General features: G+C 55.9%; 95 protein-coding genes, 1 tRNA gene, 1 pseudogene and 1 riboswitch (2 of these 98 only partly in view). Of the genes and pseudogenes, 48 read left to right on the top strand and 49 right to left on the bottom strand.

All coding sequences use genetic code 11. The annotated features are described in order from the left end of the window. On the bottom strand, positions 1-344 hold the start of the coding sequence (locus tag ACR0DE_RS02800; RefSeq protein WP_170422533.1) for a GntR family transcriptional regulator. It extends 361 nt beyond the left edge of the window; the window shows 344 of its 705 coding nt (coding positions 1-344); the start codon lies at positions 342-344; its stop codon lies off the left edge, out of view. Positions 345-455: 111 nt separating this feature from the next. On the opposite strand from ACR0DE_RS02800, the gene ACR0DE_RS02795 reads away from it, so the two are divergent. Beyond that, the gene (locus tag ACR0DE_RS02795; protein ID WP_480751700.1) at positions 456-2,150 is read left to right on the top strand and encodes a thiamine pyrophosphate-binding protein; all 1,695 of its coding nucleotides are present in this window, start codon (positions 456-458) and stop codon (positions 2,148-2,150) included. Here ACR0DE_RS02795 and ACR0DE_RS02790 read toward each other — a convergent pair. Beyond that, entirely contained in the window at positions 2,111-3,031 is a 921-nt protein-coding gene (locus tag ACR0DE_RS02790) for a LysR family transcriptional regulator (protein WP_170818364.1), read from the bottom strand. The two genes, ACR0DE_RS02795 and ACR0DE_RS02790, sit on opposite strands and share 40 nt — an antisense overlap. 96 nt (positions 3,032-3,127) lie before the next feature. On the opposite strand from ACR0DE_RS02790, the gene ACR0DE_RS02785 reads away from it, so the two are divergent. The 6 genes from ACR0DE_RS02785 (at position 3,128) to ACR0DE_RS02760 (ending at position 9,396) form a co-directional block, all read left to right on the top strand. Beyond that, positions 3,128-4,261 carry an enolase C-terminal domain-like protein gene (locus ACR0DE_RS02785; RefSeq protein ID WP_480562260.1) on the top strand — a complete coding sequence of 378 codons (1,134 nt, stop codon included), beginning with the start codon at positions 3,128-3,130 and terminating at the stop codon, positions 4,259-4,261. Then, complete coding sequence (locus tag ACR0DE_RS02780; RefSeq protein WP_480751696.1) at positions 4,258-5,508, top strand: NAD(P)/FAD-dependent oxidoreductase; 1,251 nt, start codon at positions 4,258-4,260, stop codon at positions 5,506-5,508. Before ACR0DE_RS02785 ends, ACR0DE_RS02780 begins: the two co-directional genes overlap by 4 nt. A gap of 52 nt (positions 5,509-5,560) precedes the next feature. Next, a complete protein-coding gene (locus ACR0DE_RS02775) occupies positions 5,561-6,535 on the top strand; it encodes a TRAP transporter substrate-binding protein (RefSeq protein WP_170393799.1) in 975 nt (324 codons plus the stop codon). A 70-nt stretch (positions 6,536-6,605) separates the two neighbouring features. Then, positions 6,606-7,139 (top strand): TRAP transporter small permease, encoded by a 534-nt coding sequence (locus ACR0DE_RS02770; protein WP_170406962.1) that lies wholly within the window; start codon positions 6,606-6,608, stop codon positions 7,137-7,139. Between the two features lie 4 nt (positions 7,140-7,143). Further along, on the top strand, positions 7,144-8,457 hold the full coding sequence (locus ACR0DE_RS02765) for a TRAP transporter large permease subunit (protein WP_170393803.1): 1,314 nt from the start codon (positions 7,144-7,146) through the stop codon (positions 8,455-8,457). 6 nt (positions 8,458-8,463) lie between these two features. Next, complete coding sequence (locus ACR0DE_RS02760) at positions 8,464-9,396, top strand: hypothetical protein (RefSeq protein ID WP_480751694.1); 933 nt, start codon at positions 8,464-8,466, stop codon at positions 9,394-9,396. Positions 9,397-9,426: 30 nt separating this feature from the next. Here ACR0DE_RS02760 and ACR0DE_RS02755 read toward each other — a convergent pair whose 3' ends face one another. Next, the gene (locus ACR0DE_RS02755) at positions 9,427-10,743 is read right to left on the bottom strand and encodes a UDP-glucose dehydrogenase family protein (protein ID WP_170422545.1); all 1,317 of its coding nucleotides are present in this window, start codon (positions 10,741-10,743) and stop codon (positions 9,427-9,429) included. Between the two features lie 581 nt (positions 10,744-11,324). On the opposite strand from ACR0DE_RS02755, the gene ACR0DE_RS02750 reads away from it, so the two are divergent. After that, positions 11,325-14,327: an ATP-binding protein gene (locus ACR0DE_RS02750; protein WP_480751691.1), complete on the top strand. Its 3,003-nt coding sequence runs from the start codon at positions 11,325-11,327 to the stop codon at positions 14,325-14,327. Here the strand turns inward: ACR0DE_RS02750 and ACR0DE_RS02745 are convergent. Together ACR0DE_RS02745 and ACR0DE_RS02740 are read right to left on the bottom strand one after the other, a co-directional pair. Further along, positions 14,324-15,985 carry a peroxidase family protein gene (locus tag ACR0DE_RS02745; RefSeq protein ID WP_170663357.1) on the bottom strand — a complete coding sequence of 554 codons (1,662 nt, stop codon included), beginning with the start codon at positions 15,983-15,985 and terminating at the stop codon, positions 14,324-14,326. The two genes, ACR0DE_RS02750 and ACR0DE_RS02745, sit on opposite strands and share 4 nt — an antisense overlap. An 18-nt stretch (positions 15,986-16,003) precedes the next feature. Beyond that, positions 16,004-17,071 carry a catalase family protein gene (locus ACR0DE_RS02740; protein ID WP_480751687.1) on the bottom strand — a complete coding sequence of 356 codons (1,068 nt, stop codon included), beginning with the start codon at positions 17,069-17,071 and terminating at the stop codon, positions 16,004-16,006. 119 nt (positions 17,072-17,190) lie between these two features. Here ACR0DE_RS02740 and ACR0DE_RS02735 point away from each other — a divergent pair, with 119 nt between their 5' ends. The 5 genes from ACR0DE_RS02735 (at position 17,191) to ACR0DE_RS02715 (ending at position 20,759) form a co-directional block, all read left to right on the top strand. Then, positions 17,191-17,346, top strand: a complete 156-nt coding sequence (locus ACR0DE_RS02735; RefSeq protein ID WP_480751685.1) for a hypothetical protein — start codon at positions 17,191-17,193, stop codon at positions 17,344-17,346. Further along, a riboswitch (cobalamin riboswitch) is annotated at positions 17,330-17,537 on the top strand. It overlaps the preceding gene by 17 nt. Before the next feature lie 102 nt (positions 17,538-17,639). Beyond that, a complete protein-coding gene (locus ACR0DE_RS02730) occupies positions 17,640-17,996 on the top strand; it encodes a DUF1636 family protein (RefSeq protein WP_480751683.1) in 357 nt (118 codons plus the stop codon). Next, positions 17,993-18,778 (top strand): ABC transporter ATP-binding protein, encoded by a 786-nt coding sequence (locus ACR0DE_RS02725; RefSeq protein WP_480751681.1) that lies wholly within the window; start codon positions 17,993-17,995, stop codon positions 18,776-18,778. Before ACR0DE_RS02730 ends, ACR0DE_RS02725 begins: the two co-directional genes overlap by 4 nt. A gap of 18 nt (positions 18,779-18,796) precedes the next feature. Continuing rightward, on the top strand, positions 18,797-19,744 hold the full coding sequence (locus tag ACR0DE_RS02720) for an ABC transporter substrate-binding protein (RefSeq protein WP_480751678.1): 948 nt from the start codon (positions 18,797-18,799) through the stop codon (positions 19,742-19,744). Position 19,745: 1 nt separating this feature from the next. Continuing rightward, entirely contained in the window at positions 19,746-20,759 is a 1,014-nt protein-coding gene (locus ACR0DE_RS02715; RefSeq protein ID WP_170509083.1) for an iron ABC transporter permease, read from the top strand. A gap of 54 nt (positions 20,760-20,813) precedes the next feature. Here the strand turns inward: ACR0DE_RS02715 and ACR0DE_RS02710 are convergent, their stop codons facing one another. Next, positions 20,814-21,707, bottom strand: coding sequence for a LysR substrate-binding domain-containing protein (locus ACR0DE_RS02710; RefSeq protein WP_480705989.1), 894 nt, complete (start codon positions 21,705-21,707; stop codon positions 20,814-20,816). A gap of 255 nt (positions 21,708-21,962) precedes the next feature. On the opposite strand from ACR0DE_RS02710, the gene ACR0DE_RS02705 reads away from it, so the two are divergent. From ACR0DE_RS02705 to ACR0DE_RS02690, 4 genes are read left to right on the top strand one after another with little or no spacing between them, the layout of a single operon-like run. After that, complete coding sequence (locus ACR0DE_RS02705) at positions 21,963-24,416, top strand: GcvT family protein (protein ID WP_170422564.1); 2,454 nt, start codon at positions 21,963-21,965, stop codon at positions 24,414-24,416. Between the two features lie 15 nt (positions 24,417-24,431). Further along, entirely contained in the window at positions 24,432-25,952 is a 1,521-nt protein-coding gene (locus ACR0DE_RS02700; RefSeq protein WP_480751675.1) for a trimethylamine methyltransferase family protein, read from the top strand. Between the two features lie 60 nt (positions 25,953-26,012). Beyond that, on the top strand, positions 26,013-27,026 hold the full coding sequence (locus ACR0DE_RS02695; RefSeq protein WP_480751673.1) for an Ldh family oxidoreductase: 1,014 nt from the start codon (positions 26,013-26,015) through the stop codon (positions 27,024-27,026). A gap of 11 nt (positions 27,027-27,037) precedes the next feature. Then, the gene (locus tag ACR0DE_RS02690) at positions 27,038-28,282 is read left to right on the top strand and encodes an NAD(P)/FAD-dependent oxidoreductase (RefSeq protein WP_480751671.1); all 1,245 of its coding nucleotides are present in this window, start codon (positions 27,038-27,040) and stop codon (positions 28,280-28,282) included. On the opposite strand, the gene ACR0DE_RS02685 is transcribed toward ACR0DE_RS02690, so the two are convergent. The 3 genes from ACR0DE_RS02685 to ACR0DE_RS02675 are packed head-to-tail and all read right to left on the bottom strand — an operon-like array spanning position 28,257 to position 30,835. Beyond that, positions 28,257-29,645, bottom strand: a complete 1,389-nt coding sequence (locus ACR0DE_RS02685; RefSeq protein ID WP_480751669.1) for an MATE family efflux transporter — start codon at positions 29,643-29,645, stop codon at positions 28,257-28,259. The two genes, ACR0DE_RS02690 and ACR0DE_RS02685, sit on opposite strands and share 26 nt — an antisense overlap. Positions 29,646-29,657: 12 nt before the next feature. Beyond that, positions 29,658-30,245 carry a helix-turn-helix transcriptional regulator gene (locus ACR0DE_RS02680; RefSeq protein WP_170393837.1) on the bottom strand — a complete coding sequence of 196 codons (588 nt, stop codon included), beginning with the start codon at positions 30,243-30,245 and terminating at the stop codon, positions 29,658-29,660. Between the two features lie 11 nt (positions 30,246-30,256). Beyond that, positions 30,257-30,835 carry a carboxymuconolactone decarboxylase family protein gene (locus tag ACR0DE_RS02675; protein ID WP_480568068.1) on the bottom strand — a complete coding sequence of 193 codons (579 nt, stop codon included), beginning with the start codon at positions 30,833-30,835 and terminating at the stop codon, positions 30,257-30,259. A 269-nt stretch (positions 30,836-31,104) separates the two neighbouring features. Between ACR0DE_RS02675 and ACR0DE_RS02670 the strand changes: the two genes are divergently transcribed. From ACR0DE_RS02670 to ACR0DE_RS02655, 4 genes are read left to right on the top strand one after another with little or no spacing between them, the layout of a single operon-like run. Further along, positions 31,105-31,851, top strand: coding sequence for an amino acid ABC transporter ATP-binding protein (locus tag ACR0DE_RS02670; RefSeq protein WP_480459463.1), 747 nt, complete (start codon positions 31,105-31,107; stop codon positions 31,849-31,851). 1 nt (position 31,852) lies between these two features. Continuing rightward, positions 31,853-32,695 (top strand): amino acid ABC transporter permease, encoded by an 843-nt coding sequence (locus ACR0DE_RS02665; protein ID WP_170393841.1) that lies wholly within the window; start codon positions 31,853-31,855, stop codon positions 32,693-32,695. A 36-nt stretch (positions 32,696-32,731) separates the two neighbouring features. Beyond that, positions 32,732-33,565 (top strand): transporter substrate-binding domain-containing protein, encoded by an 834-nt coding sequence (locus ACR0DE_RS02660; RefSeq protein ID WP_170393843.1) that lies wholly within the window; start codon positions 32,732-32,734, stop codon positions 33,563-33,565. A gap of 53 nt (positions 33,566-33,618) precedes the next feature. Next, positions 33,619-34,500 (top strand): amino acid ABC transporter permease, encoded by an 882-nt coding sequence (locus tag ACR0DE_RS02655; RefSeq protein ID WP_170562105.1) that lies wholly within the window; start codon positions 33,619-33,621, stop codon positions 34,498-34,500. Positions 34,501-34,507: 7 nt separating this feature from the next. On the opposite strand, the gene ACR0DE_RS02650 is transcribed toward ACR0DE_RS02655, so the two are convergent. From ACR0DE_RS02650 to ACR0DE_RS02640, 3 genes are all read right to left on the bottom strand, one after another. Continuing rightward, entirely contained in the window at positions 34,508-34,825 is a 318-nt protein-coding gene (locus ACR0DE_RS02650; RefSeq protein ID WP_480751666.1) for a non-heme iron oxygenase ferredoxin subunit, read from the bottom strand. 3 nt (positions 34,826-34,828) lie between these two features. Further along, positions 34,829-35,773, bottom strand: coding sequence for a fatty acid desaturase family protein (locus tag ACR0DE_RS02645; protein ID WP_480751663.1), 945 nt, complete (start codon positions 35,771-35,773; stop codon positions 34,829-34,831). 154 nt (positions 35,774-35,927) lie between these two features. Beyond that, on the bottom strand, positions 35,928-37,013 hold the full coding sequence (locus tag ACR0DE_RS02640) for a hypothetical protein (protein ID WP_480751661.1): 1,086 nt from the start codon (positions 37,011-37,013) through the stop codon (positions 35,928-35,930). A 95-nt stretch (positions 37,014-37,108) separates the two neighbouring features. Between ACR0DE_RS02640 and ACR0DE_RS02635 the strand changes: the two genes are divergently transcribed. Beyond that, positions 37,109-38,038 (top strand): LysR substrate-binding domain-containing protein, encoded by a 930-nt coding sequence (locus ACR0DE_RS02635; protein ID WP_170511717.1) that lies wholly within the window; start codon positions 37,109-37,111, stop codon positions 38,036-38,038. A 96-nt stretch (positions 38,039-38,134) separates the two neighbouring features. Beyond that, positions 38,135-39,184, top strand: coding sequence for an aromatic ring-hydroxylating dioxygenase subunit alpha (locus tag ACR0DE_RS02630; RefSeq protein ID WP_480751659.1), 1,050 nt, complete (start codon positions 38,135-38,137; stop codon positions 39,182-39,184). A 34-nt stretch (positions 39,185-39,218) separates the two neighbouring features. Here the strand turns inward: ACR0DE_RS02630 and ACR0DE_RS02625 are convergent, their stop codons facing one another. Beyond that, positions 39,219-40,022: a phytanoyl-CoA dioxygenase family protein gene (locus ACR0DE_RS02625; RefSeq protein WP_480751656.1), complete on the bottom strand. Its 804-nt coding sequence runs from the start codon at positions 40,020-40,022 to the stop codon at positions 39,219-39,221. 272 nt (positions 40,023-40,294) lie between these two features. Here ACR0DE_RS02625 and ACR0DE_RS02620 point away from each other — a divergent pair, with 272 nt between their 5' ends. From ACR0DE_RS02620 to ACR0DE_RS02600, 5 genes are all read left to right on the top strand, one after another. Next, the gene (locus ACR0DE_RS02620; RefSeq protein ID WP_480751654.1) at positions 40,295-41,545 is read left to right on the top strand and encodes an FAD-dependent oxidoreductase; all 1,251 of its coding nucleotides are present in this window, start codon (positions 40,295-40,297) and stop codon (positions 41,543-41,545) included. Positions 41,546-41,559: 14 nt separating this feature from the next. Then, complete coding sequence (locus ACR0DE_RS02615) at positions 41,560-41,817, top strand: sarcosine oxidase subunit delta (protein ID WP_170635755.1); 258 nt, start codon at positions 41,560-41,562, stop codon at positions 41,815-41,817. Next, positions 41,804-44,674 (top strand): 2Fe-2S iron-sulfur cluster-binding protein, encoded by a 2,871-nt coding sequence (locus ACR0DE_RS02610; RefSeq protein WP_480751651.1) that lies wholly within the window; start codon positions 41,804-41,806, stop codon positions 44,672-44,674. The genes ACR0DE_RS02615 and ACR0DE_RS02610 overlap by 14 nt, the downstream gene beginning before the upstream one ends. Before the next feature lies 1 nt (position 44,675). After that, entirely contained in the window at positions 44,676-45,164 is a 489-nt protein-coding gene (locus ACR0DE_RS02605; protein WP_170596648.1) for an aminomethyltransferase family protein, read from the top strand. A gap of 291 nt (positions 45,165-45,455) precedes the next feature. Further along, a complete protein-coding gene (locus tag ACR0DE_RS02600; protein ID WP_480751648.1) occupies positions 45,456-48,248 on the top strand; it encodes a bifunctional aconitate hydratase 2/2-methylisocitrate dehydratase in 2,793 nt (930 codons plus the stop codon). 74 nt (positions 48,249-48,322) lie between these two features. On the opposite strand, the pseudogene ACR0DE_RS02595 reads toward ACR0DE_RS02600, so the two are convergent. Further along, positions 48,323-48,632, bottom strand: a pseudogene (locus ACR0DE_RS02595) (transposase); the annotation flags it as partial. Positions 48,633-48,862: 230 nt separating this feature from the next. Here ACR0DE_RS02595 and ACR0DE_RS02590 point away from each other — a divergent pair. Beyond that, positions 48,863-49,165, top strand: a complete 303-nt coding sequence (locus ACR0DE_RS02590; RefSeq protein WP_480752562.1) for a UDP-N-acetylglucosamine 2-epimerase — start codon at positions 48,863-48,865, stop codon at positions 49,163-49,165. Here the strand turns inward: ACR0DE_RS02590 and ACR0DE_RS02585 are convergent. Then, entirely contained in the window at positions 49,162-50,664 is a 1,503-nt protein-coding gene (locus ACR0DE_RS02585; RefSeq protein ID WP_480751645.1) for a glycosyltransferase family 4 protein, read from the bottom strand. The two genes, ACR0DE_RS02590 and ACR0DE_RS02585, sit on opposite strands and share 4 nt — an antisense overlap. Before the next feature lie 163 nt (positions 50,665-50,827). Between ACR0DE_RS02585 and ACR0DE_RS02580 the strand changes: the two genes are divergently transcribed. From ACR0DE_RS02580 to ACR0DE_RS02570, 3 genes are read left to right on the top strand one after another with little or no spacing between them, the layout of a single operon-like run. Then, a complete protein-coding gene (locus ACR0DE_RS02580) occupies positions 50,828-51,781 on the top strand; it encodes a Gfo/Idh/MocA family protein (protein WP_480751643.1) in 954 nt (317 codons plus the stop codon). Beyond that, positions 51,778-52,884, top strand: a complete 1,107-nt coding sequence (locus ACR0DE_RS02575) for a formyltransferase family protein (RefSeq protein ID WP_170562078.1) — start codon at positions 51,778-51,780, stop codon at positions 52,882-52,884. Before ACR0DE_RS02580 ends, ACR0DE_RS02575 begins: the two co-directional genes overlap by 4 nt. Positions 52,885-52,888: 4 nt before the next feature. Then, positions 52,889-53,971 (top strand): DegT/DnrJ/EryC1/StrS aminotransferase family protein, encoded by a 1,083-nt coding sequence (locus ACR0DE_RS02570; protein WP_170407366.1) that lies wholly within the window; start codon positions 52,889-52,891, stop codon positions 53,969-53,971. Between the two features lie 63 nt (positions 53,972-54,034). On the opposite strand, the gene ACR0DE_RS02565 is transcribed toward ACR0DE_RS02570, so the two are convergent. The 5 genes from ACR0DE_RS02565 to ACR0DE_RS02545 form a co-directional block, all read right to left on the bottom strand. Beyond that, entirely contained in the window at positions 54,035-55,048 is a 1,014-nt protein-coding gene (locus ACR0DE_RS02565; RefSeq protein WP_170611609.1) for an NAD-dependent epimerase/dehydratase family protein, read from the bottom strand. Positions 55,049-55,188: 140 nt separating this feature from the next. After that, the gene (gene phnY, locus ACR0DE_RS02560; protein WP_480751639.1) at positions 55,189-56,637 is read right to left on the bottom strand and encodes a phosphonoacetaldehyde dehydrogenase; all 1,449 of its coding nucleotides are present in this window, start codon (positions 56,635-56,637) and stop codon (positions 55,189-55,191) included. 41 nt (positions 56,638-56,678) lie between these two features. Next, positions 56,679-57,014 carry a carboxymuconolactone decarboxylase family protein gene (locus tag ACR0DE_RS02555; protein WP_170663478.1) on the bottom strand — a complete coding sequence of 112 codons (336 nt, stop codon included), beginning with the start codon at positions 57,012-57,014 and terminating at the stop codon, positions 56,679-56,681. A gap of 10 nt (positions 57,015-57,024) precedes the next feature. After that, on the bottom strand, positions 57,025-57,786 hold the full coding sequence (locus ACR0DE_RS02550) for an amino acid ABC transporter permease (protein WP_170646909.1): 762 nt from the start codon (positions 57,784-57,786) through the stop codon (positions 57,025-57,027). 10 nt (positions 57,787-57,796) lie between these two features. Then, positions 57,797-58,537: an amino acid ABC transporter ATP-binding protein gene (locus ACR0DE_RS02545; RefSeq protein WP_480591160.1), complete on the bottom strand. Its 741-nt coding sequence runs from the start codon at positions 58,535-58,537 to the stop codon at positions 57,797-57,799. A gap of 120 nt (positions 58,538-58,657) precedes the next feature. Between ACR0DE_RS02545 and ACR0DE_RS02540 the strand changes: the two genes are divergently transcribed. Together ACR0DE_RS02540 and ACR0DE_RS02535 are read left to right on the top strand one after the other, a co-directional pair. Next, complete coding sequence (locus tag ACR0DE_RS02540) at positions 58,658-59,428, top strand: transporter substrate-binding domain-containing protein (protein WP_170393886.1); 771 nt, start codon at positions 58,658-58,660, stop codon at positions 59,426-59,428. Between the two features lie 45 nt (positions 59,429-59,473). Further along, positions 59,474-60,211 carry a creatininase family protein gene (locus ACR0DE_RS02535; protein WP_480751635.1) on the top strand — a complete coding sequence of 246 codons (738 nt, stop codon included), beginning with the start codon at positions 59,474-59,476 and terminating at the stop codon, positions 60,209-60,211. A gap of 31 nt (positions 60,212-60,242) precedes the next feature. Here the strand turns inward: ACR0DE_RS02535 and ACR0DE_RS02530 are convergent, their stop codons facing one another. The 6 genes from ACR0DE_RS02530 to ACR0DE_RS02505 form a co-directional block, all read right to left on the bottom strand. Beyond that, on the bottom strand, positions 60,243-61,955 hold the full coding sequence (locus tag ACR0DE_RS02530; RefSeq protein WP_480751633.1) for an ABC transporter ATP-binding protein: 1,713 nt from the start codon (positions 61,953-61,955) through the stop codon (positions 60,243-60,245). 4 nt (positions 61,956-61,959) lie between these two features. Next, positions 61,960-62,910 (bottom strand): ABC transporter permease, encoded by a 951-nt coding sequence (locus tag ACR0DE_RS02525; protein ID WP_170407343.1) that lies wholly within the window; start codon positions 62,908-62,910, stop codon positions 61,960-61,962. Further along, complete coding sequence (locus ACR0DE_RS02520) at positions 62,907-63,884, bottom strand: ABC transporter permease (RefSeq protein ID WP_170393893.1); 978 nt, start codon at positions 63,882-63,884, stop codon at positions 62,907-62,909. Before ACR0DE_RS02520 ends, ACR0DE_RS02525 begins: the two co-directional genes overlap by 4 nt. A gap of 88 nt (positions 63,885-63,972) precedes the next feature. Then, on the bottom strand, positions 63,973-65,538 hold the full coding sequence (locus tag ACR0DE_RS02515) for an ABC transporter substrate-binding protein (RefSeq protein ID WP_170393895.1): 1,566 nt from the start codon (positions 65,536-65,538) through the stop codon (positions 63,973-63,975). A 149-nt stretch (positions 65,539-65,687) separates the two neighbouring features. Then, positions 65,688-67,268, bottom strand: a complete 1,581-nt coding sequence (locus tag ACR0DE_RS02510) for an ABC transporter substrate-binding protein (RefSeq protein ID WP_170393897.1) — start codon at positions 67,266-67,268, stop codon at positions 65,688-65,690. A gap of 209 nt (positions 67,269-67,477) precedes the next feature. Beyond that, a complete protein-coding gene (locus ACR0DE_RS02505) occupies positions 67,478-69,784 on the bottom strand; it encodes a Tex family protein (protein ID WP_480751630.1) in 2,307 nt (768 codons plus the stop codon). A 167-nt stretch (positions 69,785-69,951) separates the two neighbouring features. On the opposite strand from ACR0DE_RS02505, the gene ACR0DE_RS02500 reads away from it, so the two are divergent. From ACR0DE_RS02500 to ACR0DE_RS02485, 4 genes are all read left to right on the top strand, one after another. Beyond that, on the top strand, positions 69,952-71,418 hold the full coding sequence (locus ACR0DE_RS02500) for a DUF4153 domain-containing protein (protein WP_480751627.1): 1,467 nt from the start codon (positions 69,952-69,954) through the stop codon (positions 71,416-71,418). Further along, positions 71,396-72,073, top strand: a complete 678-nt coding sequence (locus ACR0DE_RS02495) for a response regulator transcription factor (RefSeq protein WP_170393903.1) — start codon at positions 71,396-71,398, stop codon at positions 72,071-72,073. Before ACR0DE_RS02500 ends, ACR0DE_RS02495 begins: the two co-directional genes overlap by 23 nt. Next, positions 72,061-73,026 (top strand): sensor histidine kinase, encoded by a 966-nt coding sequence (locus ACR0DE_RS02490; protein WP_480751625.1) that lies wholly within the window; start codon positions 72,061-72,063, stop codon positions 73,024-73,026. Before ACR0DE_RS02495 ends, ACR0DE_RS02490 begins: the two co-directional genes overlap by 13 nt. Before the next feature lie 210 nt (positions 73,027-73,236). Next, positions 73,237-75,450 (top strand): NADP-dependent isocitrate dehydrogenase, encoded by a 2,214-nt coding sequence (locus ACR0DE_RS02485; RefSeq protein WP_480751622.1) that lies wholly within the window; start codon positions 73,237-73,239, stop codon positions 75,448-75,450. A gap of 384 nt (positions 75,451-75,834) precedes the next feature. Here ACR0DE_RS02485 and ACR0DE_RS02480 read toward each other — a convergent pair whose 3' ends face one another. From ACR0DE_RS02480 to ACR0DE_RS02425, 12 genes are all read right to left on the bottom strand, one after another. Continuing rightward, on the bottom strand, positions 75,835-76,941 hold the full coding sequence (locus ACR0DE_RS02480; protein WP_480751620.1) for a peptidoglycan-binding protein LysM: 1,107 nt from the start codon (positions 76,939-76,941) through the stop codon (positions 75,835-75,837). Positions 76,942-76,984: 43 nt separating this feature from the next. After that, entirely contained in the window at positions 76,985-78,247 is a 1,263-nt protein-coding gene (locus tag ACR0DE_RS02475) for a transporter substrate-binding domain-containing protein (RefSeq protein WP_170511889.1), read from the bottom strand. A 22-nt stretch (positions 78,248-78,269) separates the two neighbouring features. Then, positions 78,270-79,049, bottom strand: coding sequence for a PP2C family protein-serine/threonine phosphatase (locus tag ACR0DE_RS02470; RefSeq protein ID WP_480751617.1), 780 nt, complete (start codon positions 79,047-79,049; stop codon positions 78,270-78,272). Next, positions 79,049-80,026: an FHA domain-containing protein gene (locus ACR0DE_RS02465; protein WP_480751614.1), complete on the bottom strand. Its 978-nt coding sequence runs from the start codon at positions 80,024-80,026 to the stop codon at positions 79,049-79,051. Before ACR0DE_RS02465 ends, ACR0DE_RS02470 begins: the two co-directional genes overlap by 1 nt. 200 nt (positions 80,027-80,226) lie before the next feature. Next, entirely contained in the window at positions 80,227-82,410 is a 2,184-nt protein-coding gene (locus ACR0DE_RS02460; RefSeq protein ID WP_480751612.1) for a serine/threonine protein kinase, read from the bottom strand. A 340-nt stretch (positions 82,411-82,750) separates the two neighbouring features. Continuing rightward, positions 82,751-84,040, bottom strand: a complete 1,290-nt coding sequence (locus tag ACR0DE_RS02455; RefSeq protein ID WP_480751610.1) for a dynamin family protein — start codon at positions 84,038-84,040, stop codon at positions 82,751-82,753. Continuing rightward, on the bottom strand, positions 84,037-86,079 hold the full coding sequence (locus ACR0DE_RS02450) for a dynamin family protein (protein WP_480751608.1): 2,043 nt from the start codon (positions 86,077-86,079) through the stop codon (positions 84,037-84,039). The genes ACR0DE_RS02455 and ACR0DE_RS02450 overlap by 4 nt, the downstream gene beginning before the upstream one ends. A 68-nt stretch (positions 86,080-86,147) precedes the next feature. Continuing rightward, on the bottom strand, positions 86,148-87,011 hold the full coding sequence (locus tag ACR0DE_RS02445; protein WP_480751606.1) for a hypothetical protein: 864 nt from the start codon (positions 87,009-87,011) through the stop codon (positions 86,148-86,150). A gap of 22 nt (positions 87,012-87,033) precedes the next feature. Next, positions 87,034-87,435, bottom strand: a complete 402-nt coding sequence (locus ACR0DE_RS02440) for a hypothetical protein (protein WP_170393925.1) — start codon at positions 87,433-87,435, stop codon at positions 87,034-87,036. Positions 87,436-87,460: 25 nt separating this feature from the next. Then, complete coding sequence (locus ACR0DE_RS02435; protein WP_170393927.1) at positions 87,461-89,110, bottom strand: dynamin family protein; 1,650 nt, start codon at positions 89,108-89,110, stop codon at positions 87,461-87,463. An 8-nt stretch (positions 89,111-89,118) separates the two neighbouring features. Beyond that, positions 89,119-91,119: a dynamin family protein gene (locus tag ACR0DE_RS02430; protein WP_170393929.1), complete on the bottom strand. Its 2,001-nt coding sequence runs from the start codon at positions 91,117-91,119 to the stop codon at positions 89,119-89,121. Positions 91,120-91,121: 2 nt separating this feature from the next. Next, positions 91,122-91,535 carry a hypothetical protein gene (locus tag ACR0DE_RS02425; protein WP_170732694.1) on the bottom strand — a complete coding sequence of 138 codons (414 nt, stop codon included), beginning with the start codon at positions 91,533-91,535 and terminating at the stop codon, positions 91,122-91,124. A gap of 768 nt (positions 91,536-92,303) precedes the next feature. Here ACR0DE_RS02425 and ACR0DE_RS02420 point away from each other — a divergent pair. After that, positions 92,304-92,388 (top strand) — tRNA-Leu (locus ACR0DE_RS02420). A 50-nt stretch (positions 92,389-92,438) separates the two neighbouring features. Here ACR0DE_RS02420 and ACR0DE_RS02415 read toward each other — a convergent pair. Beyond that, positions 92,439-93,056, bottom strand: a complete 618-nt coding sequence (locus ACR0DE_RS02415) for a TetR/AcrR family transcriptional regulator (protein ID WP_170407287.1) — start codon at positions 93,054-93,056, stop codon at positions 92,439-92,441. 161 nt (positions 93,057-93,217) lie between these two features. Between ACR0DE_RS02415 and ACR0DE_RS02410 the strand changes: the two genes are divergently transcribed. From ACR0DE_RS02410 to ACR0DE_RS02390, 5 genes are all read left to right on the top strand, one after another. Beyond that, positions 93,218-94,147, top strand: coding sequence for an AEC family transporter (locus tag ACR0DE_RS02410; protein WP_480706139.1), 930 nt, complete (start codon positions 93,218-93,220; stop codon positions 94,145-94,147). A gap of 102 nt (positions 94,148-94,249) precedes the next feature. Beyond that, positions 94,250-95,083, top strand: coding sequence for an S-formylglutathione hydrolase (fghA, locus tag ACR0DE_RS02405; protein ID WP_170562027.1), 834 nt, complete (start codon positions 94,250-94,252; stop codon positions 95,081-95,083). 3 nt (positions 95,084-95,086) lie between these two features. Next, complete coding sequence (gene sthA / locus ACR0DE_RS02400) at positions 95,087-96,547, top strand: Si-specific NAD(P)(+) transhydrogenase (RefSeq protein WP_480751602.1); 1,461 nt, start codon at positions 95,087-95,089, stop codon at positions 96,545-96,547. Further along, positions 96,544-96,999, top strand: coding sequence for a YaiI/YqxD family protein (locus tag ACR0DE_RS02395; RefSeq protein ID WP_170511868.1), 456 nt, complete (start codon positions 96,544-96,546; stop codon positions 96,997-96,999). The genes sthA and ACR0DE_RS02395 overlap by 4 nt, the downstream gene beginning before the upstream one ends. A gap of 141 nt (positions 97,000-97,140) precedes the next feature. After that, on the top strand, positions 97,141-97,761 hold the full coding sequence (locus ACR0DE_RS02390; protein ID WP_170393944.1) for an HAD family hydrolase: 621 nt from the start codon (positions 97,141-97,143) through the stop codon (positions 97,759-97,761). Between the two features lies 1 nt (position 97,762). Here ACR0DE_RS02390 and ACR0DE_RS02385 read toward each other — a convergent pair whose 3' ends face one another. Next, complete coding sequence (locus ACR0DE_RS02385; protein ID WP_170732691.1) at positions 97,763-99,004, bottom strand: MFS transporter; 1,242 nt, start codon at positions 99,002-99,004, stop codon at positions 97,763-97,765. 148 nt (positions 99,005-99,152) lie between these two features. Here ACR0DE_RS02385 and zapE point away from each other — a divergent pair, with 148 nt between their 5' ends. Continuing rightward, on the top strand, positions 99,153-100,211 hold the full coding sequence (gene zapE / locus ACR0DE_RS02380) for a cell division protein ZapE (protein ID WP_480751599.1): 1,059 nt from the start codon (positions 99,153-99,155) through the stop codon (positions 100,209-100,211). A 43-nt stretch (positions 100,212-100,254) separates the two neighbouring features. On the opposite strand, the gene ACR0DE_RS02375 is transcribed toward zapE, so the two are convergent. Genes ACR0DE_RS02375 through ACR0DE_RS02360 form a run of 4 tightly spaced genes read right to left on the bottom strand, consistent with a single transcriptional unit; the run spans position 100,255 to position 106,502 of the window. Further along, positions 100,255-101,529 carry a bifunctional folylpolyglutamate synthase/dihydrofolate synthase gene (locus ACR0DE_RS02375; RefSeq protein WP_480751597.1) on the bottom strand — a complete coding sequence of 425 codons (1,275 nt, stop codon included), beginning with the start codon at positions 101,527-101,529 and terminating at the stop codon, positions 100,255-100,257. After that, positions 101,526-102,458: an acetyl-CoA carboxylase, carboxyltransferase subunit beta gene (gene accD, locus ACR0DE_RS02370; protein WP_170393952.1), complete on the bottom strand. Its 933-nt coding sequence runs from the start codon at positions 102,456-102,458 to the stop codon at positions 101,526-101,528. The genes ACR0DE_RS02375 and accD overlap by 4 nt, the downstream gene beginning before the upstream one ends. A 59-nt stretch (positions 102,459-102,517) precedes the next feature. Continuing rightward, positions 102,518-103,417: a type II CAAX endopeptidase family protein gene (locus ACR0DE_RS02365; protein WP_170407256.1), complete on the bottom strand. Its 900-nt coding sequence runs from the start codon at positions 103,415-103,417 to the stop codon at positions 102,518-102,520. Continuing rightward, positions 103,407-106,502: an ABC transporter transmembrane domain-containing protein gene (locus ACR0DE_RS02360; RefSeq protein ID WP_170407253.1), complete on the bottom strand. Its 3,096-nt coding sequence runs from the start codon at positions 106,500-106,502 to the stop codon at positions 103,407-103,409. The genes ACR0DE_RS02365 and ACR0DE_RS02360 overlap by 11 nt, the downstream gene beginning before the upstream one ends. A 233-nt stretch (positions 106,503-106,735) precedes the next feature. On the opposite strand from ACR0DE_RS02360, the gene ACR0DE_RS02355 reads away from it, so the two are divergent. The 3 genes from ACR0DE_RS02355 (at position 106,736) to ACR0DE_RS02345 (ending at position 109,463) form a co-directional block, all read left to right on the top strand. Next, the gene (locus ACR0DE_RS02355) at positions 106,736-107,497 is read left to right on the top strand and encodes a DUF6478 family protein (protein WP_170509260.1); all 762 of its coding nucleotides are present in this window, start codon (positions 106,736-106,738) and stop codon (positions 107,495-107,497) included. A gap of 10 nt (positions 107,498-107,507) precedes the next feature. Beyond that, on the top strand, positions 107,508-107,873 hold the full coding sequence (locus ACR0DE_RS02350) for a hypothetical protein (protein WP_170407248.1): 366 nt from the start codon (positions 107,508-107,510) through the stop codon (positions 107,871-107,873). A gap of 63 nt (positions 107,874-107,936) precedes the next feature. Continuing rightward, positions 107,937-109,463, top strand: a complete 1,527-nt coding sequence (locus ACR0DE_RS02345; RefSeq protein WP_170625671.1) for an MFS transporter — start codon at positions 107,937-107,939, stop codon at positions 109,461-109,463. 48 nt (positions 109,464-109,511) lie between these two features. Here the strand turns inward: ACR0DE_RS02345 and ACR0DE_RS02340 are convergent, their stop codons facing one another. The 5 genes from ACR0DE_RS02340 to nqrM all read right to left on the bottom strand — a co-directional run. Then, positions 109,512-110,855, bottom strand: coding sequence for a S41 family peptidase (locus ACR0DE_RS02340; RefSeq protein ID WP_170393963.1), 1,344 nt, complete (start codon positions 110,853-110,855; stop codon positions 109,512-109,514). 6 nt (positions 110,856-110,861) lie between these two features. Next, a complete protein-coding gene (locus ACR0DE_RS02335; protein WP_170561994.1) occupies positions 110,862-111,995 on the bottom strand; it encodes a peptidase M23 in 1,134 nt (377 codons plus the stop codon). Then, positions 111,992-113,509, bottom strand: coding sequence for a 2,3-bisphosphoglycerate-independent phosphoglycerate mutase (gene gpmI / locus ACR0DE_RS02330; RefSeq protein ID WP_480751590.1), 1,518 nt, complete (start codon positions 113,507-113,509; stop codon positions 111,992-111,994). Before gpmI ends, ACR0DE_RS02335 begins: the two co-directional genes overlap by 4 nt. A gap of 86 nt (positions 113,510-113,595) precedes the next feature. Beyond that, positions 113,596-115,266, bottom strand: a complete 1,671-nt coding sequence (locus ACR0DE_RS02325; protein ID WP_480751588.1) for a sulfatase-like hydrolase/transferase — start codon at positions 115,264-115,266, stop codon at positions 113,596-113,598. A 15-nt stretch (positions 115,267-115,281) separates the two neighbouring features. Then, a protein-coding gene (nqrM, locus tag ACR0DE_RS02320; RefSeq protein ID WP_170393970.1) for a (Na+)-NQR maturation NqrM crosses the window boundary here: on the bottom strand, positions 115,282-115,343 show its final stretch. 169 nt of this gene lie beyond the right edge of the window; 62 of the gene's 231 nt are visible here — the last part of the coding sequence; the start codon falls outside the window, past its right edge; the stop codon is at positions 115,282-115,284.

Here is a 115,343-nt window from a genome sequence, read left to right as displayed (position 1 = left end):
TCGATACCCGTCGCATAAAGTTCGTCGTGAAGCGCCTGCAGTTGTTCTGTGGTGGCCTTGGTGCACGCTGCGCGGACGGCGGCGGTTTCGATGATTTGGCGCAGCTCGAACAGGTCAAAAATGCTTTGGGCATCCAATGGGCGGCAAAAGAAACCCTGTCCCGGGCGGAAGTCGAACAAACGTTCGGCGACCAGCCGGTTCAGTGCTTCGCGCAAAGGGGTGCGGCTGACGCCCAGCTCCTTCGACAGGGCGACCTCGTTCAAACGATCGCCGGGACGCAGGCGGAATGAAACCGCCATGGCCTTCACCTGATCGTAGATATCATCAACGCGTGGACCTGCCATTGGTACTGCCTTTTGGTCGTTGCCCCACAGGTGCCACAGGCCAGTCTTGAAATCAATATACAAAACTGTATACAGGTCTGTGTGCAGATTAGATTGAGGGAGTCGCCGACCATGACAGGAACGAATTACCTGACCGGAGCCGAGGCAATGGTCCGTATGCTTGAGGCGCATGGCGTGAAGCACATGTTCGGCCTATGTGGTGATACAACCTTGCCATTCTATGATGCGCTATCTCGGATGGATCACGGTATTCAGCACATTCTGACGCGGGATGAACGTCATGCGGCCTACATGGCGGATGGTTATGCAAGGGTGACAGGTAAGCCGGGTGTCTGCGAAGGCCCGTCTGGAGGCGGGGCGACATACATCCTACCTGGGGTGGTCGAAGCCAACGAAAGCTCGGTTCCTATTCTTGCGATCACCTCGGATGTGGCGACAACCAGCCGGGGAAAGTACCCGCTGACCGAATTGGACCAACCCGCGCTGTTCAAGCCGCTGGCCAAGTGGAATGCGTCGCTGGATGACGCCACACGATTGCCGGCCATGGTACGTGCGGCATTCCGGGCTATGACCACCGGAACACCTGGGGCCACACATCTTGCCTTACCCTTCGACACTCAGAAGGCGCAGGTGGATGAGGCTGAGATCTGGGCGGATGCGCGGCACCGCAGCTATCCGGCGGAACGCGCAGGTCCCGATCTGGATGCAATAGAGGCGGCGGCAGAGATACTGGCAAAATCAAAGTCTGCGGTTGCCGTTTGTGGCGGTGGACCCGTTCTGTCAGGGGCAAGCGACGCACTGCGCCGGGTCGCGGGTCTGTTGGACATGCCCGTCGCCACGACTGTGTCGGGGCAGGGCTCGATTGCCGAGACAGACCCGCTCGCGCTTGGTGTTGTCGGATCGAATGGCGGGGTGCCTGCCACCCGCGCTGTGGTAGATGCGGCGGATGTCGTTCTGTTCATCGGATGTCGCGCAGGATCCGTCACGACCGAGCGCTGGAGAAGCCCTGCGCGCGATGCCACCATCATTCATATCGACAGTGACCCGATGGTGATCGGAGCCAACTATCCGACCGAAGTCGCTATTTGTGCCGACGCGCGTCTCGCGCTGGAAGCATTGGCGGACGCATTGGCGGCACGCCAAGACCTGCCCAGGCTGGGCGGGGCGGCCAAATCAAACGCGGCATGGGCGGCCAAATTGGCTGCGTTCGCCCCGCTTGCAGCCAGCCGAGAAACGCCGATCCGGCCCGAGGCTGTCATGGCTTCGCTAATGGATATCCTGGATGATGATGCGATTGTTGTCGCTGATCCCGGCACGCCATGCCCATATTTCAGCGCGCATTACCGCTGGCGGACACCGGGGCGGCATTTCATCACTAACCGGGCGCATGGGGCGTTGGGGTATTCATTGGGTGCTGCAATGGGTGCGCATATTGGGCGGCCTTCGGTCAAAACCTTGTCGGTGATGGGTGACGGCTCATTCGGCTTTGCCTGTGGTGAGTTCGAAACCATGGTGCGGCACAACATGCCGATCACCTCAATTGTATTCTCGAACTCGGTCTTTGGCTGGATCAAGGCCGGACAGGACGCAGGGTTTGGGCAGAGATACTACAATGTTGATTTCAACCGCACCGACCACGCCGCTGTTGCAAGCGCCTTTGGTGTGAAATCATGGACTGTCAAAGATCCCGAAGACCTGTCCAAAGTTCTGAAACAGGCTATCGAGCATGATGGCCCGACATTGGTCGACATTTACTCACAACCGCTTCACGAGGCCGCAGCACCGGTTTCGGAATGGGTGGCATAAGAGGCGATCGAAGGGGTTAGCTGAGCCAGAAAATCCTGTGCAATCGTTGATAGGGGTCGCCCTTTCGCGGTGATAATGGCCAGATCAAGCATCACAGCCGGTCGGAAGTGGCGGGTTTGATACCCGCTCTCGTCGTCAAAGGTGACAGTGAAGGGATCGATCATCGCGACCCCCATGCCCTGCTTGACGAAACTTAGCAGGTTTTCTGACAGATGGGTGTGAATCTGGGTCCGCCAGTTGCGCCCCGCTGATTGGAAGATGTCCCGAGTTCGTCGGTGGGTTTGATGCTCTGGCCCCATCACGATGAATGGTTCGTTTTCAAGAATTTCAGGTGTGAGCACATCATAATCTGCCAAAGGGCTGGTTTCCGGAAAGGTCGCCAGTGTTTCGAATTCAAAAACCTGATAGTTCAGTGTGTCATGCAGAATGGGCATCTCGACAATGCCGATCTCAAATAGGCCAGAGATTACCCATTCTTGAATCTTCGAGGAATACTGCGACTGAAAGCTTACCGACAGGTTCGGGCGGCTTTCTGCGAAGCGAGCGATCTCACGCGGCATGAAGCCGAAGGATAGCAAATGTGGTGCGGCGATCTGCAATTGACCCGGATGCTTGTTCTGCAGATCCGTGACCGCCTGCGCTACGTGATCCAGCCCCCGAACAACCGTATCAACCTCGCGGTATAGAAGTTCAGCTTCTGGCGTAGGCAGCAACCGGCCTTTGTTGCGTTCAAACAGCGGCAAACGCGCTTCGCGCTCTAACTGTGCCAACAGATTGCTGATCCCGGGCTGTGAAATCCCAAGCACCGAGGCCGCTCCCGTGACAGTGCCGGTTTCCATGATGGCGTGAAAAGCCTGTAGCTGACGAAATCGCAGGGACATCGCTATGGTATCATTTTTCCTGATGACCTCTAGATAATATAGTATTTGAAATGATATCCTCGTCAAGGCAGGCTTCGGCCATTGGCAGGGGGTGCAATGGGCGATCTGACACAGAAAATCATCGGCTATGATCTCTGGCACCTTGAGTTGCCCGTGACGTCTCGCCGTGATCATGGCATCGGGTCCGTCGAAGGAACATGCGAAGTCGTCGTCCTGCGGCTGAGATCCGAGGACGGCAGTGAAGGATTTGGTGAGGCCTCCCCCTGGTCTGTCTTCACGGGCACCCCAGAGGCCACTTATGCAGCCCTTGATCGCTATTTGCGCCCACTTGTGGTTGGGGCCAGAGTGGGCGACCGTTCAGCGATCATGGCACAGGCAGCTTATGCCGTGGCTCATTGCACCGAGGCAAAGGCTGCATTGGAAACCGCTTTGCTGGATCTTGCGGGCAGAATCAGCAAGGTTCCTGTTTGGTCTCTGCTGGGCGGGAAGTGCCGGGGAACCATTCCACTCAGTTGCTCAATTGCGAACCCGGATTTTGCTCAGGATGTTGAGCTGCTGGCACAATTGCAGGCCGATGGCGTTCGGATTGTAAAGCTCAAGACCGGGTTCAAGGATCACGCCTTCGATATCATGCGGTTGGAATATCTCGCGCAGAACCATCCGGATTTCAGGGTTCGTGTTGATTACAATCAGGGGCTCAGTATCGAGGACGCACCGGCTCAGGTTCGCGATGTTGCGCAATTCGCTCCGGATTTCATTGAGCAACCTGTCCGCGCTCATCAATTCAGCATGATGGGCAAGTTGCGACAGATGATTGACGTCCCACTTCTGGCTGATGAGAGCGTCTTTGGCCCCGAAGACATGGAGCGGGCAGCGCGTGACGGTATCTGTGACGGGGTTTCAGTGAAAATCATGAAATCCGGTGGCCCGACACGAGGCCAGACTGTGGCCCGTATCGCTGCAGCACATGGTCTGACAGCCTATGGCGGTGATATGTTCGAGGCCGGATTGGCGCATCTGGCGGGCACACATATGATTGCTGCAACACCTGAGATAACGTTGGGCTGCGAATTCTATCAAGCCTCCTACTTCCTGAAAGAGGACATTCTTGAAAGCCCCTTCCAAGTAAGCAGCGGCGAAGTTGTAGTCCCTGACGCACCCGGCCTCGGCAACAGGCCTGATGTAACCAAGCTTGAGCATTATGCAATGGCCAAGGCGGTGGGGGCATGAGCGAGAAGAAGACCATAGCGATCATCGGCGCTGGGATTGTTGGCGTGTCTGCTGCGGTATGGCTGCAGCGGGATGGTCACGAGGTAATCCTGATCGACAAGGTCGGACCGGGAGAGGGCACCTCACATGGCAATGGGGGCGTGCTGGCGTCATGCTCGATTGTTCCGGTGACTGTTCCAGGGCTGCTCCGGAAGGCGCCCAAAATGCTGCTCAGCCCGTCTCAGCCGTTGTTTCTGAGATGGGGGTATCTTCCAAAGCTGATCCCTTGGCTAACCCGCTATTTGAGTCATGCGAATGCATCAGATGTGGAACGCATAGCTTCAGCTTTGACGCCAATTGTTGGCGATAGCCTGAACGACCACAAAGCATTGGCCGAGGGCACAGGCGCTGAAAAATGGATCGTGCCCTCTGACTATCTGTTCCTGTACAACGACCGCGCGCATTTCAAAGATGATGCGTTTGGCTGGGACATTCGGCGCAGGAACGGATTCACATGGGACGAATTGGAAGGCCCTGCCTTTCACGCCTATGATCCGGTCTATAGTGAAGACATTGGATTTGCGGCGAAACTTTCGGATCATGGCCATATCACGGATCCTGGTCGGTACGTCAAAGATCTGGCGGCGTATGTCGAGGCACATGGGGGCACAATCCTACGTGCAGCGGTCGATGACGTGGTTCAGGAAAATGGTCGCGTAACCGGTATACGGGCGGCAGGCGAAACCATCGCGTGTGATACGGCAATTGTAACTGCGGGCGTTTGGTCGGGACCTTTGGCTAAGCTTTTGGGCATTTCTGTTCCCCTTGAAACCGAACGCGGCTATCATCTTGAATTGGTGGAGCCTTCTGCCATGCCGCGCAGTCCGGTCATGGTGGTTTCCGGCAAATTTGTCGCCACACCGATGGATGGCCGCATTCGTTTGGCTGGCATCGTGGAATTTGGCGGTCTTGATGCGCCACCCTCACGCGCGCCGTTTGAATTGATGCGCAAGAATGCCCGGATGGCCTTCCCGGGTTTGACATGGAAGGAGGAAGTGGAATGGATGGGGCACCGCCCAGCACCAACCGACTCGATCCCGATTATCGGTGAGGTTCCGGGGATCAGCGGTGCGTATATGGGCTTTGGGCACCATCACATTGGCCTGACAGGCGGGCCGAAAACGGGGCGACTTCTGGCCCAGATGATTGCGGGCAGAACACCGAACACTGACATGAGCGTCTACGCGCCCTCGCGTTTCGCAACATAGAAATGACTGGCGAAGAACGCCGGCGTCTCAAAACTCAACAGGGAGAAACATGATGAAAAAACTGACAAGCCTTCTGGCAGCAACCGCTCTGACGGCTGCCGCAGCAGCTCCAGTAATGGCAGAGAAATGGGATATGCCGATGGCCTATTCGGCATCGAATTTCCATTCGGCCACCGGCGCGGAGTTCGCCAAATGTGTCACCACAGGAACCGGTGGTGAGATTGAAATCGTCACACACCCGTCCGGCTCGCTGTTCAAAGGTGCCGACATCAAGCGTGCGATCCAGACCGGGCAAGCCCCGATTGGTGAGCGTCTGCTGTCTGGGCACCAGAACGAAAACGCGCTGTTCGGCTTTGACTCGATCCCATTCCTGGCAACGTCGTTCGACGACAGCGCCAAGCTGTGGGATGCGGCAAAGCCGTCCATCGAAAAGCTGCTGGCTGAACAGAACCTGACGCTGCTTTACGCCGTGCCTTGGCCGCCTCAAGGGCTTTATTTCAAGAACGAAGTGAACTCGGTTGCGGATATGGAGGGGATCAAGTTCCGCTCCTACAACAACGCCACCTCACGCCTGGCCGAACTGACTGGGATGCTGCCCGTCACCATCGAGGCGGCTGAGATTAGCCAGGCCTTTGCCACCGGAGTAGCGGATTCCATGGTATCATCCGGGTCGACCGGCTATGACCGGAAGGTCTGGGAAAGCCTGAACTACTTCTATGAAGTGGATGCCTGGTTGCCGCGCAACTACGTGATGGTGAACTCGGATGTCTGGGCCGGTGTCTCGGATGCGAACAAGAACGTCATCAAAGGCTGTGCGGAACTGGCCGAGTATGCAGGTAACTGGCGCGCCAAGGAATATACCGGCTTTACGCTTCAGGGTCTGCGCGATGGCGGCATGACAGTTGGTCCTGCATCCGAACAGATGACGAATGAGCTGAAAGAAATCGGCGTCACCATGACCAACGAATGGCTTGAGGCCGCCGGAGACGAAGGCAAAGCTATCGTCGACGCGTTCAACTCTCAGTAACCATTCGAATGCGGGCGGCAGTTCATCCTGCCGTCTGCTCCCAATCCACAAAAAGCACAGCGGGGACAGCATGGCGGCAATGCGAGGGCTCAGGTCCGTACTGGATTTCATTTATCTGGCAGCAGGGGTTCTGGCGGCGCTCAGCCTGATTGCCATTCTGGTGTTGATTGTTGTGCAAATGCTGGCCCGTTGGACCGGTGAGGTGTTTCCCGGCGCGCCAGACTATGCTGGATATGCGATGGCCGCTGCGTCTTTTCTGGCCTTCGCCAACGCCCTGAACCGAGGCAGCCATATTAGAGTCTCCATTCTCCTGAACGCGGTTCCCGATGGCTTTCGCAGAATTCTGGAAATCTGGTGCTTTGCGATTGGTTCGGCGGTCATGTGGTATTTCTGCTGGTATGCCTATCGCTTTGTGTACTGGAGCTGGAAGTTCAACGATATCAGCCAGGGGCAAGATAAAACCGCCCTTTGGATACCGCAATCTACCATGCTGATCGGAGCGGTCATTCTGGCCATCGCGCTGACCGATCACCTGTTCCATGTCCTGTTCAAGGGTGATCACCGCATCACCCGTGATCTGGCCGATCAGAGCCACGGAGAGTAAGAGCATGGAAAATATATCCGTTATTATCCTCTTCCTCTTTGTCCTTTTCACCTTGCTGGGCACCGGTGTCTGGGTCGGGCTGGCCCTGATGGGCGTCGCCTGGGTCGGGATGGAGCTGTTCACGACGCGCCCCGTAGGCGATGTCATGATCACCACGATCTGGTCGGCGTCCTCCTCCTGGACCCTGACCGCCTTGCCTATGTTCATTTGGATGGGCGAGATCCTCTACCGAACGCGATTGTCCGAAGACATGTTCAAAGGCCTGTCGCCGTGGATGGCACCTTTGCCCGGAGGGCTGGTTCACACGAATATCGTAGGCTGTACGGTTTTTGCCGCGGTATCGGGGTCATCTGCCGCGACGTTGACCACGGTTGGCAAGATGTCGATCCCGGAACTGCGAAAGCGCAACTATCCCGAACGCATGGTCATCGGTACGCTGACCGGCGCGGCAACACTTGGGCTAATGATCCCACCGTCACTGACGTTGATCGTGTACGGCGTTACGATCAACGAGTCCATCACCAAGCTGTTCTTTGCAGGCATCCTACCCGGTCTTGTGCTTGCCGCAATGTTCATGGGCTATGTCGCCATCTATTCCAAAGTTGGCAAAGACTGGAACCCCAACGATGAGAGCAAGCTGACCTTTTCCGAAAAGGTTAAGAACTCTCGCTTTCTGTTGCCAGTGATCCTGCTGATCATGGTGGTAATCGGATCGATGTATCTGGGTTATGCTACGGCGACCGAGGCGGCGGCTTTCGGTGTGATTGGCGGACTGCTACTGGCAGCAGGGCAGGGATCGTTGAACTGGAAGACCTTCACTGAAAGTTTGATGGGCGCAACCCGCACCAGTGCGATGATTGCGCTGATCCTAGCGGGTGCTGCGTTCCTGTCATTGTCGATGGGCTTTACCGGCCTGCCGCGCGGGCTTGCGGATTTGATCGCGGGCTGGGAACTGACCCGGTTCGAACTGCTCATGGTTCTGCTGGTTTTCTACGTCATTCTGGGCTGCTTCCTTGATGGGATTTCTTCGGTTGTGCTGACTATGGCTGTTGTCGAGCCTATGATCCGGGACGCCGGGATCGATCTGATCTGGTTCGGGATCTTCATCGTGGTCGTTGTCGAGATGGCGCAGATCACACCTCCTATTGGTTTCAACCTGTTCGTGATGCAGGGCATGACTAACCATGAAATGAGCTATATCGCCCGCGCTGCGATCCCGATGTTCCTGATCATGGTGCTGATGGTGTTCGTTCTGATCTGGTTCCCCGAGTTGGCGACGTGGCTGCCCGAAAACCTGCGTCAAAGCCCCGGTGGGTAGACGCCGTTGAACCCGCTTCACTTCGCGGCGCGTCACGGCCCATATGTGTTGGTATCGGGCCTTGCCGCAGGCCTTCTGCTGCCGGGGCTGGCCGCACCGATGCGGCCTCTCTTGCCGCCCTTGGTCATGCTCCTGCTGTTTTTGACGCTGCTGCGAATGCAGCCGGGGGCCATTGTGGGTTCGCTGGTTGACCTGCGAAAAGTTGCGGGAACGATTGCCGCCTTTCAATTGGTTTTGCCGTTGTCTGTCGTTGGGATTGGAATTGCCTGCGGATGGACCGGTTCGCCAGTTTTTTTGGCATTGCTTGTCATGGCTGCAGCCCCATCAATATCCGGCAGCCCCAATATGTGCCTGATGATGGGCTATTCTGCGGAACCGGCGATGCGACTGGTCGTGGTTGGAACGGCTGTTTTGCCACTGACCGCGTTACCGATCTTTTGGCTGATGCCGGAATTGGGTGATCTCAGGGCGGTCCTGATGACCGCGCTTCGGCTTTTTCTTACCATCACAATAGCAATTCTCGCGGCTGTCATATTGCGCCGCACGATGCTGCGCCAACCTTCAAAGTCTACGCTTTTGAACGTGGAAGGTGCGGCAACGATTACTCTGTCCGTTTTCGTTGTTGGCCTGATGCCATCATTGAGCGCAACCGCACTTGTGGACCCGCGTGTCGCGCTGTTCTGGATCGCGTTTGCCTGTCTGATCAACTTTGGGGCTCAGGTTGTCTCATTCCAATTCACACGAACTCGAATGCCCGGTGCTGAGGCTACGGCGGTGTCTCTGATCGCCGGAAACCGGAACATCGCGATATTCTTCGTGGCACTGCCACCTGAAGTGACCGCGCCGATCATGGTGTTCATCGGGGCCTATCAGATACCGATGTATCTGACGCCGCTGATCATGCGCCGACTGTATCAGACGGCTGCCACAACCAGCTGATTTGGGCCAGAGGCATTGGCGGTGCCAGCCCTAACGCTGATCCCCAACCCCGACGCCGACATAGGTTTCAAATCCCGATCCCAGAACCATCGTGGACGAGTAGATATTACGCAAGTCGACCATTCGGGGGGATCTCATAGTCTCTGCCAGCTCGCTCAGGTTCAGGGCGCGGAACTCGTTCCATTCTGTCAGCAAGACAACAACGTCCGCATCTTTGGCCGCGGCGTAGGGATCATCCATCCACTCGACGCCAGGAAGCAGCGCTTCCCCCTCGGCACGGCCTTGCGGATCGACAACGCGGACCTGGGCACCGCCGCCGATCAGGGCGGGAACGATGGTCAGGGAAGGTGCGTCGCGCATATCATCGGTGTTGGGCTTGAAAGTCACACCCAGAACCGCCACGGTCTTGCCATTGAAGCTGTCATCGCAGGCATCCCGGATCTTCTCGATCATCCGCTTCTTGACCTCATCGTTTACACGAATGACGGTTTCGGTGATCTGCATCGGGTGGGCAAAATCCTGTCCGATCCGGGCAAGTGCAGCGGTGTCTTTCGGAAAACACGAGCCGCCATAGCCAGGGCCTGCGTGCAGAAACTTGTTGCCGATCCGCCCATCCAGACCAATGCCGCGCGCCACCTCTTTGACATCGCCGCCTGCCCGCTCGCAAAGACCGGCGATTTCATTGATGAACGTGATTTTGGTCGCCAGGAATGCGTTCGCCGCGTATTTGATCATCTCGGCGCTTTCTAGATCAGTGGTCAGGATCGGAAAGTCACGCAGATAAAGCGGGCGGTAAATCTCGGCCATTACATCCGCCGCTCGTTCGCTTTCGACCCCTACGACAACACGATCCGGGCGCATAAAATCATCAATTGCAGCGCCCTCGCGCAGGAATTCGGGGTTCGATGCGACGTCGAATTCCGCCTTCGGATTTGCCCCCGAGACAACTTCATGAACCTTGCGGTTGGTGCCGACCGGGACAGTCGATTTGGTTACGACAACCGTATAGCCGGTGATGGCATGAGCGATTTCTTCGGCGGCGGCCATCACATAAGTCAGATCAGCGTGCCCGTCCCCGCGTCTCGTAGGTGTGCCCACCGCGATGAACACCGCGTCCGCGCCGTCGACCGCAGCGGCCAGGTCGGTGGTAAAGGTCAGGCGGCCAGCAGCCACGTTCTTGGCCATGAGCACATCAAGGCCCGGCTCGTAAATCGGCACTTCTCCATCCTGAAGCATCTTGATCTTGCGATCGGATTTATCGACGCAAATCACATCATGGCCAAAGTCCGAAAAGCAAACCCCGGACACCAAACCGACATATCCGGTGCCAATCATCGCAATGCGCATTTATCGAATTCCTTCTTTTGGGTTTCGCCAATGGCGCATTTCCTGGTCTCTTTCAACCGCTGAACTAAGAGCTTTTGGGGCTCGATAATTACAACCGCCTAAGCATTGCCGGCTTGCTTTCGACAACAGCTCGGCACTTCTGAGGTGTTGCGGGCGATAGGGCAAAATCATCAGACTGTTTCTTGGCGACCGAATATGCTTGTTGTGGTGAATTGTTCAAGTACTGTTCGTGGCTTGAGTTGAACTGGCTATCTGGTCTCGGCGAAGAACGGCGTGTTGCGATCAAGATTCGTTGCCAGATCGGATTTCCGACGATGTCATTCGTTCGACCGCTGGCGCGCATTCTCAATCCTACATGTAATATCAGGCACTTCTTCGCTTCAGCAGGCGTTGGGCATAGCCAGAATGCGAAGCTTCATATAGTCTCACAATCAGTTTTCGTGGTGTCGAGCGGCGGTGCGAGCAATCTGTTAATTATTTTAAGGCTTCGCGATGGGGGGCATGTTCTCGTTTTTGGGTTCCGGGGAAGGCGTTGGCCTTAAATCTCCACGCCGCATGAGCGCCGGTCGCGGAGCGCGCTGATGGTGCTGCACCCCACCGGCCCGGAAACTGATCTTGGCGCGATGGAGCACCGCCATCTGACTGTCATGATGGTGGATCTTGTCGAGTCTACGGTATTGGCTCAAATGCTTGAGCCCGAAGATTTGCTGTCTACGACATTACGTTATCATAAACTGGTCGAACAAATTGCCGATGAGTTCGGGGGCAGGGTGCTGCAGATCGTGGGCGACGGTATCCTCGTCGCCTTTGGTTGGCCTGCTGCGTCTGAAAATAATGCCGAGCGCGCTCTACGCGCTGCGCTGCGCATCCATACTGATCTGCCCGCAATGGCGGGTCCGCTCGATCTCAGGTGCCGGATTGGGATCGCATCCGGCGTAGTTCTTGTCGGGGACATCGCGCTTGGGACCAATATTCAGCCGGACGCGATTTTTGGATCGACGCTAAATCTTGCGGCACGTCTTCAGTCGTTGGCGACCCCCGGTGGAACAATGGTTTCTGCGGCAACACGAGCGCTTGGGGCCGAACAAATGGAGTTCGAGCCGCAAGGCGTTCAGAACCTCGCGGGGTTCGATCGGCCTGTTCCAGTTTATCGATTGACCGGTGAAGGCAAGGATCAGGCACGCCGCCATAACCGCACCCCGTTGCTTGGCCGCAAAGCCGAACGCGGACAACTCCGCCGCGCGTGGAAAGATGTGGAAGCCGGAAGAGGGCGGGTGATTCACATATTGGGTGAGGCAGGGATTGGCAAATCGCACCTGATCCGTGATCTGCGTTCGTCGGTCGGGCCGCAGGCATGGGTGACCTATCACTGCAGCCCGTTCCATGTCAGCACACCGTTCTTTCCCTTCATATCACAGGTCGAACGGTGGTGCGGCATCCACAATCAGGACGATATTGCCGCGCGTCGCAACCGGTTGTCAGAACATCTGAGCGATATTCTGGACGACGCGCAACTTCGCACGCTGTATTTCATTCTTGCCCCGGGCCCTGGCGACAGCGGGACGACCAGTGAGGACGAACTGCGCGCGCAACTGAGTGACATATTCATCCGCGTCTACCAAAAACTCAGCCGAGAGGGGCCGGTGCTTGTCGTGGTTGAGGATATGCAATGGGTCGACCCATCGACCCTTTCGGTGCTGCGCGACGTGGCCGAGCATCTGACATCACTTCCCGTCCTGATGTTGATGGTTTCGCGGATGCCGGCGCCATCAGCGATCAAAGAGAGCATACCGTCTCTTGAGCAATTGTCGCTTCCACCGCTCGATGATGCGACATCGTCAGAACTGGCCAAGGCGGCCTCGGGTGAGCGCCTTGACGACCGCACCACGGCGCAGATTTTGGCGCGGGGCAATGGCGTGCCCCTTTTCATCAAGGAGTGCTCTGCCGCCATCGCTGCGTCGCCTGAACGTATCGTGGACAACATTCCCGCCACCTTGCATGACCTCCTGGCGCAACAGGTTGACGAGGTCGGAGAACTCCGACGTGCCGCGATCGAGGCCGCTGTTATTGGTGGTGCCTTTGGGGCGCCTTTGCTGGCTCAGATCAGTGAACTGACTGAAGACGAGTCCGAAGACGCGATCTTTGGGCTCGCCGCCACGGGTATTTTGCAACATCTGCCCGGCGCGAATGACGACGCAGAAATGATCTGGCGGTTCCGCCATGAATTGGTGCGTGAGGCGGCATATCAAAGCCTTGTGCGGGACCGTCGCATTCATTTGCATCGACGCACGGCAGAAGCCCTTGCCGCCCAACCGGAAGCCGCCCGACAGCCTGAACAAATAGCGCGGCACTGGGAACTGGCCGGTGAAACAACGAAGGCGGTGGCCGCTTGGTCGGAGGCCGCGCGGCTGAACCTGAGGCGCCACGCAAATCGCGAAGGGGCTCAGCATGCCCGAAACGGATTGCGGCTGTTGGACGAGTTGCCCGCAGGCCAACGCGATAAAGCTGAATTGAACTTGCAATTTCTTCTGGCCGCTGCCGAACGCGTGCATGTCGGTTATGGTGCCAAGCCCGCAATCGATGCCTTTGGGCGCAGTTTTGAACTGGCTGAAAAGCTGGGCGACAGGCGTACTCTTGTGCGCGCGGGCAGGGGTCTGTTTACCGCTGCAATGGTCAAAGGTGATTACCAGAACGCCGAGCAATGGGGGCAAGCGATCATCGATGCGTATGACGATCACCACACCCGAATGGTTGGAAACTACATCTGTGGGGCCGCGCTATCCCCGCGCGGTCGGTTTCAGGATGCGGCAGCAGCTCTGGAACAAGCGGCGTCTCATGCGGATGCGCATCGCGCCGAAGCTGGAAACAGCCCCGATATTGCAGCCGTGATACAAATCGAGAGTATGAGCGCGCTGGTTGACAGCTTTCAGGGCAAAACTGAGGCGGCACTCGCCAAAGCCAAGCGGGCAGTTGACGCCGCGATGGCGTCGGGCCAGCCCTTGATCATTGCAAATGCAATGCACTGGTTGACCGAAATCCACATGCAGATGGACCACCCGGATTATGCGCGTATGGCCAAGGCGCTGAGCGCGACTGTTCAGGACAAGGGCGGCCCTTATTACCAAGCTGTTGCGACGGCCCATCTTGCCGGGGCTGCCATCAGAACCGGCGAGGCCACAGAGGGCGTGGCCATGCTGCAGGCCGCTTGGGGAAGGATGCACGCAACGGGTGCCGAGGCGGCTGGCGTGCTCGTCAACGCCGAGCTCGCACGGGGCTATCTTGCTCTGGGTGAGATTCAGAAAGGGTTGGATGCGGTGGAGGCTGGTCTGACATGTGCAGAAAACACTGACGAGCGGAACTATGAGGCTGAAATCCACCGGATCAAGGCAGCCCTTCTACTGGAACAAGGTGCTCCGTTCGACGCGGCTGAGGCGGCTTTGCGTGAAGCTATAGCCGTGGCGAATGATCAGGGCGCGGCGCTGTATGAATTGCGCGCGCTGAGTGATCTTGCCTGCATCCGGCCAGCCGATACGGAAGTTGCCGCGCGGATTACTGAGCTGGAAGAGCGCGCGGTCGCGTCTTAGGTCCCGCCGGGACGTCGACCTAAAGTGCAGTCTTCGGGTTGCAGGTCCAAGCCAACAAAACGCGCCACCTGCGAGAATGACGAAGTTTTCTTCAGCAACTGAAAACCTTTCTCTGAAAAAGTCTCAGCCGAGTACAAGTTTTTGGACACCATCGGGTTGTTCATAAGCTGCGTGATTGCGTCATACGCCACCATCGATGTCATCAGATCGCCCATGATCACATCGCCCTTGTGCTGTTCCGCAAAGAGACCAGGGAACAACTCGACCCTATTGACGTCGCAATAAAGCCGGCTCAGGTCGGCAATCAATTCGTCCGCAAACGGCTGATCACCAACCATCTCAGTAAAGCTTGAATGCGGTTTGCGGCAGAAATGATGACGATAAGTGTTCAGCGACGGAAGACGCGCCTTACGCGTCAGGGCAATTGTAGCTTCGACAGGGGCAGGAGCACCGGGCGCAGGCCTTTGGAACAGGAAATCGGGCGTGTTGCGCAGCGACATGCGGGCTGCAGGTTGGCGCGACAATGATCGGATCATTTCCGCCAAGCCCGTTTGTTCGACCAGTCGTGGATTGAACCTGAAGCCTTCTGGGCCAACCTGTGCGCCGTCGATTATGAACCGTTCGGGGATCATCGAATGCCAGCGGTAGAGCAAATTGAACTCAATCGCGATCTGGTTGGAGTGATGCCAGGGTTGCCAGCGATTTACGCCAATGGGCAGTTTGAATGGCATATTGGCGATGTGGGCGATGTAATCCTCAAGCACAAGCTTGATCAGCAATGCGATCAAGGTGCAGCGTGTAGTCTGGAACACACGCTCTTTATCCCAGCCCGAAATGCCGCGCTTTTCGCGCCACAACAGATCGGCGAAGGTGTTATGGGCGCGCAACATCAGTGTATTGATCGCGATATAGCCTATGGTACCATTGCCATTATCGAGCCCGGTTGCATGAAAATCGAGCAGTAGCTGGTCAATCGCGTGATCGCTGAGACCCGGATGCGCCCGTTTCACCGCATTCCACAGCTTGCATGGATCGTGCAGGGGCTTTCCGCAATTCTCGCCAGTGGCAATACTGCCATCAAAGGGGGGCGCAAGCTTAACACCACCGGATTGGTTCTTTTGAAACAGCTTCGGGGCCCACATCTCGCCTTGTGTATCCAGACGAAAGGCCAACCGGTGGGTTAATTCATTGGTATCGGGATCGCGTTCGCGCAGCATGTCGGTCTGAAAATCGTTCAGCCCGTAGATTTGGCACAGATCGACCTCGTGGTTCGAATCCGTCTGATCAACCGGTCCTTTCGCCCCAAAGGTGCGCAGGAAACTGTCGGTAAACCATTGTGCGGCCGAGATAAACAAAAGTGTCGATCCTTGCGGGCACATCAAGGTAAGCGGGCTGCCATCCATTTGTGTCCGTCGGCGAAAGAGATCAGCAACTTCGCTTTCCGACGGCAGGACGGGTGAGAGGTCTTCTGGCGTTGTATGCCGACCGATCCAGCGATGGGAAAACACGCCGGGCCATGTCGTGTAGTCTGCGCCCATCGTATAGGGCCGCGGTCGGTGGATCTTCGCGGCGTTTGCAAGCCTGATCGCGGCTAAATAGCTCGTAACGGGTGGGGAGATCTTGAATCCGAGTTTGATCAGATCATCAACGTCCAGCATCAATACATCTCCGTTTGGTCATCGATTCGGGAACCGGGCGCGGGCCAAGCTCAGATAGGTTCTGAGCCGGATCGCATTAATCGGTCCTAAAGGTTCGTGATCTGCCGTGACACGCCAGGGCGAGAAGCTCATCGCGTCGCCATTCTGCGGATCAAATTCTGCACCTTTGGGAATCGTGATATCCGCCACGGGCGTGACGGTATGATGGTACGGATCAAGAGGTGCATCTGGTTGCGGATCGCATGCCCACCGGATGCGATTGTCTAGCACATCGAATTCGTCGGCCGGGCGCGGGGGCTCAATCACACACAGCTCGAAGTGATTATCTCCATCGGCCACGTCTTGCCGCAAACACTGCCCGATCCCATCTGGATCGTCTACCGGATGTGCCGGAATTTTTGGTTTAGCGCTGCGGGCCAGGTATCGGACTGTTAGATCGGGGCCCAGCCGATACGGTGTTGTCGACCAGAAATGGACCTCAAAAGGCGAGTGCATATAGTTCGAGGCAAAATCACTCGCGACGCGAAACTGACGCTTGCCTTCACGAGTGAGGAAGGTGCGAAATCCTGCGCGCAGCCCTTTGGTGATCAACCTAAGGCTCCATTTTCGTCGCCCTTTGATCGCGTGCTGGACCGCTTGTAATGTGGCGACAAGCCTGCCCAATCGCTCATATTCATCGGGGAAGTAGCTGGGAAACACATCCTGATCGACCAATACGAAATCGAACTCGTCGCTGAGTTGTGTGGTCCCCAGATGCGCAAGTGCCTCGGCGTCGATCAGCTTGGGGCTTGGCACGTCAAAAAGCTTGATCGCCATCCCGTGGGCATCCGATTTCCGGTCATCCAGATGCGCGCCGTTGGAAAAGCGAAGTGCGGCTGAATAGGCAGCGGGCTGTTCAAACAGGCCGTGACGGAACTGTTCTGGTAGATCGTTTCTGACGGTGAATGTTGCAGCCACGCACCCGTGACTGCGCCCATGCTGAGCCCTTAAGCGATGGCCTTTCCACCGTGCAACGGCCTCGAGATTGTGGTCAATGACATCATCAACAATATCCGGCGGCAATGCGTTTTGCGAAACATGCGTCAAAGAACCGTCTCCTTGGATAAACCCAGGCAATGATCAAACAGGGGTAAGGCGCTGACAAAGCTAAACCTCTAAATTTGTTCAGCTTACCTCAGATTGTCTAATTTCCAAACACACCAACTATGGACAGCCGTGGCCAGACAAATTCGGCGCGCAGCCCAAGCTATTCGGCTGGTGCTTCGGACACGTGGTTGGCGGCGCTCGATCCTCGACCAGAGTTGAGCGCCTTCGACTTTATCATTGACGTGTCCGGTGTTCTCGGGCACTCAATCGATTGATGGTTCCCGGTGGTGTTGCCGCGGGATGAAAAGGGAATACGGTGAGGTTTGCCAAAAGGTGCCAATTCCGTAACTGCCCCCGCAACTGTAAGCGGTGAGCAAGGCCAAACAGCCACTGGTCCACAGGGTCGGGAAGGTTGGCCGAGCGCGGACCCGCAAGTCAGGAGACCTGCCATCAGATGTTTAACCAACCCGGGGCGGGGCGTCCTGGAAGGAGGCTTTGATGGCGCGTCAATCGCGTGTTTACATTGTCGGCAGCTTCCGCATGCGCTTGGAAACAAGTGGAGTGGACCATGCCAGATACGCCTGATCATTTCATTCTAGTCTGCGAAAGCTGCACTGAAGGGCTGCCCCTTGATGAAATTTGCGATGCGTTGACCGGGAAATTACATCGCAGTTTTGCGATCCGCGCGTCGTCTTGCATGGCAGGCTGCGATAGTCCCAGAACGGTTGGGTTCCAGGCCGTAGGAAAGGCGCAATACCTTTTTGGTGGCATTCAGACCGCGGATGAGGTGCAGGCGCTGACTGAGTTTGCAGCGCAGTATCGTGAAAGCCCGGATGGCTGGACAAATGCCACTGATCGCCCGCAGGCGTTGTTCAATAAAACCCTCTCGCGCATGCCGCGGATCGAACAGGGGGCATCGCAATGACGTTGCCACCCTTTCTGATTGCCGAAAACCTTGAGTATTATGCCCTTAACGGAGATGTCCTGTTGCAGGGCGTCTCGTTCGAGTTGGACGAGGGTTCCATTCTAGCCATCGCCGGCCCGAACGGGGCGGGGAAAACGACGCTTCTCAATCTGTTGTGCGGCGCTGAGCCGCTGGCACTTGGCGATGTTCGGATCAAAGGACGCAGTCTGAAACAGCTCACGGCCAAAGAGCGTGCGCGCATGATTGCAGTGGTAGGTCAGCAGGAACTGCCCGATGGACGCTTGGCGTTACGCGATTATGTTGCGCTGGGGCAAATACCCATCCGTGCGGACCGCTCTGCCGAAGGCCACGCGCAAGAGCTGGACCGGATTTTAGACCTGACCAGTCTCGCCAATCTCGCGGACAAGCGCATGGCCCAACTGTCCGGAGGCGAACGTCAGCGTGCCCATATCGCGCGTGCTTTGGCGCAGAACCCTTCGTTGCTGTTTCTGGACGAACCGACCAACCATCTGGATCCTGATGCAAAAGGGCGGATGCTGTCTTTGGTCGCTGAGCTTGGGATCACCGTGGTCATGATCGTACACGATCTGGTCATGATCCCCGAATTCGCCACACACGTGGCGCTGATGAAATCGACCCGCATGATCGAGTTTGGGTCGGTGGACAAGGTGCTGACACCCGAAAGAGTCCGCGAAACTTTTGGCGTTGATTTCCTCTGCTTTCTCCACGAAGGCCGCGTGATTCCGGCGCTTGATATTCGAAGAACCACAGTCTCAACTTAGTCGAAGGAACACACTGAGATGAAATACATCTGGCCCGTGGCGTTGGCCACCGCCATGGCAAGCGGTGCTGCTGCGCAAGAAGTCACCGTAGACAACTGCGGCGAACCGCTGGTTTTTGATACCGCGCCCGAGCGCCTGGTTGTGCATGACATGAACATGACCGATATGGCGTTTGCATTGGGTCTGCAGGACAAGATCGTCGGCCTGACCGGCATCACCGGCTGGTACAAGACCAGCCCTGATTTTGATGCTCTGCGCGGCGACATCCCCGAGCTTGCGCCGAAATATCCGACCGTTGAAAACTTGGTGGCGGTTGAACCCGACCTGTTCTTTGCCGGTTGGTACTATGGCATGAAGCCGGGTGGTGATGTGACCCCAGATACATTGGAACCGTTCGGAATCAAGACCTTGGTTCTAACCGAAAGCTGTGTCCATCTGGACAACGATCGCCCCGAAGCCAGCATGGATCTTCTGTTTGGCGATGTGTTGCGCTTGGGCAAGGTGATGCAAGTCGAAGACAAGGCCGAGGCTCTGGTCTCGGGCTGGAAAGAGCAGCTGGCAGCGATCGAAGCCAAGACTGCTGAACTGCCCAAGCCCCGCGTCTTTCTTCTGGATGGTCCTGCAGATGCTCCGTTTACCGCCGGTAAATTCGCGATTCCCGATGCGATGATCACAGCCGCCGGTGGTGAAAACGTCACTCATGACATGGACACGAGCTGGGGCCGCACCTCGTGGGAGGCCGTTGCCGCATCGAACCCGGAATTCCTGGTTTTGTTGGATTATCAGACCGGCAATGGCGCCGAGGACACCTTCAAGTTCCTGCAGGAACATCCCGTCATGTCGCAGACTGATGCCGTCAAGAACGAACGCTGGATCGGATTGCGCTACGAAGAGCTAACGCCGGGACCGGCAAATATCGAAGCGATCTCGAAGATGGCGCGCGCGATGCATCCGGGTCAGAGCTGATATGGGCCGATTGGGCCTGACGTTGTTGCTGGGGGCGGTCGTTCTGACCGCCCTTTTGCTGATTTCCACGATCTACGGCACAACCTCGATTCCTTTGTCCGACACCTTCACCGCGATATTGCGCGGTACCGGGTTGCAGGACGGAGAGATGTCGCCGCTGCATAGGATCGTATTCGACCTGCGATTGCCCCGCGCGTTGTTTGCAGCCGTGATCGGTGCCGGGCTGGGCATCGTTGGCGTGGTGCTGCAAACGACCACACGTAATGACCTTGCCGATCCATTTCTGTTCGGCCTGTCCTCGGGCGCGGCAGCGGGGGCGGTGTTTGTAATTACCGTGACCGGAGATATTCTGGGTTTCTGGACTCTGCCTCTGGCTGCCTTTTGCGGCGGTCTTGTGGCGTCGGGCATCGTGCTGGCGCTGGTTCATGGGCTTCGCACCAGCGCACCGGAGAAGCTGATCCTTGCGGGTCTGGCTGTGTCGTTTTTGTTTTCGGCCATCACCAACTATCTGATCTTCGCCGGTGATAGCCGCGCCGCCCATTCTGTCATCTTCTGGATGCTGGGGGGGCTGGGCCTGGCCCGTTGGGAGACGTTCCCGCTGGTGTGCATCGGTCTGCTGCTGATCCTGAGCTATTCGCTTTATCGCAGCCGCTGGTTGGATGCGCTGCTGACCGGGGATTTGACTGCCGCTACTCTGGGTGTGCCGGTTCGGGGTCTGCGGTTCAGCATGTTTTTCACCGCAGCTTTGGCAACGGCCGTGTTTGTTTCCGTAGCCGGAGTGATTGGTTTTGTCGGTCTGATGGTGCCGCATATTGCACGCGGGATCGCAGGTCCCCTGCACAAAAACCTTCTACCTACCGCCGCTATGGTTGGTGCTGCCTTGTTGACCGGCTCTGACATTCTCAGCAGGCTTCTGCTGGCTCCGCAGGAATTGCCGGTGGGGATCGTCACAACTTCAATCGGATCGGTGTTTGTGTTCTTGCTTTTATTCAGGACAGCGAGAAATCAACGGTAAGGCCCTCGATCTTCGCTCCCAAGATATTTCGTCCTGATCAGGTCTGAGCCGAGTTTAAACCTTTCCGTCAACCGCTTGGCCGAGCCACTTGAACACAAGCTTGGCTCGGTCGGATGAGGTGTTGTGTAGTTTCACGTAGAAATCCAGTTGCGATGAGATGGTTTGCGGCAACAGTCTGACCAGTTTTCCGGATGCGGTCAGCTCCGAGGTCAGTCCCTCCCATCCCAGCACTGCGCCCATATCGTCCTGAGCGGCCTGAAGCGCAATCGTGTAATTGTTGACCCGATGCGCGGAATTCAGCGGGCCTTCATAGCCCAGTTTACGGGTCCAGGCCCGCCAATCGGTCCAACCGGTATCTGGTGCATCAAGATGGATGAGCGGCACTTTGGCGATCTCGCCGACATGCTCGATTGGGTTCTGTTTCGCAAACCGAGGGCTGCATAAGGCCATGATGTTGTCGTGAAACAAGGTCTTGATAATCCCTGAATCGCGGCGTGTATCACCGTAGTGAATGCTTAGATCACATTTTGAGGTATCGACCCCGAGATCGGTCACAACTTGTGTCACAGAAACATGGCCATGCGTTTTCCAAAACTGGGCAAGCCGTGGTGTAAGCCAAAGCGAGCTGACCGCCGTAGAGGAACGGATCGTCACGCCTTTGTGGTCATACTGTCGGCGCAACTGCCCAAGGGCCTCGCTGATCCCTTCAAGGCCACGTTGAAGGGCGACCAGCAAATAGGCTCCGCTTTCGGTAAGTTCGACGCCGCGATGATGGCGCAGAAACAGCGCGCATTGCAGCTCGTTCTCAAGCGCTTTGACCTGATGGCTGATCGCTGCGGGCGTAACATTCAGCTCTTCAGCAGCAGTTTTGAAACTCACATGCCGCGCTGCGGTTTCAAAGCTGATCAGAGAGCTTAGGGGCGGAAGATCATATGGGCGGTTGGGCAAGATGTTTTGACCTGTGACAAGTTGAAAACCCGATAATAAGAACGCAATCAGCAGCGATTTGGCTTAGTTCATCTTATGCAGAGTGAATCTTTTTGCAATTGCCCGCCAGCAGTTCAATGTGAAAATTCGCCACAACCGTTTGAGACATGATCAAGGGATGTGCCAAGGGTCCTCAAGCCCCTTGGACATCATATCGATCTTTCCTCATGCAATTCGATCCCCGGTTGGTCGTGCACAATTTGAAGGAGTTGCAGTATGCAGTCACATGCAAAAGTCGTGGTTGTCGGTGGCGGATGCGTCGGGGCGTCAATTCTATATGGGCTGACCGAACATGGATGCTCTGATGCCGTTATGCTGGAGCGCACCACACTGACCTCGGGTTCGACGTGGCATGCGGCTGGTTTGCTAGTGACCTTTGTGCGGTCGCACAACGTGTCGAAGATGACGATGGAAACCATCCGCATCTACACCGAGGTGGAAGAGAAGATGGGCAGTTCGGTCGGACTGCGTAAGGTAGGACAGCTGCGGGTCGCCAATACCGAAAAGCGCTGGGATGAGTTCCAGTCCTATATCTCGATTGCCGAAGCTGCGGGCGTGCCCTGCCAACTGCTGACGCCGGAGGAGATTGCCGAGATTCATCCCTTGCTGAACCAAAGTCCAGATATTCGGGGTGGTATTCTGCACACGGAAGACGGCTATGTGAATCCCGCCGACATTACCATGGCATTGGCCAAGCTTGCGCGGGATGCCGGCGCCAAGGTATACCAGAACACCGAAGCGCAGGCTTATGAGAAGCTGGACAATGGCCACTGGAAAGTGACCACCAATCAGGGTGAGATCACCTGCGAGCATCTGATCTTTGCCACCGGAAACTACGCCCGCGAAAATGCGCGCCGCGTGGGGCTGGACCTGCCATGTATCCCGATCGTTCACCAGTATTGGACGACCGAGACGGTGCCGCTGTTGAAAGAGCGCCGGGCGCAAGGCTTGCCCGAATTCCCAATCCTGCGGGATGAGGACTACGGCGCTTATCTGCGCGAAGATGTGGGCGGGATCCAGTTCGGGCCGTATGAATTCACCAAAGACCTTAAACTATTCGCCGAGGATCGTGTCCCGCCCGAGTTCGGGGCCGATCTGTTGCCCGAGGATTTTGATGCCGTGGAAACCCAATGGGAACGCGCCATCGAACGTGTGCCGACCTTGGGTGAGGTTGGGATCAAGGCCAACACCCGTGGCCCGTTCCAGATGACCCCGGACGAGCTGCCTCTGGCCGGACCCGCACCGGGGCATGAGAACCTTTGGCTGGCCGAAGGCATGCCAGGTGGCATCCTCTGGGGCGGCACCGTTGGTAACCGTTTGGCCAAATGGATCGTCGATGGCGATCCGGGCATGGATATGTCGGAGCTCGACCCGCGTCGATTCTCGGACTACGCCTCAAAACGTTGGACCATGGATAAGGTGCGCGAGACATGGGGCACCCATATGGATGCGCATGTTCCGGGTGAGGACTTCCCGGATGCGCGCCCGATGAAGACCATGGGGTCATATGATCTTTTGACTGCTCAGGGCGCGGTTTGGACCAGCTTTAACGGCTACGAATTTCCTCGCTGGTTTGCCAAATCGCCCGAAGAGGCGATCCCCGAACACAGTTTCCGCCGCACCAACCATATGGAGCGTGTTCAGGAAGAGGTGCGCACCACCCGTGAAGAGGCTGGCTTCATCGAAATGTCGCCGATGACCAAGTTCACAGTGCGTGGACCGGGTGCAGCCAAATGGCTAGATAGCCTGATGGCCAACAAGCTGCCCAAGGTGGGCCGCATGACCTTGTCGCTGATGTTGAACGATAAGGGCGGCATGGATGCGGAGTACACAATCGTGCGCTATGCCGACGACGATTTCTACCTGATATCGACGCCGAACTGGCGAGCCTACAATTGGGATCAGTTACAGCGCGTGCTGCCAGGTGATGGCTCGGTGGTGATCGAGGATATCTCAGAACAGCTGGGCGTGATCGCACTGGCTGGACCCAAGGCACGGGACATCCTGCAACCATTGACCGATAATGATTTGTCGAACGAAGCATTCCCATGGCTGTCGGCACAGATGGGCGAGGTGGGCTATGCCAAAGGTGTGCACTTGTTGCGCGTCTCCTACACCGGTGAGTTGGGATGGGAACTGCACCACCCGGTCGGGTACAATCGCCACCTCGTTGATTTGCTGCTGAAATCGGGTGTGAAACCTTTCGGGCTTGAAGCGTTGGAGTCGATGCGGCTTGAGAAATCCTATCGCGCAATCAACCGCGAAATCTGCAAGGACCTGACCCCATATGAGGCCGATTTGGGCCGTTTCGTTGCAATGACCGAGAAGATCGGCGGGCAGGTGGCCGAACGTGATTTCATCGGCAAAGCCGCGTTGCAACAGCAGCAGGAGCAGGGTGGATACAACACACTGGTCACACTGAAGCTGCCGTTCTGCGACACCTCGGTGATGTTTGACGAAGGCGTCTATGCCGATGGCAAGCTGATCGGACGCGTCACTTCGGGCGGGTTCTCGTATTACTGCAACCACGACATTGCGATGGCGCTGGTTCCACACGAGATGACGGCACCCGGCACCAAAATGCAGGTGCTCATCCACAATGAAATGCGCGAGGCCGAAGTGATCGATACCTGCGCCGTTGATCCCACCAGCGCCCGCGCGCGCGCCTGATCCGGAGGATTTGAGATGGCAGAAGTCAAAGCACGCTCGGGCCGTGGCGGTGGACGTGCCGCGCGGGTCAAGGCTCGCACCAACCCGCTCCCAGTCTACTTGTCGACGCTGAACCGCAAAGTTGGCCCGATTGATCTGCTTGGTCCTGAAGGCGTTGAGAAAATCCACAACGCGGCCATGACTATACTTGAAACCACAGGGATTGAGTTCCGCGATCCGGTGGCCTTAGCGGATTGGAAGAAGTACGGTGCGGATGTTCAGGGTGAGCGGGTGCGCATCGGACGCGAGATGCTTATGGACCTGATCTCGGCCGTTCCCTCGGAATGGGGCTATGCCGCGCGCAACCCGGAACGCTCGCTGCGGGTGGGCAATCGGCATTCGGTCTTTGCCAATGCGTATGGCGCGCCATTTGTCTATGGTCTGGATGGTGTGCGCCGCCCTTCGACGCTGGAGGATGCGCATAACTTCTTCAAACTCAGTCAGATGAGTCAGTCGATGATGGTGCCGGGTATTTTGCCGGTCGAGCCGCAGGACGTACCCGTCCCGCAACGCCACCTGGAGCTGGTTCATGCCGCACTGACGCTGACCGACAAACCTATCAAGGGTTCAGTTCTATCCGAACAGGCAGCGTTGGACTCGGTAGAGATGACTCGCATCGTGTTTGGTGAGGAGTTTGTTGACAACAATGTGGTGATGGCAGCCCTGCTGAACTGCAACACACCGTTGGTCTGGGATGAGACCATGTTGCAGAGCCTACGCGTCTATGCCGCCGCCAACCAGCCCTGCCTGCTGTCGCCCTTTGTTCTTGCCGGGGCGAGCACACCTGCAAGCCCGCAGGGTGGTGTCGCGCTGCTGATTGCAGAATCTCTGGCCGGTATGGCCTACAGCCAGATCATCCGGCGCGGAGCCCCGATGGTGCTGGGGGTGGCAATCATGGGCGTTTCGATGAAGACAGGTGCACCGATGATGGGCTCTCCGGAACCCGGGCTGATGAACCTTCTGGTGGGTCAGATGGCACGGTTTTATGGTGTGCCATGGCGGACCTGTACCATGTGGACCGGATCGAAATCCCCGGATATGCAGGCTGCGTTCGACACCGCAAACACCATGTGGCCGGTGCTTCTGGGCGGTGCAAACTACATCGTACACTCGGCAGGCTTCCTAGAAGGCGCGCTTGGGGTCAGCTACTCAAAATGGGTGCAGGACGCGTTGCAGTTGGAGAACTTCCACCGTTTCTTCAGCGGCCTGCAAGAGGAAAATCTGGACACGTTGCTGGGCGACATTGACAAAATCGGACCGGGTGGGCATTTCCTTGGTACTGACCACACGCGCGAAAACCCAATGCATATGAACCACTTGCAAAACAATGACAGTTTTGAACAGTGGGAGGCAGAAGGTGCGAAAACCGCAGAAACCGTTGGCACGGAAGAGGCGCAGCGTATGCTGAACACCTACGTCCAGCCACCAATGCCGGACGATCAGCGCGGGGCGTTGGATGAATTCGTCGCTAAGAAGCGGGTGGAATACAGCGCCTAAACAGATCTGCAAGCGGGCGCTTATGTGCCCGTTTCCTCAACCAACGACAGGATTAGGCACATGGCTGATAACTCGACGATCGCTCTCTCACTCGACGAAGTAGAGGAATTGGCAAAATCTGTCCTTGTGGCTGCAGGCATGGATGAACATGGCAGCACGGTTCTGGCCGGGCTTGTGCGGATGAGCGAGCGCGACGGCCCACGTAGCCATGGGTTAAGGATGTTACCTGTTTATGCGCAGAGCTTTTCTTCGGGATATGCCAACCCCGAGGCCGACCCGAGTGTCGAACGGATCGCACCGGGGGTTCTGCGCGGAGATGGTGACAATGGCTATTACCAGATCGTGGCCGCCAAAGCTCGAAACGAGCTTATTGAAATGGCGCGCGCGAATGGTATTGCCGCGTTTACTTGTGCCAATTGCCACCATCTGGGGGCACTACGTTTCGATACAGGTCCGCTGGCGGACGCTGGGCTGGTAGCGCTAGGTGTTGTGAACTCGCTCTCGATGGTGGTGCCGCAAGGCGGCACCCGCCCTGTTTTTGGCACCAATCCGATGTCCTTTGCTTGCCCGCGACCGGGTCGTGCGCCGGTTGTTTGGGATCAGGCCTCGTCAATGATTGCGCTGATGGACATCCGGATGGCCGCGGCTGAAGGGCACGAATTGCCGCGCCCTGCGGGGCTTGACCCGAACGGTCAGCCAACCAGCGATCCCAACGCGATTTTGGAGACCCGCAGTCTGTTGCCGTTTGGCGAGCACAAAGGCGCGGCGATCGCCTTCCTGATCGAAGTTCTTGGCGCGGCACTGGCCGGTGGAACATTGTCCGTGGACAATGCCAACCGCAAAGCGCACGGTGCCTTGAATATCAAGGGCGGCTCAACGTTGATCGCGATTGATCCGGCGCGTTTCGGGAATGCCGCATTTGAAGGCTATGTCCAACGCATCTGCGCTGAGATTGAAGGTAACGGGGATGCCCGCGTTCCCGGAGATGGCCGCTTGAAGAACCGTGCTGCCGCCGAAGCGGATGGTGTTCGCGTCACGGCGGACTTGATGAAGCAACTTCGCGAACTTCTGTAGGGGTCCCAGTAATGGCACGGGTGGTTGTAATTGGCGGCGGCATCGTCGGAATATCCTGTGCGCTGACACTGCAGTCGCAGGGCCACGAGGTCACCGTCGTAGAACCGGGTCCGGTTGGTGAGGGCGCGAGTTGGGCTTCCTGCGGGTGTATCGCAGTGGGTGAGATCGTGCCGTTGTCGCAGCCGGGGATGCTGATGAAAGTGCCGGGCTGGTTGCTGGATGCCGAGGCCCCGTTGACACTGCGCCCGGCCTCAGTAGCGAAGCTGCTGCCGTGGTTTGCACGGTTTACGGCCAATGCGCGTCGCTCGAAGATGCGCGCAATCGCCTCCGATCTGGCAAGACTTACGTTTGCTGCAACAGCGGATTTCAAGGCTCAGCTTTTAGATGTAGGCCATCCTGAGCTTTTGGTCGAACGGCCGGTAATCAAGTTGTTTGACGACGACAATGACCTTGCGACCATGCGCCCAGCTTTTGAGTTGGCGCGTGAGTTGGGCTGCACGATTGATCAAGTTACAGGTCAGGAAGCGCATGAAATCGATCCTGCAATAGCATCTGATTTCAAACATGCAGCTTTGCTTAGAGACTGGAGTTTTGTGACGGATCCTAAGGTATTGGTTGAAACGCTGACGCAGAGTTTTAGCAGCCGCGGCGGGGCAGTCGTCGCAGGAAGAGCAATCGGTTTTACGCAGGACGGACAACATATGAAAAGCGTGAAGCTGAGCGATGGGCGATCGATCAGCGCAGATGATTTCGTCATCGCTGCGGGAACGCCGTCTAGAATCTTGGCCAAGACGCTGGGTGTTCAATTGAGGATGGAAGGGGTGATCGGATATTCGACTGCGTTGAAAGATAGCGGGGTCGAGCTCCGCCATACGGTGTTTTATGCCAAAGGTGGGTTTGGCATTACACCGTATCAGCAGGCGCTGGCAGTGGCTGGTACCGCAGAATTTGCCGACCTGAACGCGCAGCCGAATTGGAACCGAGCCGATGTGCTGGTCAGGCGTGCATGCCGCGTATTACCGGGTTTGAAGACCGATAGTGCGGAACGCCGGATGGGTCGCCGCCCGTTTACACCGGACACACGTCCGATCATTGGCCGCAGCAGGCGACTGGCTAACGTCGCCTTTGCGACGGGTCACGGACAGCTTGGCCTGACACTAGGCGCGACGACGGCGCGGATAATCGCAGATGTAATTGCTGGCAGATCACCGGACATCGATATAGAAGCCTTCAGCCCAGATCGGTTCTCGTCCTGAGCCAAAGCCCGCCCAGCTCTTTTTGAGCCACATGGGACGTCATCAGCAACGCGATCATCCAGCCAGTCACCACGGCACCTGCGGTGCCGAACCAGACACCAATTTCATTAAAGCCGAGCAGGCCGACGAAAATCCAGACAAAAAAGGCGACGCCAAATCCTTGACGATATAAGCTGATCCACACGGTCCAGATCGGTCGCTTCAAGGCTTGCAATAGCGAGTTGATGGAAAAAAGCATCATGTAGATCGGGAGGATCAGACTATCGACACGTAGATAGCTAAGTCCGACGCGGATCACTTCGGGATCGTCGGTGAAAAAGCCCATCATAAGGCGGCCAAAAATCCACAATATGGGGGCTGCGATGGCGGTCATGATGAACCCGACTTTCCAGCAATAAAACAGTGCCTCGCGTACCCTTTCATAGTCGCGGGCACCGAAATTCTGGGACGCGATGGGCAGTAGTGCCCCCGTGACCCCCAGCACCGGCAAAAGCAAAATCTGCTCAAGCCGAATGGCAATGCCAAAGCCAGCGATTGCGTGCTCTCCAAAGATTTTCAGGGCGAACTGCATGACGAAACCTGACAGCAGCATCACGAAGAAAGATGTCGCTGTGGGAAGTACCTGAATCGAGATCTCCTTGAACTTCTGTAGGCGCGGAATGAAGTTTCGGGGGCGCATGCGCCTCATCCTGCGGCGTCTGAGGACCTGACGGATCAGAAACACCATCACACCGGTCTGGCTGATCACCGTCGATACAGCGAGGCCATCAAATCCGATGCCCGGGATCATGCCCGGAATGCCGTAGATCAATAGGGGGTTCAGACCGATATTGGCAAAAAACGCCACCATGAGGGCGCGTTGCATCGATACCGCGTCACCATGTGCCTGAAGAATGCCATTGCAACCGAAGGCCAGTAGAAATCCGGGCAAGGCCAATAGGAGCCAGTGGAAATAACGTAAACCTGCATCGCGATAAGGTCCCGGTTCCGAAACCAGAGTTATCAGCGCAGGGCCGTACCAGAGACCAGCCGCCGCCAGAACACAGGCTGCAATGAAGCCATAGATCATTCCCTGTGCCGCAAACCGCCGCGCTGCTCGAGTGTCTCCAGCGCCTAATGCGTTGCCGACCAGCGCGCTCATCGCGGCACCCAACCCGACCCCGACCGAAATGGCAATGAAAAAGGCCTGAAACCCTAGTGCCAATCCAGCCTGCGCGCTGGTCGAGAGAAGGCCGGCGAAGAACATGTCGACAACGTTGTAGAGAGTGTTGAACAACATCCCGATTGCGCCCGGGATCGCCAGGGTTCGGAAATGGGTCGAGATTGGCCCGCGCGTCAGATCAATTTCAGTTGGGATGGCCATATCAACTGGCCACTACGGACGCTCGGCCTGAACGGTCAGGAAGACGAACTCGGGGGTCAGTACCTCTTCGAAGCCGTGATTCAGCTCTGCATCGACGCTGATGCTGTCTCCTGCTGAAAGAGTAAATCGGGCCTCGCCATAGCGATAGATGGCCTGCCCTTCGAGAACCTGCACAAACACGACGCCATGGCCGACATAAGTGGGCGGCTGCCCCTCGTCGCGCAACAACGTGACACGACGGGCCTGAAAGCGCAGGTCCTTCCGGGAATGCAGCGCAAGGTTGACGTATTCGTGCGAATGGCCGCCCGCCAGTCGCGTAGACTTTAGCCCTTCGCCATGGCGAACCAGCGTATAGTCGGTGTGATCTGTCCGCGCTTCGCGAAACAGCGATACGATTGGTACTTCCAACGCCTCGGCAAGTGCAGCCAGCGTATCGATTGACGGAGAGACCAACCCGTTTTCGATACGGCTGACCATTGCAGCCGAGATACCAGACTGTTCTGCCAACCGACGGGCGGATTGCTTGCGGCTTTGGCGCAGCTCCCTGAGCGAGGCACCAATAGCGCGATCAATCTGTCTTCCCGGCGTGTCATCGTGCATGATTCAATCCGTCAATCCTCAGCGTAGTAGCCCACCACGTCCCCTTCCGTTGTGACACCCAGACCATTCAGCAATCGGTTGGCATAATTGAAATATCCGACGATCTGGTTGATCTCGAGAATCTCTCCGTCTTCCCAGCCGGCATCTTTCAATGCGCGAACTTCGGATTCCTCCATTGCACCCGGCGACAGGGTCAGCTTTTGCGCATAGATCAGCGCGGCCAGATGCGCACCCTCAAATGCGTCTTGCGGACGATGGGCCTTTAACGCGGCCTCGATTGCGTCGGCGCGTGCGTCGTCACCGATCAGATGTCGGGCGTTTGCCCAGTGGTTGGCATAAGAATAGGGGCAGGTGTTCAACGTCGATACGTAAGAGCTGATGACTTCCTGAAACCACATGGGTATGGAATTGGCTTCATCATGCAGGCACGCGCGATACAGAATGACGTGACCTTTCATGGTGTTGGGACGCAGTGAATGCACACGCATCACGTTGTCCACGGTCCCGTGTGGTGTGCGCGCCAGATCCAGAGTCGCTCTCAGGTGCTCGTCGGCATCTTCGTCAGATATCATCCGAATCCAGGCGGACATTCACGTTTCCTCTCGTGTTTTCTGTTTCTATTTTCGCGGCGTGTGCCGTTCGGCTGAGTTTTTTATTGACGAATATTGCACATTAAGCAACCATATTGAACAGCGCGCAACGAATTTGAGGATTCTGAAGCTTTGCCAGATCTCTCCACTCTGCCTGAATCGCCGCGAATGACTTCGTGCGCATGCGTGCATGACCTCATGTTGCGATCGCACTACCACAGCGTCATAGATCAGCGACGCCAGCTGATCCGCATCTTGACAGGTTCGGCATGACACAGCTCTCCCCCATGATCGAAGTGACCAATCTGGATAAGTTCTATGGGACTTTCCATGCGCTCAAGAACATCGATCTGACCGTTCATCAGGGCGAGAAGGTGGTAATCTGCGGCCCGTCCGGATCGGGAAAATCCACGCTGATCCGCTGTTTCAACGGGTTAGAGTGGCATAATTCCGGGCGTCTCGTGATCGATGGGATCGAAGTCTATGAAGGTGCCAAGGAAATCCGTGAACTGCGACAGGAAGTCGGCATGGTCTTCCAGCAGTTCAACCTGTTTCCGCACCTGACTGTGCTTGAAAACCTGATGATCGGACCGATGAAGGTGCGCAAGCTATCCAAGGCGCAGGCCGAGGAAACCGCGCGCAACTATCTTGATCGCGTTCACATCCCCGAGCAGGCCGACAAGTACCCGGCGCAATTGTCGGGGGGGCAGCAACAGCGCGTCGCGATCGCGCGGTCCTTATGCATGGAAACACGGATCATGCTGTTTGATGAACCGACATCCGCGCTTGATCCCGAAATGATCAATGAGGTGCTGGATGTGATGGTTGAACTGGCCGATACGGGCATGACCATGGTGGTTGTCACGCATGAGATGGGGTTTGCGCGCAAGGTCGCCGACACGATGGTCTTTATGGAGTCGGGGCAGATCGTTGAAATCTCGCCGCCCGATCAGTTCTTCACCAACCCGTCAAGCGAGCGCTGCCGTCTATTCCTGAACCAGATATTGGAACACTAACGTGACCGATCTTGGCATATCACAGGGACGCGGGCAAGCGCTGCCGAAGCCACCACTATACAAGCGGTTCTTTGGTTCGGTGTTAGTGTCCGTCGTGATCTATGCGGTTATTGTCGGGTTGATCGCCTACGGGTCATATGTTGGCGCGCAGGGTATGGGCTATAACTGGCAGTGGTATCGCGTGCCCCAATTCCTGTACCGCAACACCGAGATTGGGTTCGAGTGGGGCGAAATCCCCATCGGACTGGTTGCCACGATCAAGCTGTCAGTTACCTCGTTTCTGCTGGCCACAGCTATCGGGTTGCTAGTGGCGTTACTGCGCTTGTCCGGCTTGGTAGTTGGCACTGCTGTCGCGGTTGCCTACCTTGAACTGATCCGCAATATCCCGCTGCTGGTTCTGCTTTACCTGTTCTATTATGTCCTGGGTCCTATCTTTGGATTTGATCGATATACCGCCAGCATCCTGACTTTGGCGGTGTTTCATTCAGCCTTGATTTCAGAAATCCTACGGGCGGGGATCAACGCCATCCCATCTGGTCAGTGGGAGGCGGCCAAGTCTATCGGTATGACCCCCTATCAGACCTACAGATATATAATTCTGCCGCAATCTGTTCGCTTTATGCTACCGCCCATGACGGGCGAGGTCGTCCACCTGATCAAATCCTCGGCTATTGTCAGCGTCATTGCCGTGGCCGAACTCACCACCTTCGGGCGCAACATTATATCCGACACGTACATGAGTTTTGAAATCTGGTTCACCATCGCGCTGGTCTATCTGGTGGTGACCCTGATTCTGTCGATTGGCGTTAGCTATCTGGAGAAGAAATATGCCGTCGACCAATAACCACAAGAACTTAACCGGACAACAAGGAGAACCAAGATGAAGCTATCTCGCAGAATGCTCGGGGCGGCCCTGGGCGCGGTCGTGGCAACAGGCATGGCGACCTCAGGCTGGGCGCAAAGTGCGACTCAGGAACTGTCCCGCGAAAGTGTGATTGAAACGATCAAACAGGATGGGGTAATCCGGATTGGTCTTTCGCTGTTCGTGCCGTGGTCGATGCGCGACAAGAATGGTGATCTGATCGGGTTCGAACTGGATGTCGGTCGCAAGCTGGCCGAGGACATGGGTGTAGAGGTCGAGTTTGTACCGACCGCCTGGGATGGCATCATCCCGGCGCTCGTATCCGGCAATTTCGACGTGATCATCTCGGGCATGTCGGTGACTGCGCAGCGAAACTTGACGATCAACTTCACCGATCCCTACGCGTATTCGGGCCTGGCTATTATGGCTAACAAACAGTTGACCGATGGTATGTCTTTGGAAGATTTCAATAAACCTGAGGTCACCTTTGCCGCTCGTCGCGGTGCGACACCAGCTACAGTGATCGCGGAAAACTTCCCCAACGCGACGCTGCTGTTGTTTGATGAAGACGGTGCATCAACGCAAGAAGTGCTGAACGGAAACGCGCATGCCTCAATGGCGGCCCAACCCACACCGAACCGCGAGGCCGGTCGTCATCCGGAAACTCTGACCGTTCCGTTCGATAACCTCTATGATCCGCGTGGCGAAGCGTTCGGAGTACGCAAGGGCGATCCGGATGCCATGAACTTTTTCAACAATTGGATCGCTCAGAACTGGCGGTCGGGTTGGTTGGAAGAGCGTCACAACTATTGGTTCGCAACTGAAGAGTGGGCAGACCAGGTTGCCCAATAACCAATTAGCCGGGGGCGGATCAGCCGCCCTCGGGCCTGAAGCGGAGCGCCCAGGTGCCTGAATTTCTTAGAAAACTCAGATGGCCGGATTATCTGATCGTGGCGGTATTGATCGCCTTCTTCGGATATATCTGGCTGTCGATCGAAGGCACGCTGAACTATAAGTGGCGGTGGGAATTGATCCCCAGCTACATCGTCGGCTGGCATACTGGGCGAGAAGAGTATTTTGCCAATCTATTGCTGCAAGGCTTGGTGGCGACGGTTCGTATCAGCATTTATTCCGGCATTTTGGCGCTCATTCTGGGTACGATTCTGGGGATCGCGCGCTGTTCTGCGAACCTGACCATACGCATGCTGGCACGCACTTATCTTGAATTTCTGCGTAATGTGCCACCGGTTGTTGTTGTCTTTATTTTCTTTTTCTTCCTGTCGCAGCAACTGATCGACGCACTAAACCTTGAACGCTGGGCGCGTGGAATTGCGCGGCAGGAAGACAACCAGATCTGGACATTTTTCTTTGGTGAGATGCGGCGCTTTCCGTCGCTTGTCTCAGGTGTCATCGTTCTGGCGCTGTTTGAAAGCGCATTTGTCGGCGAAATTGTCCGTGCCGGTATTCAATCGATCCCCAAAGGTCAGCGTGAAGCTGCACGCTCGATCGGGATGAGCCGTTTGCAAGAGCTTCGCTATGTCGTGCTGCCGCAGGCGATGAAAAAGGTCGTGCCGCCGCTGGCCAATCAGTTCATCTCATTAATCAAGGACAGCTCGATCCTGTCGCTGATCTCGGTTCAGGAACTGACCTACAAGACCGTCGAACTGGTCGCTTCGTCCCGGATGATCTTTGAGGCATGGATCACAACGGCTGCATTCTATTTTGTCGTCTGCTTCGGCCTCAGCCGCATCTTTGCGCGGCTAGAGAAACGATCTGACAAGCGCTAGGTTCAGGTCACATTCGGACCTGAACCATTCCATCCTGAATCCGTGTATCAAAAACCCGCATTGCTCGGGTCGCAGGCGCCGAAACGGGCTTGCCATCACGCACATCGAATGCGCCCTGGTGCAATGGGCATTCGATAACATGCCCATCAAAATAGCCGTCACACAGATCAGCCCCGCCATGGTTGCACAATGCCAGCGAGGCATAGACACCGCTGGGCGTGTCATATACCGCAATCAATCTGGGTCCGATCTGAACCCGCGTGACCCAGTTTTCTTCCAGTTTCGATGCCTCGATCACATCGCGCCAAGATTTGTCTGCCACCATCTCTCAGGCCTCGGCTTTGCGTTGCATGATCTGCCGTAGAATGTCGCGATGCGCAGCCAGATATCCACCTTTCTCGACGAAGATATGATCCTTTAACTTCTCATGCAGACGGGGCAGAGCGTGGAAGGGAACTGAAGCGACATAGTGATGTTCGGCATGATAGTTCATATTCCAGCATAAAAATGACATCGGCTTTGACACCAGATTGGTGCGCGTGTTTTCTGACATCTGCGCCACGGTGGGACGTCCGACATGCTCGGTCATTCGTATGAATCGCATCACCGGCTCACCCAGAAACAGGGGTATGATCCAATACCAGATCAATCCCCACCATCCGGTGAAGGCCATAGCCAGAAAGATCAAAGCGTAAATGGCCAGCATGCGGCGCGCGTCCCAATAGACCGACTGATGCTCCTCTTTGGGAATGAAACTCAACTCGGCCCTGCTGAGCTTCCCAAAGGCATGTCGGAACAGCTCGGTAAACTTACCGCGCCAATAAGGCAGGGCAGACAGGTACAGAAAGTACTCGCCAAGGGATTTGGGCAGCGGGATTAGTTCGGGATCCTCTCCGTTCAGTTGCGTATACGTGTGATGATCACAATGTTCGTATCGGAAGAACCGATGCGGCAGAATGATGATCAGCCCGCAAATCTGACCAACCAGATCATTCAACCACCGGGTGCGAAACACGGTATAGTGCACACACTCATGCTGAAGTGAGAAATGATGCACCAAGACGACCCCTTGCAGAAACATCGCGGGCCAAATCAGCCAACTGTTCCAGGCTAGGGTGATCAATGTTGTCGTGCAGGCCAGCACTAAAATCCACATTGCAAGATGACGTAACCCGTGCGCGTTCGAGCGTTGCATGAATCCCTTGAGTTCTTCGCGCGTCAGTTTTCCTTCGGCCAGAGCCTGAGTCAGCGGCGTAACAATAGCTTTTGACATGTGATTTCCATGATTTTGCCGGAGCGGGGGTCTTGCCCTCTGCGCATATTCCGGCACCGGAGACGGGAGTGCTCCGCACCATAGGGCCAACTCGAACAGACCCTATTATCTAAGAGTATTTCCACAGCTCGTGATTCGATCAAGCCGCTATTGATCAGCCAACTGCACGTAGACCGATATCCGGATCGGGATGGGCGAACAGGGCGGCCGCGCAAGGGTGCCGATCCAGGATTGATTGACCGCTAGGTAGCCGTTCGGCATGGAATGTACCGTGGTCCCAATAAGTTACGCCATCGATTTCGATGGAAGGATCAATAACGTTCCAGCTGATTTCACCGGGGGCGTACGCCCCGCAGGTGTGGAAATGCAGGATGCGTGGATTTCCGAAAGCTGAGCCGCCCCAGCGTTCATAGTTTTCGCGCATATCCCAGGGGTAGCCGCAGCCCGGATGGATACCTGCATGCCAAGAGTGCACGAAATTGCGATCAATTCCCAACTGGTTGGCTACCCGGTCATAATGCGCCTCGGCCCGTGCGGCGTTGTCGGGATCGCCGTCAAAACGCTGCAGCCGTCCATTCTCCATCATCGCAAAGACAGGGCGGTCGAATTCGATGGTGTAGTCATCGTAATACTTCGACCCCGTTCCCGTCAGAAAACTGATCGCCACACGGCCCAAGAAACTGTGGGCAGGAACCGGAGTAAAGACTGACATCGGAAAGCGCAGGATCGAGGTGTCGCCCGATGGTTGCAGGTTCATCACTGGCCGACCGCTTACATCAGTGCCCAAAGGGCAAGTGATCCGCACCTCGCTGGCCGCGTCCAAGACCGCGTTGATATCGGCCTTAAGCTCCATGAACGCATCGTGGTGGCCGTTGGAGAAACCAGATCCCAGCATTTCTTTGGTTAAAGCGAAGCTAACGATGACTTTCTTACCCTGCGGCATGTCCGAGAACCGCAACTGATCCCCAAGTCGGGCCAGAAATAGAATGATGTCTGCCGCTTCGAACCGGGCAAGCAGATCGGGCGATAGTTGCGGATTGTCCGGATTGAAGCCCACATCAATCGTGTCGACCCCCAGCCCAAGTTGACGGGCCGCCTGACGGACAACATTCACGCTGTCGGCGTCGAAATATCCAAACTCTGCAGGTTCATAGGCAATCAGCAGCCTTTCACCCGCCGCCGCGCGGGCGCAATTGACCAGCAGATTGTAAGCGCCCCGCTCTGGCGTCATGTCGGACATCGACATCTCCTGATTACTTGACATTATCAACTTACGGCCTAGGGCCGCCGGCAATCCATTTGAAAGTGATAATGGCTGACATTAGGATGACTAATATGATCTTGAATCTGCCATACTCTGCGCTGCGAGCCTTTGAGGCAGTTGTACGCCATTCCGGCTTTTCACCTGCCGCCGAGGAACTGGGGGTCAGCCAAAGTGCCGTCAGCCAGCACGTCAGATCGCTTGAGGAATGGCTTGGGCGGGATTTGCTGGTGCGCGGTGCGCGGCAATCGCGACCTACCCGCGAAGGTGAGCAATTGGCGCAGGCAATCTCGGATGGGTTGGGGCGCATTTCAGATGTGTGTGCGCAACTTCGCGATCGAACGCGTGCGGACCGGACCATCGTGATTTCATGCTTGCCGGGGTTTGCATTCAACTGGCTGTTTCCAAGGCTTCTGCACTTTGATTTGGCCCACCCGGACCTGTCTATTTCGATCGCGACGGATACGGGATACTATCCGTTTTCCGGCGCAGATTCCGATATCGGCATTCGATATGGTCTTGGTGAATATCCCGGGTTTGAAGTGGATTTGCTAATGCGGGAAAGGCTGTTTCCCGTTTGCGCGCCCGCGCTGTTGCCTGAACTGAAGCGCATTGAAGATTTGTCACAGCACACACTGCTGGTAGATGAAAATCTGCACCATGGTACGTCCAGCCCAACATGGGAGTTCTGGGCGCGGCAATCCAATCTGACATTGCCGTCTGGAGTGCGCACGCGCCGATTGGGCCAATCAAACATGGTCATACAGGCAGCGATTGAGGGGCTGGGGGTGGCGCTTGGGCGCGAACCGCTGGTGATTGATGCCTTGTGCGATGGCCGTCTGGTGCGACCGTTTCAGCAACTGACCCAATCGCCACTTTCCTATTGGCTCGTCCGGCGCCCTGATAGCAAAGACAGCCAAAAAGTCAGCGAGTTCCTGAACTGGATCAAGGCCGAAGTTGCTTCGCAGCCCGATCTGCCCCCGTCGGTAATGCTGCCGAATTAGCTTGCCTTATATGTATCATTACAAATCCGGAATGGTGTATTGCACTGACGCTGCCATAATGGCGCTAAGCCAACTGATCAAATTGGAGAGCAAACCATGTACCTCAGAAATTGCTGGTATGTTGCCGCCTGGAGCAAGGATATCGGGCGCGAACTGAAGGCTGAGACATATCTGGGTGAGAACATTGTGCTCTATCGTCAGCAGGATGGGACGCCCGTTGCGCTTGAGAATGCCTGCCCGCATCGCAAGCTCCCGCTATCCGATGGCAATCTGAAAGGGGATCTGGTCGAATGCGGCTACCACGGGCTGACATTCGATTGTTCGGGCAAATGTACGGACAGCCCAACGCAGCGGGGGATGACGCCTCGGCGCGCGGTGGTGAAGTCTTATCCAGTTGCCGACCGCTATCGCCTGCTCTGGATCTGGATGGGCGATCCTGAACTGGCTGATCCGGACCTGATTTTCCCAATCGAAAACTTTGATGACACGAGTTGGGGCCTAACCGATGGCGGGGTGATGGATATCGATTGCCATTATCTTTGGGTTTGCGACAACCTGCTTGATCCCAGCCATGTGGCCTGGGTACATGTCTCGTCATTCGCCGGCGCGGGAACGGATGAAGAGCCTCTGGACGTCAAAAAGACAGATCGCGGCGTGATTGTCTCGCGCTGGATCGAAAACAAACCTCCATCGCCTTACTATGCCAAACTGGTCTCGTTCGACGGCGATTGCGACCGCTTGCAGCATTACGAAATGTGCATGCCCGCAATCGGGCTGAATAAGTCCATCTATACTCCGGTTGGCACGGGTGGATATGACAAAGATCCTGTCGATGAGACATTCATCAACATCTCTTACAACTTCATGACGCCAATCAACGAGGATCAGACCAGGTATTTCTGGTTCCAGCATCGCAACTCTGATCCGGACAATGCCGAGGTTTCGAAATTCATGAATGATGGTGCGCGGATGGCGTTTCTTGAAGACAAAGATGTGCTGGAAAAAGTGCACAAGGGCATGAAAAACGCTCAGACACCGCATATTGATCTGGGTTTGGATGCCGGGGCAAAAATATACCGACGCGTGCTCGACCGAGCGATCGAGGCCGAGGTCGCTGTGCCAGAGGGTGCAATTCGGCAAGCCTAAAACTTGAACAGGGGCCAGTTCCCGGCCCCTTATCTTAGGTGTTGCTATAGATGACAGGGAAGCGCCCACCGGCAAAGGGAGCACCCGATTTCAGGTCGTCATCATGCAGCCATTCAGTAACGCTATCGCGCGGTTCATAGGTGGCACCTTCAACGGCAAAACGTACCGCATATCCACGCCTGCGACGGGTCGAGGTTCGGTTGCCCATCGCCGAATGCACAGTCATTCCATCGAAGGCCAGGGCATCGCCAGGTTCCATCTGTTCATAGTGGAATATGTCATATTTAGTGCGATCCGCCTCGAAATCGGGCATGTCGATATAGTCCGGGTTATCCTCTTCCAGATAGTGAAGAAACTTGCCAAGTTGGTCAGTTTTGAAAGGCCGGTATTTTGCGCCCCAAGCGTGCGAGCCACGGACAAATTCCAGCGCTCCATTGTCTGGGTCGACAGGATCAAGTGCGATCCACATTGTCATGATGGGACCGGCCACAGGCCAATAGGGCTGATCTGTATGCCAGCCGGTCTGGGTGCGTGTGCCAGGTTCTTTCACGAAAATTTGGTCATAGATCAACGAAGTCCAGGGGCTGCCCGCCACCTCGGCCACGCGCTTTCCAATATCTGAGTTCAGACAATAGTCCTGAAAGATACCCGGTTTTTCACGCATATTTTTATAGGCAAAATACCGGTCACCCTTTTTGACCTCTTCGTCCACGGCATCACGCAACTTATTTAACCAATCGTCCCTGAGGATGTTTCTCAATAAAACGACGCCGTCGCGCGCATACGTTTGCTGAACAGTATCTGTATCCGGTGTGTTCATCATAGTTCTTCCATCCATAGCATCCGCTTCATTTCCCGGCGGGTTTGAATTCAGGCGCAAAGCGCCACGGTCTGCATGGAGTCAGAGAGAGGGTGAACTGCGGCAGTTTATGATGAAGCAGGGCCAGCGGGATCGGGCCGACCATTTGCCAGCAAGATTCCGATGAAACTGTTCAATTTTGAAGGTCATGCGCCATGGTAGCCCACGACCTTTGATTGCCCAAGAATTTTTGCTTACCGGTAAATATATTTATTGATGATAGATTATTTTTAGTAAATATTATGATTGCTATGCAAAAATATTCGGCATTCTCACTCGCGCGAAACGCACTTTCGGGCCACAAAAACTGGGCTCGGGCTTGGCGAAGCCCTCCGCTCAAAGATCAATACGAAGTCGTGGTGATCGGGGCAGGGGGTCACGGGCTGGCCACGGCTTATTATCTGGCCAAAGAGTTTGGCATAACCGACGTCGCCGTGCTGGAACGGGGCTGGTTGGGTGGCGGAAACATAGCGCGCAATACGGTTACGATTCGGTCAAATTACATGCGTGACGAGTCGATCCCGTTCTACGTCAAATCCGTCGAGATGTACGAAGGGCTGACGCATGAGTTGAACTTCAACATGATGCATTCCAAGCGCACCATGGTGGATGTGGTGCAGACCTGGCCCAAACTGCGAGAGTTGCGGCGTCGGCAATTGGTCATGGACATCTATGGCTCGACATATGAACAAATCACGACAGAAGAATTGCGCAAACGCATACCTGCGCTAACAGGCGGTGGGCCAGATGCGCGCCTGCCGATCATCTGCGGAATGGTCCACACGGACGCAGGTGTAAACCGTCATGATGCGGTGGCCTGGGGCTATGCCCGCGCGGCGGATGCGATGGGGGTGGAGATGCACCAACAGACCGCCGTGCAAGCATTGATCCGTGGCGCTGATGGGCGCATCGAAGGTGTCGAGACCAATCGCGGCACCGTGCGGGCGAAAAAGGTTGTGGTGGCCGTATCGGGCCATACCACGACATTGACCGAGACAGCGGGGCTCAAGCTGCCATTGCGCACGATGAACCTGACGGCCTTTGTGTCCGAACCAGTGAAGCCCTTGGTGGATGTCATTGTAAATTGCCCGGACAGTGGGTTCTATTTCAGCCAGTCTGACAAGGGCGAGATGGTGATCGGCGGCGCTCCTGATATGGGGCAAAGCTTTCGTCGCGACATCAAGCAACATGTGTTCGAAGACACTGTGACCGCGATGCTGTCGCTTTTCCCGAGCTTCAAGAAACTCAAACTAATGCGCCAATGGGGTGGGCATCTTGATATTGCCCATGATGCCTCGCCCATCATGGATCAGACTGACGTACCGGGGCTGTTCGTGACCGCTGGCTGGTGGGGCGGATACAAAGCCATTCCTGCGGGCGGACTGACGCTTGCGCATCTGGTCGCCAAAGGCGAGCCGCATCCGCTGATGGCCTCGTTCACTTTGGACCGTTTCCGCCATCTAGAATTTGTGATGGAAGCCGGCACCACAACGGCGAGATAGGAAGGGACAGGACCATGATGCTCATCCTCTGCCCATTCTGTGGCAAACGCAATGAAAGTGAGTTCGTCTATGGCGGCCCGGTCGGTGCTGCTCGACCCGATGCCAACGCCGTCAGCGATGCTGATTGGGTCGAATACCTGACCATAACGCCCAACCCGATGGGGCCTGTGCAAGAGCGGTGGTGGCACGCACGGGGCTGTGGCGAGTGGCTGACAATCTGGCGGGATACCGTGACACATGACATTGTGGAGGTGCCCGATGGCTCAGATTAATCGCCGCGCAGTGGGTGGTCGTGTTGATCGAAGCCGCCCTCTGACGTTCCAGTTCAATAGGAAAACTTACGAAGGGTTCGAAGGGGACACTCTGGCCTCGGCCTTGCTGGCAAACGGGGTGCGAGTAACAGCCCGTAGTTTCAAGTACCACCGCCCACGCGGCATTGTCGGACACGGTCCCGAAGAGCCAGGAACGCTTGTGGAGCTGGAAGGCGAGGACGCCTCGGGCAACCGTCCAGCGACCACGGTTCCATTGCGCGAAGGGCTGAATGCACGCTCGGTCAATTGCTGGCCTTCACCCGAGTTTGATCTGGGTGGGATCAATCAACTGCTGAGCCGTTTCATTCCTGCGGGCTTCTACTACAAAACTTTCAAATGGCCTAACTGGCATCTGTTTGAACCGTCTATTCGCAAGGCAGCGGGTTTGGCCGCAGCGCCTGCGCACCCGCCGTCATCGGGGCATTTCGAAGCGCGCTACGCTCATGCAGATGTCTTGATTGCAGGTGCAGGTCCCGCTGGCCTGCAAGCTGCACTTGAGGCTGGTCGGGCGGGCAAGCGTGTCTTCCTCGCAGACGAGGGAACCGAAGCGGGCGGCAGCCTCCTGAACCGCACCCTGATCATTGGCGGGCGTCCGGCGATGGATTGGGTGGGCGAAGCGGTTGAAGAACTAAGCCAAATGGCAAACGTCACCCATCTTCAGAACGCGACCGTATGGGCCTATCGCGAACACAACCTACTGATCGTCAATGAACGCGAGCCGGATCAGGCCAGCATTCTAGAACGCAACTGGCGGGTCCGTGTTGCTGAGGTGGTGATCGCCACCGGGGCTACGGAACGGTCGATGGTGTTTGCCAATAATGACAGGCCGGGCGTCATGTTGGCCTCATCCGTGCAGGCCTATGTCAATCGTTGGGGCGTGACACCCGGTCAGAGTGTGGTTCTGTTCACCAACAACAACAGCGCTTACGCAGTGGCCGCCGATCTGGTCGCAGCTGAGGTAACGGTTAACGCGATCCTCGATAGCCGCGACACGGTTCCAAGGGAATCTCTTGATCTGGTGTCGGGGATAACCGTCCATGCCGGAACAGTAGCCGCCGATATCCGAGGGTACAAAAGCATCCGTGCTGTCAAGGCCGTTCCCAAGTCCGGGGGCGCAGGCACCTGGATCGACTGCGACTTGCTGGCTCATTCCGGCGGTTGGAATCCGACGGTGCACCTGTGGTCTCAGTCCCGCAGCACATTTCGGTTTGATGAAGAACTCGCTGCGTTTTTGCCCGATCAACCGATTCAATCCTGTCGGGCCGTCGGCGCGGCGGCGGGGGATCTCACACTGGATCGGATCATCGATGACGGTTCAGAGCTGCCTTATTCGATTGAACCGCTATGGCGCGTAGATGTGCCAGGGCAACGCGGAAAGGCATTCCTGGATATTCAGAACGATGTTGCGGTCAGCGATGTGCATCTGGCGCTGCGTGAAGGATATGACAACGTGGAACATGTCAAACGCTACACCACTGGCGGGATGGGCGTAGATCAGGGCAAGACGGGCAATATCAACATTATTGGCACCGTTGCTTTGCAAAAGGGCGTTCCATTGCAAGATGTTGGCACGACGACATTCCGCTCTCCCTACACGCCGGTCTCATTCGGTGCGATTGGGGGGCTGCGTGAGGACTCGGTGTTGTTCCCCTACCGGCACACGCCGGTGACCCAATGGAACAAGGATTATGGCGCAGTGATGTATGAGGCTGGTGCCCGATGGCGCCGTCCGGGGTTTTTTCCCAAACCCGGTGAGGGCCTGCAAGAGGCGGTGAACCGGGAATGCCGCGCGGTGCGTGAAGGCGTTGGCGTATACGACGGTTCGCCGCTCGGCACGTTCGAGCTTAAAGGGCGCGATGTTCCGCGCTTTCTGGATTTTCTGTATTCGAACATCATGTCCAGCCTGAAGCCCGGCGATGGTCGCTATGGTCTTATGTTGTCGGATGACGGTCTGATCATAGATGACGGGGTGGCCTTTCGGCTGGATCAGCACCGCTGGATGATCTCGACCTCAACAGGTCACGCGGACGCCATCAACCAGCACATGGAAAAGCTGCTTCAGACCGAGTTTCCTGACTGGCAAGTCATGATCACAACTGTGACAAGCCAGTGGAACAACGCCACCATTTGTGGTCCCCGCGCGCGCGATGTCATGCACGCGCTGTGTACGGATATCGATCTGTCGCCCGAGGCATTCCCCTTCATGTCGTTCCGGGACGGTACGGTTGCGGGGTTCCCTGCGCGGGTTGTGCGCGTCAGTTTCACCGGTGAGCTATCCTATGAGGTCAACGTTGCCCCACGCCACATGGCCGCCTTGTGGGACAAGGTGATGGAGGCTGGTGCACCCTTTGGTATCCTGCCTGTAGGATCAGAATCCAGCCATGTCTTGCGTGTGGAAAAAGGCTTTCTTTCGCTGGGGCACGAGGTCGACGGTACCGTGGACGCCTATGACTTGGGCATGGGCTGGGCAATGTCGAAGAAAAAGCCCGACTACCTAGGCAAGCGCTCGGTCCACTTGCGCCGTGAAGCGGTAGGGGAACGCCGGGAATTGGTCGGCATCTTGCCCGAAGACCCTGACAAGCAAGTGCCCGAAGGCGCGCCACTGACCCCCGAAGGTCGCAAAGAAGCGACCGAAGGGTTGGTTACCGCCTGCGTCTGGAGCGTCGTCAACAATCGCTGGGTTGGCCTGGCGTTGCTGAAGAACGGGCAGGAGCGACACGGGCAAACCGCGCATGTTCGGCTGAAAGACGAGGTGATTCCGGTGACCATCACAAAGCCTGTATTCCATGACCCCGAGGGTCAGCGCCTGAGGTCCTGAGATGAGCTACGACGTCAAGATCGAACGCCAAACCCTGAATGCGCTGTTTGACCTCAAAGGGGATCCCGAGGTCGTTCAAAATTGGGCCGAATTTTCTCTGCCAAGCCGCCCCAACACGAGGGCGATGCAGGAAGCGTTTGAGGTATATCACATTGGACGCAATCACTGGATTGTACGTGCTTCGCTGGAACTGGAAGAGGCACTGGAAGCACAGCTCAAACCAACGGATTGCCCTGCGGACATCAGTATAGTGCGGATATCGGACACCCTTACCTTCTTTGGTGTCGCCGGACCCCAAGCCGCTGAAGTGATGGCTATTGCCTGCCCGCTCGATCTGCATGTCACCGCTTTTGATGAAGACGCAGTAACCTATTCCGAGTTGTTTGGCCTAAAAGCACTTGTGATGCGCTGCGAGGCTGGTTTTGAGTTTGCGGTTGAACAGAGTTTTGGCGACATGGTTCAGGATTATCTGACCCGAGCAACCGCCTGACGCAATTCGAAGCAGGGGCGGTTTACGCCTCATGGCTATTCATTATCTCGGCGGTCTATATGCGTATCGTCTGGGAACAGGGTTCAGATAAGGACCTATCGGATTTATCGAAAATCATTGGCTGGCACAAAATCCTTTGTGAAGTGTTGCTTTTAGACGGGACATCGCGCCACAGGTGCAAGGCTTGCAAGTTCCGGTCATTTAGTATACCGCCGCATACAATTAGGATCCTCGGGCGTTCATAACGTCTTTGAGCCCCTGCTAATCGAGCCACATATACCGGAACGAGCCATGAGCCTTTACACCAACTACCTCGACGAAATTGAAGCCCGCAAAGCGCAGGATCTGCATCCAAAACCGATTGATGACGGCGCGCTTGTCAAAGAGCTTGTTACGCAGATCAAGGACGTCGATCATGCGCATCGTGCGGATTCTCTAAACTATTTCATCTATAATACGCTGCCCGGCACGACCAGCGCCGCTGGCGAGAAGGCGCGTTTTTTGAAAGAGATCATTCTGGGCGAAGCGCTGGTTGACGAAATTTCAGTACCCTTTGCCTTTGAACTGTTGTCGCACATGAAAGGCGGTCCTTCGGTTGAGGTTCTTCTTGATCTGGCTTTGGGTGGTGATCTCGAGATCGCAAGGCAGGCAGCCGAAGTGCTGAAAACACAGGTCTTCCTGTATGAGGCTGATACGGATCGTTTGAAGGAGGCGTTTTCTGCCGGAAATCCGGTCGCACGCGACATTCTTGAAAGCTATGCACGGGCCGAGTTCTTCACCAAGCTGCCCGATATCGAGGAAGAGATCAAAATTGTCACGTATATCGCTGCCGAGGGCGATATTTCGACTGACTTGCTGTCGCCGGGCAACCAGGCACACTCGCGCTCTGATCGGGAGCTGCATGGCAAGTGCTTAATCTCGCAGCAAGCGCAAGACGAGATTCAAGCATTACAGCGCCAGCACCCAGATAAACGCGTGATGCTGATTGCTGAGAAAGGGACAATGGGCGTTGGCTCGTCCCGGATGTCGGGTGTCAACAACGTGGCGCTTTGGACCGGCAAGCAGGCCAGCCCATATGTGCCATTCGTAAACATTGCCCCGATCGTGGCCGGCACGAACGGTATCTCTCCGATCTTTCTGACCACCGTTGGTGTGACGGGCGGGATTGGTATCGACCTGAAAAACTGGGTCAAGAAAGTCGATTCCGCGGGGAATCCGATCCTCAACAATGACGACAGCCCTATCCTGGAGCAAAAGTACTCGGTCGAAACCGGGACAGTGCTCACGATCAATACGAAAGACAAAAAGCTTTATGACGCCGATGGCGCCAAAGAGCTTGTTGATATTGCCTCGTCCTTCACTCCGCAAAAGCAGGAGTTCATGAAGGCCGGCGGATCCTACGCCATCGTGTTCGGCAAGAAGTTGCAAACATTTGCAGCACAGACACTGGGAGTCGAGCTGAAGTCGGCATTTGCGCCGTCGAAAGAAATCAGCCGAGATGGACAGGGCCTGACCGCGGTTGAAAAGATCTTTAACCGCAACGCTTTGGGAGTAGCGGAAGGCACGGTCTTGCACGCCGGGTCGGACGTACGGGTCAAGGTCAACATCGTAGGATCGCAGGACACCACTGGCCTGATGACCTCGCAAGAGCTTGAGGCGATGGCGGCGACCGTGATTTCTCCAACCGTCGATGGCGCGTATCAGTCCGGTTGCCACACCGCCTCGGTCTGGGACAAGAAGGCGCAAGCCAACATCCCCAAACTGATGGCGTTTATGAACAATTTCGGCCTGATCACAGGGCGCGATCCCAAGGGTGAATATCACTCGATGACCGACGTGATCCACAAGGTTCTGAACGATATCACCGTGGATGATCGCGCCATCATCATTGGGGGCGACTCGCACACGCGCATGTCCAAAGGTGTGGCTTTCGGGGCGGATTCGGGCACCGTTGCCTTGGCACTGGCCACGGGCGAAGCAACCATGCCCATTCCGGAATCCGTGAAGGTGACGTTCAAAGGCAAAATGGCCGATCACATGGATTTCCGCGACGTGGTCCACGCGACACAGGCTCAGATGCTGAAGGCTTTCGGCGATAACGTGTTCCAAGGGCGTATTATCGAAGTTCATATCGGAACCCTGCTGGCGGATCAGGCTTTTACCTTCACCGACTGGACGGCCGAGATGAAGGCGAAGGCCTCGATCTGTATTTCCGAAGACGAGACCCTGATCGAGTCACTGGAAATCGCCAAAGGTCGGATTCAGATCATGATCGACAAGGGCATGGAGAATGAGGCGCGGACCCTGCAAGGCCTGATCGACAAAGCCGACGCACGCATTGCCGAGATCAGATCCGGCGCAGTTCCAGCCCTGAGGCCGGATGAAAATGCCGCGTATTTTGCCGAGCTGGTGGTTGATCTGGACGAGATCAACGAGCCCATGATCGCCGACCCTGATGTGAACAACGCGGATGTCTCCAAGCGTTATACGCACGATACGATCCGGCCTGTTTCCTACTACAAAGGGGAAAAGAAAGTGGATCTGGGATTTGTCGGGTCTTGCATGGTCCACAAGGGTGATCTGATCATCGTGTCGCAGATGCTTAAGAACCTTGAGAAGAAGGAGGGCAAGATTGAATTCAAAGCCCCTCTGGTCGTCGCGGCGCCAACCTACAACATCGTTGATGAGTTAAAGGAAGAAGGTGAGTGGAGCATTCTTCAGGAATATTCCGGTTTCGAATTCGACGATCTTTTCCCCAAGACATCAGCGCGAACCGAATACGAAAATACGCTGTATCTTGAGCGTCCGGGCTGCAACCTTTGCATGGGTAATCAGGAAAAGGCTGAGAAAGGTGATACTGTTCTGGCGACATCTACTCGCTTGTTCCAAGGGCGTGTTGTCGAGGACTCGGAAGATAAGAAAGGTGAATCCCTTCTGGCTTCCACACCGGTAGTTGTACTGTCTGCCATCCTCGGGCGAACTCCGAAAATCGAGGAATACAAGGCCGCTGTCGAAGGGATCGACTTGACCCGCTTTGCACCTCCGGTCGCCAAGCCCGCAAATTCCAATTCGGCACATTTCTGATTGGAGAAGGCCGGTCGCCGCTCAGGCGCACCGGCCTTATGCTGTCTAATAGAATCCATTCTGAATCGATAAGTCTAGCAATGCTTGTATTGCGGAATGAGATTTAGCCATTTCAGTAGGGTCATGATCCCCAACCAATAGAGACGGTTTCCGCGAGAGCGATGTCTGCGAGAAAGACCTTTGGGCAGCCTTCATAGCGCGTTGCGCCGCGTCTACAGCCCTTGAGCCGGCCGAACATGATTTCAACGCGGTTTTGCCGCTTGCATCTGCGTTTGTCGTATTTGAAGTTGTACTTTGTTGCTTTCGGCCTGGAATGCCAGCGCGTATCCCCTTGTCTTGTGAAGACTCCCTGAACTGGTTTGCATCAGAGCCGCCATCTGCGAGGTGAGTCCAAGCAGAAATCAACGATCTCGACTGACATTGGGGTTGACGCAAAGGGATTCATACTCGCGACGATCCTTAGAGCTAAAAATACGGGTTCGCTAGAAACGTTGACAAGCATTGTGGATGGTCTGGAGGCGGTTGCGAAACAAAATCCGGTTGTCTTGCCATTTCATCAACGTACTGCCGCAAGGATAAATGGAATCGGTCGTAAATTCGGACATGTCTAAACGATAAACCCAGTCGGGTACTTGGATATGGTCGCTCTAGAAAGCAATGCGGTGCTGGTTTCTACGGGCTCTAGCGGAATGCAGAAAGAAGCGTATCTCTACGGCGTACCCTGCGTCACTATTAGAACGGAAACAGGGTCGATTGAGCTTGATGAAAGCGGCTGGAATCGTATCGTTTCGCCCATAGAAGGGGATATCGAGGATGGTATCCTAAGTGCGATAGGGACTAGCGGAAATCAGATAGAAATCTATGGTGATGGAACCGCTTCGCAACAAATCGCACAGATACTAGCCGCGCGAGTTTAAATACCTTCATAGAGCGCCGCCAACTTCTTGGCTTGCGCAGGCCAGCTGTAGGTCTCCCAAAGCTTCCTTCTGTTGTCGACGCTTAACGTAAAGCGTTCGGGATGGTCCAAGACATCCCGAATAGCTTCAGCAATGCTCTGAGGATCTGTTTCGTCCATTGCTCGCCCCAAACCGAGCGATTCTGTAAAACGGCGCATGTCGGGAAGATCGGAGACACAGATCGGCAATCCTGCAAACGCGGCTTCGAATAGCTTATTGGGCATTGCAAACCGATAGCTTAATGACGCATCTTGAATCGGAATGACTGCAACATCTGCGGTACTAATCGCTATGGGTACATCTGGAGCAGCGACTGGTGGAAGCAAGGTAACGCGATCATCCACACCTAGGTCATGAGCGACACTCATGAACCACTTGTCGTTTCGGAGGTGCCGTGGGCCCATCGAAGCTAACTTGACTTCGGGAAGATGAACCAAAGCCTCAAGTACTTTATCTAACCCACGATGCGATGTTTGAATGCCGCCAGTAAAAATAATCAAGGGCGCCCCGTCTGCAACTTTTGCCTGAGCACGAATTGAAAGCTGATCCAATTCCTGTTTATTACGACCGTCTATGTAATCGACATCTATCTCTGGAGCGTTGAGGATTAGTGTCGGACTATCTTTGAAGCGTTTGGCATACAAATCTGCGATGGACGACGATACGGTGATCATATAATCGACGAAGGGGAGGCAATCGTCTTCTAGGTTTTCTGCAAAGTTCGATCCATCAGTTGGATTCTTCGTCGCCCGTGCTGGTTCATATTCATGTGCGTCATATACAAGCTTCGCCCCAAACTGTTTTGCAAGCACAACGCCCGCCGGGAGACAATAGATGTCATGAGCGTGAATGACGTCCGGGGTATCATCAAATTTAAGGTGGCAAAGGTTTTCTGCGTAAATCAATGATTCCAACTGATAGAGTTTAAAGAAATTCTCTCTGACTTTTCGGGCCATCAACATAAATGACTTGAGGTTTTTCGGGCCCTTTCCGAATCCAAGTCCAAGCCGTGTTTTCCAAAGCAGCCGCTTGTGTACGAGTTTTCTAGCCCGCCTTTCATCACCACCGAAGTTTTTGTAGTACATCGGGTCAAGCTTTTGGACGGCTTCGTCCGTGAGGAAAGTCTTCAACCAGGTTTTTAAAGAATTTAGCTGAATAGCGGATTCGACATACGGTAAGACACGTTGCTCGACTTGAGCGGACGTTCGCTCCATAAACGAGAAACGTTCAAGCAATTTTTCAGTGATGTTCTCACAAGACTGCCAGTTGAATCGAGTGATCTGAATGCCATCAATGACCTCTTCTTGCGGCGAGCCTCCAGGCCAGTCGCAGAAAATGTGGACATCGTGGCCCGCTGCTTGAAGCGCGCGCGCTTCTTTGAGAACGCGCGCATCCGCCGTAATTTCGTGGTAGGTAAGACAGAATACGGTTTTTTGAGATTTGGCACGGGTGTCTGACATCGGTCGAAGATCAATCTAGCTCTGACAATTCCGAACTGCTCTAACAGAGGTTGATCGGGGTTTCCAGCGTGATTGGCGATGCTTGAAATGCCTTCCTCTCTTGACTTCCCAAAGAAATTCTTGGAAGCGCTGTAGCACAATTTGAGCACTTGGGACGCACCGAATGAGCAACTTTGCATTGATAGGAACCGCAGGATACATCGCGCCGCGCCACATGAAGGCGATAACGGATACCGGAAACACGTTGTTGGCTGCTCTGGACACAAGCGACTCCGTTGGGATTATCGATAGCCACTTCCCCGATGCACATTTTTTCACAGAGTTTGAGCGTTTTGATCGCTATGTTGACATGTTACGTCGCAGCGAAGCGGGCAAAATTGATTATGTCTCGATCTGCTCGCCGAATTACCTCCACGACAGCCACATGCGGTTTGCATTGCGTTCTGGCGCCGATGCGATCTGTGAGAAGCCGCTGGTGTTGAACCCAGAGGATATCGATGGCCTGGAAGCGATTGAGCAAGCGACTGGACAGACCGTAAACACGATCCTGCAGTTGCGCGTACATCCCTCGATCATTGCTCTGAGGGACAAGATTCGAAACAGCCCCAAGGATACCAAGTACGAGGTCGATCTGACTTACATCACGTCCCGTGGACGTTGGTATCTGGAGAGCTGGAAGGGGGATGTCCGCAAATCTGGCGGTATTGCCACCAACATCGGCGTGCATTTCTTTGACATGCTGCACTTCCTCTTCGGAGATCTTCAGGCAAACCACGTCCATCTCAATGCCCCGACAAAGGCTGCGGGTTATCTGGAGTTCGAACATGCCCGGTGCCGTTGGTTCTTGTCGTTGGATATTAACGACGTTCCGGCAGATGCGCGGGAAGCTGGAGCCAGAACCTATCGGTCGATCACGATCAATGAAGAAGAGGTCGAGTTTTCTGGTGGTTTCGCTGATTTGCATACGCGAAGCTACGAAGAGATTTTGAAAGGGAACGGGTTTGGGCTTAACGAAAATCGACCAGCGATTGGTATGGTCAACTATATCCGCAATGCACCAATCGAAGCTCGCAAGGGCGAGCAGCACCCCAAGTTGAATTCCGGCACTGATCAATGATTGCAGTGTTCGCCTACGCGTTTCCTCATCGAAAATCTCATGATTTTCTCGTAGAGCTAGCGCTGATGGGTCAACGAGAGGTGACCGTAATCGGTGCACCTTTTCAAAAGCTGCCATCAATGGATCGCACAGTTTACTTCCCACATACGCTCAGGGCAGTACCACCGCTTGATACAAAGGAACTCTGCGAGCGCTTAGGTTTTTCTTTCGTTGAAATGCCGCATAGTGATATCGACGGCATCATTAATCTGGTTGATGAGCATGGTTTGGAGCTAGGTATCATATCCGGCGCGCGAATCCTCAAACGACCAGTTATCGAAGCCTTCAAGCAGGGTATTGTGAACTTTCATCCCGGAAAGATTCCCGAGACATCCGGCCTGGATGCATTTTTCTATACTCTCAAAAATGGAGTCGATGCCGGGGTTACGACTCACCTGATAGACCCCAGGGTTGACGCGGGGCAACATCTGGCATTTGACGCTACTCAAATCAGCGCGACGGATACTCCTGAAATAGTTCAGGAAAACACCTATCGACTGCAAATCACAGCGCTAAGACAATTCTTGGATTGCTGGACCAAATCGGAGCTGTCGCCAACTGCGCTTCATAGGCCCACTAAAAATGAGCCCATGGCACCCTCCAAAAAATGGGAAACCTTACTTAACTTCCCAGCTTGGCGTGCAACTAGGGTCCGTATGCAGGCATTTGAAAGCATGAAGGTGGCGTGCAACCAGGGTGACGTACAGGCTGTTTCGAAGATACTTGAAATCCATCCTGATCTTCTGGAAGAGCGCACTGAAAAAGGGTGGACGCCACTGATCATGGCTGCCTTCAATCAGCGCCTTGAATTGACAAACTACCTGCTAGAGCACAGGGCAAATCCGAACGCGACCGGAAGAAACGGCACTACTGTTCTAATGTATGCAAAAACCGCGCTTATGGCTCATCCAAATGCAAGTTTTGAACTTTTGGATACGTTGTTGGCAAGTGGAGCAGATCCTTTGCGAACAGATATGCATGGCCGAGCACTTATGGATTATGTAAAGGATGCAAAGGCAGAGCACCTAGAACGATATTTTCAAGAGAAGATAGGGCGTCATTAGATCAATGCAATTTATTGACCTGGCGGAACAACAGAAACGTATCAAGGATCAGCTTGATGCCGGCATTGCCAATGTGTTGGCGCATGGGAAGTACATTCTTGGCCCAGAAGTGGCTGAACTAGAGGCACGGCTGACTGCCTTTACGGGTGCCAAACATTGCATCACTTGCGCCAATGGAACGGATGCATTGCAAATTGCCTTGATGGCGCTTGAGGTCGGGTCGGGGGATGAGGTCATCACGCCCGGATTTTCATATATCGCCACGGCTGAAGCCGTCAGATTGCTGGGCGCAAAGCCGGTTTATGTCGATATTGACCAGACTAGTTATAACATTGATCCCAACAAGCTTGACGCTGCGATCACACCCCGGACAAAGGCAATTATACCGGTGTCGCTGTATGGCCAACCTGCTGATTTCGAACGAATTAACGAGGTAGCTGTGGCAAACGGCTTACCTGTCATCGAGGATGCTGCTCAGAGCTTTGGCGGATCGTTGCGTGGCAAACGGTCAGGAAACCTGTCAACGATTTCCTGCACCAGCTTTTTCCCATCGAAACCCCTTGGCTGCTACGGCGATGGTGGTGCGATCTTCACCTCGGACGATGATCTGAGCGTCATTCTTCGCCAGATTGCCCGGCACGGGCAGGATCGGCGTTATCACCATATCAGGGTTGGCGTTAACAGCCGTCTGGACACGTTGCAGGCTGCGATCCTGCTGTGCAAGCTGGATATTTTCGAGGATGAACTGGTCCTGCGAGACACCGTCGCGGACCGTTACAAAGTGCTACTGAAGGAAACCAATATCGCCGCTCCAACGCTGATGGAGGGGGCGACCAGCGCCTGGGCGCAGTATACGATACGCGTGGACAATCGTGAGGATGTGCAAGCGAAGCTCAAAGACGCCGGGGTTCCGACCGCCGTGCATTATCCACTGCCGTTGAACAAGCAACCAGCCGTTTCTGACCCAAATGCCGACTTGCCTATTGGCGATCAGGCCGCCGCAACAGTGATTAGCCTGCCGATGCACCCGTATCTGCAGGAGAATTCGCAAGAGCAGATAATCGAGGCACTGAGAAAAGCGATCTGATCGCGCTGACGGTTTAATCGGTGCTGTGGCCGGCGAATTCAGGTTTAGGCAGGTTCGCAGGTTCTATTTTCCGTAATATGCGCGATACCAGTCCACGAAGGCCTGAATGCCGTCCCTGATTTCGGTTTTTGGGCGATAACCGGTCAGGCGGTGCAGCAGATCGGCATTGGCCCAAGTTGCAGGCACATCGCCCAACTGCATCTCCATATAGTTTCGGATCGCGGGTTTGCCGAGGCTTTCTTCGATGGCGTCGATGAAATCCAACAAACGCACTTTGTCTGAATTTCCAATGTTCACTATGCGATAGGGAGCGACCGGGCTCAGGCTGTCACCTTCGGCGATGTCTTCGGGGGCTTTGGGGCGAACAGGCACAACGTCGATCAGCAGAGAGATTGCGCGCACCAGGTCATCCACATAGGTGAAATCACGATACATGTCGCCGTGGTTGTAGATGTCTATCGGGCGGTCGTTGAGGATTGCATCGGTAAATTTGAAGAATGCAAGATCAGGGCGTCCCCACGGGCCATAAACCGTAAAAAACCGGAACATGGTTGTCGGTATATCCCAAAGATGGGCATAGGAATGCCCCATCGCTTCATTTGCCTTTTTGGTGGCTGCGTACATAGTGAGTTGATGATCTGCTTTTTCGCACTCGTCGAAGGGCATGTCAGGATTTGCCCCGTAGATCGACGAAGTCGAAGCCATCAGCAGATGCCGCACTTTGTGCCGCCGCGCAGCTTCCATCACGTTGAACGTCCCGACAACATTGCTTTCGACATAGGCGCGCGGGTTTTCCAGGCTATATCGGACGCCAGCTTGCGCTGCGAGATGGATGATCACGTCCGGTTCAAAAGCATCAGCGATCTGGTCGAACTTGGCGGTATCTTCCAGCATCCCTTCATCGCACGAAAAATTTGGGTTCTCCAGCAACAGCGCATGTCGGCTCTGTTTGAGGCGGACATCGTAATAATCAGTCATCCCGTCAAAGCCATGAACCCGGCAACCGTTCTCAAGCAAAAGTTTGGCAAGATGGAACCCGATAAATCCGGCAGTACCTGTGATCAGAACCTTTTGCATGAGGTATTTCCTTGTTTCGGGGCATCGCGCGTGCGTTCGAAGGCACATATGACGCCAAGAGCCGAAGGGCTCAAGCGGTCATTTCTTGGCTGAGCGAGCATGCATCACTGGTGGTGTGCATTGCAATCTTCAACAAGCCTTCAACCGGGCCAAGGAAGCGAGTAGGTTTTGACATTCGTAAAGAACCTGATGGCCTCGATGACCCCTTCTTTGACACCATTGCCCGAATCCTTGATGCCGCCAAAGGGGGACATTTCGATACGGTATCCGGGTTGTTCCCAGATATTGCAGGTGCCCACGTTCAGCCCATTGATATAGGCAATTGCGCGGTTCAGGTCATTTGTACATACCCCCGACGACAGGCCGTACACAGTAGAGTTCGAGATGCGCATGACCTCGTCATCGTCGTCGGGTACGCGAATGATGGGAATAATGGGGCCGAAAGTTTCCTCCATCACTAACGCAGAGTCGTGGGGAACGTCGTCGACCACGATCGGCGGCAGCAGCGCGCCCTGACGTCCGGGGTGGTAAAGGACTTGTGCTCCCGCTTTCTGGGCCAAGTGAACACGATCTTCGAAAAGCTTGGCCGCTTCCTCGTGGATCACGCAACCCAGCTCGGTCTCAGGATCCTGCGGATCGCCGAACCTGATCTTTTTGGCCCTCTCCAGCACCAAAGGCACAAAGGTGTCCGCGACACTCTCTTGCACCAGTATTCGCTTGATCGCAGTGCAGCGTTGTCCCGAATTGCCGGTGGCCCCGGCTACGGCGATCGTTGCTGCCCTGTCTAGATCGGCATCGTTGAGGTCATTCAGAACAATCAGTGGATCATTACCACCCAACTCCAGCGCCTGACGTTTGTAAACCGCCTTCTCTGCGATCATCTTGCCCACGGGAACACTACCGGTGAAGGTTATGATGTCGATGTTCTCATTGACGATCATCTCATCCCCAATGTCCTGTGGCCAGCCAGTGACCACCTGAAACATCTCAGGCGGCAGTCCTGCCTCATAAAGGATATCGGCCAGCGTCAGGCAGGTCAGAGGCGTCAACTCGGTCGGTTTGCAGACCATGCAGTTATTGGTGGCGATCGACGGAGCAACCTTGTGGCTGACCATGTTGAGTGGATGGTTGAATGGAGTGATCGCGCTGATTGCGGTCACAGGCTCGCGCATCGTGAAAATCTTGCGGGCTTTACTATTTTGGGTCAGATCGCACGCAAAGATTTCGCCATCATCCTTCAGTGCCTCGGCCGCCGCAAATTGAAAGACATCCTGCGCGCGCTTGGTCTCGTAGATCGCGTGTTGATGGCAGATGCCAAGCTCAAGCACCAGCCATTTGGTGAGGTAATCGCGACGTTCACCAATCAGCTCTCCAGCCCTTTGCAGGATTTGGCTGCGTTCATAGCGGGTCAGTTCGGGCTTGTAGTTGGCCGCAATTTCGAAGGCGCGGCGCGCGTGTTCAGCCTGCCCTGCGGGCATATGGCCCACGACCTCATTGGTATAGGGGTAGTGAACCGGGATGGTCTCAGCGGTAATGATGATCTCGCCACCAATTCGCATCCCTTCATTACGGATTTCGGTGACTGCCATGGCAAAAACCATCCAATGAAATCGGACCGCGTACCGGTCTATTACTCTGAAAACACATCAAACGCCTTCAACGCCTTGGCGCTGTAGGCGTAAGACGGGCCGCCGCCCATATAGGTGGCCATAGCCAGCGCTTCGCACAGCTCTTCGCGGGTCGCACCCAGCCGCACCAATGAGCGGACATGGAAACCGATGCAGCTGTCGCAGCGCGTCGCGATGGCAATCCCCAACGCCATGAATTCCTTTGTCTTTTCACTCAGCGCACCATCTGTTTTGGCGGCCTTACCCATGATGCCAAAACCACGGACGGTTTCAGGCACTTCTTTCGAGAATGCACCAATATTGGCCTCGGTCTCGGCCATGAAGTCTTTCCAGTTCATCTTATGCTCCTTATCCGCGCTCATCTGCGCCCATCCGGCGCTCGAGCCAACGCACACCGGCGCTGATGATCAGTACCAGCACCAGATACTCGAAGATCAACAAGGTATAGATCTCAAGCGGGCGGTATTCCGTCACTACCAGCTCATTCGCACGGCGTGTCAGTTCTTGCATGCCGATGACGCTGGCGAATGCGCTCATCTTCACGATGTAGATGAACTGGTTGGCCAGCGGCGGCAGAATGCGCCGGATCGCTTGCGGCAGGATCACATAGCGCATGGTCTGAAAATAGTTCAGGCCAATCGTTTGCGCCGCCTCGCTTTGCCCTTTTGCGATAGATTGTATACCGGCACGGTAGATCTCGGCGGTAAAGGCGCTGTCCGATATCGCAAGGGTGATAATTGCGCCCCAGAAGGGATCGATTGGGATGTCCATACCCATCGACTGAAAGACAATCGGCAACCCGTAGAACACCCAAAACAGCATAGGCAACAGAGGGATCGAGCGGACAAATTCGACATATACCCGGTTTACCAGCCGCCAGCCGCGCTTTTCCGACAGACCCGGCAGGGCGACCAGCAATCCAATGACAATCGACAAAATCGCCGCAATCAGCGAAATCTGAATGGTCGCACCCATGCCCGAAATCAGGAATTTTACATTGGTCCAGCCTGAAGCCGTGGTTGGATCGATGACGTACCAACCCCAGGTCTGCGAGGACGAACAGCCCGTGATCAGCAAGAAAAGGGGGAGGAAGAGAAGTGTTTTTTTCATCGGACCCAACTCAATGCTGCAGAATTTGGCTCAGGAATTTCTGACACCGCTCAGACTTTGGATTGGTGAAGAAATGCTCGGGCTTACCTTGTTCGACAATCTCGCCTGCATCCATGAACACCATGTTGTCGGCCACTTTTCGGGCAAATCCCATCTCATGGGTCACCACAACCATGGTCATGCCTTCCTCGGCAAGTTCAACCATCACGTCGAGCACCTCGGAGATCATCTCAGGGTCGAGCGCTGAGGTGGGTTCGTCGAACAAAAGGACCCTGGGCTCCATGCAAAGCGAACGGGCAATTGCCACTCGCTGCTGCTGTCCACCCGAAAGCTGTATCGGGCGCTTGTCGGCCTGATCGGGTATATGAACACGTTCGAGGTAATGGCGCGCTTTGTCTTCGGCTTCTTTTCGGCTCAACCCGCGGGCCTTGATGGGGCCAAGGGTCAGGTTTTCCAGCACTGTTAGATGCGGGAACAGATTGAATTGCTGGAACACCATGCCAACTTCTGACCGGATGGTGGCTGCAGATTTGGCATCATCGTTCAGTTCGACCCCATCGATGCGGATGGTGCCCTTTTGATGTTTCTCAAGCTGATTGATGCATCTTACGACCGTTGATTTACCCGATCCGGATGGGCCGCAGATCACAACCTTTTCACCACTTTTGACTGTCAGGTTGATGTTCTTGAGCACGTGAAATGTGCCAAACCACTTGTCTACGTCGACAAGCTCGATCGCTGCGTTTGGCATCTGCTGGCCCACTTATGATTACTATGAGTTAATTAGTTGCTTGAGGTTATCTTTTTCTTTACGCTTAAATCAAGAAGCAATGTCGTGATAAAAGACTAACGCCACCAACGGGAGAACCACATGAAACGTTTTGTTAAAGTCGCGGCTGCGGCTGCGCTCGGTCTTGTGATCAGCGGCGCTGCGCAAGCACAGTCGGCTCTGAATGAAATTTTGGATGACGGCGTGCTGAAAGTGGGGACAACCGGTGACTGGAACCCGATGTCACTGCGCGACCCGGCGACTAACAGCTATAAAGGCTATGATATCGACATCATGAACGCGCTGGCCGCTGATCTGGGTGTTGAGGTCGAATATGTGCCCACCGACTGGAAAACATTGGTCAATGGTGTGGTAGCGGGGAAGTACCACATCACCGGTTCGGCTTCTATCTCACCTCCGCGCATGAAAGTTGCAGGGTTTTCCGACAGTTACATCGCGGTTGAGTTGTTTCCCTACACAACCAAGGAAAAGGCCGACAAATTTGATGGCTACGACTCGATCAACAAGCCAGACGTGAAGGTTGCTACTACCCTGGGCACCACCTTTGAAAAGCGCGTGCGCGAATGGTTCCCCGATGCGGATATCAAAGTGGTCGAAGCTCCTGCGCGTGGTTTTCAGGAGGTCTTGGCCGGTCGTGCAGATGTGTTCATAACCTCGAATATCGAGGGATCGACCCTTGAAGCAAAGTTCCCGGTCGTCCGCGTCAAGAATGCCGGGCCGCGTTCTCCTTCTCCTATCGCGATGCTGTTGCCGCAAAGTGATCAGGTCTGGATCAACTATGTGAACAACTGGATTGAAGTGAAAAAAGCCCAAGGCTTCTTTGACGAAAACCGGGAACGCTGGGGTCTCTGATCAGAGGCCCTAGTAACTGGAGCGCCTGCGAGAGTTTTCAAATTCATGAAACTTGAGCACATGACATGGTACGAGGTTGACACTCGTATCAATGCCGGTGCGGCCGTGTTGCTGCCGGTTGGATCGACCGAGCAGCACGGCCCGATGGGTCGCATTGGCACCGACACGATTTGCGCCAAGGCTGTCGCGCTCGCTGCTGCCAGGCAATGCGAGGGTATCGTCGCTCCGGCGCTGGCCTACACGCCAGCGCCTTTTAACACGGGATTTCCCGGAACGGTGTCTATTTCAGCCGAAACCTTTCGCACCATCGCAGATGAGGTGATCCGGGGGCTTTTGAAGCAAGGTTTCGTTGGAGTGTTCATAGTGAACGGACACGGGGCCAATCTGGCGCCTCTTCGGCAGATCGAAAGCGAAATTGCCGGTGGTCAATTGCTGATCCGTAGCTGGTGGGAGCCGAACGCAGTGAATGTTCTGCGACAGCAGCTCTATGGAGATTGGGAAGGGATGCACGCCACCCCCTCGGAGATTGCCATAACCCAGTCTTTGCTTGGACCATTGCCTGCCAATCAGGCCGCTGAGCCGCCCCAGAAACTCAGCGCCGAATACATCCGGGATCACGCAGGGGATCGCCATGGTCCACCTGACGAGCATCGCGCGGACTTCCCGGATGGCCGCGTTGGATCGCATTCAGCTTTGGCCAATCCTCAGGATGGCGAGCGTCTGCTGGCGATAGCAGCTGCGGCTATCGCTGCCGAGTTCCGGGCATTCGAACAAGGCCTCTAGTCACGGAGCGCCTGCGACGGGTGTCGCGGCCCTATCCTGCTTCGACCCCAAGCCCGTCAGTCGACAGGTCATCGAGTTTCGGCATCAACCGCAACAGTTCTTGCGCGTATTCGGTATTCGGACTGGCAAACAGATCGCTGGTGTCCTGAACCTCGACGATTTGTCCCTGTTTCATGACCGCAACTCGGTCACACATCTGGCGCACCACTGGCAGGTCGTGGCTGATGAACAGCATGGTCAGGCCCAGATGCTCTTGCAGGTCTTTAAGAATGTTCAAAATCTGCGCCTGGATCGAAACGTCGAGCGCGCTTGTGGGCTCATCGCAGATCAGGAACCGGGGTTGTGTCGCCAATGCGCGGGCAATCGAAATACGCTGGCGCTGACCGCCCGAGAACTCATGTGGATATTTCAGCCCGGCCTCTGACCCCAACCCCACTTGATCCAGCAATTCGTCCACGCGGCGCTTGACGTCGGCACCTTCCATCAGGCGGTGATGGCGGATCGGCTCCGCCACAATTTCATCCACCCGCATACGCGGATTGAGAGACGAGTAGGGGTCCTGAAAGATCATCTGGATGTTCTTGCGGTACTCTTCCTGCACCGTACGATTACTCAGATCGCTTACCAGTTGTCCGTCAAAGGTGATGGTACCACCATCCACAGGATAGAGCCCTGCAATCATCCGCGCGACGGTGGACTTGCCCGATCCGGACTCACCGACAACCCCAAAGACCTCACCTGAACGAATGTCAAAGCTGACGTTGTCGACAGCGGTGAAGTAGGTACGATCCCAAGGCAGTAATCCACGCTTTTGCAGGAATTTCTTCGTCAGGTTGCGGATTTCAAAGATCGGTTTGCTGGCGTCGTTATCCACCTTGGGCCAGTGGCGTGCCATATCCTCGATCGCGAAACGCGTTTCACGCCCGCCATAGCTGATCTGAGGGAAACGATGCAGTTTCAGCGTCGGGCGTGGTACCGCGGCGATCAGGGACTTGGTGTATTCGTGTTGCGGCTGGCCCATCACCTGTGCCGTGGTGCCGCTTTCAACCACCTTGCCCGCATACATCACGGTCACGCGGTCAGTTGTATCGGCGATCACGCCCATATCATGGGTGATCAGGATGACACCCACCTGACGCTCTTGTGCCAGTTCCTTGATCAGGTCCAGAATCTGGGCCTGAACGGAAACATCCAAAGCCGTCGTGGGTTCATCGGCGATGATCACATCCGGTTCGGTGCAAAGTGCCAGAGCAATCACCACGCGTTGCCGCATGCCGCCCGAGAACTGGTGCGGGTACTGATCCAGCCGAGTATCCGGGTCTGGGATGCCAACGCGATCAATCAAATCACGGGCGCGCTTGCTTGCTTCGGCCTCGGATCCACCCAGATGGGCCTGGATCGTCTCGACCAGTTGTTCGCGCACTGTAAATAGCGGGTTCAGCGACGTAAGCGGGTCTTGAAAGATCATCGAGATCTTCTTGCCGCGTAGCCCGCGCATCGCCTCGGCATCGATGCCGCTGATCTTATCGCCGCCCAGCTTAATCTGGCCGCTGGCAATGCGACCTGGGCGTTCCAGAAGGCCCATCACGGCAGCGCCGATGGTGGATTTACCTGCCCCGGATTCGCCCACAAGTCCGTGGATTTCGCCGGGTTCTACAGAAAGGCTGGCGTGGTCCACTGCGGTAAACAGCTGGCGGCGGGTCGGGAATTCGACGGTGAGGTCTTGGATGGTCAGAAGGCTCATGAAATCACCGCAGTTTTGGGTTCAGCGCGTCGCGCAGCCAGTCGCCTAACAAGTTGACCGACAGGGCGAGGGCCAGAAGCGTGCAGGCCGGGAAGAACAAAATCCACCATTCGCCCGAGAACAAGAAACCTTGCCCGATCCGGATTAGTGTTCCCAGCGACGGCTGGGTCGGGGGGGCGCCCACACCCAGAAAACTCAATGTGGCCTCAGCAATGATCGCCAGCGCCAGCGAGATGGTCGCAATAACAAGAACAGGGCTGAGGACATTGGGTAGGATGTGACGGAACATGATCGGGAACGATCCACGCCCGATCAGGCGCGCGGCTTGTACATATTCCTTGTTTTTCTCAACCAGAGCAGCACCACGGACGACGCGTGCGAACTGCACCCAGTCCGACAACGCAATTGCGATGATGAGAACATAGATTGCCATCTCATCGCGGTATTCCGGCGGAGTGATCCCTTTGGCGATCCCAAAGATTAGCATCGCGACCAGAATGGCCGGGAACGTCAGCTGCACGTCTGCGATACGCATGATCAGCGTCTCGATCCAACCTCCGAAATACGCAGCGATCAGACCGAGGATCACGCCGATGATCAAGGCAAGAAGCACAGCAGAGGCACCTACGAACAATGAAATGCGCAACCCGTAGAGGATGGTCGAGAACACATCGCGCCCTTGGTCATCTGTGCCTAGCAAAAAGGTCTCTTGCGTAAACGCATTGGGCGTACCTGGTGGTGTGAACCCGTTCATCAGGTTCAGTGTTGCTGGATCGAACGGGTTATATGGCGCGATCAGCGGGGCAAAGATCGCCGCCAGCACCAGAATGACCACGACCAAAGATGCGATCATGGCTACCGGAGAGTGCCGGAAAGACCAGGCGAAATCGCTGTCCCAGAATTTAGCCATACGCGATTTAGGCGCGACTTTCGGGGTTTCCATCGTTTCGGTCATGTGGCCCTCGCGTCGACGCGCAGGCGCGGGTCAATGGCATAGTACAGAAGGTCGACAATCAGGTTGATTGTCACGAACATCACCGAGATCAGCATCAGATAGGCAGCCATAACGGGGATATCCACGAACTGGATCGCGTTGATGAACAGCAAGCCGACGCCCGGCCATTGGAACACCGTTTCGGTGATGATGGCAAAAGCGATGATCGACCCCAGCTGAAGGCCCGTGATGGTGATCACCGGCACAAGAGTGTTCTTCAGCGCGTGGCGGAAATTGATCACCCGGTCCGACAGCCCTCGGGCGCGGGCAAAGCGGACATAGTCAGCGCGCAGAACCTCCAGCATCTCGGACCGGACAAGCCGCATGATCAGCGTCATTTGATAGAGGCCCAGCGTGATTGCAGGCAATATCAACGCCTTGAGCCCCGAGGTCGTCAGAAACCCGGTGGACCAACTGCCAATCATAACGGTCTCGCCCCTCCCGAAACTGGGCAGTAGGTCAAGTTCAACCGAGAAAACATAGATCAGCAGGATACCTATGAGGAACGTCGGCAGCGAAACCCCGATCAAGGAAACGGTCATGATCACATTGGCAGCGATCCCTTGTCGTCGGATTGCAGTAAAGACACCGAGGGCAATGCCCATCGTGATCGCAAGAAAGCCGGACACAAAGGCCAATTCCAACGTCGCCGGAGCGCGTTCCACCAGGATGGTCGAGACCGGTCGCCCCTGGCGATAAGACACACCGAAATTGCCCTGAACGGCGCCTTGCAGGAACTTGGCGTATTGCACCACAAAAGGTTGGTCCAACCCAAGCTCGGTCCGTAGGCGGTCAATGTCGGCCTGCGTGCGCTCTTGACCCAGCATGTTGTCGATCGGGTCGCCAACAAATCGGAACATCGAAAAGGCGACCAACCCCACGACCAACAGCACTATGACGGACTGGAACATCCGTCTGACGATATATGCGAACATATGTTTCCCTCGTAGATCGGTCTCTCTAGGCCGACCTTGACCAGATGGTCAAGAGAGTGCTGTCAACTCAACGCGACGTTGCCGCCGATCAATTCACATTCACCCAACGCAGCAGGAAGAAGTTGTCCGGACGCTGCGTGACCTCTACATTGCTGCGCGTGCCCCAAACCAGCGGCTGGACATACATCGGCACATAAACGTGTTCGTCCTGATAGATTTGAGTAACCTCGTCCAGCATCGCCTGACGCTTGGCCTCATCCAGTTCTGACTGGATCATCGGCAACAGCTCATCGACACGTGCATTCGAGAAGCCGCCGAAGTTCCAGCTACCCAGCTTTTTCTCTTCGTTCGGGGTTGCGACAAGGAACCGGACCGGATGCTCGGCGTCGAACGTACCGGGGCTCCAGCCCAGCAGGTACATGTCGTAATTATCTTCGCGCAGTTCCGGCCAATAGTTCCGCACTGGCATCGCGTCCAGCTCGGCGGTGATCCCGATCTGAGCCAGCATACCAACGACGGCCTGACAGACGGCCTCGTCATTAAGGTAGCGGTCATTGGGGCATTTCAGGCCAAATGAGAAACCATCTGCATATCCGGCCTCGGCCAGCAGCGCCTTTGCCGATTCCACATCAAACGCGGGGCGTCCGGCGTTGGCTTCGGAGAACCCGCTCATGGCTGGGCTGACGAGCTGCGATGCGGGCTCGGCATTTCCGCGCATGATCGTGGCCAGAATGGCGTCGACATTCACCGCTTGCGCAACTGCCTGCCGCACGCGCGCGTCACGGAACGGGTTGGGTTTGCCCGCATCGTCTGTGTATTTCAGCGTGTCAGCCTCGTGGTCGAAGCCCAGCATGATCACACGCGCTTCAATGCCCTGGATGACATCGACTTCTGCGTTCTGCTGCAGCCGTGCGACGTCCTGAATGGGGACCGGGTTGATCATGTCCACATCGCCCGATAGAAGCGCCGCTACGGCCGTGGCAGGATTTTGGATCGGATTAAATTCTGCACGGGTGATGTTGTGTTCAACATCCCCCCACCAGCCTTCATAAGGTTCCAACACGGTCTTAAGACCCGGCTCGCGCTCGGTCACCTTGAACGCGCCGGTGCCGTTGGCGTTGATGGTGGCGTAGTTTCCGGTTTCTTTGTCGGGGACCACGGCGTCGTTGGCCTCAGTCCAGTCTTGATCCATGATCATCCAGTTGGCAATCGATGACGGAAACAGCGGGTTAGGTGCTGTGGTCATGATATCAACGGTGTAGTCATCAACTACAATGACGTCACTGACAGGAGCGAACCAACTGCGCGTGTCCGCCGCCTCACCCGAGGCGCGTTGGTAGCTGAACAGCACATCTTGCGCGTCAAAGCTGCTTCCGTCGTGAAAGGTCACGCCCTGACGCAGATTGAACCGCCATCCTTCGCCGTCGCCGATCGGCTCCCAACTGACAGCCAACGCGGGCTCAACGCTCATATCCTTTCCGCGGCGGACCAGCCCTTCGTAGACGTTGTTCAGGAACCCGAGAACTGGGGCCGAGTTGACCGCGTGAGGGTCCATCGTCTGCGGATCGGTGGTCGAGGCCCACTTAAATTCGGCCGCCTGTGCGGCGCTTGCAAGCAACATGGTCAGGCCGATTGCACTGTTTCTGAGGATCATGGCGAAATCTCCCTGTTAGCGCTGAAACAATCCAGCTTTTTCGCTGCCACGTAAAGCCGTTCCTGCGCCGAGATCACATGTCCGTTACCGACGGCGCAAACAAGAACAGGGCGCGTTTCCGCGCCCTGCATACCATCACAAAGGATAGTTTAGTTCATCTCAAAGTACTTGATCTTCGGTGAATCTTCCGGCTCGACGATGGTGCCCACGCCCGATTTCATGCCCCAGTTCAGCACCTGATGGTGGATCGGGATATAAAGCTGTTCGTCCTGAACAACCTGCCAGATATCACCGATCTGCTGATCACGTGCGGGCAGATCAGTTTCAGAGGCAAGGGCCACGATTTTGGCATCCAGATCCGGGTTGGAATAGCGTGTGCCATTCCACGAGCCGTACTTTTCGCCCTTCGAATGGACGAGGAAGTTGAAGATGTACTCCGAGTCATAAGTCGGAACACCCCAGCCCAGCATGTAGAAATCTGTTTCTAGGTTGTTGATCAACGGGAAGTGCTGGGCTTTCGGTTTGGCGTCCAGGTTAACTGTGACGCCGATCTGGGCCAGCATTCCAACCGCTGCCTGACAGATCGCCTCATCATTGATGTAGCGGTCATTCGGGCAGTTCAGGGTCAGCGAGAATCCATCAGGATAGCCTGCTTCGGCCATCAACGCCTTGGCCCCTTCGATATCGGTTGACGAGGACGCATCCATATCTGCATCCCAACCATTCACAAATGGAGGTGAGATCATGCCAGCAGGAGCAGACTGACCACGCATCACGACCTGTTTGATCGCATCGCGATTGATCGCTTTTGACATCGCCTGTCGAACGCGGACATCAGCCAGCGGGTTCTTACCATCCACATTGTCCGAGGTCAGATCAGCATCGCCCATGTTCATGCCAAAGAAAATCACCCGGTTCTGCGGCGCGGTGCGTACGTCCAGACCATCGGTTCCGGCTACACGCTCGAGGTCCTGTACGGGCACGTCCTGAATGAAATCAACCTCACCCGACAGCAGCGCGGCAACACGGGTCGCGGCGTTCTGGATCGGCGTATAGATGATCTCGGTCACCTGCAGCGGGAACTCATCCTTGCCCCAATAGCCGTCATAGGCGGCCAGGACGGTTTTCACGTCCGGCTCGCGGCTGACCAGCTTGTAGGGACCGGTGCCATTGGCGTTCTTGGCCGCAAACGTGTCTTCGCCGCCCTCATAGTCCTGAACCTTGACAGCGTTGTTTGCCTCGGCCCAACCTTTGTCCATCATGAACATGTTGGTCAGGTTGTTGGGCATGATCGGGTTCGGGCCGTCAGTTTCGATCTCGATCGTGAACTTGTCGGGCGCACGCACCTCTTTCACAGACGCCAGCAGTTCTTTGTAATCCGAATCCGGCGTCATCGCGCGGTTCAGCGAAAACACGACATCCTCGCTGTCGAACTCGGCACCGTCGTGGAAGGTAACGCCCTCGCGCAGTTTGAACACCCAGACATTCGGATTTTCTTCCGATGGTGCCCATTCGGTCGCCAGCGATGGAACCAGTGCGCCTGAGTGATCACGCATCACCAGCGTTTCCATGATCTGATGCGCCATGGCCGAGGTCGGGCCTTCGTTTTGCGCATGCGGGTCCAGCGTCAGCGCATCACCTGCACGGGCCCATCGCAGCGTCTCCGCCGAAGCGCCCGCCGCGATCATCGCCGTCGCACTGGCGGCAAGCATCAGAGTTTTGAATGACATAAGTCGTCTCCCCAGTTTTTGTTGTGGCCGCATTTTCATACGGTTGACCGAATTTATCGGCCATCATGGGCCAGCATCATCCAGATCATGGTCCGAGTTGCAACACCCGAATGTTAGTGCCCTGCTTTTCTTTCTGTCTGCCGGGGCTTAGGTGAATGTAGGTCATGCAGAAACACGCCTCGTATTTAGCCCTATGACAGGGTTGCCGCCTAACGTTTATTGAAGGCGTCTCTAAGAGCGTCACCAAAGGCCCCGTTCTGGGTGCTCTGACCCCCATGGCTGCGCCGCTGTTCCCCTGGCTTGGGTGTTCGTGCCGGTTTGCCCTTGCCACGGAGTGCATTGCCCTCGCGTGCCGAAGCGCCACCGTCCTTGCGCATGGACAGCCCAATGCGCTTACGTGGAACGTCGACTTCGACCACCGTCACTTTGACAACTTGCCCGGTTTTGACCACCTCATGCGGGTCCTTCACGAACCGATCGGCCAGTTGGCTGACATGAACCAACCCGTCCTGATGCACGCCAATGTCGACAAACGCGCCGAAGGCGGCGACGTTGGTGACGGTACCCTCCAGCACCAATCCGGGCTTCAGGTCCGTGATTTCCTCAACCCCGTCCGTAAACGACGCCGTTTTGAAACTGGGTCGCGGGTCTCGGCCGGGCTTCTCCAATTCGGTGAAAATGTCGCGAACCGTTGGTAAGCCGAAGGTGTCACTCACAAACTGCTCGGCGCGCAGGTCTTTCAGCGCGCCTTCATGCCCCATGATTTGGCGAATGTCGCGCCCACATGCTGCCACTACCCGACGGGCGACATCGTAAGCCTCGGGGTGAACCGAGGAGGCGTCCAGAGGCTCAGAACCGTCGCGAATTCGCAGGAAACCTGCACACTGCTCGAAGGCGCGTGGACCAAGACGGGCCACCTTCAGCAAATCCTTGCGAGACGCAAAGGCACCATGAATATCTCGGTGCGTGACGATCGCCTCGGCCAATCCCGGTCCCAGACCCGAGACGTGCGAAAGCAAGGGGGCTGAAGCTGTGTTCAGATCCACACCCACAGCGTTCACCACATCTTCGATCACCGACTCCAGTGACTGTGACAAGCGGTGCTGATCCACATCGTGCTGATACTGGCCGACGCCGATGCTCTTGGGTTCTATCTTGACCAGTTCAGCCAAGGGATCCTGTAGCCGGCGGGCAATCGAGACCGCTCCACGTAGCGAGACGTCGAGCTCGGGAAATTCGCGCGCGGCAAGCTCGGATGCCGAGTAGACCGAGGCTCCAGCCTCGGACACGACGACTTTGGTCGGTGATTTGACAGTCTTGGGCGGAAGCGACAGCGTATCGGCCACCAAACGCTCAGTCTCGCGGCTAGCTGTGCCGTTGCCGATGGCAATAAGCTCGATTTTATGTGTAGCGATAAGGTTCAGGATTGCCGCTTGTGCACCACGCAGATCATTCTTGGGCTGAAACGGATATAGCGTATCCGTTGCAACCACCTTACCGGTTGCATCCACCACGGCGGCTTTGACCCCGGTGCGAATGCCGGGATCCAACCCAAGCGTCGGACGTGCCCCCGCCGGAGCAGCGAATAGCAGATCCTTTAGGTTGCGCGAAAACACTTGAATTGCCTCGTCTTGTGCGCGGCTGCGCAGGTCGGCCATCAGCTCGACCATCATCGACAGCGACAGCTTGACCCGCCATGTCCAGCCCGCAACCTTGCGTAGCCACTTGTCACCAGGAGTATCACCGCGCGTGTTCAGATGAGCCGCAACCATGGCCTCGGCCCGCGCGGCGCCCGCTTCGGGTTCGGGAGCAATGTCGAGCGTTACGATCCCTTCCTTTGAGGCGCGCAACATGGCCAACGCTCGATGTGACGGGGTTTTCGACCAAAGCTCGGAATGATCAAAGTAATCGCTGAACTTGGCACCTTCCTGTTCCTTGCCCTCGACGACCTTTGCGCTCAGCAACGCCTCACGTTGCATGAAGTTTCGGAGCTCTCCCAGCAAAGCAGCGTTTTCGGTAAGCCGCTCTGTGATGATGTCCCGTGCACCATTCAGCGCGTCTTTGGTCGTGGGGACAGCCTCATTCAGATACCCCTCAGCCAGACCTTCTGGTTCCGCCGCACGGTCGGACAGGATCGCATCGGCCAGCGGCTCCAGACCATTCTCGCGGGCAATCATCGCCTTGGTCCGGCGTTTGGGCTTGTACGGCAGATAAATGTCTTCCAACTGCGCCTTGGTTTCGGCTTGGGCAATCGATTTCACCAGATCGTCCGTCAGTTTCCCCTGATCCTTGATCGAGGACAGAATAGCCTCGCGACGGGCCTCAAGCTCACGCAGATAATTCAGTCGGTCGGAAAGGGTGCGCAATTGGGTATCATCCAGCCCGCCGGTCACTTCCTTACGATAACGGGCGACAAAGGGCACGGTCGCACCTTCATCCAACAACCTGACCGCGGCCCCAACCTGTTCCGCGCGGGCGTTAATCTCGGTGGCGATGGTGCGGGTGATACGGTCCAAAAGGGGCCTCCTGACTTGCGGTTGGAAGATCGTCTTAGCCACCGGCACGCACAAGGGGAAGAGGCTGCGCTACGAAAAGCACCTCTGCACAAAAAATGCACGACCCTTACGCGGTGATCTGCACCTGCCTAGGCCAGACAGAACCAACACAAACAAGGAGCAGTTAAATGGGACAGTTCATCGTGCGCGGTGTACCGGCATCAGTTTTACAAGATAGTTGGTGGCTGGACACCCCTGATCGAGGCACAAACCGAGCCGATGGCTTAGCGGAACCCGGCAATCGCCACGCTTTTTTGGGTTTGGTGTTTCTGGTTGCGCTCGCCGATTTTCTGTTTTTCGACCATTCTCCTGGCCTTTCAATCGCACTCTTTACGTTGGCGGTTTCCGCTGTAGTGTTTGCCTTGCTGCGCCGCCGTGGTGGACTTGTCGGGCCAACCCTTCTTTTGCTGCTTAGCATTCTTCCGGTGGTGGAATATGTTCAGGCCCTGTCCGTAGCTTTCTTGCTGGGTGGATCGACCATTGCGCTGTGTTGGGCCGTGCTGGGCAATCATGAGGTCGCTTCGGTTCGCCGGTTTCTGTCTCTGTTTCCAATATTGGCGCTCAGACACGGGATAGAGGCGGTTCAGAAAGGTCATTCGGTTTCCCGCGTTGACGGGGTTGCCCTTCGTGCACTGCGCAACTGGAGTTTCCCGATCGGAGGCGCACTGATCCTTGCTTCGCTGATGGTTGCGGCCAATCCGATCTTGTCTGATTGGATCGATCGGATTTGGCGATTTGATCTGCGGTTCGACCGACTGCTATTCTGGATCGGGGCGGCAATCACGATCTGGCCCTTTCTTGCGGTCGCCTTGCGGCCTGACTTGCTTGCCCCCCGATTTGGCCCCGGACGCAAGCGCCCATTGCCTGCTTTTGGCCTGAATGCCCAATCCGTTGCAAATGCGCTAATGGTGTTCAACTTGCTGCTGGCGGTGCAAACGGGGATGGACATGGTTTATCTCTGGGGCAGCGCCAAGTTGCCCGAGGGGATGACCTATGCTGAATATGCTCATCGCGGGGCATACCCACTCTTGGTCACAGCTTTGCTGGCGGGCGCATTTGCCTTGGCCGCGCGACCCTATCTGAACGAGCGGCAGGGGCTGACAAGATGGATGATGCTGTGGCTGGCGCAGAATGTACTGCTGGTGATCTCATCGCTGATGCGCCTGTCGCTTTACGTTGATTTCTACGGGCTGACCTATTTGCGTGTTCATGCGGCAATATGGATGGCGCTGGTTGCTGTGGGCTTGTGTCTGACCGGTTGGCAAATTTTGCAGGGTAAATCGAACCGTTGGTTATTGCTGCGATCTGCGATCCTGGGGATTGGCGTGCTCTATGCATGCTGCTTCGTGAATTTTTCAGCCTTAATCGCCCGTTGGAATCTGGAAAATCCGATACGGTTTGATGCCTACTACGCATGTCAGCTCAATGAGATGGCGGCGGCAGAGTTGCTGAAGGACAAACGGGTACGCAATTGCGTAACCCCTCCGGTCGTCGACAATTGGAGGAATTGGGGCTTTCGCGCAGATCGGGTGATCCGTAATCTGGCCGTCGAACCCATGCCGGAGAAGGTAGATGAAAATCCTCGTCGTGGATGATGATCCACGCCTGCGAGAGCTGGTCTCGATCACGCTTGAGCGCGCGGGCTACCAAACGGTTACCGCCCGCGATGGCCAAATGGCTCTAACCCACGCGATGCGGGAAGCGCCTGATCTTGTCGTGCTGGACGTCGGCCTGCCTGAGATCGATGGGCTTGAGGTTTGTCGTCGCTTGCGGGCACGCTCGGACGTACCAATCTTGTTCCTGACCGCGCGTGATGACGAGATTGATCGCATTTTGGGCCTCGAGTTGGGAGCGGATGATTACGTGACCAAACCTTTCAGCCCCCGTGAGTTGGTTGCACGGATCAAAGCCATCCTGAAACGCAGCAAACCGGGTGCTGCAGAGCTTCTACTGCGGCATGGCCCGGTTGAAATGGATGTGTCGGCGCATTTGGTTCGGGTCGACGGCAATGCGCTTGCCTTAACCGCAACCGAGCTGTCGATTTTGCGTCGCCTGATGCAAACGCCCGCCGCCATCGTCTCGCGACCACAATTGGTTGATGCGATTTATGGCGCAGGCAGTCCGGTCTCGGATAGGACACTGGATAGTCATTTGCGGAACTTACGACGCAAGTTGGGGGATCAGGGCTGGGCCGGTGCCATCGAAACCGTGCATGGGATCGGATTGCGGATGGGTGCATGGCCGGGCTGAGACGCAAATGGCGCCCTTCGCTGGGTTTTGTTCTTGGCGGAGGTCTCGCGGGTACGCTCGCCCTGTCTCTGCTGGGTCTGATCGCGCTGCGGTATCTTGGACCTGAGATCGGGTTTCGAAACGCTGCGGGCTTGCTGGCGATCGTGATCGGATGTGCGACCGGAGTGGTCGGATACCTTATGGTTCGGCTTCTGCTCCGCCCCATAACGTCGCTGGCGACCTATTCAGGGGCCATTGAACAAGGGCAACGCGCCGAGCCGCCCGATCACTACGGCACACAAGAACTGTCGCGCCTCGCCGGTTCGGTTCTGAGCATGGCGGATACGCTGCAACGGCGCGAAGCTTCGATCCGCGTCTTTGCAGATCATGTCACGCATGAGTTGAAAACCCCTGTCACCGCGATCCGTGCGGCAGGAGAGTTGTTGGCTGAGGCCGAAACGCTCTCGGACCAGGATTACGCATTGCTGCAACAGATATTGGGTGCAAGCGATCAGATGCAAACGCAGCTCAGCGCGCTTAACACGGTTGCACAGGCACGGGTGCCGGAACATCACGGATCGGCAAAGCTGGATGATCTTGCTGATCAGTTGTACGCTTCGTTTCCCGAACTGGACATCCGCATTGAAGGGGGCGATCAGACTTTGCACCTTGCAGCCTCTGGTCTGAAAATTGCTCTGCAACATCTTCTGGACAATGCGCGCCGTCACGGGGCAGGGCAGGTGACCCTTATCGCGGAAACCGGTCGATTGGTTGTCCAAGACGACGGTCCCGGCATATCCGACGGTAACCGGGACCGCATCTTCAACCCATTCTTCACAACCGCGCGCGAGAAGGGAGGGACCGGGATGGGCCTGACCATCGTTACAAACCTGTTGGGGGCACATGGCGGGCGGATTTTGCTGGTGCCTTCCAAGACCGGTGCGCGATTTGAGTTGGTGTTTCCGGGTGCGTGATATCACTCAACAGCCCAAACTAATTCGACCCGTGTCAATTTGCGCCGCTCAATACGATTGATCCCAAGCCAATCCTCATTTAAGGGAGGCCCTGTCAAATCAGAGTCACCCGTGGGGCCGTCATGTCCCCTTTGGGATTGGTGCCTATGTCACGGCGGCACATGCTCTTGGATCGCACGCCCCTGAAAGGCTTAAAAAAGGTAAGGGAATATGGCAGAAAAATCGAACTTCGACGTATTGTATACCATTGTAGACGAAGCGCCCGAGCTGGCGAGCGCCTCGTTCCTGCCCATTATCCGCAAGTTTGCGTCAGCAGCCGGTGTCAGCGTCGGAACCAAAGACATTTCGCTGGCCGGGCGTATTATCGCGACCTTCCCCGAAAAGCTGACAGACGAACAGCGTATTACTGATGATCTGGCTGCTTTAGGTGAGCTGGTGAAAACACCGGACGCAAATGTCATTAAACTGCCCAACATCTCGGCGTCGGTGCCCCAGCTGGTGGCAGCCATCGAAGAGCTGCAATCACAGGGTTATGACATTCCGAACTACCCCGAAGAGCCTTCGACGGACGACGAAAAGGCGATCCGTGCGCGTTATGACGCCATCAAGGGTTCGGCCGTGAACCCGGTCCTCCGCGAAGGCAACAGCGATCGCCGCGCAGCGCGCGCTGTGAAGAATTATGCCCAGAAGAACCCTCATTCGATGGGAGAGTGGAGCGCGGACAGCAAGACCAAAGTGTCTTCGATGCCGGGCAATGATTTTTACGCCAATGAGAAATCGGCAACGATCACTGCGGCGCAAGCCGGCGATGCCAAAATTGAGTTTGTGGGCAAAGATGGCAGCGTTACGGTTCTGAAAGACGCTTGGCCACTGGCCGAAGGAACTGTGGCCGACGCAACATTCATGTCGGTCAAGGCGCTGTCGTCGTTCCTGACCGAAGCCATTGAGGACACCAAGAAAGACGGCACCATGTTCTCGTTGCACATGAAGGCGACGATGATGAAGGTCAGTGACCCGATTATCTTCGGCTATGCAGTCAAGGCCTGGCTTGCCCCCGTGTTCGAAAAATTCGGTGCAGAGCTGGACGCACTGGGTGTAAACCCGAACTCGGGTCTGGGGGACCTGCTTGAGCGGGTTCAGGGCAACGCAGACATCGTCGCCGCAATCAATGCGATCGAAGGGGATCGTCCGTCGATGTATATGGTGGACTCGGACCGTGGCATCACCAACCTGCATGTCCCGTCTGATGTTATCATCGACGCCTCGATGCCCGCAGTGATCCGTGCTGGCGGCAAGGGTTGGGACGAAACCGGCGCCAAGGGCGATACTATCTGTGTGATCCCTGACCGTTGCTATGCACCGGTGTATGATGAGGCCATCAATTTCTTCAAAGCCAATGGTGCACTGAACCCAGCCACCGCAGGAGCCGTCGCCAACGTTGGATTGATGGCGCAGAAGGCCGAGGAGTACGGCTCGCACCCGACGACGTTTGAAGCGCCCGCAGATGGTACAATCCGTATCGTTCTGGCCAATGGCGAAACGCTGCATTCCCATGACGTCGAAAAGGGCGACATCTGGCGCGCCTGCACCGTCAAGAAGGCCCCGATCGAGAACTGGATCCAGCTGGCGATGGACCGTCAGCGCCTGACCGGGTCCGAGGCGATCTTTTGGCTGGATGCCAACCGCGCACATGACGCCGAGCTGATCAAGTATGTCAAACCAGCGCTTGAAGCTGCAGGCGTGGCCGACAAGTTCTTGACTATGGCCCCGCGTGAAGCAACCCGCCAATCGCTGGAAACTATCACGGCGGGCAAGGACAGCATCGCCATCACCGGTAACGTATTGCGGGATTATCTGACCGACTTGTTCCCGATCCTCGAACTGGGGACGTCGGCCAAGATGCTATCAATCGTTAAACTGATGAATGGCGGCGGTCTGTTCGAAACCGGTGCAGGTGGTTCGGCGCCGAAACATGTTCAGCAACTGGTTGAAGAAAACCACTTGCGCTGGGACTCCATGGGTGAATTCTGTGCGCTCGGAGAATCCCTGAACTTCCTTGCTGACAGCAAGGGCAACGCCAAAGCGGGCGTCCTGGGAGCCGCTGCCGAGGCTGCCACGCAGGGAATTTTGGATAACAACAAGTCACCCAGCCGCAAAGTCGGCCAGCCGGATAACCGCGATAGCCACTACTGGTTCGCTCGTTACTGGGCCGAAGCTTTGGCGGGGCAATCCGATGATGCTGGGCTTGCCGCCGAGTTTGCACCGCTCGCGAAAGAGTTGGCGGACAAAGAAGAACAGATTTTGTCCGAGTTGGCGGCAGCACAGGGCGCACCCGCCGATCTGGGTGGATACTACCACACTGATCCGGCCAAAGCGGCTGCGGTGATGCGGCCAAGTGCAACCCTGAATGCGATCATCGGATAAGCCAGGGTTGCATAAACGCCTAAAGAGAAACCGGTCCGAAGAGGGCCGGTTTTTTCGTGCCCTGAAAAAGAAAAAGGCCAGCCCCCATAGCCAGCCTCTTTCTGAGTGAGTGGCGGGGCTTACGCCTCACCGGTGCAGTTGAGTTCATCCTACGCTTATCGTTCACGCTGAATATTCGGGGATTCCCGTAGACGGCCGCCTTTTATGAGCGATTAAGGATAAAAATAGTCATTATGTATGTGCAAATAAGTCCAAATGCTGACTGCGCCACGTCTGAGGCCTAGTCAGTTGGCTTTGCCGTTATCATTGAAGATTCTGACCCACCGACAAAAAAAGGGCCAGTCCGAAGACCGGCCCCTAAGAAAGGTCATAACGACCGAGGGATTAGTTTGATGCTGCGTTCAGCTTTTCATTTTGTTCGCGCAGCGTGTCGGAAATAATCGCGTACCATTCGCCGGATTCGCGCATCTCGATCAAACCCTTGTTCATCATCGCGATGTACTCGCGCGCGAATGGATTGGTGCGGTGTGCAAGGAAGCTCATCGAAGACAGTGTCGAGACATACGGGTTCTCAACAATATCCGCCGAGGTCAAACCCATGTCTTTCATTGTCGAGGCAAACAGATCAACTTCGAATGCAGCCACGTCTGCCGTACCGGTCAATACGGCATCGAGACATTCGCGAGCCGAATTGGGTTGGACCACGGTTGTGTTCTCGCGGTTCAGCCCTTGTTCTTCCAGCACCACCATGCTCCAGCCTGCCATGCGGCAAACGGTCGAGCCCTCAAGGTCGGAGAAATCTGTCGCCTTTGCGTATTCGCTTTCAGGCAAAGTGAAGAAACCTCCGACAATGTCATATACCGGAACAGAAGCGACAAATTGGGTACACCGGGCTTCGGTCTCTGCAGACCACTCATATGAGCGGTTGGTACAATCCGGTACAGTCCACGCGATCGAAATATCAAACGCACCCAGTGGCAACAGTGTGTCCAGATGCGAACTCCAGTCATCTACAAAGCTGACCGAGAAATCGCGGCTGTTACCAGCACGCTGAAGGCTTGTCGTCGCCAGACGGGTCATGATGCCACCGCCGCTCAGATCTTCAGTAGTGAACGGTTCCCAACCGTTGCCAGCGACCATCTTGATCGGAGGCGCGTAGACATTCGAGCGCTTGACGCTTGCAGCACGTTGTTCTTCTGCCGCGATCAGTTCTTGCGCGCTCTGACCGTTGGGCAGGCTGCCATCCTCACAGGGCAGCGCCAGTACCAGACCGGGGGTTAGCGAACCGGGATTGGTGATTGCATTGCGGTTAGCGTTAAAGATCGGCTGATAGTTTGAGGTGCCGTAGGCGGCAATGGCGATGGTCGCCAATGTGTCACCATCCTGAACCGTATAGTTGGAGCAGGCCTCTTGAGCGGCGGCTGCACCTACGCTCAGGGCGGTGAAGGCTGATGCCGACAGTACTGCTTTCTTCAATTTCTTGTTAAACATGTCCACTTCCTCCAGACTTTGTTTCGTTGGGCCAATCAAGGCCTTAGCCATTTTCCATTTGATAGCGCAGTGCGGTAGATACGATGTCGCGCCACTCGCCTGATTGCTGCATGATCGCCAGACCCTGGTTGAGCGTCTCAAGGATCGCTTCCCCATCCGGATTATCTTTGTGGGTCATGACGTTAAGCGACTTGATTGCCGCTAGGTTGGGGTTTTCGATGATCTGATGTTCGTAGCCCAGACGCCCGATTGCTTCGACCGCCAGATGCGCTTCGATCGCGACAATATCGGCTGTGCCATCCATGACTGCGCGAAAACAATCATCGGGTGAAACGGGGCGCATCAAAGTGATTGCAGGCTCGTAAAGACCAACTGCATCCATATGCGACAGTGACCAACCTTCCGGCCTACAAATCGTTGTGCCCGCGAAATCTGCATAAGTCAGAGTCTCTTCGTAACCCGAACCGCTTTTTGCGAAGAACGTATCAACGACCTCGTAGAATGGGTTTGAGAAATTATAGGTTTCGCACCGTGAACGATCATTTTCCGACAACGTAGCGGCTTGTTCACAGTTCGGCCGCGACCAAGGGAATGTGGCGTCAAAGGCGAGAGTCGGCATCAATAGGTCCAGATGCGACGACCAGTCATTAACGAACTGAATCTTGTAGGACTGCTCGGGCGCGGCCCGCAGCATCGCGGTTTCAACCAGGTTGGTATAAAGCCCACGATTTGGCAGCGCTTCATCCGTAAACGGGGCGTAGTTACCACCCGTGATCAACAAAATCTGACGGTCACGAATTTCAGGGCTTTCGCCACCATCCGCGTTGCGGATCAATGCGGCACCTTCCGCACGCGCTGCTTCGATCTCTTTCTTGGCCGCAGCCTTGGCCGCGATTACGGCTTCTTCGCTGGTCTTTTTAGCTTCGGCCTCTGCAGCGGCCACGCGGGCTTCGGCCTCGGCAATGGCTTTTTCAGCCCGTTCCTCGGCAGCTTTGACCAGTTCCGAGGCCATTTCCGCAGCCATGCGGCCAGCTTCGGTATCCGGCAGTTGCGCCGCGCGCCCGATATCTTCAAGACAAGGGAAAGTCAGGACATCACCGACGCGAATGATATTGGGGTTCGACCCGATCGTTTCCCGGTTCGCATCATAGATGACCCGGTAATCTTCCGTCGCGTAGACGGCAATTGCCAGTTCCCGCAAGCTGTCACCGGGCTGGATTTCATAAGTCGAACACGCCTCTTGCGCCGATGCTGCACCTGTTGCAGCAGCAAGAGCGAGGGTGGATATGATAAGATGGTTTCGCATTTTGTCCTGTTTCACTGCCTGTCTAAGTCTGTGCCGGTTTGACCACGGCGATTGAAATGTTGTCCTGATCCGGGTCTGCCTTTGCATGCAGTGCTTGAAGCAGCGCATCAGCAATATCGCGAGCCGGGGAATGAATATGCGTACGCACCAGCGTTTCGATCTCGGAATTGCCGAGATATTGCAGGCCATCACTGCCAAGGATCAGTACATCTGCCGCAATCAGCGCCAATGGTTGTTCCGGACAATCCACTTTTGGGATCGCAGCCCCCATGATCACCGAAGTCAGTTGGTTACGATCCGGATGGCCCTGCGCCTCTTCCGCGCTCAGTAATCCTTGTGCGAGCTGTTCGTCGATCACCGGGGCCATCGAGTGATCTTCGTTGACCTGTGACAGGGCATCATTGCGGAACAGGTAAAGTGGACTGTCACCGATCGAGATCCAGAATACGCGTTGATCCAGCATCAACATGCCCAGAAGGGTGGAGCCCAGATTGACCTCGTTTTCCTCACTATGGCTCGCCATAGCGGCGTTGGCCTGCATCGCGGCCAACGGCAGAGCGTCGAGCAGTGCGCTCTCAGCAAGGTCGGGCCCATCCAACTGGGCATCCATCGCATCGCGCCAGGCTGAAATGACCAACTGCGAAGCAACTTCGCCCGCTTCATGGCCGCCCATACCGTCGGCAATCACGACATAACCCGCGTCTGCCGAGTCAGAGACCCGCGCAGCAATCGCGTCTTCCTGCGAGTCGCGCTGACCCTGGTCCAGGATCAGGGCAATATCATATGCAGGAGTCGCCAGCATTAATCGGCATCCCGCCAGTCAAAGCCGTCATCACAGAAAGCGGTGAAGCGGATCGAGGTTTCGCTGATCCGGATCAGATCGCCGCTGGACAAGGCTATGGTGCTGAGCACAGGCTTGCCATTCAGGCGCACCAAGTTGGCCTTGCCGCCATGGCCCAGATAGCATTTCCGGTCCTCTGGGTCATATGCGATGACGGCGTGATTGCTGCGAGAGATCCCGGTGTCGCCGAAATCCAGCTGAATAGCCTGATCGTCATTCCGACCGATCTGCATCAATCCCTCGGTCAAGGTAATCGCGGCACCCCGACCCGGTCCGGCGGTCACAACCAGCCAGCCAACCGGGAATGTCTGTTCGGCCGCTTCTGTCTTTTCAACGGGCTCAGCTGATTCCATCAGCTCCTGAACATGCGTGTCTGCACGCTCGAAACCCAAAAACGTCGTCTTCACACGAGAACGCCGATCTTCAGCCGGTGCAGGTGCAGGTGCGACCATGGCGGGTTCCGGGGTTACATCAACAGGCTCCGGTTCCGGTGTGGGTTCTGCGACGATTTCCACCTCGCCCGCAACTTCAGATACGACTTCAGGTTCGATGGCGTCTGGTTCTTCTACGGTGACTTCGGGTTCATCGTCCTGAACCTCGTCTTCCGCAGTCAGATGAAGCGTGACAATCTGTTCATCTTCTTCGACCTCTTGAACCTCGGCCACTTCTTCTTCGGTCGCCTGATCTTCGATCTGGTCTTCCGAAAACTCGGGCATCGGTTCTTCGGGGATCAGTTCGTCTGCTTCCTCGTAGCTGTCCGAGCTAACGTTTCCACCCGCAAGGGCCGCGCGCAGGGCGTTGAAATCCGCAATAGGAGCAGCGCTTTCTGTTTCGACCGGTTCCGCAACGGTTTCGGTTTCGGTTTCCACCGCATCTTCTTCTTTCGGTTTTCCGGCACCTTCTAGAAGCCGGCTCAGAGGGCTTTTGTATTTGAACATGGTGTCGTCACCTTCTTTGATTTCTGATGCGGGGTTTCACCCGCGGGACTGCTACAAACCGCTTCGCCGTAGGCGCAGGGCACTGATGAAGAGGAAACAGAGAAACATTTACGTCGCGACGGGTTGGTCCCCGACGGGGTGACGCGATGGGCGGCACCCCCAGCACACTGAAACTGGCGATAGTAACATCAACTGGGCGATCACTCCTGCGTTAGTTGCATGACCGCAGTACTTTCAGCTCCGTTGCGCAGTATGCTCAGGCGCGCCTCGGGTTGGTTGTCGGAAACAAGTTGAGCAAGGATGCCGTCCAGACTCTCGGGCTCATTGATCGAGACACCAGTCTGTGTTTCGCGCAGCAGCACATCCCCCCGCTGCAAACTGCCAGCAACTTCTTCCGGAACAGATGCGACGACGGTTTGCCAACCTGCCTCGCCCGCATGAGCCACATCAAACGAATAACCGTTCAGAAGGCCAAAACTGCGGAAGGCGGGCAGGGCCAGCAATCCATTCTGCGCGCGCGTTTCGCCCAGACTGCGATAGCGCGCTGCTACACGGATATACCCGTCTGGATCGACCGAGAAATTATCTAGAACATACGATGCAAGCGTTGTGTCCGGACGAATAGGTTCACCATTCAGAGTAAAAATCGTAGCGCCCCGTTCGACCCAATCCCCGATCACCGACCTATCTTGACCGGCGTTCAATCCATTGATGGCAATGACACTCCCGGTCGAGCTGCGACGCTTGGACATCGTGAATGGAATCTCAATATCCCAGTGCCCAAATGCGACCTGGTTTTCGGCTAGATTTACCGGCGTCGCAGGTGCGATGGGTGTGATGTCTTCAACCGTAGGTTCCGTCACTTCAGGTTCCACTACTTCAGGTTCCACCAAAGCGATTTCTTCGGGTTGCTGCTCTGACACAATGGCGGCTTCTGGCACCTCATTAGCCTGCTCGACAGGTTGTTCCTGCGCCGCTTCTGGTTCTGATGCCAAAGCGACTTCGGCCTGTTGCGGCTCTGTTGTGGCTTCGGCGGTCTGCTCGACGGGTTCCGGAGCTGCTTCTGCGGGCACCGGAGTAGTCGGAGCCTCTGCAGTCACCGGGGTTGCCTCGGGCGATTGCTGATCGCCCGTCATTACGAAGTATCCACCTCCTGCCAGAGCCGCCAATACAATCGCGATACCCGCGATCATCTTGCCACTGCCGCCCGAGCCGCTTTTTACAACGGTGTCGACTGCAGCAACGGCCTCGTCCTGAGGTGCAAATTTAGCAAGAGTGTCTTCCGTTTTTTCCTCGTTCCCGAGGGCCAGATCAGAGTTCCCGGCCAGCAGCGCGGTCACGACGGCCTCTGCATTCTCGCTTTCGGCTTTGATCCGTTCTTTTTCGGCCTCTTCGTCTTTGCGATCCATGCCAACAATGACCGAAACCGGGCGATACGCGAAACTGTCGAACATCACACCGGGACCACGGAACATGCGCAGCCAGTCCAATGCGGTTTGCACACGGTCAGTGGCGTGCACTTCCATTGCTTTGTCGATCGCCTCAAGGAACCCGTCAGGATACCCTTTGAATCGCCCTGTCAGCGGTTCATAAGGATCGTCTTGGCCGTTGTTGAACGCATTCAAACGTGTCTGGCCATCAATCGGTCGCTCGCCGCTGATCGCATGATACAGCGTTGCAGCCAGTACATAGAGGTCACTGCTGGGGCCCTGATCCGCGCCACGCACATAAAATTCGTGCGGCGAATACCCGTCCTTAATCACGCGCAGCGTCAATAGCGCTGCTGACTTGTGTGCCGCCTGCTCGCGTGCTGCGCCAAAGTCGATCAGGATGGGTTCGCCATTCTCATCGATCAGGATATTGTCGGGTGAAATATCGCGATGTAGCATGCCGCTTTGGTGAATGAACGACACCGCAGACAGCATTTTTTCGGTGACCTGAACGATAAAGTCCGGTCCGCTCTTGTTTTCGGGGTTTTCGACATAATCCAGAAGATCGCATCCGCGGATCAGGTCCATCGCGATATAAGCGGTGTCGTTGTCCTCAAACACCTGATGCACGTCGACGATGTTGGGATGAACCAGCCGCGCATGGTTGCGTGCTTCCTGAATGAACAGGTCGATAATGGCGCGCAGGTCTTCTTTGTGGTCAGGGTTGGCAGGTTCGACCAGATCACCATTCCGCTGGCAGAGCGCCCCCGGATAGCATTCCTTGATGACCACATCGCGATCCAGACTATCGCGCGCGAGATAGGTGATCCCAAACCCGCCGTTGCTTAGGAACCGGAGGATTTCATACTGTCCGCGCAGCAGCTTTGCGCCTGGCTGCAATCCTTCGATCTGAGGTTCGTCGTGCGTTGCGCCGACCGCCTGGTTGTGGCTCATTTCTTCCCGCCCATTCTACTCGTTTATTGCGGCATAGATAACCAGGGCTTCAGCCCGCGAACTCACAACCAAACACAACCGCAGGACACTAAAGACGGTTAGACGTTTCAAATTTGACTTTATTGGGGCCGCCTGATGGCTTCACTATGGATCACAAAAATCGAAATCGCCTATATAGTGAGTCCAGACCATCATCCCACTATATGTTGTGTTTGCCTGATGGAAGAAATGGATTCTATACCGCCGAAATAGACGCTTGGTCCACGAATTCGAAACAATATCGCGCTGATTCCGAACGCTTCGAATCGCTGCGATGCGGCTCAATTCAAGCGGGAAAAACTTATGTGCCGGTTTTTGGGGGCGCCGACGCAACAGAGCTGCCCGCCCAAGCCAGATTGTCGCTGAGTTGTGCGAGAATGCTTATTGCATCCTTCAGCGGTGCGTCCCCGGTTTCAAACTGCAGCAACAGCAACAGGTCAGTGGCCTTTTCAAACTCGGCCGGAACCCAGTCTGCTTTGGGATCGATTTCGGTACCAGATTCTAACCTTTCGGCAAAATCCTCGACGATTTCCTGACAGCTTTGCAGGAAGGCCGCCGGTTCAATATCCGAGCTTTCACGCAGATCGTTGTAAATGCTGGCGATGGCCGCAAGCCAGTCTTCAAGGATCGGATTGTCCAGGGGGGGCAGGGCGGCCTCTAGGCTTGCCTGCACAGTATTGCCGTCGGCCTCAGCGCGATCTGTCGAAGCCGCACCAGTAAGGTTCTCCAGATAAGGCATAAACTCTTCAGCCAGATCTTTTTGGGCGGCCTCAAGATCATGGCGACGGTGATCAGAGGCTATGTGCAAAACCTGTTCTGCCAAGTTCTGCCCGCCACAGGTTTCCCACAAAGCAAAGTCGGGTTCAGGCTCTTGTTCCATGGCCCGTACCGCTACCGGTGTGCCGATGGTCACAACCGCGCGAAACAAATCGCCCTTCTCCTTGTTCAGGCGTGCGACTACCCGATCCAGAGCATCCCGCACCGGAGGCAAATCGGCATGTGTTACAGCCAACAAGCTGTTATCGCGCAGCTTTTGAGGGACCTGCGACCACAAATGGCGTTCGGTTTCACGCCAGGCGTTGGTGCCATTGGTGCACCAGATCGCACAATCCACATAGTCGAGCAAATTTAGAGTCTGTTTGTAGGTATCATCCAGTGCACCGGCACCGGGCAAATCAAACAGCGAAATCTCCTGCAGGGCAGGGGTATTCAACCCGACCGAGATGAAATCGGGTTCATCCGCCGCTGCCTTTTCCAGCGCTATACCGGAATAGACTTTGGGTTCCTTGTCCCACCAACCAACGGTTGTCTCAGGCGTATCGGCATAGGCCACGATGACCAGGGGCAATTTCAGATGCTGCGGCCCGGTGGGCAGAATGTCTGCCCCCGCCAGCATGTTGGCAAGGCTGGACTTTCCGGCTCCAAACTCCCCGGCAAAACCAATGGAAACCGCGTTCGAAAGCCGCTCGGCATGGGCCAGCGCGCGGGCGCGCATATCATCCAGCTCTGCCGATGAGGGTGCATTTTCGGTGGCGGTCAGGAAACGCTCTAGCTGGCGCACTTCCTTCTCGGTTCCGGGGAATTCAATCATTCTGCGGCCTCTGCCTGTCGAGTGTCCACGGGTGCAGTTCCGTGCACCGCCCCTAGTTCATCGCTGATGCGCCGCGCTTGGTCAACCGCACGTTGCGCTTCGGCGCGCGCGTTCGACCCACCGGGGCCTGCGCGATGTTCCAGATGCCCGGCCAGCAGCGCCATATAATGGTCAAGAACGGTTTTCATCCGTTCGATCAGGTCGCTTCTGGCGGTATCTACAAGATCGTCTCCGATCATCTCAAACTCTTGAACGATCATCCGTTCGGCGCGGTTCAACACACTGCGACGCGATATCAGTCGCGACAGCCATGTCACACGCAACTCAACCGTAATGCCACGCGTCAGCGCGCTTGTATTCGGACGGAACCAACGCACCGCGCTGGTATTCATGCGATTGTCCACGGGCTCCTGCCATCCGGGCAAGGCGCGCAAAGCAGCATTGGTCTGCATATCGATTGCGTAAAGCTCACTAAGCATGCGCTGCCGCACCACCTGGGTCGCGCCCTGGACAAGCTCGCGCATTCGCTCACGCAGAGGCGTAAAGTTCAGCTCGGTATCTCCGTCTTTGGCCAGCAAAGGCGATTGCCCATCAGGGCCGCGCACAACGATCGAGACAGCCTCGGCGACGGTGTCATCCATAACACCTCGCAAATTGGCCAGTACATCGTCCATATCGTTGGTGATGGCCTTAGATTTATCTTCAACTAGCGCGCGCAACTCAGAAAGCGTTTTGTTGTTTTCTTCGACATCCGCTGTGTCGGGACCATCCTTTTCTTCAATCGCACGAAGCCGCGCAGTGCTGCGCTCAAGCTCACCTTGGGCAAAACTGTTGAGGTGCTGCCACGCAATATTAAGCTGTTCTTGGCGCGGTCCTTCGGTCAGGGCTTTGGTCACATGACGGCGCAGATCGGGCAGGCCCGACGCGATCATCGCGGCAAATCGCAATACACCTTCGCGGCTGATGGGGCCGGGGCCTTGTTTGATCTCTTCGACGCCGTCAAGATATTGCTTCATCTGTTCGGGATGCGCCCGCAGCCACGCCAATATCTGATCATGGTCGATTCCGGTTTCATCCCCGGTCAGCGCATAATGGGCCCATTGGGCGCTGCCCATCAGAACGTCAATCTCCGAGTTGCCAAGCGCCTGTTCGAGCCCATCCAATACGTCAGTGCGCACCTTGCCGGCATCTTCGGCGCCACCACCCAATTCGTCCACGCGGTTGATGAAGACCACGATCTGACCAAGCTCTAGCGCTTGCATCAGGCGAAATAGCTTCAGATCGGCCCGTGACAACGCCTGATGCGCAGACAGCACGACGACGAAAAAGTCGGATTCCTTGAGATACTGGCGCGAGATCTCTTCACGGATCAGCAGCGGGTCATTGACACCGGGTGTGTCTGTGACTGTCACCGGATACGGAAAATGGCCAATGTCAAAATAGACCTCGGCCTTACGGGTGATGTCGCTGTAAAGGCCCCGATCTGAACCGGGGTCATACTGGTCTTCATCTGTCGGGTCATCCCCGGCACAGACATAGCGCGCTAGGTCATCCGAGGTCAATTCATCCAGATCGTGATGCTCGCCAAGAAGGTGTTTGTAGCTTTCCCCCAAGCGTAGCTTGGCGCGGGTTTTCATTGCCTCGACCTGCTCTTCGATCATCTCGCGCTTGTAGCTGTCCTCTTCATCAGGGAACATGTTGCGCAACTCTTCACCTTCGGCGATCAGGGCCTGCCATTGGCGATTGTCGAAGAAATGAAACTCGGCGCCCGACGTCCGACCGGACGGATGACCGAAATGCATGTCGGTGATCACTGTCGTCCATGGGTTCACGTCCGAGGGTAGATATTCTGCATGCCCGGTGAAACCGTTGATCAAGCGCGATTTTCCGGCCTTGATTTGACCTACGAATGCTATCGAAGGCTTGAGGTTCGACAAGTCGTCAACGATGCGCGAGATGAAGTGACGCGTTTCGTCATTGCTCGTCCCGTTCATGTCTTCTGCGATGCGAATAAGCTCGCGGCGGTTTAACTCACTCATAAGATTTACCCTGGTAACTCGTATTTTTTTTAACTTTGCAAAGTGGACACTATTTGGCAGGAACGCGGTTATTCAACGGCGCTATTCAATGTTTTCCATAGGTTGACGACAGCGCCCAGCTTGCGGGCGTCATGAACGGCGGCGGCGGTTTCCTGACCGTCGCACAAGATGGCGAGACCCGCGCCTTGTCCACCTGTCGGGCGAATGACGATCAGCTGTGGATCAGTTAAAGCATCGGAACCATCGGCCTGCCATCCCGCCAGATCCCGGGTGAATCGGGCCAATATATCCGTGTCCGGATGTGCGTCTTGGCCCTGCGCACACAACCCGTCAAATTGCATCTCGTCTTCAGTCGACCTAATCAGTATTCGACCTAATGCGAACCGATCCGCGCCCTCAAAGAATTTACCGGCAATACTGGTGGCGCCTTGTGACGCAGTTTCTGGCTGGGCTTCCGGTTCTAAGGTCTGGTCGGAAACGATGGCCATGCGCGGCTCTTCGATTAGTTCAATCCGCGCGCAGGCCGCTTCGACCTCCGAAAAGGTAACCCCTACGTCATCAGCCTCAAGCGCCGTATCCGGGCGCAGAGAAACCAACTCAAGCGGGCCGGGTGCCGTTGCAATTTCCGACACCACTTGCGCCAGTCGTTCGATCAGTTTTTCGCGTGCTTCGGTTTCAAAATCCGGGACAGGGCCCGAAGCACAGCGGAATACGTCGGTGACCCGAGAGCTGTTGACTTCGATAGCCAAAGTTGCCCCGTCAGCCGCCGTAAATTCCAAACGCCGAGGCAAGATCGTGCCCCGGATGGCCCCCAGCACCTCATTCCGGCGTAACAGTGCGCTGCTACCCGATAGGTAGATTGCAGGCGATAAGCGCGCGACCGAAGTCCGCCCGATCCCTTCGAGCATATCCAGTATTTCACTATCCATCATGCGTGACCCCCTCTGGTCCCGTCTACACCGCGGCCGCCACCGGCCCGAGGCTGAGATGTGATTTCGTAAGCGCCAGCCCGACATTCGCGCTGTCGCGGCAGATATAGCATACCACGTGATCAGGATATTCTGTTGTCCTGAGAAAGATGTGCAGCCGGTCGTTTGAGAACACCGCGATTTCCCCAAATCCGGGGTGTTCAGTATCGTCGATTTTTGCCGCACGCAGAAGTTCTTCGAATCCCTTCATACCGCGTCCCTGAAACAGATTAGCTACTGCAAGTGCGAGATTTTCGAGCGCATCAGCGCTGTCTTGGTCCGACGCGTCGACGCCCAATAACATGCCGGTCTCCATGTCGACATACCCGGCTGCGATGCAGTCGGGTATGGTTTCGATGGCCGAAGCCAGAGCAGATTCAATCGACATTCAGATGCCCACCTTCGGGTTTAATCTAAATCGCATGCCACTCCGCTCCGCCGTTTTTGCGAGCCTCAGAAACGGCGCGCGGTATGTCTTGATTCCGCTTAGCGTCATGTTCCAACGCAATCTGGTCAAACTCGGACAAGAATGCTGCAAAGGCGCTTTTCAGGCCATTTGCATCGTCAGGCAGGTTCTCACGCGCCACGATTTCACCCCACATTGCTGCAGCACTGAGTGGCGTTTCTATGAGGCGATCGCCCAAATCATCTGCCTTGTCATCGGCTGCATCTTCAATCTCTTCGGCAGCAGCTTCACCCACCATTGATACGACGCGGTTTGGAGCCAGCGCATTCGATTCGGGCTCCGGTTCATATTCGTCTGCCGAGTTTTCCGACTGTTCCGCCAACAGGGCCGTAATCGACGAAACCGATACTTCGATATCTGATGATTCTTCGGCGTCTTCCGACGGCTCTTGTTCGGTGTCCGCAGCTTCGACTGCTTCCGCTTCGTCCTCTTCTTCGCCCAAGACGATCAGTTCGGCATCTTCCTGCTCTTCCTCATCATCGTCATCCATGAAATCAAACTCATCCACGTCGGTGATGGGGTTTGCCAAGAGGTTCAAATCCAGCGGATCTTCCGTCTTGTCAGAGAACAAGGCACGTAAGTCTTCATCAGCAGGCTCCGCTTCGGTCGCCATTTCCGCGCGCATCCGCTCGGCTTCTTCTGCATCAATCCGCGCCTGTCCGGATTCCTCGGTGCGACGCTCCACGCGGGCAGGGCGTACCGGGAAACTTGTAACCACATCATTCTCGGCAGAGTCATCTTCCATCGGCGTGACAAGTTTCAGCGGTGCATCGCCAGAGGTTTTCTCGGGCCGCGATGGCTGAACTTTGGGTGCGTCTGACAGGGATTTGTCAATTTGATAGCGCGACAGCATATCCGCACGGCTGTCCATGATCTGCTCAGTGATCTCAAGGAAACTGTCGACCATCTTGCCGCCGCCGCTGCGTGACCACAACTCGGCGTCGCCGGTTTTGTCACGGGCCATGATGGCATCACGGGCCGAGAACAGGATCGTGCGATTGAACAAATGACCCGCCTCCCGATTTACACGGCGTAAGACCTTTTGACGGTCTTTCTGATTCAAGGCATCTGCGCGCGTCACCAATAGCAGCGACTTGTGCTGCAGACGTTCTGGCAGCGAAACCCAAGTGGCACGTTCAGTCTCGCGCCAAGCTTGGGTCGAGTGTGTGCACCACAACACACCATTGGCCTGGCCAACTGCGCGTTGCCAGACATCCGTCGAAATCTTCGGGTCCGAAATGCCGGGTGTGTCGATCAGGTCGACCGCCTCAAGAATATCGGCTTCAAGGAAGATGCGAATGAACTGGGCGTCGTTGACACCAACCTGTTCAAGCTGATCCAATTCGATATTCTGCGTACTACCATCATGGCGTTTGATATAGGCGGGTCGATTGCCCCAGCTGAACCAGATCGGCGGCAGTTGCGTCGCTGTGACCTGCGTCGGCAGTGCCTGTTTGCGCAGCAGGAAATTCATCAACGTCGATTTGCCTGCACTGAATTCCCCCATGAGCGCAAACACAGGTTTGCGGCGGGACCACTGCTCGATGCGGTTCCAAGCCTTGGGAGAGACGAAGCGGGTTTGTGATTCTTTTACCATAACTCTTCTTATGCTGCTTCGTTACTAAGGTCTTTCAGGATATCGCCCAGAATATCGTCACGTGATTTCTGCGGCTTCTGCTCGGCCATCTGGGCCGCAGCCCTTTCAGGCGATTGCGAGATGCTGAGCAGCGTGTCCTTCTGTTCGGCAATAAAGTCGGTCAACGTGGCCCGCACGTTCTCTAAGACGGCGGCGATCTGGTTTTCCTCGATGTCTTTGGTGATCGAGTTCGCCTCCGACGCGATCAGTCGCGTATAGTCTGCGGCATAAGCTTCAAACCCTTTGCGGCGTTGCCACCAACGTCGCCACCATGTGCTCTGCAGGTCCAGTGCGATTGTGCGGCCAATCCCTAATGGCGGGGGTACACGCGGCACGATCGGGGCTTCGATGTTGAATTCACCTAAGTGGTTGCCCAGCAGCTTCTGATACAGTGCCTCGACATCCGCTGCAGCAGCCGAATACAGAGCACCGGCATCCTTACGCATGGATCGGGCAAAGCTGAAATATGCCGCCTTCTGCAAGGTGCGCAGACCTGCCGGATCATATTGCCATGTACCCTGCTCACCATTCTGTTCCAGATGTGAGATCAGAGAATCCGTCGCACGTTTGACAAAATTTGCTTCTGCAGACGCAAGTCGCTCTAATACCTTGTCGCGAAGCTTGGTTGTCAGTTCCGAGGCTTTCTTTTCGTACTCAGCCGAAACCTTTGCGATCGCTTCTTCGGGCGACGCACCGTCCAGATCCCGAACGATACCGTCGGAGTTTGACAGCGTCTTGGCCACTGCAGTAGCCCGGATCTGGCTGGCGATGTTGCGCGCCCGATGGCGAACGCGATCCAAAAGACGCGTTCCTGCACCCTCAGCGATACGCTCATTCATGGCGAGCAGCAGATCAGGCAATCCTGATAGCGCCCAGATCTTATCCAGCGATGCAGCCTGATCGCCAAATCCAGCCGCCAGATAGAAGGTGTTCAACGCCTCGCGCGATTCCTCAGTTAGAATGTCCGGGTTTCCGGTCAGCGCAGCCTCGGCCCACAGAGCGCTGCCAAAAACAACGCTGGTGTTGGCGTCTATGTTGTTCTGTTTCAGTGTGTCTTGAATACGATCACGTATCTCAGGCACTTGATTGACCGGGTCTGACAATTCATCGATGCGGTTCACGAACAGGATGATCTGGCGGTTCTCGAACTGTGCGATGATCCGCATTAGCGCCATGTCCATCGTGGTCAGCGCCTGGCTGGCAGCCAAAACAACAACACACACCTCTGATCCACGCAGGCTGCGTAGGGTGATTTGTTCGCGTACCATAAAGGTATCGTTCACACCTGGGGTATCGCAGAGCTTGAGAGAGATCGGATATTGCGGGATATCCATGAACAGCTCGGCCGATTTAGTCACATCGGCGAAACGGCCCGTCTTGGGGTCGATATCCGGGTCATCCTCATCCCCGAGGCAGACATATCGCTGAATCAGTTCATCGTCGAAATAATCATACTGGTGGCTCTGACCGAGAATCAGGTCAAAGTGCTTCCCAAGCCGCTCTTCTGATTTGGCCTTCATCTCGCCGATTTGACGGCGAATATCGTCCATCTCATCATCGGCACCGGCTCGATTGGCCAACTCGCCCAGACGACCGCCGCCAACCATCAGATTGTCCCATTCTTCCTGCTCGAAGAATGTGAATTTGGAACGGGTGTCGCCTTCTGTGCGGGTGTTGATGTTCAGCGTTGTAACCACCGAGGTCCACGGGTTCACATCCGAAGGCAAAAGATTTGGCCGCCCGGCCAATATGTTCACGATCGAGGATTTGCCGGCCTTCACCTGCCCCACCATCGTGACACTGGCGGTAAAATTCTCCATTTTGGTCTTGAGCGCAGCCAGCCGTGCGGAAGACCGCGCATCCGCCACCTCTGTCAATTGGTCGATCTGTGTCGTCAACGAAGTCATTGCCTCTGTCATCTCAGACAGGGACTCGTTTCCGACAGACAGAAGGTGGTCGTTACGCGCCATGGTCAGCCTCCGGTACCAGTTGCAGCGATGTGGTCCCCTGCCCCGTCAGGCAGGCTTGCAAGCGTGTCGATTCGTGCGATCAGGTCCAGCGCGTTGCCGAGGATTGCGGCCTCGGTTCGCGGTGAAATCGATTCATATGCGAAAGAATCAGCCAGAACTTCGATTGAACTGAAGCCTTCACCATTTTCCAAACAAGCCACACGGCGTCCGGTCGGAAAATCATCTGTTTTGTTGGCAGGCAGCGGCATGCGGGCATTAGCCAGCAAGTAGCGATTGCCCGAATGCGTACGAAGAGCGACGCCGAATCCTGTGCCAGGGTGCTGACGGTTCAGGGTTTTCAGTTCGCCAATAAAGCTTTCACGCGCAAGGCTGACAGCGTCTTGCTCGGAAGCAACGGATTTGATCTGGTTGGTCACGACAGAGACCCTTGTTCTGGAGTTGAGCAGAAACTCGCACGGTGCCAGAAGGCAAAAAGACTCATTAACTCCTGCGCCCAATCAATTACGATTACCGCGGTGTTATTTTGACGCGAATAGGATATTTTGGCGTTTGAAATGTGGCACAATTATGATGGCGTCTCATAGAAATACCTCAACCTATGAGAGTGTAAGCCACGACGTTGACGAGTTGCCCAAGTTTTTATGGCTTTGATTGCTTGTTAAAAAGTCCGAGATTCCGTGGCGTCAAGGATTTACATGCTGCTTCTTACGTTTTTGAAATATATAAAAATAATTTCTATTTCTGTGATCGAAGGAACCTCTGATTGAAATTCGATACGAAACCACTCACCTCAAGTTACACTTTTTTGAAATGTGCCCCACACAAAGTAGTCTTTCAGCGGCTCAACGTATGCGAGTTTAAGATAAAGAGAAATATTGCGATAAATGTTCGCTAAATGGAAACAAAAAGAAGGACCAGAAAACGGGCCTTCACACAGGTGAAATTACGACCAAAACCAGCACCTGAGCACTGTTCGTGCTGGAAAGACTGGCCAAACCGCATTCTCATTGTCCAAGGCACGTTCTTTAACATTTGGCACATGCGAGTTCTGGTTAAACTTACTTGGGCAAAAGATTGTTTCCAGCGAGATGATAATAAACTGCCCTCTCGCTTGATTTTACCTCTCGCACTCATTCAAAAGCTTTGCTATTCAGCGCGTCGTCGCGGTGCTTCGGCATCGGGTTGCGGGTGTGGCGAAATTGGTAGACGCACCAGATTTAGGTTCTGGCGCCGCAAGGCGTGGGGGTTCAAGTCCCTCCACCCGCACCAACACGACTTCTTACCATCAATGTGACTTATCGCTGGCGAACTTACGCAGTTCAAACGCCGTAGCGGGCCATAAACATGTCGACGGCCTGCAATGCGACCTCGTCGATTTCGTTCTGGTCAAATCGATTTTGGATACCGAACGCCGCGCGGCCCCATAGTCGGACTTTGCACAGTTCAGAAAACTGCTCGGCCGCGATGTTGACGTCTTCAACCGCCAACTCACCTTTGCTAACCGCCTTGGTCAAATATTCGGCCATCTGGCGTTGGCCGTTCCTCGGTCCTGCTTCATAAAACGCTTTACCAAGCTCGGGGAATCGGTCGCGTTCGGCCACACATATGCGAAAGACCTGTTGCGCGAAGTCCGAGACGAGAAAAGCCGTAAGCTGAGTGGCTGCTATCGTCAGCACCTCGCGGGCTGGCTTGGTCTCATCGATCATCGACAGGATGCGCTCGGACATCAGGCGACATTCGGTCTGGGCAACCTCGGTGAACAACAGTCGCTTGTCGGGGAAATAGCTGTATAGCGTTGCCTTCGAAACACCCGCCGCACGCGCGATGTCATCGACGCTTGCACCTTCAAACCCATCCGCCATGAAAACCTCTCGGGCCCCACGTAACACCTGGTCGAATTTACGGCCTGTACGCAGGATGGTGGCGGCTTGGGTCATGGTGTCTCCGGATTGCGATATCCTGCAACACTATAAACCGTTCGGTTCAGTTTCAACGCTTTTCACTCCGATAGCGGTTTTGGCACAACGTTACGGCTTCAATCGTACCGCCGACCGTGCGTCAACCTTGCGAGCCTGACCAGCCATGTTAACACGTTGCCATGGTCGAGATATTTCTGCGCACTCTCCCCTTTTTCGCAATCATCGGCCTGGGGTTCTGGGCCGGACGCAGCCGGTTTTTCCCTCCCGAGGCGACAGCATATCTAACCAAGTTCGTGTTTTTCTTTGCTTTGTCGGCTATGCTATTCCGGTTTGCCGCCACCCTGCCCTTTGCCGAAATTTTCAACGGTCGGCTGGTTCTCGGGTATCTGATCGGCACTGCTGGCGTCTATGCGCTGGCGACGGCTATCGCTTATCTCCGAGGGCTGGACATCCCCACCGCCGCGGTCGAGGCGCAATGTGCTGCTATTGGCAATGTTGGGTTTCTGGGCCTGCCCATGCTTGCGCTTTTATTCTCCGATGCTGCCATAGGTCCAGTGATGTTGGTGCTGACGGTTGATCTGGTTGTGTTTTCCTCATTGATCGTGATCCTGATCAACGGTGGCCGCGATGGTCGACTCAGCCTGGGGACGATGCGCCTGATCGGGATTGGCCTGCTGAGAAACCCCATGATCTTGTCAATCTCCGCCGGATTGATCTGGTCTGCGTTAGAGGTGCCTGTACCAGCCCCGCTTAATGATTTTCTGACAATTCTGGGCGGTGCGGCTACGCCGGGGGCGCTGTTTGCCATCGGGGCGTCACTGGCAGACAAATCGGCCGAGCGCATCCAGATCGCGGGCTGGTTGAGTTTTTGCAAACTGGTGCTGCATCCGTTTATCGTGGCACTTATGGTGATTTGGCTGATCCCGGTTGCCTCATTCCCTGCGATGGTCGCAATCGCGGCGGCGTCTTTACCAGTTGCAGGCAATGTTTACATGCTGGCTGCGCACTACGGTGTGGCCCCGCAACGGGCATCTGCTGCCATCCTGTTATCTACCATCGCCAGCATTCTGACCGTCCCGCTGGCGATAGGATGGGTCAGCGGATTCTGATCTTCACCTTTTCGAAAAATGAGCTTTCCAGAGGTGGCTGCACTTTACGCCGACGCTGCAGAGCGGTAGCCATGGCCCGGACACAACGTAAGGATCAGCTTGATGGAAACCCTTTCGGAAAATGCCTGTTTTGGTGGTGTGCAGGGCGTTTATCGCCATGCTTCCTCGGCCTGCAAATGTGATATGACATTTGGCCTTTTTCTTCCAGCCGAAGCCAAGGACGGCCCCGTTCCTGTTCTGTGGTATCTGTCGGGCCTGACCTGCACCCATGAAAATGCCATGACGAAGGCGGGTGCCCAGGGTTGGGCGGCCGAACAGGGCATTGCGCTGGTGTTCCCCGACACTTCACCACGCGGCGAAGGCGTGGCAGATCACGAAGACTATGACCTTGGCCAAGGCGCAGGGTTCTATGTCAATGCCACGCAAGGCCCTTGGACGCCTCACTTCAACATGTGGGATTATGTTGCCGAAGAGTTGCCGGCCCTTCTGGCCGAGAACTTTGCGATTGATCCTGATCGTCAGGCCATCACAGGACATTCGATGGGTGGGCATGGCGCATTGACGCTGGCGATGAACCTGCCCGGGCGTTACCGGTCTGTTTCGGCCTTCTCGCCGATCTCGAACCCAATGGGGGCGGATTGGGGCCGCAAGCAACTCAGCGCGTATCTGGGCGATGATGAGACCGCATGGGCCAAGCATGACGCGTCGGCGATGATGAAAAGCACAGGCTTTGACGGACCGGTCCTGATCGACACCGGTGCAAACGATCAGTTTATGGATCTGTTGCGCCCGGAGGCACTGGCGCAGGCAATTGCCGAGCGTCGCCAGCAGGCCACTTACCGACTGCAGCCCGGCTATGACCATTCCTACTATTTCGTGTCCACCTTTATGGAGGATCACATCACCTTCCACGCCGAAGCGCTGTATGGGGACTGAGGCATGAGCAAATATGACTATGACCTGATCATCATCGGCTCGGGCCCTTCAGGCCGGGCAGCGGCGATTCAGGCAGGCAAATTGCAGCGCCGGGTGCTGGTGATTGACCGCAAAGATCGTTTTGGTGGTGTCTCTGTTCATACCGGCACGATCCCATCGAAAACCTTGCGAGAAACGGTGCTGAACCTGTCAGGCTGGCGCGAGCGCAGTTTTTATGGGCGCTCCTACCGGGTCAAGGATCAGATCAGCGCAGAGGATCTGAAAGCACGGCTACACATGACACTCGATCATGAGGTCGATGTGCTGGAGCATCAGTTCAACCGCAACCATGTTGAAACGCTGAACGGGTTGGCGACGTTCACGGGGCCACACGAGATCGAGGTGGCTACGGATGCAGGCGAATCCACGCGTCTGACAGCAGCCAAATTCCTGATCGCCACCGGCACCAAGACCTACCGGCCAGATTACGTGCCTTTCAATGGCAAAACTGTCGTCGATGGGGATGATTTCCTTGAGATGGAGGAAATCCCGCGTTCGCTCTGCGTGATCGGTGCGGGCGTGATCGGCGTTGAATATGCAACTATGTTCTCGGCGCTTGATGTCCGGGTGACGTTGATCGAACCGCGCGAGACGTTTCTGGATTTCATCGACAAGACACTTATCCACGATTTCACACATCAGATCCGTGAAAATGGCGTCGATCTGCGGTTGGGTGCAGCCGTCGAGAAAATAGAAGACGCCGGTAGCCATGTTGAGATCACGCTGGACAATGGGCGGCACGTCCGGGCCGAGATGCTGCTGTTTGCAGCCGGGCGGATGGGGGCAACCTCGGCGCTGAACCTGGATACGGTTGGCATTGAAACGGATCATCGCGATCGTATCAGTGTGGACCGCAAGACCTATCAGACCTCGGTGCCGCATATCTATGCCACCGGAGACGTCATCGGGCATCCGTCGTTGGCCTCAACTTCGTTGCAACAGGGACGGGTCGCGGCCTGTCATGCGCTGGAGACTCCAACCCTGCCGGAAAGCCCCTGGTATCCGTATGGGATCTACTCGGTCCCCGAAATCTCAACCTGCGGGATGTCCGAGGAAGAACTGCAGGAGCGTGGTATTCCCTACGAAGTGGGTGTGGCCCGGTTCCGCGAAACCTCGCGCGGGCACATCATGGGGTTGGAGCATGGCATGCTGAAGATGCTGTTCTCGCTCAAGACCCGCCGGGTCTTAGGGGTTCAGATTGTCGGCGAAGGCGCAACCGAGCTGATCCATATCGCGCAGGCGGTGCTGAACCTGAAAGGCACGGTGGATTACTTTGTGCAGAACACGTTCAACTATCCGACCCTTGCCGAAGCTTACAAAATCGCGGGGCTGGATGCCTTTAACCGGATGCCCATTCCGGACGAATTCAAGGTGCGCAAATCGACGCCAAAGGCGAAGTCAGAACCAAAGGTCAAAGAGGCGTGACGACGCTTTACATCGACGGGGATGCCTGCCCGGTCAAGGCCGAGGCTGAACGGGTGGCAACCCGGCATAAGGTGCCGATGGTTCTGGTCTCAAACGGAGGGCTACGCCCCTCTGCCAACCCGTTGGTGCAAGTCGTGATCGTCGCCTCGGGAGCAGATGAGGCGGATAAGTGGATTGCCGAACGCTGCGGCACCGGCGATATTGTCGTTACCTCTGATATACCGCTGGCCGCCAAGTGTATTGAAGCCGAAGCACGCGTGCTTCGGCCCAGTGGTGAGGCTTTCACTGCGGCCAATATCGGTCAGCAATTGGCAATGCGCGATCTGATGGCAGACCTTCGCGCGGCAAATCCGCTGGGGACAGGTGGCGGGGGAAAACCATTTAGCAAAGCCGACCGGTCGCGTTTTCTAGATGCGCTTGAGCGCGAGATACGCGCTGCCCTTCGCAGGTAGTGCTCCCGCCGGTCAGAGACGCATCAAAGATGCATATCCTTCCGTTGGGCTGGGCAGCGCGTGCGGCGCTGCGGTTGGCGCTTGCATCTCTGACCTGCGCTTGGTTCAGTCGTTGTGATTGAACTGGTATGGGATTAAGTCATGGCCATTGAAGCCGTCATCTTTGACATCGGAAATGTGCTGATCGAGTGGCAGCCCGAGCGCTATTATGATCGAGTAATCGGCGAGGATCGTCGTCGCGCCATGTTTGACGAGGTCGATCTGCATGGGATGAATGATCTGGTAGATCAGGGCCATCATTTCACGGATACAATTTACAATTGGGCGGACAAGTACCCGGAATGGCACGATGAAATCCGAATGTGGCATGACAACTGGATCGAACTGGCCGCGCCCGAGATCCCACATTCAGCGCGACTGCTGCGCGCGTTGCGGACCAAGAAGATCCCGGTTTTTGCCCTGACGAATTTTGGGGTTCAGAATTTTGACTATGCCACTACTGTTTATCCGTTTCTGAATGAGTTTGATCGTCAATACGTCTCGGGTCGGATGAAGACGGTCAAACCTCATATGCCAATTTACGAAATGGTTGAGGCCGATTGCGGCATCCCTCCCTCGGCGCTTTTGTTTGCAGATGACAGGATCGAGAATATCGAAACAGCAAGGGCGCGCGGATGGCAAACGCATCACTTCATCGATCCGCAGGGTTGGGCGGATCGATTGGTTTCTGAGGGGCTGCTGACCGCTGAAGAGGCCGCATAGCTCAGGCTGTCACGCCGGTTGGTGAGCGATTTTCGCGGATGGGCAGGTGAATGATGGCGCTGAACGCTCCGATAGCGACGCCGATCCACCAAACCATGGTGTAATCACCGAATTGGTCGTACATGCGCCCGCCTAACCAGATGCCCAGAAAACTGCCGATCTGATGGCTCAGGAATACGATCCCGTAGAGCGTGCCCATGTACCGCAGGCCATAGAGATGTGCGACAAGGCCAGATGTTAGCGGTACGGTCGCCAACCAGAGCGACCCCATCACAAGCGAGAATGCGATCACGGACAAGGGCGTGATTGGGAACACGATGAAGGCACCTGCGGCAAGCGTTCGGCCGGTGTAAACCGCCGCGAGCAGGTACTTCTTCGGAAAGTGATTTCCAGCCCATCCGGCCAAAAGGGTTCCGCCGATATTGGCCAACCCAATCAACGAAATCGCAATCGCCCCCAAGGCTGAAGTTGTGGTGATCCCCATCGAATGTAAGAGGCCTCCGGGTTGGATCGGGCCGCACATCTCGGTGACGAAGGCAGGGAAATGGGCTGTGACAAAGCCCAGTTGATAGCCGCAACTGAAAAAGCCGATCGCAATCAGCGAATAAGACGGGTCGCGGAATGCCTTGGATAGGATCTGCCCCATACTCTCCTCTAGCTCCGTCCTGCTGATGGGCTGAGGCGCGCGCATGAATGGCAATGTCAGGATCAATGCAAGGATAGCCACCGCAAAGATCAGAAACACTTGCTGCCAGGGTAAGAAAGTCAGCAACCACTCTGCTGTGGGTGCGCCAATGACTTGCCCGAAACTGCCCGCTGCGGTGACAATCGCCAATGACATCGAGCGGTTCGCATCCGATGAGGCACGACCTACGACCGCAAGGACCACGCCAAACCCCGTCCCAGCGATCCCGAAACCCACGAGCCAGGCATACATCTGATGTTCAAACGGGGTAACGGACCATGCCGTCAGGACCATTCCCGCCGTATAGGTCAGAGCGCCCAGAACGATGGCGCGCCGATCACCTATCTTTTCCGCAATGGCGCCAAAGATCGGCTGGCCGATCCCCCAAGCCAGGTTTTGTATGGCGATCGCCATCGAAAAATCGCTGCGTAGCCAGCCGAACTCATCCGCAATCGGTATCTGGAACACACCAAAAGAGGCGCGTACGGCAAAACTGACTGTAATTACGATGCAGCCGACGATCAGGATCGGGTTCAGCAAACGGGTGGATTGCGACATTAAGGCTCCGAAGATTGGTTCCAGCAGACGTTAGCGGTACAACTCGGCGCGTCAATTCAGGAGTTTTGTGACGCCAGTTCAGCAAAATTGATGTGTCTGGAAAAAAGGTTTCTTTTCAACCCACGAAGCGATCGGTATGGCTCAACTCATGACGGATCTAATTTCACACTATGAAGATCTTATTGCTGATGGGACACTGACCCGGGACGACGCGCAAGAGGCTGTGCTGCCCCGGTTTGAGCGCATTCGAGCAGCCTTGGCCGAACCGGTTAAGCGTGGATTTTTCCGCAAAGCGCCGCCGCCACCCAAGGGTTTGTATCTTTGGGGAGGTGTTGGGCGCGGTAAGTCGATGTTGATGGACATGTTTGTCGAGACATTGGGTGAAATCCCAGTTCGACGGGTGCATTTTCATGCGTTCATGCAGGAAATCCATTCCGGTCTGCACAAGGCGCGTGAAGACGGCGTTGAGGACGCGCTGGTCCCTGTGGCCGATGCAGTCATCAAATCGGCGCGGGTGCTGGCCTTTGATGAGATGCAGATCATCGATATCACCGACGCGATGATCGTGGGGCGGTTGTTTGATCTGCTCTACAAGGGTGGTGTCGCTATCGTTACGACTTCGAACAGACATCCGGATGATCTATATAAGGATGGGTTGAACCGGCAGCTTTTTCTGCCTTTCATTCAGCATATCAAAGAGCAACTGGAAGTGTGGGAGTTGGTTTCACCCACGGATTACCGGCAGAACCGACTTGAAGGCTCGCCGGTTTACTTCACCCCCATCGGGCCCGAAGCGCGGGAAAAGATTCGTGAGGTGTGGAATGATCTGTCGGGTGGACCGGCAGAAGAGCTGGCCCTTCAGGTGAAGGGTCGCGAAGTTGTCCTGCCCGCCTTTCGCAACGGCGTTGCACGGGCCTCGTTTTATGACCTCTGCGGACGAATGTTGGGTCCGGGAGACTACCTGGCCATCGCAGAAGCGCTGAAGGTACTGGTTCTTGAAGATATCCCGCGTTTGTCACGCAATAATTTCAATGAGGCCAAGCGCTTCGTCACCCTGATCGATGCGCTTTATGAGGCGAAAGTTCGGCTGATTTGTTCCGCCGCTGCCGAGCCCGAGATGCTCTATGTCGAAGGAGAAGGAACTTTTGAGTTTGAGCGTACGGCCTCGCGCCTGCGGGAGATGCAAGACAAGGATTGGGGCAGATAGGGGCTGCTGCCCTGGCGCAGAATCTTTTTCATCAGGCGGAGGATCAGGCGTTTTCTCTAAGGATGTTTCCCGCAAGATAAAGCGACCCGCAGATCAGAATGCGTGCATCAGGGGTTTGAGCGGTGATTGCGGCGAGCGCGTCTGTGACGCTGTCTGCTGTTGTGGCGGCCAGATTCACCTTAGCAGCAGCGGCGGCGGTTTCGTCCGCGCTCAGCGTATTCTGCTCACCCGGGATCGATACGGCCGTCAGGCTGTCTGCCCTTTGGGCCAATGGCGCGAGATAACCGGTGACATCTTTGGTATTCAGCATACCACAAATCAAATGCGTGGGACGTTCTGGTAGTGACACTAAAACCTCGGCCAAAGCAGTGCCTGCAGCCGCGTTGTGACCGCCATCCAACCACAACTCAGCCTGAGGGGCCTGCTCGACCAGAGGACCGATTTTTAGCCGCTGCATGCGCGCGGGCCATTCGGCCTTGGCCACAGCGGCCTCGTAGGCATCATCGCCCATTTGCAGGTGGCGCAACGCAGCCAGAGCCGCGCCTGCATTTTCGATCTGATGAGCACCCAGTAGGTTTGGCATAGGCAGATCGCGCAAACCGGTTTCGTCCTGATAAATAAGGCGACCGTTCTCAGTATGAACATGCCAGTGCTGCCCGTGGACCAATAGCGGAGCGCCCAGACGGGCTGCGGTATATTCGATGACTTCCAGCGCCTCATCCTGCTGCGGGCCGACGATGCAGGGAACGCCCGGCTTGATGATTCCGGCTTTTTCAGCGGCGATCTTGCCCAAAGTGTCGCCCAGGAACTGCTCATGGTCGATCGAGACGGGGGTGATGACCGTCAACTCGGGCCGTTCGATCACGTTGGTGGCGTCCAGCCGCCCGCCCAGCCCGACTTCGAGCAGCGTATAGTCAGCTTTGGTGCGGGAAAATGCCAGCAGCGCGGCGCAGGTGGTGATTTCAAAATAGGTGATGTTCTCACCGCCATTTGCGGCGTAACACTCATCCAGCACGGCGGTCAGGTCGGGCTCGGAAATCAGCTCACCTGCCAGTCGGATTCGCTCGTGAAACCGGGCCAGATGAGGTGAGGTATAGGCATGGACCGCATGCCCTGCCCCTTCAAGCCCCGCCCGGATCATGGCCTGGGTCGAGCCCTTGCCATTGGTTCCAGCGATATGAATGACCGGAGGCAGCTTAACCTGAGGATTGTCTAGTGCCGCCAGCAAACGCCATACCCTGTCCAAGGTCAGGTCGATGATCTTGGGGTGCAGCGCCATCATCCGGTCTAGGATGGCATCCGAAGATGGGGAGGTCATTTTTCGACCGCGTCCTCGGTGGGTGCCTCGGTTGGGGCTTCTTCCGGCTCGGGCGCAGGAAGGTCGCCTTTGACCGCAGGGGGCTGCTTCATCAGCATTCGGGTGATGGTGATCAGCTCATCCCGCATCTCGGTGCGTTTGGTCACTCGGTCGAGCATCCCGTGATCCAGCAGATATTCAGCGCGCTGGAATCCTTCGGGCAGTTTCTCACGAATGGTCTGTTCGATCACACGGGGTCCGGCGAAACAGATCAGGGCATTGGGTTCCGAAATATGAACGTCACCCAGCATCGCGTACGAGGCTGTAACGCCGCCTGTTGTCGGGTGGGTCAGGACAACAATATAGGGCAGGTTTGCTTCTTTGAGCATCTCCACTGCGACCGTCGTACGCGGCATCTGCATCAGGCTCAGAATGCCTTCCTGCATCCGCGCGCCGCCGGCTGCCGAAAACAGGATCAGAGGCCGCTGTAGCCTAACAGCCTCCTGTGCTGCAGCAATGATGGCATTGCCTACATACATGCCCATCGATCCGCCCATGAACGAAAAATCCTGCGCGGCAGCCACGATCGGGGTACGGCCGATTTCGCCAACGGCGACCAGCATCGCTTCTTTCTCGCCGGTCTTTTTCTGGGCCGCCTTCATACGGTCAGGGTATTTTTTCTGATCCCGAAACTGCAGGGGATCGTCTTTCGGTGCCGGGACATCAACCTCGGAAAAAATACCGCCATCAAACAGATGTTGGAACCGATCGCGCGGCGTGATTGCCATGTGATGGTCGCACTGGGTGCAGACATTCTGGTTTTCCGCCAATTCGCGGTGGAACAGCATGGTTCCACACTCATCACACTTGTGCCAAAGGTTTTCGGGCACTTCGCGGCGCGAGAAGATCGAATTGATCCGGGGGCGGACGTAGTTTGTGATCCAGTTCATGTCGGAACCTTGATAATGCGGCGTTGACGTCAAATAAGACGCAATGCCGGGAAATGCAATCAGCGCCTGAGGACCAATCTTGCAGTGAGCCACCCCACGATCATCAGCGCAAAGTCGACTAGCAACCAAGGTCGCAACGCTTCGGCGTCCGATGCCTCATAAGGAAGATGGAACAAGGCCAGGCCACCAAGGTTGTCGGGAAGCGAAATGACAAGCAGAGCCGCGATGTTATTGAAAAAATGCAGCGCAATGGCGGGGCCCAGCGTACCCGCTCGCGCGGTCAGATCGGCGGTCAAAAGCCCAAATGTCAGCGCCCAGATGGCAATCAAGACCGCATTGTCTCCGACCGTCGCGGGGCTGTAGTGGCCAGCTGCGAACAAGATTGATGGCAGACCCATCCAGATCAGTGGAGACCGAAACCGCGCGGCCAGGCCCTGTTGCATATAGCCTCGGAACAGGATTTCCTCGGCGCTGGTCTGAATCAGCACCGCAACAGCGGATAAGGGAAGCAGCAAAAGCCATTTGGTTAACGCGAGATTCGCCACCAATGGTGCACCAAGGTCATAGGGGGGGAGTATGAATATGACTGCACCCAGCAGAAGCAATGCGCGAACAACGCGCCAAAACTGCCAGATTGCGATGGATTGTTCGCCCAGGACCGAGGCAAGTGACCGGTGCTGAAATAATCGTGCCCCCAACGCCACGCCAATAGTGACAAAAATAAAGCTGGAGAGCACAATAAGGAGCGCTGTTGGCGACGATCCATTCAAGAATGTGACCGCCGACCCTGATGAGCCAAGACTGGCAACGATTGCGAACAAGATTGCATTGAGCGTGACCACAACCACTGAGACCAGCGCAAGACCAGCCAACAAGCGCCATATCTCGGGATATCTGCGGGCGGCACCTAGCAATTGCTGATGACTTGAATAGGCACCCCGCCTTTCATTAGTGCTCATCGGATTGCTCAGCACTTACCGAAGGCAGGTCATCCCCAATTGGAGTGTTGGGGTCACGCAACCGCTCGGACACCGTGGACAAATATCCAGCCACGGTTTCAAGCAACCTCATCGCAACGCCCGCGTCACTTTCAATCACAGCACGCAATTCCTCCGCGCCGATCCGCAGGAACGAGCAATCCGTGAGGGCCACCAAATCTAATTGTCGCGGCTCATTGGTGATAATCGCAAGATCGCCGATAAGGCGCCCGGGTTCTACTATCGAGAGCGAACGCATTTCACCGTGTTCATTCAGCCAATTCAGGCTCGCCGAACCCGAAATACACAAATACGCCGCATCGGGAGCCTGGCCACGTGCGAAAATGGTTTGACCTGCCGCGACCTCGTACCATTGGGCCGAAAACGCCAGAAGACGCTGGTTGCGCCCATCGACTCGTGAAAACAACTCGGTAGAAGAAATGATCTTGAGTTTCCGGCTCAGGTCGTCCGTCCCGGTATCTTCGGCATCGGTGGACACGCGCGAGACACCATCGATGCGACCGTCCTTTATTTCAACAAACAAATCATAGGCTTCCGGATGGGCAAAATGATCCTCCATAAAGATCATAATCGAGTCGGGTAATAACTCGCGCAGCTTCAGACGGGTCCGCAGGCGGCTTTCAGAGTCGTGGCTGGCCAGTGCCTTGTCGAGTATCAGGATATCGGGGCGTTTGATCCCGGCACGAGAAAAGGCAGCACGCTCCTGAAACACTGTCGGAAGGTTATTCCCACCTAACCCGGACGGCAGGTCGTAGATGATCGCGGCGGCCCTTCGGCGCAGCCCGGCCTCGTTCAGAACCTCCGCGACCAGATCTTCGATCTCTTCTGCATGAGCACCAGCCATGATGGATACCCGACCATACAGAGCGTTTTCCATTGCTGTCAGGCGGGGAACGTAGACGTCCGGTGACACCGGCACGAACATCGCACCCATAGCGCCCCGCAGCCGTTCGGCCTGACTGTGACGAATGGAAAGGATTTTGTCCTTGTACTCCTCAGGGAAACTCGGGCCGATTTGTTCAGCGGTCAGCATGAATGGGACGGTCAACAGCAGCGCACGTTCCTGATCGCCGATGGCTTCCTCGCCCTTGGTTTTGCGGCGCTCTTCGATATCGAGCAGACGGTGGTACATGTCTTTTGACATGCCAAGCCGCAAGAACAATGGGTGATCGGCCCCATCTCGCCCGAAAGTCTGGTTTAGGGTTTCCAGAACGGCCTGAGCGATGCTGAGCGCGTCATCATCAAGGCCATTGCCCGTAAGCAACGACAGAAACCGGTGGTCCCCCGCCAGAATGTCCGGTGCGATATCATGCGTCGGTGAAGCGAACAGCAGGTTCCCGCCCAAGGGCACGGCGGGATTGAACTGGTCAGGATCGAACCGATAGACATACTTGTCCAACCCGCGCTCTTGCAGGCGTGTCGCAACGGTATCTCGCAGATCGACTATTTCTTTCGCCAGTACCGGGTGTACTTCCGGGTCGAACTGAGAGCGCAAAGTGCGCCGGAACATAAATTCATCAATGCCCATCGCTTCGACAAGCTGGAACCACCAATCACGAATATCCTCGATGTCATCAAGACCCGCGAGGCTTGGATCGATCCATTCATCGGACAGTGAATCGGGTGGGTTCCCGGCGCGCACGGCTTCGATCTGGCGGCGTGAGGGGGCCTGCAATGCACCACTTTCGTGTTGAGGATGCGTGCGCAGCGGCATTAGCAGGTTATCACCCAATGTTCCGTCGAACAGGTAAGGGCGTGAATAGGCATAGCCGATCCGCGCCGCAATCACCGCCTGATGCAGGCTGTTGAGGTTGTGGCCAGCCATCAGAACCTCGCCTTGAACCGGCAGCACTTCGCGCGTCAGCAACTGCGCAAGCGCACTGCGTTCCGAAGCGTGTTTCGACTGAATCGCAACCCGAGCGCCTTGGGGAATGGTAAGATCAATATCCTCAAGGATGGTCTTGCCGTCATCATCACGAACGGTCACGTTGCGCAGTTCGATATCGCCGGTTAGGTGCGGGATTGCCTCGGGGACGCCCTCAAACAACTGTTCGGGTATCATATTCGATGGGGCAAACCGTTCGGTCACAATTTCCCAGCGCAGTGACATGTCCTGTACCTGGTTGTAGTAGGTCAGAAGATCTTTCCAAGGGCCGCTGAGGTCTTTATATGCACCCAACGCAGCGACCAATGCGCCCACTGTCACCTCGCCCGTGATCGCCAGATAGCCGCCTACTGAATAGAATAGGAAGGGTGTCATCTGAGTGATCAGATTGTTGAGGAACTTCATGAAGAACTTCTTGTTGTAGATCTTAAAGCGAATCTCGAACAAGGTTCCCAGCCGATGGCTGAATTGCGCCAGACGATAGCGCCAGCCGCCATTGGTGCGCAGATCGCTAATACCAGCAGCGCTTTCGCCAATCTCAGAGCTCAGCCGCCGAACCTCCTGAATGCGATCCTTGTTCAGAAGGTTGATCTGACGTTGCAATTTGGGAATCAGCCAAGCCTGCAAAGGGATCAATGCAATACTGGCCAGACCAAACCACACGCTTTGCATGAAAAGAAACGTGACGATCGTCATCATCTGGCCGAACTGAAAAACGGGCTGCGCGATGGCATCTCCCATCAACCCGCCCATGGGTTCGGCCTCGGACGTGATCATCGATACCAATTCACCTTGGCTGGTGGTGGCGAAATAGGATTTGGGAAAGCGCATCGAGCGGCTGATCAAGGTAAAGCGAAGGCGACGCAACATCCGCTCGGCGAGAATGCCTTTCATGGTATTGATGCGCATTTTCATCACGCCACTGGCGATGACAGTTGCCAAAAAGGCAAAGCACAGAATCAGCAGGTACTGCACCTGTGTCACGGTGATACCGAGTACTGTCACGGTGTCTGCGGGCGCACCAATCGCGTCGTTGATGATCTGCTTAGGAAGCTCCAACGAAGCGTAAAGGAACGGAAATGACAGAACGGTCAGCAATAGTAGGACCAATTGCTGTTTTTTCGAATGCTTCCAAATGAATGAAAATAGGGTGGGTTCCATTCCCCTGCCTCATGATGAGCCTGTATGATCCGGGACAAATGCCGATTGCCCGAGCGCCGACGGTAAGCCTCGGCCCGAGCTATTGCAAGAATGGCGGCTCTTTGCGACGCAGAAACCAGCTGGATAGGAGATCACATTTAGGATTCGGGAAGATTTATCCGCTAATCAAGTAAGACTGGTTTGTCCCCTGCCCCGACTTTGACTAAAGAGGGGCTGTCTTGAAAGATGGGGCGATGGGCAGATTACTGGATCGATATATTCAACTAAAGGCTCTGGGGCGCTGGCAGCGTGCCGCGCAGCAGTCTGACCACCTCGCACTGCCTGAGCTTCGCCGCCAACGTGATGACGCCCGGCGGTTGCGCGGCAAACTTGAACAAGCAATTCAAAAAGCTGATGCTCGCCTGATCCAACCCTTGATTGGGGCGACCCAGTTTCCAAAACCCTTGGGAACGGATTGGTCGTGGCGACCGGACCTGTGGCGGACGCCACTGATCCGCAAAGGTATAGCCTCGGCCCCGCGCAAGGCGCGGATGGATGGGCAGGTCATCCTGTTTCACGATTGCAGCCAGGTCGAGATCGGGCTGCAGCAAATCCGAAATCGGCGAGACAAGGATTTGGCGCCTTTCAGTCTGGCCGTTGAGGTATTTGATTTTCAGGGATCTTTCCTGTCGCTCTCCGTTGATCTGCCCACTGATGCCGCCATAAATCTGTCCCGCCAGCATCTGATGCGGGTCGACACTCTGGTTGAGTGCGAGCGTTCTACCGTTGTCTTCGCCCGCCTGAACATTCAGCATGGCCCTAATACCGAGCAGGTTCTGCGCGAACTTGATCTTTCAACACCTGCGGCGACTGTAGATTTTGATCTGGCCCATCTGAACGTGAATGAGCGTCGAATTGAAAAACTCTGGCTGGATCTGATCATTGATCAACCCGCGATGAACCGTGTGGTGTTTCGTGACCTGACATTCTGCCGTTACCACCGGGCTGATCTGTAAAGGGTACTCAATGTCTCATACCACCCTGACACCAATCCGCTTCGAAAACGGCCTGTGGGAAGGCCATTTGACCAGCGAAAGCCCCCCTCAGATCAAGGTGCTGTTTCTTGGTGAGCCTTTGACTGATGTTGAGTTGGAACCAGCAACAGATGGCTGGGCCTTGCGCATCCCAGTGCCGCCCGCCGCCCTGTCGGAAGGTGTCCATACTGTCGTGATTCACGATGGAACAACAGGCCATAAGCTGGGGGATTTCACCATCATCGCCGGTTCACCCGCCGCAGATGATCTGAGGGCCGAAGTCGCTTTGTTGCGCGCCGAGTTGGACATGTTAAAGCGCGCGTTCCGCCGCTCTCAGGCATCTCAAAGCGAAACCTGACCACAGTACTGATAGGATTGTCCCTATCTTTTCAGGTCCATACGTGCATCATTGGATTGGCCTATGGATCGCAACAGCATCATAAAGGTCATCGCGCTGATGGTGACGGGTTTCGGGATCGGGATCGATTTTACCGGTGCCCTCATGCTGGTCCCGGCAATCGAAAACAGCTTTGACGCCGACATCACCAGCACCCAGTGGGTTCTGAATATTTACGCTCTGTTCTTTGCCATGACGATGGTGGCCGGAGGTCGCCTGGGTGACATGTATGGTCATCGCAAGATGATGATCATCGGTCTTTCGATCTTTCTGTTTGCGTCGGTTTTATGCTTTGTCTCACCCGGTTTGGACTACCTGATCGGCGCACGCGCCTTGCAGGGGATCGGGGCGGGATGCGTGTGGCCCTGCACGCTTGCATTTGGAGCCACCAAAGTGTCGAAAGAAGAACACCGCGCATTGGTCATGGGGCTGATACTGGCGGGTGTCACCACGGGTAATGTCTTTGGACCGATGATTAGCGGCGCGGTGGTCAATCTGGGTGATTGGCGGTTGTTTTTCCTCGCCAATGTGGTGTTTTCCAGCATTTCGATGACGACTGCGATCCTGCTGATGGAGCGTGAGACCGAGCATAAGAAAGGTGAACACATCGACTTTGCCGGGATGGGTATCCTGTCTTTTGCAGTTTTGCTCTTGCTTTACGGTTTGGATGTTGGTGCCGATTGGGGCTGGACTTCGCTGCCGCTTTTGCTGCTGTTTTTAGTCAGCGCCGTTTTGTTCTTCCTGTTTCCGAAAGTCGAAAAGAGGGTCAAGGAACCCTTGCTAATGCCTCAGTTGATGCAGAACCGAGAGTTTCTGATTACCTTGGGTCTGAATATGTTCAACGTCTCGGCAGCTTTTGTTGGGCTGCTTTATTTTCCGCAGTATATGCAAAAAGTCTTGGGATGGTCTGTGTTCCAATCGGCGCTGGGTTTGGCACCGCTGACGGTGTTGCTAGCGGTCGGATCGATCGTCTCGGGTACGCTGTATAACGATTTTGGGCCCAAGCGACTGCTGTTTTGGGGATATATTTGCGCCACAGTCGGGGCGGCAAGCGTTGTCATCATGCCTTCCGGGACCGGATATTTTCAGATTCTGCCCGGAATGGCGCTGATTGGTTTGGGCGCAACGCTGACGGTCGGGCCTTCGGGGACAGCCGCCGTATGCGCGGTCAAACCGGAGCGCGCCGGACTGGTGGGTGGCCTGAGTTTCATGACCCATCTGGTCTATGGGGCAATCGCGGTCGCCTGTGCGACGGCGGTCATGTATGTGACAAGCCTGTCCAGCCTGAAAACCCGATTGACTGCGTCAGGCATCAACATGTCCGAGGCTGATCAGAAAGCGATCAATGGTGGAACGCTGAACACAGACTCGGCAAAAGCAGTGCTTGAAAAGTTGAATTCAGGTGAAACTGAAAAGGTTCAGGCCGCCATTGCGGCGGCCTTTGATACCGGAATGAATATGGCTTTTGTATTCGCCACGATCTCAGTCGCTGCTGGAATCGTCCTAGCGCTGATGCTGGATGAGAAAAAGCTGCACAAGGTCGAAGGGTAACACTTCAGGGTGCGAGAATAGGGCCGCTGATGGCGGCCCCCCTCCCCCTTATTGTGACGGTCCAGTCGGATTGAATGCGGACAGGCCCTTGAGGATATCGATGGCATAGGCCAGTTGATAATCCTCTTCCCGCAGCTCCGCGGTGGCTTCGGCCTTGGCGCGATCTTCTTCGATCTGGCGAATCTCGTCCTCGCTGAGGCTGTCATTGTTCAGGCTGCCGCGCAGATCGGCCTCGGACCGGGTGCGGGTGTTTGTATCTTCCTCTTCCTCGTCAACCGGGTTGTTGCGCGGTTGCTCGACGATGATGTCCGGGCTGACGCCAAGCGCCTGAATCGAACGACCCGAGGGCGTGTAGTAGCGAGAGGTTGTCAGACGCATAGCCCCGTCACCCCGAAGCGGCATGACCGTCTGCACCGATCCCTTGCCGAAGCTCTTAGTGCCAACCACGATGGCGCGATTGTGATCCTGCAAGGCGCCCGCGACAATTTCCGACGCCGAGGCCGAACCACCGTTGATCAGCACAACGATGGGCTTGCCTCCGGTCAGATCGCCGGGTGTTGCGTTGAATCGCTCACCATCTTCAAGATTGCGACCCCGGGTCGAGACGATTTCGCCCTCATCCAGGAACGCGTCAGAGACCTTAATGGCCTGAGTCAACAGCCCGCCGGGATTGTTACGCAGATCCAGAACGATGCCATTGACGTTTTCGATGCCCCCGGCCTCTTCAATCTGTTCTTCCAGTCCTTCCTTAAGGTTCGGATAGGTTTGGTCATTGAAGGTCGTGACACGCAACACGACACTTGTACCTTCGGTACGTGCACGAACTGCGGTCAGCTTGATCGTGTCGCGAACGATCGTTACGTCGAATGGCTCCTGCTCGCCTTCACGCACGACTGTGATCACGATTTCCGATCCCACCGGGCCGCGCATCAGGTCCACGGCTTTATCCAGCGTCAGCCCCAAAATGCTCTCGCCATCCACATGAGTGATGAAATCGCCCGCTTCGATACCAGCAGCATCCGCTGGGGTGTCATCGATGGGCGATACAACTTTGACAAAGCCTTCTTCCTGCGTAACTTCGATACCGAGCCCGCCAAACTCGCCACGTGTCTGCACGCGCATCTGCTCGGCATCATCAGGCGACAGGTAGCTGGAATGTGGGTCTAGCGAGGTCAGCATCCCGTCAATCGCAGCCTCGATCAGCTCGTCGGTTTCTACCTCTTCGACATACTGGGCGCGAATACGTTCGAAAATGTCACCGAACAGATCAAGTTGTTCGTAAACGCTTGCCTTGTTCTCGGCCTCTTGCGCAAGCAAAGGGCCTGCGATCTGTGTTGTTGCGACTATCCCTGCCACGGTGCCGGCCAGTCCGGCCATCACAAATTTCTTCATACTCGTTTATCCATCCTTGTCCGTCCGGAACCATGATTCCGGGTCCACTGGGCTGTTATCCTGTCTTACTTCTATATAGAGCGTTTCTGACCAGTCAGTTCCAGTGCCATCACCGCTTGTTGACATAATAGCGCCGATTTCCGGAGTTTCACCCGGCATCAAACCTACCGGAGTACCCTCGGGTATCACTTCCCCGGTCAGACCATATACCTCTTGCAGACCTGAGAACACGAATAGCAATCCGGGCTGGGGTTCAAGGATCACAAGATTCCCGAGATCCAGCAAGGGCCCGCGGTAACGGATCGTGGCAGCCGTTGGCGCGGTGACCAATGCGCGGGGTCGCGTGCCCAGCACCAGCCCGGGGCGCGTTACCCCCGCTGCGTCCGTTTCGCCCGCCCGGTGCAGCATGACCCCTTGTGCGGGCAAGGCGATTTGACCTTTCCGGCCCGAGACATCTGCATTTGTATCTTCAATCTCACCATCGGTGATCTCGGATAACCCACTGGCAAACCCATCCAGCGTTTCGGTCGAGGATATCAGGATCGCTGTACGCACAGGATCTTCTACGAAACGGCGAGGCAGATCGGTCCGGTCCGCTATCGCCTCACTAAGCTGCGTGCGGGCATCCTGAACACCCTCCAACCCTTCGGTCAGCGTATTGGCAGCGTTTTGTTGAAGCTGTCGCAGTGTCTGTACCTCTTGCAATTCGTTTGCTAGCGCCTGAGCCTGCGCGTTCAACCCAGGCGTGACTTCGGACAACATCATACCAGTGCGCGCGGCCCCAAGTGGGCCGGACGGGTGCAGCATAAGTACCGGAGGCGCGGTGGTTTCGATCGTCTGCAGAACACCTAACAGCTGCGCCACCTCCTGCTCTTGTACCTGCAATTCTGCAGTCAATTGCGCCTCGCGCAAGGCCGCGCGGCGCAGGCCGTCGCGCATGGCGCTCAGACCGGCCTCGTAGGCTTTTATGGTTTCGGTCAGAGCTTTGACCCGGTCGCGGGCAGATTCGGCCTCAGTCAACGCGATCGAGGCTTGCTCCAGCATCTCGGCCGCTTCTAGTGCCGCCTTTGACGGGCTGGTTTGGGCGACGACAGGGGTGGCCCAAATCAGCGCTGCAGCAACGATCGGGCGCAATCTCATGTCAGCAAGCTTTCCCCTGTCATTTCAACGGGTTTCGGCAATTCCATAAGCTGCAACAAAGTTGGAGCAAGATCGGCCAAGCGCCCATCGCGCAGGCTTGCCCCTTCGGGGCCGCCGACCAGAACAACAGGCACGGGATTCAGCGTATGCGCCGTATGTGGACCGCCCGTTTCCGGGTCAACCATCATTTCACAATTACCGTGATCTGCAGTCAAAATCATCGCACCCCCGACCTGCTTCAGCGCTGCAACCACCTGCCCCAGCCCTTGATCAACAGCTTCACAGGCTTCAATCGCAGCTTGCAGATCACCGGTATGACCAACCATATCTGGATTGGCGTAGTTGGTGACGATCAGATCATATCCGCCGTGGATCGCCTCGACGAACTTTTCTGTCACTTCGGCCGAGGACATCTCGGGCTGCAAATCATACGTCGCCACTTTGGGCGATTTGGGCATGAAGCGATCCTCGCCACCCTCGGGCTGCTCTTTGCCACCGTTCAGGAAGAAAGTGACATGAGGGTACTTCTCGGTTTCGGCCAGCCGGAACTGGCGCAGGCCTTGCTTAGCAACCCATTCGCCCAGCGTGTTCACGATATCCCGCTTGGGAAATACGGTCGTCATATAATCGCTGTGGCCATCGGAATACTCAACCATGCCCAGTAACGCCGACAACTGCGGGCGCGGACCGTTGTCGAACTCAGCAAAACCGGGCTCCCCAATTGCCCGCAGGATTTCTCGGGCACGGTCGGCGCGGAAGTTCAGGCAAAAGAACCCGTCACCGTCCTTAATACCGGAATAACCAGCAAGAACCGTGGGCGCGATAAACTCGTCGGTTTCGGATTGGGCGTAGGCATGGTCGACGGCCTCATGGGCCGAGGCCACAGTGCGCCCCTGACCTTTGACTATTGCGCCATAGGCCTCGGAGACGCGTTCCCAGCGATTATCGCGGTCCATGGCAAAGTAGCGCCCACAGACGGTGACGACCTTTGCGCCATCGGGCAACCGGTCTTCGAGTTCGGCGATGTAGGTAAAGGCCGATTTCGGGGCCACATCGCGCCCGTCGGTGATCGCATGTAGCGCCACAGGCACACCCGCATCGGTAGCCGCTTTGGCGGCAGCTACGATGTGATCCAGGTGCCCGTGCACGCCCCCATCCGATACCAGCCCCATCAGATGCGCTGTCCCGCCTGCAGCTTTCACCTTAGCGATGAAGCTCTGCAGCGCCTCATTGTGAAAGAAAGAACCGTCTTCTATGGCTAGGTCAATCTGCCCCAGATCCATCGCAACCACGCGCCCAGCCCCGATATTGGTGTGACCAACCTCGGAATTACCCATCTGACCACTAGGTAGACCCACATCCGGCCCGTGCGTTATCAGTTGCGCATGAGGACCTTCAGCCATGAGAGCATCAAAGGTTGGCGTATTTGCCAGATAAGGCGCATTGGCCTTGGTGTCGTCGGATAGGCCCCAACCATCAAGGATACAAAGGACAACGGGCTTTGGGGCGGTCATGAAAGCTCTCCGATTGAGGCGGCGTTGCTGTCTTCTACCCCCTGCCCGCTCAAGGTTGAACCGTCATTAGGGCCACGAATGAAGAATTAATCTGTCTTGTAGTCCCCAAAGGGTCGCGCTTTGCGGTTGCGGTATTTAACGGTCAGCTCAAGCGGCATCTCGTTTTCGTCGTAAATACCGATCACCACGCCTGTTCCTCGGCTTGATCCACGCATGTTTAGCAGTTGTTCTTCCGACCGGGTCGTGCGCTGCGACTGGCGCCGCGTCCAGGTGAACAGGTGATCATACATCTCGGTGATGATGTCTGCATGCTCATCGCTTACGCCAAGGTCCGTCAGCTCATTCGGATCATTCTCTAGATCAAACAAAAGCGGGCGATAGCCCCCTTCACAATGGATCAGCTTCCATTTCTCGTTTGCAACCATGAACATGACCGCATCCCGAACCGAGGCGTTCAGTGTCTGCGCAATGGGGGATGCGGAGTAGTCGTACTCACAAATCACCACATCGCGCGGAGTGCTTTCGGCCTGACCGTGCAGGATGGGCAGCAATGAATGCCCCTCCAAAATGTGCCCCGCAGGTTCACCGCCTGCGATGTCTAAAAACGTAGGCGCTAGATCGATGGATTCGACCAATGCATCGCATGTGGTGCCGCGCGTGGCATCAGCCTCGGGCGATGGATCATAGATGATCAGCGGCATTTTGGTCGAGGCGTCATGGAAGAAGGTCTTCTCTCCCATCCAGTGATCACCCAGAAAATCCCCGTGGTCCGAGGTCAGCACGATCATCGTGTCCTGCATTCGTCCGGTCTGTTCCATCCAGTCAAACAGCCGCCCCATTTGGTCGTCAGCCTGCTTGATCAGGCCCATATAGGCTGGAATCACGGCCTCGCGTACATCCTGACGGGAGAAGGTCTGGCCGATTTTCGTATCCATGAACGCTTTCAGCACCGGATGAGCGTTCTGCCGTTCAGCTTCGGACCGAATGACAGGCAGAATGTGTTCGGGACCATACATCGAGGCGTAGGGTTCTGGCACAATATAGGGCCAATGCGGTTTGATATAGCTGAGGTGGCAGCACCACGGCCCCTCATGGTTTTCCATGAACTCCATGCCGCGAGAGGTGAGATAAGGCGTTTCGCTGTCTTCCTCGGCGATATTCGCGGCCTCTGACGAATTCTTCAGGAACCAACCTGAAAGTACATTGCCCTCTTCATCCAGCCCCGAATTGGCGAAGTCGTGCCAGGGGTTGTCACTCTCATAGCCTTTGTCTTTCAGATACTCGTTGTACCTTTTGGCGCCATCCGGGTCATAATACCCATCCGGTCCTTCGGGGCGCATCCCGTCATCGCGTTCAAAGACATCAAACCCGCATTCAGCGACGCGCGCGCCGATCAGGCTGTCGGGCTCAAGCCCCAAACGGGCCATGCCCTCGGCATCTGCGCGCATATGAGTCTTGCCGACCAACCAGCAATCCATCCCTACCTTGCGCAAGTGATCGCCCATGGTGATCTCACCAACTTTCAGCGGGATTCCGTTCCATGACGCGCCGTGCGAATGCACATAGCGGCCGGTATAGGTCGACATACGGGAACTGCCGCAGATCGGTGACTGGATGTAGGCCCGTGTGAACCGCATACCCATCGAGGCGAGACGGTCAATATTTGGCGTATGCAGATGTGGATGCCCGTAGCAGCTGAGATAGTCCCAGCGCAATTGGTCGAACATGATGAAGAGGACGTTCTTGGCTTTGTTCATGCCAAGAGGGTTATCCTAGCCTTCCATCTGTTGCAGCATCTTTTTCGCACGCTTGCACTGCAACTGGTCGCGCAGAG

It is taken from the genome of Ruegeria sp. C10 (assembly GCF_056537805.1).
The sequence above is the reverse complement of the archived record's forward strand: the minus strand, read 5'-3'. Positions and strand labels throughout refer to the sequence as shown.

Coding starts and splice junctions, on each gene's coding strand:
- ACR0DE_RS02795 (WP_480751700.1), top strand. CDS start 456: ATGACAGGAACGAATTACCTGACCGGAGCCGAGGCAATGGTCCGTATG.
- ACR0DE_RS02790 (WP_170818364.1), bottom strand. CDS start 3,031: ATGTCCCTGCGATTTCGTCAGCTACAGGCTTTTCACGCCATCATGGAA.
- ACR0DE_RS02785 (WP_480562260.1), top strand. CDS start 3,128: ATGGGCGATCTGACACAGAAAATCATCGGCTATGATCTCTGGCACCTT.
- ACR0DE_RS02780 (WP_480751696.1), top strand. CDS start 4,258: ATGAGCGAGAAGAAGACCATAGCGATCATCGGCGCTGGGATTGTTGGC.
- ACR0DE_RS02775 (WP_170393799.1), top strand. CDS start 5,561: ATGAAAAAACTGACAAGCCTTCTGGCAGCAACCGCTCTGACGGCTGCC.
- ACR0DE_RS02770 (WP_170406962.1), top strand. CDS start 6,606: ATGGCGGCAATGCGAGGGCTCAGGTCCGTACTGGATTTCATTTATCTG.
- ACR0DE_RS02765 (WP_170393803.1), top strand. CDS start 7,144: ATGGAAAATATATCCGTTATTATCCTCTTCCTCTTTGTCCTTTTCACC.
- ACR0DE_RS02755 (WP_170422545.1), bottom strand. CDS start 10,743: ATGCGCATTGCGATGATTGGCACCGGATATGTCGGTTTGGTGTCCGGG.
- ACR0DE_RS02750 (WP_480751691.1), top strand. CDS start 11,325: ATGGTGCTGCACCCCACCGGCCCGGAAACTGATCTTGGCGCGATGGAG.
- ACR0DE_RS02745 (WP_170663357.1), bottom strand. CDS start 15,985: ATGCTGGACGTTGATGATCTGATCAAACTCGGATTCAAGATCTCCCCA.
- ACR0DE_RS02735 (WP_480751685.1), top strand. CDS start 17,191: ATGGACAGCCGTGGCCAGACAAATTCGGCGCGCAGCCCAAGCTATTCG.
- ACR0DE_RS02730 (WP_480751683.1), top strand. CDS start 17,640: ATGCCAGATACGCCTGATCATTTCATTCTAGTCTGCGAAAGCTGCACT.
- ACR0DE_RS02725 (WP_480751681.1), top strand. CDS start 17,993: ATGACGTTGCCACCCTTTCTGATTGCCGAAAACCTTGAGTATTATGCC.
- ACR0DE_RS02720 (WP_480751678.1), top strand. CDS start 18,797: ATGAAATACATCTGGCCCGTGGCGTTGGCCACCGCCATGGCAAGCGGT.
- ACR0DE_RS02715 (WP_170509083.1), top strand. CDS start 19,746: ATGGGCCGATTGGGCCTGACGTTGTTGCTGGGGGCGGTCGTTCTGACC.
- ACR0DE_RS02705 (WP_170422564.1), top strand. CDS start 21,963: ATGCAGTCACATGCAAAAGTCGTGGTTGTCGGTGGCGGATGCGTCGGG.
- ACR0DE_RS02700 (WP_480751675.1), top strand. CDS start 24,432: ATGGCAGAAGTCAAAGCACGCTCGGGCCGTGGCGGTGGACGTGCCGCG.
- ACR0DE_RS02695 (WP_480751673.1), top strand. CDS start 26,013: ATGGCTGATAACTCGACGATCGCTCTCTCACTCGACGAAGTAGAGGAA.
- ACR0DE_RS02690 (WP_480751671.1), top strand. CDS start 27,038: ATGGCACGGGTGGTTGTAATTGGCGGCGGCATCGTCGGAATATCCTGT.
- ACR0DE_RS02685 (WP_480751669.1), bottom strand. CDS start 29,645: ATGGCCATCCCAACTGAAATTGATCTGACGCGCGGGCCAATCTCGACC.
- ACR0DE_RS02680 (WP_170393837.1), bottom strand. CDS start 30,245: ATGCACGATGACACGCCGGGAAGACAGATTGATCGCGCTATTGGTGCC.
- ACR0DE_RS02675 (WP_480568068.1), bottom strand. CDS start 30,835: ATGTCCGCCTGGATTCGGATGATATCTGACGAAGATGCCGACGAGCAC.
- ACR0DE_RS02670 (WP_480459463.1), top strand. CDS start 31,105: ATGACACAGCTCTCCCCCATGATCGAAGTGACCAATCTGGATAAGTTC.
- ACR0DE_RS02660 (WP_170393843.1), top strand. CDS start 32,732: ATGAAGCTATCTCGCAGAATGCTCGGGGCGGCCCTGGGCGCGGTCGTG.
- ACR0DE_RS02650 (WP_480751666.1), bottom strand. CDS start 34,825: ATGGTGGCAGACAAATCTTGGCGCGATGTGATCGAGGCATCGAAACTG.
- ACR0DE_RS02645 (WP_480751663.1), bottom strand. CDS start 35,773: ATGTCAAAAGCTATTGTTACGCCGCTGACTCAGGCTCTGGCCGAAGGA.
- ACR0DE_RS02640 (WP_480751661.1), bottom strand. CDS start 37,013: ATGTCCGACATGACGCCAGAGCGGGGCGCTTACAATCTGCTGGTCAAT.
- ACR0DE_RS02635 (WP_170511717.1), top strand. CDS start 37,109: ATGATCTTGAATCTGCCATACTCTGCGCTGCGAGCCTTTGAGGCAGTT.
- ACR0DE_RS02630 (WP_480751659.1), top strand. CDS start 38,135: ATGTACCTCAGAAATTGCTGGTATGTTGCCGCCTGGAGCAAGGATATC.
- ACR0DE_RS02625 (WP_480751656.1), bottom strand. CDS start 40,022: ATGGATGGAAGAACTATGATGAACACACCGGATACAGATACTGTTCAG.
- ACR0DE_RS02620 (WP_480751654.1), top strand. CDS start 40,295: ATGCAAAAATATTCGGCATTCTCACTCGCGCGAAACGCACTTTCGGGC.
- ACR0DE_RS02615 (WP_170635755.1), top strand. CDS start 41,560: ATGATGCTCATCCTCTGCCCATTCTGTGGCAAACGCAATGAAAGTGAG.
- ACR0DE_RS02610 (WP_480751651.1), top strand. CDS start 41,804: ATGGCTCAGATTAATCGCCGCGCAGTGGGTGGTCGTGTTGATCGAAGC.
- ACR0DE_RS02605 (WP_170596648.1), top strand. CDS start 44,676: ATGAGCTACGACGTCAAGATCGAACGCCAAACCCTGAATGCGCTGTTT.
- ACR0DE_RS02600 (WP_480751648.1), top strand. CDS start 45,456: ATGAGCCTTTACACCAACTACCTCGACGAAATTGAAGCCCGCAAAGCG.
- ACR0DE_RS02585 (WP_480751645.1), bottom strand. CDS start 50,664: ATGTCAGACACCCGTGCCAAATCTCAAAAAACCGTATTCTGTCTTACC.
- ACR0DE_RS02580 (WP_480751643.1), top strand. CDS start 50,828: ATGAGCAACTTTGCATTGATAGGAACCGCAGGATACATCGCGCCGCGC.
- ACR0DE_RS02575 (WP_170562078.1), top strand. CDS start 51,778: ATGATTGCAGTGTTCGCCTACGCGTTTCCTCATCGAAAATCTCATGAT.
- ACR0DE_RS02570 (WP_170407366.1), top strand. CDS start 52,889: ATGCAATTTATTGACCTGGCGGAACAACAGAAACGTATCAAGGATCAG.
- ACR0DE_RS02565 (WP_170611609.1), bottom strand. CDS start 55,048: ATGCAAAAGGTTCTGATCACAGGTACTGCCGGATTTATCGGGTTCCAT.
- phnY (WP_480751639.1), bottom strand. CDS start 56,637: ATGGCAGTCACCGAAATCCGTAATGAAGGGATGCGAATTGGTGGCGAG.
- ACR0DE_RS02555 (WP_170663478.1), bottom strand. CDS start 57,014: ATGAACTGGAAAGACTTCATGGCCGAGACCGAGGCCAATATTGGTGCA.
- ACR0DE_RS02550 (WP_170646909.1), bottom strand. CDS start 57,786: ATGAAAAAAACACTTCTCTTCCTCCCCCTTTTCTTGCTGATCACGGGC.
- ACR0DE_RS02545 (WP_480591160.1), bottom strand. CDS start 58,537: ATGCCAAACGCAGCGATCGAGCTTGTCGACGTAGACAAGTGGTTTGGC.
- ACR0DE_RS02540 (WP_170393886.1), top strand. CDS start 58,658: ATGAAACGTTTTGTTAAAGTCGCGGCTGCGGCTGCGCTCGGTCTTGTG.
- ACR0DE_RS02535 (WP_480751635.1), top strand. CDS start 59,474: ATGAAACTTGAGCACATGACATGGTACGAGGTTGACACTCGTATCAAT.
- ACR0DE_RS02530 (WP_480751633.1), bottom strand. CDS start 61,955: ATGAGCCTTCTGACCATCCAAGACCTCACCGTCGAATTCCCGACCCGC.
- ACR0DE_RS02525 (WP_170407343.1), bottom strand. CDS start 62,910: ATGACCGAAACGATGGAAACCCCGAAAGTCGCGCCTAAATCGCGTATG.
- ACR0DE_RS02520 (WP_170393893.1), bottom strand. CDS start 63,884: ATGTTCGCATATATCGTCAGACGGATGTTCCAGTCCGTCATAGTGCTG.
- ACR0DE_RS02515 (WP_170393895.1), bottom strand. CDS start 65,538: ATGATCCTCAGAAACAGTGCAATCGGCCTGACCATGTTGCTTGCAAGC.
- ACR0DE_RS02510 (WP_170393897.1), bottom strand. CDS start 67,268: ATGTCATTCAAAACTCTGATGCTTGCCGCCAGTGCGACGGCGATGATC.
- ACR0DE_RS02500 (WP_480751627.1), top strand. CDS start 69,952: ATGGGACAGTTCATCGTGCGCGGTGTACCGGCATCAGTTTTACAAGAT.
- ACR0DE_RS02495 (WP_170393903.1), top strand. CDS start 71,396: ATGAAAATCCTCGTCGTGGATGATGATCCACGCCTGCGAGAGCTGGTC.
- ACR0DE_RS02490 (WP_480751625.1), top strand. CDS start 72,061: ATGGCCGGGCTGAGACGCAAATGGCGCCCTTCGCTGGGTTTTGTTCTT.
- ACR0DE_RS02485 (WP_480751622.1), top strand. CDS start 73,237: ATGGCAGAAAAATCGAACTTCGACGTATTGTATACCATTGTAGACGAA.
- ACR0DE_RS02480 (WP_480751620.1), bottom strand. CDS start 76,941: ATGTTTAACAAGAAATTGAAGAAAGCAGTACTGTCGGCATCAGCCTTC.
- ACR0DE_RS02475 (WP_170511889.1), bottom strand. CDS start 78,247: ATGCGAAACCATCTTATCATATCCACCCTCGCTCTTGCTGCTGCAACA.
- ACR0DE_RS02470 (WP_480751617.1), bottom strand. CDS start 79,049: ATGCTGGCGACTCCTGCATATGATATTGCCCTGATCCTGGACCAGGGT.
- ACR0DE_RS02465 (WP_480751614.1), bottom strand. CDS start 80,026: ATGTTCAAATACAAAAGCCCTCTGAGCCGGCTTCTAGAAGGTGCCGGA.
- ACR0DE_RS02460 (WP_480751612.1), bottom strand. CDS start 82,410: ATGAGCCACAACCAGGCGGTCGGCGCAACGCACGACGAACCTCAGATC.
- ACR0DE_RS02455 (WP_480751610.1), bottom strand. CDS start 84,040: ATGATTGAATTCCCCGGAACCGAGAAGGAAGTGCGCCAGCTAGAGCGT.
- ACR0DE_RS02450 (WP_480751608.1), bottom strand. CDS start 86,079: ATGAGTGAGTTAAACCGCCGCGAGCTTATTCGCATCGCAGAAGACATG.
- ACR0DE_RS02445 (WP_480751606.1), bottom strand. CDS start 87,011: ATGATGGATAGTGAAATACTGGATATGCTCGAAGGGATCGGGCGGACT.
- ACR0DE_RS02440 (WP_170393925.1), bottom strand. CDS start 87,435: ATGTCGATTGAATCTGCTCTGGCTTCGGCCATCGAAACCATACCCGAC.
- ACR0DE_RS02435 (WP_170393927.1), bottom strand. CDS start 89,110: ATGGTAAAAGAATCACAAACCCGCTTCGTCTCTCCCAAGGCTTGGAAC.
- ACR0DE_RS02430 (WP_170393929.1), bottom strand. CDS start 91,119: ATGGCGCGTAACGACCACCTTCTGTCTGTCGGAAACGAGTCCCTGTCT.
- ACR0DE_RS02415 (WP_170407287.1), bottom strand. CDS start 93,056: ATGACCCAAGCCGCCACCATCCTGCGTACAGGCCGTAAATTCGACCAG.
- ACR0DE_RS02410 (WP_480706139.1), top strand. CDS start 93,218: ATGGTCGAGATATTTCTGCGCACTCTCCCCTTTTTCGCAATCATCGGC.
- fghA (WP_170562027.1), top strand. CDS start 94,250: ATGGAAACCCTTTCGGAAAATGCCTGTTTTGGTGGTGTGCAGGGCGTT.
- sthA (WP_480751602.1), top strand. CDS start 95,087: ATGAGCAAATATGACTATGACCTGATCATCATCGGCTCGGGCCCTTCA.
- ACR0DE_RS02390 (WP_170393944.1), top strand. CDS start 97,141: ATGGCCATTGAAGCCGTCATCTTTGACATCGGAAATGTGCTGATCGAG.
- ACR0DE_RS02385 (WP_170732691.1), bottom strand. CDS start 99,004: ATGTCGCAATCCACCCGTTTGCTGAACCCGATCCTGATCGTCGGCTGC.
- zapE (WP_480751599.1), top strand. CDS start 99,153: ATGACGGATCTAATTTCACACTATGAAGATCTTATTGCTGATGGGACA.
- ACR0DE_RS02375 (WP_480751597.1), bottom strand. CDS start 101,529: ATGACCTCCCCATCTTCGGATGCCATCCTAGACCGGATGATGGCGCTG.
- accD (WP_170393952.1), bottom strand. CDS start 102,458: ATGAACTGGATCACAAACTACGTCCGCCCCCGGATCAATTCGATCTTC.
- ACR0DE_RS02365 (WP_170407256.1), bottom strand. CDS start 103,417: ATGAGCACTAATGAAAGGCGGGGTGCCTATTCAAGTCATCAGCAATTG.
- ACR0DE_RS02360 (WP_170407253.1), bottom strand. CDS start 106,502: ATGGAACCCACCCTATTTTCATTCATTTGGAAGCATTCGAAAAAACAG.
- ACR0DE_RS02355 (WP_170509260.1), top strand. CDS start 106,736: ATGGGCAGATTACTGGATCGATATATTCAACTAAAGGCTCTGGGGCGC.
- ACR0DE_RS02350 (WP_170407248.1), top strand. CDS start 107,508: ATGTCTCATACCACCCTGACACCAATCCGCTTCGAAAACGGCCTGTGG.
- ACR0DE_RS02345 (WP_170625671.1), top strand. CDS start 107,937: ATGGATCGCAACAGCATCATAAAGGTCATCGCGCTGATGGTGACGGGT.
- ACR0DE_RS02340 (WP_170393963.1), bottom strand. CDS start 110,855: ATGAAGAAATTTGTGATGGCCGGACTGGCCGGCACCGTGGCAGGGATA.
- ACR0DE_RS02335 (WP_170561994.1), bottom strand. CDS start 111,995: ATGAGATTGCGCCCGATCGTTGCTGCAGCGCTGATTTGGGCCACCCCT.
- gpmI (WP_480751590.1), bottom strand. CDS start 113,509: ATGACCGCCCCAAAGCCCGTTGTCCTTTGTATCCTTGATGGTTGGGGC.
- ACR0DE_RS02325 (WP_480751588.1), bottom strand. CDS start 115,266: ATGAACAAAGCCAAGAACGTCCTCTTCATCATGTTCGACCAATTGCGC.